Origin of the sequence: Erwinia sp. CGal63 (genome assembly GCF_037026505.1) — a bacterium.
GTDB lineage: Bacteria > Pseudomonadota > Gammaproteobacteria > Enterobacterales > Enterobacteriaceae > Erwinia.
On the sequence record NZ_JAKUMN010000001.1, the window covers coordinates 458662 to 573396 of the forward strand.

At 55.3% G+C, this 114735-nt stretch carries 106 protein-coding genes, 2 tRNA genes, 1 other RNA gene and 1 pseudogene (2 of these 110 cut by a window edge); 48 read left to right on the plus strand and 62 right to left on the minus strand.

Features of this window, described 5'->3' with window-relative positions; all coding sequences use genetic code 11:
• The 5 genes and pseudogenes from MKZ79_RS01870 to phnH all read left to right on the plus strand — a co-directional run.
• A protein-coding gene (locus MKZ79_RS01870) for a hypothetical protein (protein WP_336139681.1) crosses the window boundary here: on the plus strand, window positions 1–59 show its end. Its footprint begins 1846 nt before the window's first position; only the last 59 of its 1905 coding nucleotides appear in the window; the start codon falls outside the window, past its left edge; it ends in the stop codon at window positions 57–59.
• Between the two features lie 448 nt (window positions 60–507).
• Window positions 508–1740: pseudogene (locus MKZ79_RS21215) on the plus strand (glycosyl hydrolase family 18 protein); the annotation flags it as partial.
• 39 nt (window positions 1741–1779) lie between these two features.
• Window positions 1780–3153, plus strand: a complete 1374-nt coding sequence (locus MKZ79_RS21220; protein ID WP_442897134.1) for a lytic polysaccharide monooxygenase — start codon at window positions 1780–1782, stop codon at window positions 3151–3153.
• Between the two features lie 221 nt (window positions 3154–3374).
• The gene (locus MKZ79_RS01880) at window positions 3375–3821 is read left to right on the plus strand and encodes a lysozyme (RefSeq protein ID WP_336139685.1); all 447 of its coding nucleotides are present in this window, start codon (window positions 3375–3377) and stop codon (window positions 3819–3821) included.
• Window positions 3822–3929: 108 nt separating this feature from the next.
• A complete protein-coding gene (gene phnH, locus MKZ79_RS01885) occupies window positions 3930–4487 on the plus strand; it encodes a phosphonate C-P lyase system protein PhnH (RefSeq protein ID WP_336139686.1) in 558 nt (185 codons plus the stop codon).
• 50 nt (window positions 4488–4537) lie between these two features.
• Here the strand turns inward: phnH and MKZ79_RS01890 are convergent, their stop codons facing one another.
• The 4 genes from MKZ79_RS01890 to uxuA form a co-directional block, all read right to left on the minus strand.
• A complete protein-coding gene (locus tag MKZ79_RS01890) occupies window positions 4538–5356 on the minus strand; it encodes a glycosyltransferase family 8 protein (protein WP_336139688.1) in 819 nt (272 codons plus the stop codon).
• Between the two features lie 11 nt (window positions 5357–5367).
• The gene (locus MKZ79_RS01895) at window positions 5368–6747 is read right to left on the minus strand and encodes a D-arabinono-1,4-lactone oxidase (protein WP_336139692.1); all 1380 of its coding nucleotides are present in this window, start codon (window positions 6745–6747) and stop codon (window positions 5368–5370) included.
• Between the two features lie 204 nt (window positions 6748–6951).
• Window positions 6952–7722 (minus strand): FCD domain-containing protein, encoded by a 771-nt coding sequence (locus tag MKZ79_RS01900; protein ID WP_336139694.1) that lies wholly within the window; start codon window positions 7720–7722, stop codon window positions 6952–6954.
• Window positions 7723–7799: 77 nt separating this feature from the next.
• On the minus strand, window positions 7800–8981 hold the full coding sequence (gene uxuA / locus MKZ79_RS01905; RefSeq protein WP_336139695.1) for a mannonate dehydratase: 1182 nt from the start codon (window positions 8979–8981) through the stop codon (window positions 7800–7802).
• Window positions 8982–9354: 373 nt separating this feature from the next.
• On the opposite strand from uxuA, the gene MKZ79_RS01910 reads away from it, so the two are divergent.
• Both MKZ79_RS01910 and MKZ79_RS01915 read left to right on the plus strand, forming a co-directional pair.
• Window positions 9355–10665, plus strand: a complete 1311-nt coding sequence (locus MKZ79_RS01910; RefSeq protein ID WP_336139696.1) for an MFS transporter — start codon at window positions 9355–9357, stop codon at window positions 10663–10665.
• Window positions 10662–13070, plus strand: a complete 2409-nt coding sequence (locus MKZ79_RS01915; protein ID WP_336139697.1) for a glycoside hydrolase family 31 protein — start codon at window positions 10662–10664, stop codon at window positions 13068–13070. The genes MKZ79_RS01910 and MKZ79_RS01915 overlap by 4 nt, the downstream gene beginning before the upstream one ends.
• An 8-nt stretch (window positions 13071–13078) precedes the next feature.
• On the opposite strand, the gene MKZ79_RS01920 is transcribed toward MKZ79_RS01915, so the two are convergent.
• On the minus strand, window positions 13079–13717 hold the full coding sequence (locus MKZ79_RS01920) for a TetR/AcrR family transcriptional regulator (protein ID WP_336139699.1): 639 nt from the start codon (window positions 13715–13717) through the stop codon (window positions 13079–13081).
• A 167-nt stretch (window positions 13718–13884) separates the two neighbouring features.
• Here MKZ79_RS01920 and MKZ79_RS01925 point away from each other — a divergent pair, with 167 nt between their 5' ends.
• Window positions 13885–14058: a hypothetical protein gene (locus MKZ79_RS01925; protein WP_336139701.1), complete on the plus strand. Its 174-nt coding sequence runs from the start codon at window positions 13885–13887 to the stop codon at window positions 14056–14058.
• An 87-nt stretch (window positions 14059–14145) separates the two neighbouring features.
• On the opposite strand, the gene MKZ79_RS01930 is transcribed toward MKZ79_RS01925, so the two are convergent.
• The 4 genes from MKZ79_RS01930 to MKZ79_RS01945 form a co-directional block, all read right to left on the minus strand.
• The gene (locus tag MKZ79_RS01930; RefSeq protein ID WP_336139703.1) at window positions 14146–14700 is read right to left on the minus strand and encodes a UPF0149 family protein; all 555 of its coding nucleotides are present in this window, start codon (window positions 14698–14700) and stop codon (window positions 14146–14148) included.
• A gap of 607 nt (window positions 14701–15307) precedes the next feature.
• A tRNA-Asn gene (locus MKZ79_RS01935) sits at window positions 15308–15383 on the minus strand.
• Between the two features lie 99 nt (window positions 15384–15482).
• A complete protein-coding gene (mtfA, locus tag MKZ79_RS01940) occupies window positions 15483–16268 on the minus strand; it encodes a DgsA anti-repressor MtfA (RefSeq protein WP_336139705.1) in 786 nt (261 codons plus the stop codon).
• 200 nt (window positions 16269–16468) lie between these two features.
• The gene (locus MKZ79_RS01945) at window positions 16469–17128 is read right to left on the minus strand and encodes a hypothetical protein (RefSeq protein ID WP_336139708.1); all 660 of its coding nucleotides are present in this window, start codon (window positions 17126–17128) and stop codon (window positions 16469–16471) included.
• A gap of 577 nt (window positions 17129–17705) precedes the next feature.
• Here MKZ79_RS01945 and MKZ79_RS01950 point away from each other — a divergent pair.
• Window positions 17706–18407 (plus strand): phosphohydrolase, encoded by a 702-nt coding sequence (locus tag MKZ79_RS01950; protein WP_336139712.1) that lies wholly within the window; start codon window positions 17706–17708, stop codon window positions 18405–18407.
• A 73-nt stretch (window positions 18408–18480) separates the two neighbouring features.
• Window positions 18481–18729 carry a hypothetical protein gene (locus MKZ79_RS01955; RefSeq protein ID WP_336139715.1) on the plus strand — a complete coding sequence of 83 codons (249 nt, stop codon included), beginning with the start codon at window positions 18481–18483 and terminating at the stop codon, window positions 18727–18729.
• Between the two features lie 48 nt (window positions 18730–18777).
• Here the strand turns inward: MKZ79_RS01955 and MKZ79_RS01960 are convergent, their stop codons facing one another.
• Window positions 18778–19434 carry an epoxyqueuosine reductase QueH gene (locus tag MKZ79_RS01960; protein ID WP_336139717.1) on the minus strand — a complete coding sequence of 219 codons (657 nt, stop codon included), beginning with the start codon at window positions 19432–19434 and terminating at the stop codon, window positions 18778–18780.
• A gap of 138 nt (window positions 19435–19572) precedes the next feature.
• Here MKZ79_RS01960 and MKZ79_RS01965 point away from each other — a divergent pair, with 138 nt between their 5' ends.
• Together MKZ79_RS01965 and MKZ79_RS01970 are read left to right on the plus strand one after the other, a co-directional pair.
• Window positions 19573–20949 (plus strand): DNA cytosine methyltransferase, encoded by a 1377-nt coding sequence (locus tag MKZ79_RS01965; protein WP_336139720.1) that lies wholly within the window; start codon window positions 19573–19575, stop codon window positions 20947–20949.
• 45 nt (window positions 20950–20994) lie between these two features.
• Window positions 20995–21477, plus strand: a complete 483-nt coding sequence (locus tag MKZ79_RS01970) for a very short patch repair endonuclease (RefSeq protein ID WP_336139722.1) — start codon at window positions 20995–20997, stop codon at window positions 21475–21477.
• A 4-nt stretch (window positions 21478–21481) separates the two neighbouring features.
• Here the strand turns inward: MKZ79_RS01970 and yedA are convergent, their stop codons facing one another.
• Window positions 21482–22396 carry a drug/metabolite exporter YedA gene (gene yedA, locus MKZ79_RS01975; protein WP_336139724.1) on the minus strand — a complete coding sequence of 305 codons (915 nt, stop codon included), beginning with the start codon at window positions 22394–22396 and terminating at the stop codon, window positions 21482–21484.
• Window positions 22397–22566: 170 nt separating this feature from the next.
• Here yedA and MKZ79_RS01980 point away from each other — a divergent pair, with 170 nt between their 5' ends.
• The 5 genes from MKZ79_RS01980 to dgcQ all read left to right on the plus strand — a co-directional run bounded on the left by MKZ79_RS01980 (window position 22567) and on the right by dgcQ (window position 26043).
• On the plus strand, window positions 22567–22839 hold the full coding sequence (locus MKZ79_RS01980; protein WP_336139728.1) for a hypothetical protein: 273 nt from the start codon (window positions 22567–22569) through the stop codon (window positions 22837–22839).
• A 15-nt stretch (window positions 22840–22854) separates the two neighbouring features.
• Complete coding sequence (locus MKZ79_RS01985) at window positions 22855–23754, plus strand: DUF808 family protein (protein WP_336139730.1); 900 nt, start codon at window positions 22855–22857, stop codon at window positions 23752–23754.
• A gap of 38 nt (window positions 23755–23792) precedes the next feature.
• Window positions 23793–23924, plus strand: a complete 132-nt coding sequence (locus MKZ79_RS01990; RefSeq protein WP_255416512.1) for a hypothetical protein — start codon at window positions 23793–23795, stop codon at window positions 23922–23924.
• Between the two features lie 165 nt (window positions 23925–24089).
• Window positions 24090–24269, plus strand: a complete 180-nt coding sequence (locus tag MKZ79_RS01995) for a YodC family protein (protein ID WP_336139733.1) — start codon at window positions 24090–24092, stop codon at window positions 24267–24269.
• Between the two features lie 124 nt (window positions 24270–24393).
• Window positions 24394–26043 (plus strand): cellulose biosynthesis regulator diguanylate cyclase DgcQ, encoded by a 1650-nt coding sequence (gene dgcQ / locus MKZ79_RS02000; protein WP_336139735.1) that lies wholly within the window; start codon window positions 24394–24396, stop codon window positions 26041–26043.
• Here dgcQ and MKZ79_RS02005 read toward each other — a convergent pair.
• On the minus strand, window positions 26040–27260 hold the full coding sequence (locus tag MKZ79_RS02005) for a glycosyl transferase (RefSeq protein ID WP_336139737.1): 1221 nt from the start codon (window positions 27258–27260) through the stop codon (window positions 26040–26042). The genes dgcQ and MKZ79_RS02005 overlap by 4 nt on opposite strands.
• 43 nt (window positions 27261–27303) lie before the next feature.
• The gene (locus MKZ79_RS02010) at window positions 27304–28098 is read right to left on the minus strand and encodes a mannosyl-3-phosphoglycerate phosphatase-related protein (RefSeq protein WP_336141326.1); all 795 of its coding nucleotides are present in this window, start codon (window positions 28096–28098) and stop codon (window positions 27304–27306) included.
• A gap of 594 nt (window positions 28099–28692) precedes the next feature.
• Here MKZ79_RS02010 and MKZ79_RS02015 point away from each other — a divergent pair.
• Window positions 28693–28851, plus strand: coding sequence for a YqaE/Pmp3 family membrane protein (locus MKZ79_RS02015; RefSeq protein ID WP_336139739.1), 159 nt, complete (start codon window positions 28693–28695; stop codon window positions 28849–28851).
• Window positions 28852–28916: 65 nt separating this feature from the next.
• Window positions 28917–29108, plus strand: a complete 192-nt coding sequence (dsrB, locus tag MKZ79_RS02020; RefSeq protein WP_336139741.1) for a protein DsrB — start codon at window positions 28917–28919, stop codon at window positions 29106–29108.
• Window positions 29109–29147: 39 nt separating this feature from the next.
• On the opposite strand, the gene MKZ79_RS02025 is transcribed toward dsrB, so the two are convergent.
• On the minus strand, window positions 29148–30833 hold the full coding sequence (locus MKZ79_RS02025) for a methyl-accepting chemotaxis protein (protein WP_336139743.1): 1686 nt from the start codon (window positions 30831–30833) through the stop codon (window positions 29148–29150).
• A gap of 152 nt (window positions 30834–30985) precedes the next feature.
• Window positions 30986–31621, minus strand: coding sequence for a transcriptional regulator RcsA (gene rcsA / locus MKZ79_RS02030; RefSeq protein ID WP_336139745.1), 636 nt, complete (start codon window positions 31619–31621; stop codon window positions 30986–30988).
• 127 nt (window positions 31622–31748) lie between these two features.
• Between rcsA and MKZ79_RS02035 the strand changes: the two genes are divergently transcribed.
• Complete coding sequence (locus tag MKZ79_RS02035; RefSeq protein ID WP_336139746.1) at window positions 31749–32012, plus strand: hypothetical protein; 264 nt, start codon at window positions 31749–31751, stop codon at window positions 32010–32012.
• 247 nt (window positions 32013–32259) lie between these two features.
• Here MKZ79_RS02035 and fliR read toward each other — a convergent pair whose 3' ends face one another.
• From fliR to fliF, 13 genes are all read right to left on the minus strand, one after another.
• Window positions 32260–33045: a flagellar biosynthetic protein FliR gene (gene fliR, locus MKZ79_RS02040; protein ID WP_336139747.1), complete on the minus strand. Its 786-nt coding sequence runs from the start codon at window positions 33043–33045 to the stop codon at window positions 32260–32262.
• A complete protein-coding gene (fliQ, locus tag MKZ79_RS02045) occupies window positions 33046–33315 on the minus strand; it encodes a flagellar biosynthesis protein FliQ (protein WP_336139749.1) in 270 nt (89 codons plus the stop codon). It lies immediately after the preceding gene.
• Between the two features lie 68 nt (window positions 33316–33383).
• Window positions 33384–34118, minus strand: a complete 735-nt coding sequence (fliP, locus tag MKZ79_RS02050) for a flagellar type III secretion system pore protein FliP (protein WP_336139751.1) — start codon at window positions 34116–34118, stop codon at window positions 33384–33386.
• On the minus strand, window positions 34115–34648 hold the full coding sequence (gene fliO / locus MKZ79_RS02055; RefSeq protein ID WP_442897115.1) for a flagellar biosynthetic protein FliO: 534 nt from the start codon (window positions 34646–34648) through the stop codon (window positions 34115–34117). Before fliO ends, fliP begins: the two co-directional genes overlap by 4 nt.
• Window positions 34648–35055: a flagellar motor switch protein FliN gene (gene fliN / locus MKZ79_RS02060; RefSeq protein WP_336139753.1), complete on the minus strand. Its 408-nt coding sequence runs from the start codon at window positions 35053–35055 to the stop codon at window positions 34648–34650. Before fliN ends, fliO begins: the two co-directional genes overlap by 1 nt.
• Window positions 35048–36055, minus strand: coding sequence for a flagellar motor switch protein FliM (gene fliM / locus MKZ79_RS02065; RefSeq protein ID WP_336139755.1), 1008 nt, complete (start codon window positions 36053–36055; stop codon window positions 35048–35050). The genes fliN and fliM overlap by 8 nt, the downstream gene beginning before the upstream one ends.
• A gap of 5 nt (window positions 36056–36060) precedes the next feature.
• Window positions 36061–36540, minus strand: a complete 480-nt coding sequence (gene fliL, locus MKZ79_RS02070; protein WP_336139757.1) for a flagellar basal body-associated protein FliL — start codon at window positions 36538–36540, stop codon at window positions 36061–36063.
• 143 nt (window positions 36541–36683) lie between these two features.
• Window positions 36684–38009, minus strand: coding sequence for a flagellar hook-length control protein FliK (locus MKZ79_RS02075; protein ID WP_336139759.1), 1326 nt, complete (start codon window positions 38007–38009; stop codon window positions 36684–36686).
• On the minus strand, window positions 38006–38452 hold the full coding sequence (gene fliJ, locus MKZ79_RS02080) for a flagellar export protein FliJ (RefSeq protein ID WP_336139762.1): 447 nt from the start codon (window positions 38450–38452) through the stop codon (window positions 38006–38008). The genes MKZ79_RS02075 and fliJ overlap by 4 nt, the downstream gene beginning before the upstream one ends.
• A gap of 10 nt (window positions 38453–38462) precedes the next feature.
• Window positions 38463–39830, minus strand: coding sequence for a flagellar protein export ATPase FliI (gene fliI, locus MKZ79_RS02085; protein ID WP_336139764.1), 1368 nt, complete (start codon window positions 39828–39830; stop codon window positions 38463–38465).
• On the minus strand, window positions 39830–40534 hold the full coding sequence (fliH, locus tag MKZ79_RS02090) for a flagellar assembly protein FliH (RefSeq protein ID WP_336139766.1): 705 nt from the start codon (window positions 40532–40534) through the stop codon (window positions 39830–39832). Before fliH ends, fliI begins: the two co-directional genes overlap by 1 nt.
• Complete coding sequence (gene fliG / locus MKZ79_RS02095; protein ID WP_336139768.1) at window positions 40527–41519, minus strand: flagellar motor switch protein FliG; 993 nt, start codon at window positions 41517–41519, stop codon at window positions 40527–40529. Before fliG ends, fliH begins: the two co-directional genes overlap by 8 nt.
• Window positions 41516–43234 carry a flagellar basal-body MS-ring/collar protein FliF gene (fliF, locus tag MKZ79_RS02100; protein WP_336139770.1) on the minus strand — a complete coding sequence of 573 codons (1719 nt, stop codon included), beginning with the start codon at window positions 43232–43234 and terminating at the stop codon, window positions 41516–41518. Before fliF ends, fliG begins: the two co-directional genes overlap by 4 nt.
• A gap of 245 nt (window positions 43235–43479) precedes the next feature.
• Between fliF and fliE the strand changes: the two genes are divergently transcribed.
• Window positions 43480–43791: a flagellar hook-basal body complex protein FliE gene (gene fliE / locus MKZ79_RS02105; protein WP_336139772.1), complete on the plus strand. Its 312-nt coding sequence runs from the start codon at window positions 43480–43482 to the stop codon at window positions 43789–43791.
• A 697-nt stretch (window positions 43792–44488) separates the two neighbouring features.
• Here the strand turns inward: fliE and MKZ79_RS02110 are convergent.
• Window positions 44489–44815, minus strand: a complete 327-nt coding sequence (locus MKZ79_RS02110) for a four-helix bundle copper-binding protein (protein ID WP_336139774.1) — start codon at window positions 44813–44815, stop codon at window positions 44489–44491.
• 800 nt (window positions 44816–45615) lie between these two features.
• On the opposite strand from MKZ79_RS02110, the gene ymcF reads away from it, so the two are divergent.
• Window positions 45616–45756, plus strand: a complete 141-nt coding sequence (gene ymcF, locus MKZ79_RS02115) for a cold shock small protein YmcF (protein ID WP_442897135.1) — start codon at window positions 45616–45618, stop codon at window positions 45754–45756.
• A gap of 245 nt (window positions 45757–46001) precedes the next feature.
• On the opposite strand, the gene MKZ79_RS02120 is transcribed toward ymcF, so the two are convergent.
• Window positions 46002–46175, minus strand: a complete 174-nt coding sequence (locus tag MKZ79_RS02120; protein ID WP_336139776.1) for a hypothetical protein — start codon at window positions 46173–46175, stop codon at window positions 46002–46004.
• Window positions 46176–46573: 398 nt separating this feature from the next.
• Window positions 46574–47176 carry a LexA family transcriptional regulator gene (locus MKZ79_RS02125; protein WP_336141329.1) on the minus strand — a complete coding sequence of 201 codons (603 nt, stop codon included), beginning with the start codon at window positions 47174–47176 and terminating at the stop codon, window positions 46574–46576.
• Between the two features lie 323 nt (window positions 47177–47499).
• Between MKZ79_RS02125 and MKZ79_RS02130 the strand changes: the two genes are divergently transcribed.
• The 5 genes from MKZ79_RS02130 to MKZ79_RS02150 all read left to right on the plus strand — a co-directional run bounded on the left by MKZ79_RS02130 (window position 47500) and on the right by MKZ79_RS02150 (window position 52265).
• Window positions 47500–47865, plus strand: a complete 366-nt coding sequence (locus MKZ79_RS02130) for an antiterminator Q family protein (protein ID WP_336139778.1) — start codon at window positions 47500–47502, stop codon at window positions 47863–47865.
• 235 nt (window positions 47866–48100) lie between these two features.
• Entirely contained in the window at window positions 48101–48568 is a 468-nt protein-coding gene (locus MKZ79_RS02135; protein ID WP_336139779.1) for a glycoside hydrolase family protein, read from the plus strand.
• Window positions 48565–49965 (plus strand): DUF7940 domain-containing protein, encoded by a 1401-nt coding sequence (locus MKZ79_RS21225; protein WP_442897116.1) that lies wholly within the window; start codon window positions 48565–48567, stop codon window positions 49963–49965. The genes MKZ79_RS02135 and MKZ79_RS21225 overlap by 4 nt, the downstream gene beginning before the upstream one ends.
• Window positions 49962–50261: a hypothetical protein gene (locus tag MKZ79_RS02145; RefSeq protein WP_336139781.1), complete on the plus strand. Its 300-nt coding sequence runs from the start codon at window positions 49962–49964 to the stop codon at window positions 50259–50261. The genes MKZ79_RS21225 and MKZ79_RS02145 overlap by 4 nt, the downstream gene beginning before the upstream one ends.
• 252 nt (window positions 50262–50513) lie before the next feature.
• Window positions 50514–52265 (plus strand): amylovoran biosynthesis protein AmsF, encoded by a 1752-nt coding sequence (locus tag MKZ79_RS02150; RefSeq protein WP_336139787.1) that lies wholly within the window; start codon window positions 50514–50516, stop codon window positions 52263–52265.
• 39 nt (window positions 52266–52304) lie between these two features.
• Here the strand turns inward: MKZ79_RS02150 and MKZ79_RS02155 are convergent, their stop codons facing one another.
• Complete coding sequence (locus tag MKZ79_RS02155) at window positions 52305–53684, minus strand: GGDEF domain-containing protein (RefSeq protein WP_336139789.1); 1380 nt, start codon at window positions 53682–53684, stop codon at window positions 52305–52307.
• A gap of 397 nt (window positions 53685–54081) precedes the next feature.
• Window positions 54082–54405, minus strand: coding sequence for a DUF6388 family protein (locus MKZ79_RS02160; RefSeq protein ID WP_336139791.1), 324 nt, complete (start codon window positions 54403–54405; stop codon window positions 54082–54084).
• A gap of 156 nt (window positions 54406–54561) precedes the next feature.
• Here MKZ79_RS02160 and yedD point away from each other — a divergent pair, with 156 nt between their 5' ends.
• Window positions 54562–55038: a lipoprotein YedD gene (gene yedD, locus MKZ79_RS02165; protein WP_336139794.1), complete on the plus strand. Its 477-nt coding sequence runs from the start codon at window positions 54562–54564 to the stop codon at window positions 55036–55038.
• Between the two features lie 39 nt (window positions 55039–55077).
• Here yedD and amyA read toward each other — a convergent pair whose 3' ends face one another.
• From amyA to fliD, 4 genes are all read right to left on the minus strand, one after another.
• Window positions 55078–56559: an alpha-amylase gene (gene amyA / locus MKZ79_RS02170; RefSeq protein WP_336139796.1), complete on the minus strand. Its 1482-nt coding sequence runs from the start codon at window positions 56557–56559 to the stop codon at window positions 55078–55080.
• Window positions 56560–56694: 135 nt separating this feature from the next.
• The gene (fliT, locus tag MKZ79_RS02175; RefSeq protein WP_336139805.1) at window positions 56695–57063 is read right to left on the minus strand and encodes a flagella biosynthesis regulatory protein FliT; all 369 of its coding nucleotides are present in this window, start codon (window positions 57061–57063) and stop codon (window positions 56695–56697) included.
• On the minus strand, window positions 57063–57470 hold the full coding sequence (gene fliS / locus MKZ79_RS02180; RefSeq protein ID WP_336139807.1) for a flagellar export chaperone FliS: 408 nt from the start codon (window positions 57468–57470) through the stop codon (window positions 57063–57065). Before fliS ends, fliT begins: the two co-directional genes overlap by 1 nt.
• A 16-nt stretch (window positions 57471–57486) precedes the next feature.
• A complete protein-coding gene (gene fliD / locus MKZ79_RS02185) occupies window positions 57487–58935 on the minus strand; it encodes a flagellar filament capping protein FliD (protein ID WP_336139809.1) in 1449 nt (482 codons plus the stop codon).
• 346 nt (window positions 58936–59281) lie between these two features.
• Between fliD and MKZ79_RS02190 the strand changes: the two genes are divergently transcribed.
• From MKZ79_RS02190 to MKZ79_RS02240, 11 genes are all read left to right on the plus strand, one after another.
• Complete coding sequence (locus MKZ79_RS02190) at window positions 59282–60091, plus strand: flagellin N-terminal helical domain-containing protein (RefSeq protein ID WP_336139811.1); 810 nt, start codon at window positions 59282–59284, stop codon at window positions 60089–60091.
• 81 nt (window positions 60092–60172) lie between these two features.
• A complete protein-coding gene (locus tag MKZ79_RS02195; protein ID WP_336139813.1) occupies window positions 60173–63811 on the plus strand; it encodes a glycosyltransferase in 3639 nt (1212 codons plus the stop codon).
• Window positions 63777–64703 carry a glycosyltransferase family 2 protein gene (locus tag MKZ79_RS02200; protein WP_336139815.1) on the plus strand — a complete coding sequence of 309 codons (927 nt, stop codon included), beginning with the start codon at window positions 63777–63779 and terminating at the stop codon, window positions 64701–64703. The genes MKZ79_RS02195 and MKZ79_RS02200 overlap by 35 nt, the downstream gene beginning before the upstream one ends.
• 188 nt (window positions 64704–64891) lie before the next feature.
• Entirely contained in the window at window positions 64892–65860 is a 969-nt protein-coding gene (locus tag MKZ79_RS02205; RefSeq protein ID WP_336139817.1) for an HNH endonuclease signature motif containing protein, read from the plus strand.
• A gap of 143 nt (window positions 65861–66003) precedes the next feature.
• Window positions 66004–66726, plus strand: coding sequence for an RNA polymerase sigma factor FliA (locus tag MKZ79_RS02210; RefSeq protein ID WP_125290922.1), 723 nt, complete (start codon window positions 66004–66006; stop codon window positions 66724–66726).
• 42 nt (window positions 66727–66768) lie between these two features.
• Complete coding sequence (gene fliZ / locus MKZ79_RS02215) at window positions 66769–67272, plus strand: flagella biosynthesis regulatory protein FliZ (RefSeq protein WP_336139819.1); 504 nt, start codon at window positions 66769–66771, stop codon at window positions 67270–67272.
• 737 nt (window positions 67273–68009) lie between these two features.
• Window positions 68010–68996 (plus strand): D-cysteine desulfhydrase, encoded by a 987-nt coding sequence (locus MKZ79_RS02220; RefSeq protein ID WP_336139821.1) that lies wholly within the window; start codon window positions 68010–68012, stop codon window positions 68994–68996.
• Window positions 68997–69053: 57 nt separating this feature from the next.
• Window positions 69054–69854, plus strand: a complete 801-nt coding sequence (tcyJ, locus tag MKZ79_RS02225; RefSeq protein ID WP_336139823.1) for a cystine ABC transporter substrate-binding protein — start codon at window positions 69054–69056, stop codon at window positions 69852–69854.
• Window positions 69854–70522 carry a cystine ABC transporter permease gene (gene tcyL, locus MKZ79_RS02230; RefSeq protein WP_336139824.1) on the plus strand — a complete coding sequence of 223 codons (669 nt, stop codon included), beginning with the start codon at window positions 69854–69856 and terminating at the stop codon, window positions 70520–70522. Before tcyJ ends, tcyL begins: the two co-directional genes overlap by 1 nt.
• On the plus strand, window positions 70519–71271 hold the full coding sequence (tcyN, locus tag MKZ79_RS02235) for an L-cystine ABC transporter ATP-binding protein TcyN (RefSeq protein WP_336139825.1): 753 nt from the start codon (window positions 70519–70521) through the stop codon (window positions 71269–71271). The genes tcyL and tcyN overlap by 4 nt, the downstream gene beginning before the upstream one ends.
• Before the next feature lie 1246 nt (window positions 71272–72517).
• Window positions 72518–73591: an acyltransferase family protein gene (locus MKZ79_RS02240; RefSeq protein WP_336139827.1), complete on the plus strand. Its 1074-nt coding sequence runs from the start codon at window positions 72518–72520 to the stop codon at window positions 73589–73591.
• A 52-nt stretch (window positions 73592–73643) separates the two neighbouring features.
• On the opposite strand, the gene putA is transcribed toward MKZ79_RS02240, so the two are convergent.
• Complete coding sequence (gene putA / locus MKZ79_RS02245; RefSeq protein WP_336139831.1) at window positions 73644–77597, minus strand: trifunctional transcriptional regulator/proline dehydrogenase/L-glutamate gamma-semialdehyde dehydrogenase; 3954 nt, start codon at window positions 77595–77597, stop codon at window positions 73644–73646.
• Window positions 77598–78029: 432 nt separating this feature from the next.
• Between putA and putP the strand changes: the two genes are divergently transcribed.
• The 7 genes from putP (at window position 78030) to MKZ79_RS02280 (ending at window position 87255) form a co-directional block, all read left to right on the plus strand.
• A complete protein-coding gene (gene putP, locus MKZ79_RS02250) occupies window positions 78030–79514 on the plus strand; it encodes a sodium/proline symporter PutP (RefSeq protein ID WP_336139833.1) in 1485 nt (494 codons plus the stop codon).
• A 287-nt stretch (window positions 79515–79801) separates the two neighbouring features.
• Window positions 79802–80629 (plus strand): iron uptake transporter permease EfeU, encoded by an 828-nt coding sequence (efeU, locus tag MKZ79_RS02255; protein WP_336139835.1) that lies wholly within the window; start codon window positions 79802–79804, stop codon window positions 80627–80629.
• A 27-nt stretch (window positions 80630–80656) separates the two neighbouring features.
• A complete protein-coding gene (gene efeO, locus MKZ79_RS02260) occupies window positions 80657–81778 on the plus strand; it encodes an iron uptake system protein EfeO (RefSeq protein ID WP_336139837.1) in 1122 nt (373 codons plus the stop codon).
• Window positions 81779–83062 carry an iron uptake transporter deferrochelatase/peroxidase subunit gene (gene efeB / locus MKZ79_RS02265; RefSeq protein WP_336139839.1) on the plus strand — a complete coding sequence of 428 codons (1284 nt, stop codon included), beginning with the start codon at window positions 81779–81781 and terminating at the stop codon, window positions 83060–83062.
• 546 nt (window positions 83063–83608) lie between these two features.
• Window positions 83609–84397: a phosphate starvation-inducible protein PhoH gene (gene phoH, locus MKZ79_RS02270; RefSeq protein WP_336139841.1), complete on the plus strand. Its 789-nt coding sequence runs from the start codon at window positions 83609–83611 to the stop codon at window positions 84395–84397.
• 324 nt (window positions 84398–84721) lie between these two features.
• Window positions 84722–84979, plus strand: a complete 258-nt coding sequence (locus MKZ79_RS02275; protein WP_336139842.1) for a hypothetical protein — start codon at window positions 84722–84724, stop codon at window positions 84977–84979.
• A 725-nt stretch (window positions 84980–85704) separates the two neighbouring features.
• Window positions 85705–87255: a methyl-accepting chemotaxis protein gene (locus tag MKZ79_RS02280; protein ID WP_336139843.1), complete on the plus strand. Its 1551-nt coding sequence runs from the start codon at window positions 85705–85707 to the stop codon at window positions 87253–87255.
• A gap of 254 nt (window positions 87256–87509) precedes the next feature.
• Here the strand turns inward: MKZ79_RS02280 and MKZ79_RS02285 are convergent.
• Window positions 87510–87645: non-coding RNA, RtT sRNA (locus tag MKZ79_RS02285), on the minus strand.
• A 45-nt stretch (window positions 87646–87690) separates the two neighbouring features.
• A tRNA-Ser gene (locus MKZ79_RS02290) sits at window positions 87691–87778 on the minus strand.
• Between the two features lie 235 nt (window positions 87779–88013).
• Here MKZ79_RS02290 and phoA point away from each other — a divergent pair.
• Together phoA and MKZ79_RS02300 are read left to right on the plus strand one after the other, a co-directional pair.
• Window positions 88014–89420: an alkaline phosphatase gene (phoA, locus tag MKZ79_RS02295; protein WP_336139847.1), complete on the plus strand. Its 1407-nt coding sequence runs from the start codon at window positions 88014–88016 to the stop codon at window positions 89418–89420.
• 163 nt (window positions 89421–89583) lie between these two features.
• Complete coding sequence (locus MKZ79_RS02300; protein ID WP_336139849.1) at window positions 89584–90477, plus strand: ATP-grasp fold amidoligase family protein; 894 nt, start codon at window positions 89584–89586, stop codon at window positions 90475–90477.
• A 22-nt stretch (window positions 90478–90499) separates the two neighbouring features.
• Here MKZ79_RS02300 and MKZ79_RS02305 read toward each other — a convergent pair whose 3' ends face one another.
• The 22 genes from MKZ79_RS02305 to tssH form a co-directional block, all read right to left on the minus strand.
• Complete coding sequence (locus MKZ79_RS02305; protein ID WP_336139851.1) at window positions 90500–91831, minus strand: VasL domain-containing protein; 1332 nt, start codon at window positions 91829–91831, stop codon at window positions 90500–90502.
• Between the two features lie 32 nt (window positions 91832–91863).
• Window positions 91864–92307, minus strand: coding sequence for a type VI secretion system baseplate subunit TssE (gene tssE, locus MKZ79_RS02310; RefSeq protein WP_336139853.1), 444 nt, complete (start codon window positions 92305–92307; stop codon window positions 91864–91866).
• 1 nt (window position 92308) lies between these two features.
• A complete protein-coding gene (gene tssJ / locus MKZ79_RS02315) occupies window positions 92309–92845 on the minus strand; it encodes a type VI secretion system lipoprotein TssJ (protein WP_442897117.1) in 537 nt (178 codons plus the stop codon).
• Window positions 92826–93926 carry a type VI secretion system baseplate subunit TssG gene (gene tssG / locus MKZ79_RS02320; protein WP_336139855.1) on the minus strand — a complete coding sequence of 367 codons (1101 nt, stop codon included), beginning with the start codon at window positions 93924–93926 and terminating at the stop codon, window positions 92826–92828. The genes tssJ and tssG overlap by 20 nt, the downstream gene beginning before the upstream one ends.
• Window positions 93881–95644: a type VI secretion system baseplate subunit TssF gene (tssF, locus tag MKZ79_RS02325; protein WP_336139857.1), complete on the minus strand. Its 1764-nt coding sequence runs from the start codon at window positions 95642–95644 to the stop codon at window positions 93881–93883. Before tssF ends, tssG begins: the two co-directional genes overlap by 46 nt.
• Window positions 95645–95658: 14 nt before the next feature.
• Complete coding sequence (locus MKZ79_RS02330) at window positions 95659–96390, minus strand: hypothetical protein (protein WP_336139858.1); 732 nt, start codon at window positions 96388–96390, stop codon at window positions 95659–95661.
• 35 nt (window positions 96391–96425) lie between these two features.
• On the minus strand, window positions 96426–98012 hold the full coding sequence (tssA, locus tag MKZ79_RS02335; protein ID WP_336139859.1) for a type VI secretion system protein TssA: 1587 nt from the start codon (window positions 98010–98012) through the stop codon (window positions 96426–96428).
• On the minus strand, window positions 98012–101410 hold the full coding sequence (locus tag MKZ79_RS02340) for an ImcF-related family protein (protein ID WP_336139861.1): 3399 nt from the start codon (window positions 101408–101410) through the stop codon (window positions 98012–98014). The genes tssA and MKZ79_RS02340 overlap by 1 nt, the downstream gene beginning before the upstream one ends.
• Window positions 101394–102542: a type VI secretion protein gene (locus MKZ79_RS02345; RefSeq protein ID WP_336139867.1), complete on the minus strand. Its 1149-nt coding sequence runs from the start codon at window positions 102540–102542 to the stop codon at window positions 101394–101396. The genes MKZ79_RS02340 and MKZ79_RS02345 overlap by 17 nt, the downstream gene beginning before the upstream one ends.
• 2 nt (window positions 102543–102544) lie before the next feature.
• Window positions 102545–102811 (minus strand): PAAR domain-containing protein, encoded by a 267-nt coding sequence (locus MKZ79_RS02350; protein ID WP_336139869.1) that lies wholly within the window; start codon window positions 102809–102811, stop codon window positions 102545–102547.
• Between the two features lie 489 nt (window positions 102812–103300).
• Window positions 103301–104110, minus strand: coding sequence for a hypothetical protein (locus MKZ79_RS02355; protein WP_336139871.1), 810 nt, complete (start codon window positions 104108–104110; stop codon window positions 103301–103303).
• Window positions 104107–104892, minus strand: a complete 786-nt coding sequence (locus MKZ79_RS02360; protein WP_336139873.1) for a hypothetical protein — start codon at window positions 104890–104892, stop codon at window positions 104107–104109. Before MKZ79_RS02360 ends, MKZ79_RS02355 begins: the two co-directional genes overlap by 4 nt.
• 114 nt (window positions 104893–105006) lie before the next feature.
• On the minus strand, window positions 105007–105771 hold the full coding sequence (locus MKZ79_RS02365; protein ID WP_336139875.1) for a hypothetical protein: 765 nt from the start codon (window positions 105769–105771) through the stop codon (window positions 105007–105009).
• Complete coding sequence (locus MKZ79_RS02370; protein ID WP_336139877.1) at window positions 105764–107791, minus strand: lipase family protein; 2028 nt, start codon at window positions 107789–107791, stop codon at window positions 105764–105766. The genes MKZ79_RS02365 and MKZ79_RS02370 overlap by 8 nt, the downstream gene beginning before the upstream one ends.
• Before the next feature lie 20 nt (window positions 107792–107811).
• On the minus strand, window positions 107812–108252 hold the full coding sequence (locus MKZ79_RS02375; RefSeq protein WP_336139881.1) for a hypothetical protein: 441 nt from the start codon (window positions 108250–108252) through the stop codon (window positions 107812–107814).
• Entirely contained in the window at window positions 108249–111104 is a 2856-nt protein-coding gene (locus MKZ79_RS02380) for a type VI secretion system Vgr family protein (protein ID WP_336139883.1), read from the minus strand. The genes MKZ79_RS02375 and MKZ79_RS02380 overlap by 4 nt, the downstream gene beginning before the upstream one ends.
• A gap of 114 nt (window positions 111105–111218) precedes the next feature.
• On the minus strand, window positions 111219–111893 hold the full coding sequence (locus MKZ79_RS02385) for a DUF2931 family protein (RefSeq protein ID WP_336139885.1): 675 nt from the start codon (window positions 111891–111893) through the stop codon (window positions 111219–111221).
• A gap of 10 nt (window positions 111894–111903) precedes the next feature.
• A complete protein-coding gene (locus MKZ79_RS02390; RefSeq protein WP_336139887.1) occupies window positions 111904–112350 on the minus strand; it encodes a hypothetical protein in 447 nt (148 codons plus the stop codon).
• Window positions 112351–112461: 111 nt separating this feature from the next.
• Window positions 112462–112944 (minus strand): putative T6SS immunity periplasmic lipoprotein, encoded by a 483-nt coding sequence (locus tag MKZ79_RS02395; RefSeq protein WP_336139889.1) that lies wholly within the window; start codon window positions 112942–112944, stop codon window positions 112462–112464.
• A 149-nt stretch (window positions 112945–113093) separates the two neighbouring features.
• Window positions 113094–113576: a putative T6SS immunity periplasmic lipoprotein gene (locus MKZ79_RS02400; RefSeq protein WP_336139891.1), complete on the minus strand. Its 483-nt coding sequence runs from the start codon at window positions 113574–113576 to the stop codon at window positions 113094–113096.
• Window positions 113570–114130 carry a type IV secretion protein Rhs gene (locus tag MKZ79_RS02405; protein WP_336139893.1) on the minus strand — a complete coding sequence of 187 codons (561 nt, stop codon included), beginning with the start codon at window positions 114128–114130 and terminating at the stop codon, window positions 113570–113572. Before MKZ79_RS02405 ends, MKZ79_RS02400 begins: the two co-directional genes overlap by 7 nt.
• Window positions 114130–114735: the 3' portion of a type VI secretion system ATPase TssH gene (gene tssH, locus MKZ79_RS02410; RefSeq protein WP_336139895.1), read on the minus strand. Its footprint extends 2028 nt past the window's final position; 606 of the gene's 2634 nt are visible here — the last part of the coding sequence; its start codon lies off the right edge, out of view; the stop codon is at window positions 114130–114132. The genes MKZ79_RS02405 and tssH overlap by 1 nt, the downstream gene beginning before the upstream one ends.

A 114735-nucleotide genomic window follows, 5' to 3' on the forward strand; every position in this document is an offset into this window, starting at 1 on the left:
TGCGCGTAATGGTTAACGGTCAGGCTTACGCTATCGAGCTAAAACCGATTAACGGTTAATTCGCGGTTGCCTGACGGCCGGCCTCTGAACGGGGCCGGCTTTTTTTTATAACGACAAAAGCCGGTTTCAACATCAGGCTTAGCTCTGTTCCTGTTTCCTCATGGTTTAAATAATATTTACCCTTAGGGTTTTAACTGCGTTATTAAAAAATAGCTCTCTTATAATTTCCTTCATAACTCAACTAAACGAGAGATAAATATAATGAATTGTCTTTTTTATCCTGTGTTTTTAATTGGTTTATTGGCTCATTATTTCTTGGTTATATCCTTATAAATCAGCATGTTTTCAATTTTTAGTCAGGTAAAAACAATTATTGCGTTTGTGTGTTCTTAGTGGCTGAATAAAATAGGTGTCACGCAGCAAGAATAAAAATTCCATTTTGCTGCTTAATAAAAATACACCTACGTAATAAGAACATGCATCCTGGCAGATGCATATGGAGAATTTATGCCAGCTTCTAAAAATATGTCGGTATCCCGCTTTTCCGGAAATCGTTCCGGACAAAATAAAATCGTTATGGGCTTCTGGCACAACTGGCCAGTGGTCGGCGCTCAGGGTTACCGCCAGGGCCGCTTCACCGAGATGACGCTGTCGGAAATCCCTGTGCAGTACAACGTAATCGCCGTCGCCTTTATGAAAGTGCTCGACGACCGCGATCGCATTCCTGATTTCAAACCTTATAAAGGCACCGACGCCGAGTTTCGTCGTGAAATCGAACTTGTGCAGGCTCAGGGCCGTAAAGTGCTGATTTCTATGGGCGGTGCTGACGCGCATATCGAAATGCACGCTGGCGACGAACAGGCGCTGGCCGCGCGGATCATCGAACTGACCGATAAATATGGCTTCGACGGTCTGGATATCGACCTGGAGCAGTCTGCGATCACCGCCGCCGACAACCAGACGGTTATTCCTGCCGCGCTGCGTATCGTTAAAGATCATTATCGCCTGCAGGGCTGGAACTTCATCATCAGCATGGCGCCGGAATTCCCTTACCTGACCGTTGGCGGCCACTACAGCCCTTATATCACCGGTCTGGAAGGTTACTACGACTACATCGCGCCTCAGTACTATAACCAGGGCGGCGACGGCGTGTGGGTTGATGAAATCAGCAGCTGGGTTTCCCAGAGCAACGACGCGCAGAAAGAGGATTTCCTCTACTACCTGACCGAAAGTCTGGTTACGGGTACGCGCAACTTCCTGAAGATCCCTTCAGAGAAGTTCATTATCGGTCTGCCAACCAACAACGACGCGGCAGCGACTGGCTATGTCATTAATCCGCAGGATTTGAAAAACGCGATGGCGCGTCTGGAAGCTGCTGGTCTGCCAATCGCTGGCCTGATGACCTGGTCCGTAAACTGGGACGCTGGCTTCACTAAAGACAATGTGCCTTACAACTGGGAATTTATCCGTAACTACGGCTACCTGGCCGGAGACGGCGTCGTGCCGGAACCTGCGCCGCAGCCGCAGCCGCAGCCAGATCCAGAGCCGCAACCGCAGCCAGACCCAGAGCCGCAGCCACAGCCGGACCCAGAGCCGCAGCCACAGTATGAACAATGGCGCGCCGGCGTTCGTTATCTTGATGGCGCCCGCGTTAGCTGGCAGTCGCAGAACTACATCTGCGTGATGCAGCACGACTCTAACCTTTTCTGGACGCCTGATGCCGCTACTTCGCTGTGGCAGCCGACGTTCGATGCTAAAACCACCACGGGATACAAAACGATGAGCTCCAATACTTTCGGCGCGGCTTTGCGTCATGGCCATATCGCCACGCCTGCTTCACGCGCTTTCTTTGCATGGCAGGAAGGTAAACTGAACGCCGGTCAGCTGAACCAGCGTGAAGCCGGCAAATTCTTCCCGGCCACTCAGTCAGGCCTGACCGATCCTGTTGCGCCTACCGACTCGCCAAATGCTCTGCCGCCTCGTGATGGCGAAATCGCCAGCGCCAACCAGGGCGACGGCCGTTTCCTGGATGAGCCAGGCACACACTGGAAAAAACACACGGTGACCGCCAACGAAATCATGAAGTTCGTCTGGACCTATACCGCGCCGCACGCGACTCGTCGCTATAACTACTTCATTACTCGTGAAGACTGGAATCCAAACCTGCCGCTGAGCCGCGCGCAGTTTGAATCCACGCCGTTCTTTAAAGCGGAGTTTACCGAACAGCCATTCTGGAGCCACGGCGCGACGCTGCGTCCTACCGGCCCAACCACGCACGAAATCCAGCTGCCACAGCGTAGCGGCTACCATGTGCTGCTGGCGGTCTGGGAAGTGGCGGATACCGGCAACGCTTTCTATCAGGTTATAGACCTGGATTTCGTCGGCAACGGCAATGACAATGGCAACGGCGACACCATTCCTGCGGCGCCAGCGAGCCTGCACGCGACTGAAGTCACCACCAGCTCTGTAGCGCTGGCGTGGAACGCTTCTGCAACCGCAGGCGTCTCTTATCGTCTCTATCGTAACGGCAACATGATCTTCAACGGCTCTCGCCTGAGCTTTGTCGACAATGGCCTGATGGAAAACACCGCTTACAGCTACACCATCAGCGCCGTAAGCGCGACCGGTAAAGAATCTGCTCAGAGCGCGGCGGTTATCGTTACCACCAAAAGCTCCAGCACCGTAGTCACGCCACCAACCGCGCCAGTGCGTCTGCACAGCATGAGTGTGACCGCAGACAGCGCTTCTCTGATGTGGGGATCTTCTGAGGGCAGCAACCCAATCGCCAGCTACATCATTTACCGTGAAGGGGATGAAATCGCTCGCGTTGCGGCTTCTCAGCTCAACTACACCGATCGCGGCCTGCGCGCGGAAACCACCTACCGTTATTTTGTTGCGGCTGTGGATTCACAGGATCTGCTTTCCGTACCGAGCAACGTGCTGACTGTCACCACGCTGGCTAACAGCAGTGATGACAACGGCGGCAATGACGATAACGGTCAGTATCCAGCCTGGAGACAGGGCGGATCCTACACCGCGGGTGAAATTGTTTCCCATAATGGCAAAAACTGGGTTTGCATCCAGTCCCATACGGCCTGGGCCATTGACTGGGCGCCAGGCCTGGCGGAAACCCTGTGGTATGAAGCTCGTTAATTAACGCGGCTTTCAGCAAAAATTTGGCCAGAGGGATCTGGCCTTTTTTATTACCAGCCTGTCAGGAATCAGTACTGTACACGAACTGGAAAATTCTTATAACAATCAATTTGTTAAGTTGACTGACGTAAGGTTTTTTCAGGCCGGATATTGCTTTGTATCAATATCCTTTGGTCGAACTTCCTTAAGTTATCTGTTTTAACCTGACAAGTGGAAGAATTATGCAAATCAGCGATAACGGCATTGCGTTTATCAAAAGAGAGGAGGGCGAGAGGCTCACCGGCTATTTCGACGTGGTCGGCATACCAACTATTGGCGTAGGCCATACGGGCAGCGTTGATGGCGTGCCGGTAAAAAAAGGGATGACGATCGCCGCTGAGAAATCCAGCGAGCTGCTGCGCCAGGATCTGCGCTCGGCAGAAAACGCCATCGCCAGATATGTCAGCGTGCCGCTTACGCAAAATCAGTATGACGCGCTGTGCAGTCTGATTTTCAATATCGGCGTTGCCGCCTTCGCCAGCTCGACCGTAAAAAAAGAGCTGGACAAGCGTCATTACCAGGCGGCAGCGGAGGCGTTTCTGCTGTGGAAAAGAGCCGGGGCAAATCTGAATATTCTGCTGCCGCGCAGGCAGCGTGAGAGGGCGCTGTTTCTGACGCCGGATGCCTGAAAGCGCATTTTCATGGGAACGCCATGCATATTTAACGCCACTGTCATTTTTTTCTGCCAGGCTTAACAGCATCAACGGCTTTTGACCGCTGCCCTACAGGAAAAATTTATGACTTTGATTGCCAGCTTCAGCCACTCTTTCGCCGATTCGCAGCGCGCTTTCCGTTTGATCCTGAAAGCGATAAGCGAACCGGGCGTCAGAGTCGCGCTGCCGCAGATCCCGGTATGGGGCAACGCTTCGCCTGCGGCAACGGCTATTCTGATGACGCTGGTGGACAGGGAAACGCCGTTCTGGCTGGACAGCTCGCTCGGCGACGAGGCGATGCTGGAGAAACTACAGCGCTTCGGCGCCAGAACCGCTGCCAGAGCCGACGCTGCCGTCGCGCTGCTGCACAGCGCCTCCGATATGGCTATCGAAGCCTTTTCGCCTGGCGACGCGCCCACCACCATTATTATCGAAGTCCCGGCGCTGAGCGGCGGCCTGACGTTGCGCTTAAGCGGCCCGAATTTGCGCGAGCCGCGCGCCGTGGCACCAAAGCTGCCGAAAGCGGTGCTGCACTATCTGCGCGAGCGCGTACACTCTTACCCTCAACCAATCGACCTGATTTTTACCTGCGGCGACAGCATGATGGCGCTGCCGCACACTACTAACGTCGTGGTCTGCTGAGGGAATAAAAAGGGGCGCCTCTTTAAGGTTATTGGTCACGCGCCTCGGGATCAGCCTGCGATATCCCACCACATTTTATTCAGCTGATAGTAGCGATCGGCCGGATCGGGCTGTTTTTCCCACGGCTTATCGATAATGTAGTGAATATTCTTCACCTCCGGCAGATGCCACATGGCGCTGTGCTGGAACGGCAGCGTTTTCAGCGCGTTATAGATATAGGGCAGCGGCTGCCAGCGATCGTGATAGTAGTCGTTGAGAAAATCCTGCTCGGCAAACAGATAGCGCGTCAGATCTTTCACTTCCGCCAGCTTTTGCAGCATATCTTCATAGACCGCGAGATCCGGCTTCAGCACCAGAAAACCGCCGTTCAGGTAGTTATCCACTTCGTCCGGCTGCTGGGTATGCTCCACGCCACGGCAGTAGCTGTAGAAGCAGTTTTCCGGCGTCCAGCTTTTGGGATAGCTCGGGATCTTATTGGGATTGCAGCGGCAGGCGTGACAGGCAGCAATCTCCTGTTCCCCCAGCGCCATGCCGAACAGCTCATCCATATTCTGCACCACCAGCATATCCGCATCCAGAAAGACGATGCGTTCAAACTCGGTCAGTCGCCAGACCGCCAGCTTGGTCCACACCTCGGAAAAGCGGGCGTTAGCGTAGTGCTGCTGCAGGCTGCTGTCCGGACTGACCGGCTGCACTTCGCGCACCAGGCAGCCCTCTTTCTCCATCGTCTGCCGACTTTCCGCGTCGATATTCGCTGTTACCATCACCACCAGCGGGTAGCGGCTGCCGCTTCGCTGCAGCGAGCGGTTCAGCGCTCTGACGCCTACCAGATAGCCCGGCTGCGTCAGCAGGGTCGCCCATGCCTTCATTGGCATTCTCCTTATTGGTCAAACAGTTCAGCGGTAAACTCGTTGTCAAACTTGCGCTGCGGGTCGAGCGTATCGCGCACCTGGCGAAACGCTTGCCACTGCGGATAGATTTCTGGCCAGCGGTAGAGCGACTCATCAAAATATTTGCCCCAGTGCGGCCGACCGCCTTCCGCTGCCAGCACTTTTTCAATCGCCTGCAGGAAGCTCACGCCCTCTTCGGAAAGCGATCCGTCTTCGGCGTAATAGACCACAAACCCGAAGAAGCAGGTATCGGCGCCGTAAGAGGGGCTGAGCCAGCTTTCGGATGGGCCGGTGCAGCGCAAAATAATCGGATAGTGCATATGCGGCTGGGTTTCGCTGTGCCACGCTTTGATCTGCCGGATAATCTCGCCGGCGCGCGCCAGCGGAATGCCGATTTCCACGTTGATCTGCGGCGTGGCGATACCGCGGCAGAAGACCTGATAAACGTCGCCGGTCACGTCGGAGAAATCTTTAAAGCGCGTAACGGTGCGGAACGGTTTGCCGTTTTCGTCAACGATTTTGGTGTCGCTACGCATATGTTCCAGCGTCTGCTCCACGGTTTCGTTCATCGCGTCGCTGGTTTCTTCCTGCTTCACCAGATCGCTGTTATTGGCACGATATTGCGCAATCTCTTCGCCGTTCGCTTCGCGCGCCGTCCAGACATGCACCTGGTTTTCATTGGGAAACCACCAGGCTTTGCTCAGCACAAAGTTCTGGTTCCAGTCATAAATATCCTGCTCCAGCGTGTCGCCGCTGACCGCGTTTTTATGACAGGTATAAATTTTTGCGGCGCAGGTGCGCAGCGTCACGCGGGTAACGACGCCCAGCACGCCCATACCCAGCTGCACGGCGTGAAAGTCAGGATGGCTGCGATCGAAATCGGCCACGCTGCCGTCGGCCAGCACCATACGAATACTGAGGGCTTCATCCGCTATGGTGCTTTGCTGCAAACCCTGACCGTGCGTGCCGGTCGCCAGCGCGCCAGCCAGCGTCTGCGCGGCGATTACGCCGGGCGAAGAGGGCAGCATTTTGCCCGCAGCGGTCAGGATCTCGTAAATTTCGTGCATCGGCGTGCTGCCTGCGAAGGTGGCGCTCTGCTCATCCATCGCAATAAGGCCGCGCAGCTGGCTTAAGTCCAGCAGCGTATCGCCTTCGGCGACCACTTTCAGCATCCGGCCCGGCGACATGCGGCTGCCCATAACGCGGATCTTACCGCGGCTGGCGGCAACCAGGCGGCACAGCTCCTCTTCCGTTTTCGGGGCGCTGACGGCGCTGCTGTCAGCCAGCGTGGCGTTGCGCGCCCAGTTTACAATTTTGCCATCATCGGCATCCGGCTTACGGCGTGGATAGCCGGAATTTTCGCGTGCCATCGGCAACTCCTGGCATAGGGCCTGTCAAATGACAGGCGGGGGTGAAATAACCTTAATAAGCGTAGCTGAATTGTCCCGGAACAACAGCGGGACTGCGTGATAAAGTTGTACAACGCATTTAAAGATTGTACAACATTTTGCGGTTTCAGCCATAGCGTTGCCGCCGCCAGACAGGACGGCAAAAACGCGGGCGGAAAAAGGGGGTTAACGTGCTGGCTCGTCGTCGATGGCATCCAGCGGCCAGGAGGCAAACAGGTAGCCGTCAAAATTCAGATCGTCGACATCGGAAAACTCCAGCAGTCGCTGCTTAACGTTTTCCAGATGCTGCCACATCGCCCGTCTGGCGGCGGCGGCATCCTTTTTGATCAGCGCCACGAGAATTTTTTTATGATCTTCCAGCCAGGCCTTGCGGTAATGGCTGTCGCGCAGATGACGATGCAGCTGGCGCCACATCGCGTTATTTTCTCGCCACTGCCAGGATTGTTTGAACAGCTCGACCAGCATGCTGTTATGGGTCGCCTGGGCGATAGCCAGATGAAACTCGCGGTCGCCGTTCTCGCTGTCGTTAACGGCGCCGGAAGCCAGCTCGCACTCCTCCAGCTGCAGCGCCTGACGCATTTTCAGAATATCTTCCGGCGTGGCCTGCAGGGCGGCGAAGCCGGCGATATTGCTCTCCAGCAGCTGCCGCGCCTGCAGCAGTTCAAAAGGCCCGGCGGCGTTGCAGTGCGGGGATGAAGCGGGCGCCTTCGCGTTTTGCATCACAAAAATGCCTGCGCCTCGCCTGACCTCGATCCAGCCTTCCAGCTCCAGCATAATCAGCGCTTCGCGCACCAGCGTGCGGCTGACCTGCAGCATCGCGGCCAGCTCGCGCTCGGCGGGCAGCCGGTCGCCTGCGGCGTAACGCTGTTCGCGGATAAAACGCTGAAGCATTTCACCGACTTCCTGATAGGGTCTGGCTGGTGAGGCGGATTTCATAATGTCCTTTTCTGCTGGCCGCAGCGATCGTCGCACAATGCCCGTATGATATCACATCGCGACAACGCGTTAACGGCTCAGCCAAAGCCGGTGCGACGCACGGCGAACTCCACGCCGCGAATCTCCGCCAGGCCTTTCAGGCGGCCAATCGCCGAATAGCCCGGATTGGTTCGCTTTTGTAAATCGTCCAGCATCTGGTGACCGTGATCGGGACGCACAGGAATGGGATCTTCGCGGCCTGCGAGCCGACGACGCTGCTCTTCCTGCGCAATCGCCTGGATCACCGCAACCATATCCACATCGCCCGCCAGATGGGGCGCCTCATGAAAACTGGCCGGATTCTCTTCCCGCTGCGTTGAGCGCAGGTGCGCGAAGTAGACGCGTGACGCGAACTTTTTGAAGATGGCTACCAGATCGTTATCGGCGCGTACGCCTAAAGAACCGGTGCAGAAGGTAAACCCGTTGGCCGGGCTGCTGACGGTTTCCACCATCCACTGCCAGTCTTCGGCGGTGGAAACGATGCGCGGCAGGCCCAACAGCGGACGCGGCGGATCGTCCGGATGGACAGCCATACGCACGCCGACTTCTTCCGCTACCGGAATTACCTGCCGCAAAAACCAGGCGAAATTCTCGCGCAGCTTCTCCCTGTCGATATGCTGGTAACGCGCCAGCTGCTGGCGAAATGCCGCGAGCGTATAGCCTTCTTCCGCGCCCGGCAGCCCGGCAATGATATTGCGCGTCAGCCGGGTTTTGCTCTCCTCGCTCATCGTCTGAAAACGCTGGCGGGCGGCCGCGATCTCCGACGGCGTATAGTCGTTTTCCGCACCAGGCCGCTGCAGGATACAGAGATCGAAAGCGGCGAACTCGACCTGATCGAAACGCAGAGCCAGCGCGCCGTCCGGCAGCCTCCACGCCAGATCGGTGCGCGTCCAGTCCAGGATCGGCATAAAGTTGTAGCAGACGGTGGTGATACCGCAATGCGCCAGATTGCGCAGGGTTTGCTGATAGTTGGCGATCCATTTTTCGCACTGGCCGCTGCGGGTTTTAATCTCTTCATGTACCGGCACGCTTTCCACTACCGCCCATTCCAGCCCGGCGGCCTCTGTCATCGCTTTACGCTTTTCGATCTCCGCCACGGGCCAGATCTCGCCGTTGGCGATAGAGTGCAGGGCGGTCACGATGCCGGTCGCGCCAGCCTGTCTGGCGTCACTCAGCGTGACGGGATCGTCCGGGCCATACCAGCGCCAGGTTTGTTTCATATTTACCTCTCCGTTTGTCGTCAGAAAATGCGGTTCGCCAGTGCTTTGGTCAACCACTATCGTTCCCAGGGCAATCATCACCGCTAAAATTACCCCCGAAAAGGATGAAGTCAACCAGATAAGCTTATTTGGTTAACCAGATCACAAACAGGGAAAGAGGCTAAAGCCAGCCCCGAAAAACTGTGCTTCACTTCTGCCGCAAAGCCAGCGCCGCCAGAATGGCGCGCGATGGCCATCTGTCGCGCCGTGCTGACCGCGCGGCTTTACATGGAAGAGAGTAACGACGCCCTCAGCGCCGCTTAAAATTGGTTGACCAGAAAGGTCGACGGCGATCCACAAGCTCTGAGAAGCGTTATCGACATGGAGAAATCAGATGAACCGCAGCATTAACTCTGAACGCGGCGTGACGGGCATCAGGCGTACCGTCCGCCATCTGCGCTGGTGGGTGCTTATCCTGTTTCTGACCGGCGTCACCGTGAACTACATTACCCGCAACTCCTTAGCGATTCTGGCGCCCGAGCTTAAGCTAAGCCTCGGCATCACCACGGAGCAGTACGCCTGGATCGTGGGCGCTTTTCAGCTCGCTTACACCTTTTTTCAGCCGATATGCGGCTGGCTGATCGACGTGATCGGCCTGAAGATCGGCTTTCTGCTCTGTGCGACGGTGTGGGCGCTGGCCTGTCTGCTGCATGCGGGCGCCGGAAGCTGGCTGCAGCTGGCGATACTGCGCTTTGTGATGGGCGGCGCCGAAGCGGCGGCGACGCCGGCCAACGCCAAAGTGCTGGGGGAATGGTTTCCTAAAAAGGAGCGACCGATCGCCGCAGGCTGGGCGGGCGTCGGCTTCTCCATCGGCGCTATGCTGGCGCCGCCGATTATCTACTTCGCGCACGCCTCGTTTGGCTGGCAGGGCGCCTTTCTGTTTACCGGCTGCCTGGCGCTGGCCTGGGTTGCGCTGTGGTGGCTGTTCTACCGCAATCCGGCGCAGCATCCCAACCTGAGCGACGAGGAGCTGGCGTTTATTCAGCAGGATCGGGAACCGGCCGCGCAAAAGCAGAGTTTCTGGCAGGCGCTGCGTTCGGTCGCCGGCAACAAGCGGTTTTACGGCATCGCTATTCCCGCCTTTATGGCAGAACCCGCCTGGGGCGTACTCAGCTTCTGGGTGCCGCTCTATCTGGCCAACGAACTGGGAATGGATTTAAAACAGATCGCTATGTTCGCCTGGCTGCCGTTCCTGGCGGCGGATCTGGGCAGCGTGGCGAGCGGCTACCTGACCCGACTCTATATCCGCCTGTTTGGCTGCACCCGCGTTAATGCCGTGGTGGCCAGCTCGATTTCCGGCGCTTTTCTGATGCTGTCGCTGGCGCTGGTGGCCTTCACCAAAAGCCCTTATATGGCCATCGCGCTGATTTCCGTCGGCGGTTTCGGCCATCAGATTATCTCCTGCATGCTGAGCGCGCTGGTGGTGGAGCGATTTAATAAAGGCGAAATGGCGACCGTTAACGGGATGCGCGGCTCCTTCGCCTGGATATCCAGCTTTCTGTTTTCGCTGGTGATTGGCTATACCGCGGACAAAATCGGTTTCAACCCGCTGTTTATCGCAATGGGCTTTTTCGACCTGTTCGGGGCGCTGTTTCTGGTGGCCTTTATTGCGGAACGACGGACTAAAAAAGGGAGTCTGGTATGAAAACGTTAAAACAGTGGACGCTGCTGGCGTCGGATCGCCACTCGGTGACGCTGCTGGTTGAGGGTCAACACCACTGCTGCCTTTACGTGCTGGAACCGGCACTATTGCGCGTCGTGGTCAGGCGTGACGGTCACTTCTCGCTCGATCGCACCTGGTGTATCGCGCCGCAGGAGGATGTGCCCTGGGAAGGCCGACCGCGCGACAGCCTGGCGGGATTTTCTCTGCCGCCTTTTACCCTGAGCGAGCTGGACGGAGAGCTGATTATCGAAACGGAACGGCTGCGGGTAAAAGTGCATCAGCCGCTGTGGCTGGAGTGGCACTATCGCCAGCCCGACGGGCAGTGGCGCTTTCTTGCCAGCGACCGGCCGACAGGCGCTTTGCAGCTTAACGCTCACGGCGACGGCGTCGCGCACTATCAGCGGCGGCTGCCGGAAGATCGCTATTATGGCCTGGGCGAGAAGGCAGGCGATCTGCTGCGCAACGGCAGGCGCTACGAGATGCGTAATCTGGACGCAATGGGGTATAACGCGGCGACCACCGATCCGCTTTATAAACATCTGCCCTTTACCATCACCTGTCGCGACGATCTCAGCTTTGGGCTGTTCTACGACAATCTCAGCAACAGCTGGCTGGATCTAGGCAACGAGCTGGATAACTATCACCAGCCTTATCGCCGCTGGCAGGCCGCAAGCGGCGATATCGACTACTATCTTTTCGCGGCGGAACGCGTTCTGGATATCACCAAAGCCTTTGTGCGGCTGACGGGCAAAACGTTCTTCGGCCCTAAATGGAGCCTGGGCTACAGCGGCTCGACCATGAGCTACACCGACGCGCCGGACGCGCAGCGCCAGCTGTTGCAATTTATTCGCCTCTGTCACGAGCATGATATTCCCTGCGACTCTTTCCAGCTCTCATCCGGCTACACCTCGATTGGCGACAAGCGCTATGTTTTCAACTGGAATCACGACAAGGTGCCCGATCCTCTGGGCCTGAGCCGGGCGTTTCATCAGGCGGGTATACGTCTGGCCGCCAATATCAAACCCTGCCTGCTGCAGGATCATCCACGCTATCAGGAGCTGGAAAGCCGCGGGTTGTTTATTCGGGACTCGCAAAGCGACGCGCCGGAGCGCTCCGTCTTCTGGGACGATGAAGGCTCGCACCTGGATTTTACCCATCCTGAAGCTATCGACTGGTGGCAGAATAACGTGACTCGCCAGCTGCTGGAAAAGGGCATCGACGCCACCTGGAACGACAATAACGAATATGAGATTTGGGATGACGAAGCGCGCTGTCACGGTTTTGGCCGACCAACGGCGATCAAGCACCTGCGTCCCGTAATGCCGTTGCTGATGATGCGGGCTTCGATGGAGGCGCAGAAGCGATTCGCGCCGCACAAGCGGCCGTGGCTGATTTCCCGTTCCGGCTCGCCGGGAATGCAGCGCTATGCGCAGACCTGGAGCGGCGATAACCGCACCAGCTGGACAACGCTTCGTTACAACATCCGCATGGGTTTGGGAATGAGTCTGTCGGGCCTGTACAACGTTGGGCATGATGTGGGCGGCTTTGCAGGCGACAAGCCCGACGCGGAGCTGTTTGTCCGCTGGGTGCAGAATGGCGTCATGCATCCGCGTTTTACTATTCACTCGTGGAATGACGATCGCACGGTTAACGAACCCTGGATGTATCCTGCGGTCACGCCGCTTGTCCGCCAGGCGATTAAGCTGCGCTACCGCCTGATGCCTTACCTTTACACGCTGCTCTGGCAGGCGCACAGCGAAGATGAACCCATGCTGCGGCCAACCTTTCTGGATCATCAGCACGATGCGCAGACCTTTGCTGAATGCGACGAGTTTTTGCTGGGAAGGGATCTCCTGGTCGCCAGCGTAGTAGAGCCGGGTGCACGGAGCCGACGCCTTTGGCTGCCGGATAATCAGCATGGCTGGTATGATTTCTGGAGCGGTCAGTGGTACGGCGGCGGCCAGTGGATCACGCTTGACGCGCCGCTGGAGAGAGTGCCGCTGCTGGTGCGTGCAGGCGCAGGCCTGCCGCAAAGCCCGCACGGCAATGACGTTCAGCGCGAGCTGCACCTGTTCCCGCAGCCTGCCGCCGGCAGCAGCAGCGGCCTGCTGTTTGAAGACGATGGCGAATCCTGGGGTTATCAGCAGGATGAGGCGCTGTGGCTGAGCTGGAACATGCAATGTTCCGCCGAGGCTATCCATCTGGATTTCAGCTGGCAAGGCAGCTTCCGGCCCAAATGGCGGCAGCTGGAGATTAAACTGCCGCAGGAGGAACGGCGCCGCCTGTTTATTCAGGGAGAAGAAGTCGGGGAGAAAGCCTGCTTCTGTCTGCCCTGGCCGCGCTGGATCAGCAGGAAGCGGATTAAAAAACGCTGGCCTTTAGCCTGAGGACAGCGTTAATCCGCCGGGCGTAAATAGCGCAGCGTGGCGTCCACCACCAGTTGACGATTGCGGGCGATGCTCCGCTGCTCGCTTTCACCGCCGCCAAACAGGGTATTGAAGGTGTAGCGGTTAGAGACGTTATGCGTACAGATACTGCTGATCAAACGATGCACGTCCACCGTCTCTACATGGCGGTCGAAAACGCCTGCGGCTTTGCCGCGAGTCAGGATCTCATCCAGCACGTCGAGCGCGCTCTGGTTCAGCGCCTTGATACGTGTGGACTGGCTGATAAAGCGGCCGCGCATCAGGTTCTCGCTGCAGACCAGCCGCATAAAGTCGGGATGGGAGATGTGATAATCAAAGCTCGCCTCCGCCAGCTTCTGCATCGCTAACTGCGGCGGCAGCTCGGCAAGATTCAGCCCGGTTTCATGTTGACGGATCGCCAGGTAAACCTGTTCCAGCACCGCCATATAAAGATTTTCTTTGCTGGTGAAGTGATAGACCATCATGCGTTTGGTGGTGTCGGCGCGTTCGGCGATCTGCTCCATGCGCGCGCCCTGCAGGCCAAACTCGGCAAAGGTAGCCAGCGCGCCGGCAAGGATGCGTTTTTTTAACCCTTCCGGGTCGTTTTTTCTCTTGGCAATAGCGGACATAGCGAATCAGTCAGGTTGTTATCCGGCGCCTTAACGGCTGAAGCCCGCAAGAATACCACAAAAACCTTAAGCTGATTTTCGACAAAGGTTGGAAGAAGAGGGTATTTCCCTCTCCGTGATGGCTGCGGTTAAATCTCGCTATCGCAACCCTGCCGCCGGAGAACGTTATGAACGCCACAATCAGGAAATATTTCGCTGCTTTCTCAGCCTGGCTTTCTCAGCCAGTCGCGCAGGAAGAGCTCGACAATCCCTCAAGACTGGCCGAATCGCTGCTGCCGGTCAGCCAGCTATATGGCTTTGAGGTAAGCTGGCTGCGCGCGAGGCGATACGGTGAAAAATAATCGCTATCGCCTGACGCTGCGCTACAGCTACTGGAATGAACTGTGCAATCCGGCTCGCGCCGCGTCGGGTAACGCGGCGCGCTTCGCTTAATGCAGCGGCCAGTTGCCGGCCAGCTCCAGCGCCGCGTGACGGATAGCTTCCACGCTCTGCTCAAACTCCTCCGCCGTCATTTTTTCCACTTCGCCAAAATGTTCTTCCTTGCCGTGCAGCGCAATCGCCTGTAGCGCCGGCTGCAGATGCGCCGGCAACGCCGACCAGTCGGTTAACGCCACGCCTTTCATATAGCCGATGCACCACTCTTCTACAATGGTGACTTCCAGATCTTCCGCGCTGCTGGTGCCGAACAGCGGCTCAAACTGCTCGGGATACTCTTTCAGGCGCTCGGCGATATCGTTTTTGTGCTGCGCTACCAGATCGAGAAAACGCTGCTGGTCAACTTCATCCCAGATCGGAAGATTATTTTCTCCGCCCCAGATAATGGCCTGCAGGCGTTCGTCGGAGATAGCTTCCGGAGCGGAGAGCAGGGCGGTCAGCAGACCATCCAGCTCCGAGGCGTCCAGCACCGCGTCATCGGTGCCGTAGCGCGCCAGCATATCGTCCAGCCACTCCAGTTCTTCGGCCGTTAATGGTCCATGTTGCATGTTGTTACCCCTTTTATATCCGTCAATGACCGCTGTGGGCGTTATTCTCAACGCCAGCGGCGGAAAAAGCTATCGTTCGGCGACAGAAAGCGGCTTAATCCCTGTCTGTCAGCGCGATCTCTACGCTGATAGCAATTATGATCGCTCTGGAAAAAAGCGGCGGTGGAAATGATGGGCTGGGCGAAGAGCAAGAGCCGACAGCAAAAAAGCATGACGGCCGGTTTAGCACCAGGCAGGCGCTTTTTGTAGCGCCACTGGCCGCACCGATAAACCCGCCGCGGTTTTCAGGGGATTGATTGGTTTAGCAGAGGATTTTTTGAGTTCTCATATCCACAGCCTTATTTAAAAAGCCAGTTTGTCCAGGCGCTATAGTGACCAAATGCCACAGCAAAGTGTGGGAGAATTGACTGAGCGGTAATATGCGGCGGTAAGCGGTTCGGGAAGAGGGATAAGCGGTTAAAGAGCAGGGATCGCACGTGTCAGGATGTGATTTAGATCACTGCAAGCAGGCTGTGCGAAATAGTTGAACTCTTTGCGGATTAGATGAGCGGTTCTAAGAAATCCAGAAAAGCAAAAAGCCCGCTTATATAAGCGGGCTTCTCTAATTTGGCTCCTCTGACTGGACTCGAACCAGTGACATACGGATTAACAGTCCGCCGTTCTACCGACTGAACTACAGAGGAATCGGTTGATGCAGCGCATAGTAGCGAGGGCGGCCTGTGGAGTCAACAGGAAAAAAAGGTAAAGCTTTCAACTGGCTATCTTTAAAACAGGCGGGGCAATTAATGTACGATATCGTTATGGCCAGGGCCGCTCTGCTGTAGTCGACCTAGCGGATCCTGACGATAAAAACCGCAAAAGTGTTGATAGAGCGCCGGGAAACGTTCATACAGCAGTTCGGGCGCGCTAAAGAAATATTCCGACAGCACCGCAAAACACTCTGCCGGATCGCTGGCCGCATAGGCATCGATCGTCGCGGCGCTTTCGCCGACCAGCTCGATCTCATCCTGAATATTCAGCATCGCGGCGTGCAGCGTCTGCTCCCAGACGGCGACGTTGCGCAGCGGCATTGCCGGAACGCCGTTGGCGTAGCCGCTGCCACGACTGTCCAGCTTATGGGCGACCTCATGAACAATCAGATTAAAACCGGAGAGATCGAAAGAGTCCTGCACGTCCAGCCAGTTCAGCACCACCGGCCCCTGTTCCCAGCTCTGGCCCGCCTGCACCATGCTTTCACGGTGAACCAGCCCAAACTCATCCTGCCACTCATCGTCTACCAGAAAAGGTTCGGGGTAGATCAGTACCTCGTGAAAGCCGTCCAGCCATTCAATACCAAGATTAAGCACCGGCAGAGAGAACAGCAGCGCCAGACGCGCGGACTTCAGCTCGTCCAGCACGAAATCCTGCAGCGCCACCAGCCGCTTCTGCTGCAAAAAACGGCTCGCCAGGCGGATAAGCTTTTGCTGCTCGGCTTCGCTCAGCGCGCCCAGCAGCGGGATCGCCATTGCCTGCTGCCAGGGCAGCTCGTCGATAACGGCCTCGTCGGATTTCCAGAACCATTTGATCATGATGCACCCAAAGCAGAAAGGGGAACCTTGCCCGGCCGGAGCGGAGCGTTTACCGCGGCGTCAGGCTCGTCTAAAAGGCAGGGCAGAATGGAACAGAAGCGCGGGTTTGAGCAAGCTTTTCAACGGGGTTCTGTGACGGCACAGAAAAAATTGCCGCGGCCAGGCCGGCGTCGACAGCCGGCCCGTGCGCGCGGGGAAGGCTATAAGCGCTGGAACTCGATCACCCAAACCCAGGGATTCACTTCCCAGCTGGTGCCGCCATACTGCAGCGCCCACTGCTTACGATAGGCGTCTTTTGGTGAGACGACTTCATTGTGCATGGTGAAAAAATTATTGAGAAAGTGGGAGTCCGTCTGCACGCCTTCCGCCATCACGTCGTCATCGCTGATATCCTGAATTTTTTCTACCCGAACGGCGGTAACTTCCAAATCGATGCGGCTCGCCCAGCGCGGCATATGAATACCGGCCTGCCAGCCAAAGTGCTCATCTTCTTCGCCCGCGCTGGAAAATTCGCTGGTGTCGGCGCGATAGCGACACCAGGCCGGGGATTTAAACTGGGCGGGATTACGCTCATAGTCGGCTAGCTCTTCAGGCGGCACAACCGGGCCACGCCAGGTTTCTCTTACCCACAGCCTGTCGCCGGGCTGACCGTAAGGGCAGTGATAGCTCAGGTTTTCCATGCCCATGACGCGGCTGCCCTGCAGGTGATTATTTAGTACGTCAATGCCGTAGCATCCCTCGTGATTATCCTGGCCCGGACCAAAAAGTTGTGACTTCATAATGCGTCGGGTCTGGCGCTGCTGACCTGAGAGCAGTGCCCGCACCCGTTGATCGCTAAATAAAATCGGGCGTTCTTTCATGGTTTGACCCCTGTATTTTAGTTGTTAAGACTCGTTTGCCGTCGATCGGCGGAAAAAGAGTCCGGCATATGCTGTTAGCCTGTGTGGAAAAGTCGTAAAAAGTCCTGCAAACATTAGCCGTGCTTGTTTATTCCTGAACCACTCTTTCGCTTCTGCCGTCTTCGGGCGACAGGCGGTGAAGATCTGGTCTGACCGGTTAGTTAGTGCCTGCTCATCCGTACCGTCATTAATTTGACATATGCCGTCTTTACAATCCCTTACAGTAATTGCAAAGGGCTGTTATCGGATGTTTCTGACAACAAGGCTCCTGAAAAGCAGCAACCGGTTGGCATTGATTCTAACTTACTGCGAGGCAAAATGCCGATAACTTATTGCAAAAACTACATTATAAGCGTTTAACCATTTGCTTAAAAACAAGCCGCCTGGCAACCTTGTCAGGCGTGATTGACGGTAAAACCATCGCTAATCCCGTAAAAGTGATGCTATAAACATGATGCAGATCGCATTTTTTGTGCCTTGCGCAGGAACCGGGCCAGTTCGCCGATTTATCTGCAGGTTCAACCACCGGGAGAAGACTATGACGCAACAATGGCAAAGCCGTTTTGAAAGCTGGCTGCATGAAACCTGGCCGCAGGATGACAAAGCGCACGACGTGGCTCATCTGCGCCGCGTTTGGTTGACGGCACAGCGTATTATGAAAGGGATGAACGTTGATGAACTGGTTGTGCTGGCTGGCTGTTATTTTCACGACATCGTCAATCTGCCGAAAAACCATCCCGAACGGCACCTTGCTTCGGCAAAAGCGGCAGTAGAAACCCGGCGCATACTGCTTGAGGTGTTTCCCGACTTTCCCGCCGAAAAGCGCGAAGCGGTAGCGCATGTGGTGCACGCGCACAGCTTCAGCGCCGGGGTTACGGCGGAGACGCTGGAGGCGAAGATTGTTCAGGATGCCGATCGGCTGGAGTCGCTGGGCGCTATCGGACTGGCACGGGTCTTCTATGTTTCTGGCGCGCTGGGACGTTCGCTCTTCGACAGCGCCGATCCGCTGGGACGCGAGCGGCCGCTGAACGATACCGAGTGGGCGCTGGATCACTTTCAAAAAAAGCTGCTTAAATTACCGAAAACTATGCAGACGGCGGAAGGGCGACGCCTTGCCGAACACAACGCTGATTTCCTGATTACCTATATGGCCAAGCTCTGCGCCGAGTTAAAAGGCGAATTTTGCGAGCTCGATCCCGATGTGCTGCGCGAATTTGTCGCCGCTCGCGAGAAATATTAAATTTTTGTGACAGTATGGTTAAGATTATCTTTCCAGGCTACCGTATCGCTGTCATTTATCAGGAGATTCAGGCATGACCGACACCGTGAGCTTAACGTTAAAAATCGACCCCGCTTTGAAAGAAACGCTGAAAAACCTGGCGCAGGAAAATCAGACCTCGCTCAGCCAGGAAGTCAGCCAGCTGCTGCAGCTCAGCCTTGCTGGCCAGCAGAAGCCGGAAGTGGATAATCAAAGCGTGTCGGAAGAGGCCGATGAGCAGCTGAGCGCCAGCGAACTGAAGCAGGTGCGGGCCTTACTGAAAAAATCCAAAAAGAAAAAGTAGTTTCGCTTCAGCTTCCCTGACCGGCCGGTCAGGGAACGGCGGCGTTCGCTACTCTTCCTCGTCGCCGTAATAGAGTACGCCGAGCTTGATCAGCGGACGTCCCTGGCTTTTTCGATGCAAATTGCTGTCGCGCAATGAATAGACGCAGCCGCAATACTCCTGCTGATAAAAACGTTCGCGCTTGCTGATCTCAATCATGCGCGCCGAGCCGCCTTTTTTACGCCAGTTGTAATCCCAATAAGTCAGGCCAGCGTAGGGCGCAGCGGCCCGTTCGCCGCACTCGTTGATTTGCTGCATATTTTTCCAGCGTGAAATTCCCAGGCAGCTGGTCATCACGGGAAAACCATTTTCGTGAGCGTAAAGCGCGGTGCGCTCGAATCGCATATCGAAACACATGGTACAGCGCGCGCCTCGTTCCGGCTCCCATTCCATGCCCTTTGCCCGTTCAAACCAGTTATCGGTGTCGTAATCGGCATCGATAAAAGGCACGCCGTGCTGTTCGGCAAAGCGAATATTCTCCTCTTTGCGCAGCAGGTACTCTTTTTGCGGATGAATATTGGGGTTATAGAAGAAGATGGTGTAGTCGATGCCGGCGGCCGCAATCGCTTCCATAACCTCGCCGGAGCAGGGCGCGCAGCAGGAGTGCAGCAGCAGTTTGTCGGCGCCGTTCGGCAGGCTCAACGGCAGACGGGTGAAATCGCTCATTATCTCGGCTCCATTTTTTTAAACAGGCCAAGTTTAGGCTGATGGCGGGCCGATGTCACGGAGTCAAAAGGCCGCTGCGCCTCCTGGCTTTCACCCGATGAAGTGGTAGACTGGCAGGCGTTTATTTCCGGAGAGTCTATGAGCGAGTTCGACACTATTGCGGCGCAGCCAGGCCTGGACGATCGCCAGCTGGCGGCGCGCCTGCTGGCTGTTTACGATATTAAAACCCTGCTGGCTGCGCTGCAGCAGGCTGGCCACGTCGGCTGGACGCGGGAAACGCTGAGCCGCTGGCTGAAGGGCGCGAGCGGCGTACTAAGCCAGGCGGAAGCGGAGACGCTGACGGCGTTGCTGCCTCAGCCGCCAGCACATCACCCTCACTATGCTTTTCGCTTTATCGATCTTTTTGCCGGTATCGGCGGCATTCGCAGCGGTTTCGAGGCGATTGGCGGCCAGTGCGTCTTTACCAGCGAATGGAACAAATACTCGGTGCGAACCTATAAGGCGAACTGGTATTGCGATCCGCAGACGCACGTTTTTAATCAGGATATCCGCGACGTCACCCTGAGCGCGCAGCCGGTCAGCGAGCAGGAAGCCTATCAGCATATCGACAGCCAGGTGCCGGATCACGACGTCCTGCTGGCCGGTTTTCCCTGCCAGCCATTTTCGCTGGCGGGCGTTTCAAAGAAAAATGCGCTTGGTCGTGCGCACGGGTTTGAGTGTGAGGCGCAGGGAACGCTGTTTTTCGACGTGGCGCGCATTATCACCGCGAAAAAGCCAGCGATTTTCGTGCTGGAAAACGTCAAGAATCTTAAAAGCCACGATAAGGGCAAAACCTTTCGCATCATTATGCAGACGCTGGATGAGCTGGGTTACGACGTGGCCGACGCGCACAGCAACGGCGCGAACGATCCCAAAATCGTCGACGGCAAATACTTTCTGCCGCAGCACCGCGAGCGCATCGTGCTGGTAGGCTTTCGCCGCGACTTAAAGCTGCCGGCGTTCTCGCTCTCTCTGCTCTCCACGCTCTATCCGCAGCGAAGAGTGCCGCTGCGCGATCTGCTGGACGCGCAGGTCGAGGCGAAATATATCCTGACGCCGACGCTGTGGAAATACCTCTATAACTATGCGAAAAAACATCAGGCGAAAGGCAACGGCTTCGGCTATGGGCTGGTCGATCCTGATAAAGAGCACGGCGTGGTGCGCACGCTTTCTGCCCGTTACTACAAGGACGGTTCGGAAATTCTGATCGATCGCGGTTGGGATCGTCAGCAGGGCGAAGCGGATTTCGACCATCCGCAAAACCAGCAGCATCGTCCGCGCCGCCTGACGCCGCGAGAGTGCGCCCGGCTGATGGGCTTCGAGGCGCCGGGAGAAACCCGCTTCCGCATTCCGGTGTCAGACAGCCAGGCCTATCGCCAGTTTGGCAACTCGGTGGTGGTGCCCGCTTTCGCCGCGGTGGCTAAACTGCTGCAGCCCTGGATAGCGCAGGCGGTGGAATTACGCTCAAAAAAGTAAGCGGCGAGCAGATGGCTATACTTAAGCCAGCACAAGGAGAAGGTCATGGCTGACGTACATAATCCGCAAACCCGCAGTAAAAATATGCGCGCCATCCGCACGCAGGATACCGCCATCGAAACCCGGCTGGCGGAACTGTTGGCGGAACGGGGGTTCAGCTATGGCGTGCAGGATAAGACGCTGCCCGGCAAGCCCGATTTCGTGCTGGCAAACCATCGGGCCATTATCTTTGTACACGGCTGCTTTTGGCACCATCACGACTGCTATCTGTTTAAAGTTCCCGCGACACGCACCGATTTCTGGATGAGTAAAATCGGCGGCAACGTGGCGCGCGATAAGAAATTTATCGATGAGCTCAGCGCCAGCGGCTGGCGGGTGCTGGTGATTTGGGAATGCGCGCTGCGCGGCAAGATGAAGCTGACCGACGAGGAGGTCAGCTCAAGGCTGGAAGAGTGGATCTTCGCCGGGCAGGGCAACGGCGAAATCGACTGGCAGGGCATTCACCTGATGCGTGAACGCCCCGAGTAAGGTTTTAGTCAATTTTAACGGAGCGGATCACCGCTTTGCCGGGAAACAGATATTTCCCCAGCGTCACCAGCACCACCGCCAGCACAATCACGCCCAGCGCCAGCCATTCGCGCGGCGACAGGCTTTCACCGGCGAAAGCGATGCCCAGCAGCACGGCGACCACGGGATTGACGTAGGCGTAGCTGGTGGCGATAGCCGCGCTGACGTTGCGGATCAGAAACATATAGGCGTTGATAGCGATAATCGAGCCGAACAGCGTCAGATAGCCCAGCGCCAGCAGCCCGGAAAGGGTCGGCGTGGCGGCCAGCTTCTCGCCGCTAAGCTGGCTGGCCAGCGTCAGCACGGCGCCCGCCGCCAGCATCTCTACCGCGCCCGCCATCATGCCGGCAGGCAGCGTAATGCGCGATCCCCACACCGAGCCGAAAGCCCAGCTGACAGAGCCCACCAGAATCATCAGCGCCGCCCAGGGATTGCCGCCGAGATGGCCGCCGCTGTTCAGCAGGATAATGCCCACCAGCCCGACAGCGATGCCCAGCCATTCAATCCAGCGGGTCGGCATGCCGAACAGGCGGCTGAAGCACATGGCGAACAGCGGCACGGTCGCGACCATCACGGCGGCGATGCCGGAAGGCACCTGCTGATGCTCCGCTATCGTCACCGCGCCGTTGCCGATGGCCAGCAGCAGAACGCCAACCAGCGCCGCGTTAGCCGTCGCTCGCCAGCCAGGAAGCCGTTCGCCGCGCAGCAGTAAAAAGACCAGCAGCACCACGCCTGCCAGCAGAAAGCGCAGCCCCGCCATCATCATTGGTGGCCAGCTCTCCACGCCGACGCGAATAGCAAAATAGGTGGAACCCCAGATAAAGTACAGCGCGAACAGGGCGGCCAGAAGCGGAAGCAAAGCGGGCGCACGACGTAACATAACGTTTCTCGACTGAATAAAAGGACGTTACGTTAACGCTAAAGGCCTGCCTCAACCAAATGAAATCGCGCCTTTTTTTGCGTTAAAACGCGATTCAGCGCACATAATTTGCATCTCTCGTGCATACTTGCTTAGATCACACTCTTTAACATCCTGTAGCGGGACAGACGATGGCCAGTATCAAACTCACAGTCAGGCGGCTCTACAAACTCAGCGGCGAGCGCATGGTCAACACCCAGGCGACCGCGCGCATTTTTGTCGGCGAGCAGCTGGTGGCGACGGAGGAGATCGCCGGCATGACCGAAAGCCCGGTCAGCAAATTTATACATCACGAGCTGGGCGCGGGCCTGCCGGTAAGGGTGGAGTGGGATTGCGAAGGTATAGCTGATATGGCGGTAGCGGAAGTGGAAGTCTGTCCCTGCTGCCAGCATGACGAACATTAAATAAGGAAGGGTATTTTGGCAGGAAGTAGCTTACTGACTTTACTGGATGATATCGCCACGCTGATGGACGATATTTCGGTAATGGGCAAAGTCGCGGCAAAAAAGACCGCAGGCGTGCTGGGCGACGATCTGTCGCTGAACGCGCAGCAGGTCAGCGGCGTTAAGGCTAATCGGGAGCTGCCCGTGGTTTGGGGCGTGGCGAAAGGTTCTTTTCTCAACAAACTTATCCTGGTGCCGCTGGCGCTGGCGATCAGCGCCTGGATCCCCTGGGCGATTACCCCATTGCTGATGCTGGGCGGCGCCTACCTCAGCTACGAAGGCGTGGAGAAAGTGGTTCACAGCCTGCACGGCAAAGATAAAAAAAGCGACGAGGCGCGCGAGCAGCGGCTGCGCAATCTTTCACAGCAGGAAGCCGCCGCCTTTGAGAAGAAAAAGGTCAAGGGCGCGGTGCGCACCGATTTTATTCTGTCGGCAGAGATTGTGGCGATCACGCTGGGGATTGTGTCTGAAGCGCCGCTGCTGAATCAGGTGCTGATCCTGGCAGGTATCGCCATTCTGGTGACCATCGGCGTTTACGGCATCGTGGCCTGTATCGTGAAAATCGACGATCTGGGACTGTGGCTGAAAGAGAAATCCTCATCGCTGGCGCAGGGCATCGGCGGCGTGCTGCTGACGCTGGCGCCTAAAATGATGAAAGTACTGACGGTAGTAGGGACGCTGGCGATGTTTCTGGTCGGCGGCGGCATTATCGCTCATGGCGTGCCTGCTATTCACCATTTTATCGAGCATCTGGCGGCCGATCGCGGCGGCATTATCGGCTCGCTTATCAGCAACGGTGCGAATCTGGTCATCGGTTTTATCGTCGGATCGATCGTGCTGTGCGTGGTAAATCTGGCTGGCAAACTGCGGTCATAATCAGTATAAAGGCAACCCTTGCAAACCCGGGAGCGCAAATGAAAGACGATATTTTTGAATTCGATATTGATGCCGAGCTGGAACAGGCTGAAGCCAACGCGGAAAAAAAGGCGAGCGAAGTGCCGACAGACTTAAGCGATGAAGCGGATTGCGAAGGCTGCAAAATCTAGCTGACCTTTCTGAAAAGCGGGTAATCCTTACTCGCTTTTTTTAATATTCGCATTTTTAACTGCTTATTGATTTTTAACAAAACTTTTACCTGCTGTTAACGGCGCGTTGGCCGATTGCCTGCTATACCTGAAATTCCCCATAAGTTCCAGTTCAGGAGAAACGGCATGATTCTGATCGGTAAAGCAGTGCAGCTTAAAGAAGGCGGGCCGGCGATGGTGGTGACCGGCAATGCCAGCGGCATGATAGAGTGTCGCTGGTACGACGGCTACAGCGTGCGGCGCGAAGCCTTTCGCGAAGAAGAGCTTTGCGCGCTGAGCGCCGGGCAGGCTCAGCTTGCCAGCTAGCCTTTTCTGAACGGGACGAAAATTTTCGTCCTGTTATCATTTACTTCCGCAGAAGCGCCACTGGCGCAACCTCCATGCCGCAACTAAACTGAAACATCCTTCCTGCGATCGGGAGCTTTTCTGCGTGAGGTTAGCCCAGGATTTTTTCCATTCCCGGCCTGCGGTCATTATTCATCTCTGTTTTCTATTGGTCTTTCTGTTCTCCTCTTTACTGACGTGGCGGGAAAGTAAAGTCCTGAAGGAAACCTGGGAGCTTAATCAGCGCGCCAGCCTCAATGATATTGCGGGCGATCTCGACGGGCAGTTTCAGTTCAGCCTCGATCAGCTGCTGTTTTATCGCAATATGCTGCAGCAGGTCATGCGCGCGCCTGCTGAAAACAGCGAGATGCGGCTGCAGCTGCAGCACTTCGCGCTGCTGCGCCATCAGCCAGTCTGGCATCTCTATGCCAGCGCGACCCATAGCCTGCCGCTGACCGGCATTGCGGATAGCCAGATAGCCGCTTTTCCACCGCTGCTGCGCGACGACCGTCGCCTGAGGCAGGAGCTGGTGGCGACGCTGATTATGAGTCTGATCCTGCGGCTGAACGATGCGGGCAGAGATTTTCATTCGCGGCTCTGGTATATCTCGCGGGCAGGATTCTGGCTCAGCTCAACGCCGCTGCAGCGTGATGGCGACACGCTGCGCTATTTCGCCCGCGTGGTTAAAGCGCCCTGGTTTATTGCGATGGCGCCTGAAAACGATCCGCAACGGCGCTCGCGCTGGAGCAGTCCGGACGACACCGCGCCGGCCAGCAGCGCGCTGACGTTAAGCCTGCCGGTAGACCAGGATGGCTACTGGTACGGCGTGCTGGCGATGGATTTCTCTTCCACGCATATCAGTAGCCAGCTGCAGCGCTCGTTGCCGCCATCGCCTGCAGGCAGCGTGCTGTTTTACGACACGGCGCTGCAGCCGCTCGCCCGCACCGCAGAGAGCGCTTCGCTCGCGGCACAGCTGAACGAGCAGCAAATCCTCAGGCTGAAAAAAGCGATCGCCCACAGCAGCCGCGGCGCGCTGCAGCTTAATCTGCGCTATATCAGCTGGGTCAAAACACGCTATGCAAACGGCGTGGTGATTAAAGTCGCCACGCTGCGCCAGGGCCTGCAAAGCGATGTTGGCCGGATGGCGCTGACGCTGCTGGGGATGTGGCTGCTGTTTACGCTGGTGCTGCTGCTGGCGCATCAGGCGGTGCTGCGGCTGGTCAGACGCCTGTTGGCGATGCAGGAGAAGTATCGCTGGCGGGCCAGGCATGACGGCCTGACGAAAATGCTGAACCGCAGTGCGTTTTTCGATTGTGCCGAAGCGCTGGCGCGTCAGAACCAGCTTGCACAGGCGCCTTTCGCGGTCATCCAGCTGGATCTCGATCATTTCAAGCAGGTCAACGACGGCTATGGTCATGAGGCTGGCGATCGCGTGCTGGCGTATGCCGCCGCCGTTATTCACGACGCTATCGGGCCAGCCGCTACGGCGGGACGCGTAGGCGGCGAAGAGTTTTGTATAGCCCTGCCCGCGACCGCCAGCGAAGCCGCGGCAATAGCGGAAAAAGTTCGCGCCGCGCTGGCGCAAAAGCAGGTTTTCGCCGGAAACTCAGCGTGGCTGCGCATCACCGCTTCGCTCGGCGTCGCCGCCAGCGAGGAAGCTGGCGAGTACCATTTTGAAAGCCTGCGATCGATTGCCGATCGCCGGCTCTATCTTGCGAAAACGTCAGGCAGGAACCGTGTCTGCGAACGGGATTAGACGTTGCCCTGATTATCCTCTTCCACCGCCTGGTAGATACGCTGCATGATGTCGGGGAAAGCGGACTGCACGCGGCTCCAGCTGGGAATAAACGGCTTTTCATTCGGCCGCTCGATAAAGGATTGTCCCGCTTCCAGAATCGACTGGGTAAACATCTCCACCGCCGCTTCTTCCGCATGCTGGTCAAATTTCAGGCCGTTCATCGACGCTTCATGGCTGTAAGTTTCCATCATATCCAGCGCGTTACGGTAGTAGGTCGCTTTCAGCACGCGGAACGAGTCGCTGGTTAAATTGACGCCCATGGTCGCCATTTTACGCAGCAGCGACTGCACGATATCGTTGCTCATTCGGCGCAGGCCGCCGGTGCCATCCTCTTCCGACAGCGGCTGATGCTTGTGATCGTAGTTATGCGCGATCTCCACCTGACAGCTCTGGCGCGTGGTGTAGTTGCGGTAGATCTCCGACAGCACGCCGATTTCCAGTCCCCAGTCGCCGGGAATTTTAATGTTGTTCAGCACGTGTGTACGCATCGCAAACTCGCCGGAGAGCGGATAGCGGAAGCTGTTCAAATAGTCGAGATACTCCGAGTGGCCATACACTTTCTGCAGCGAACGCAGCAGCGGCCCGACCAGCAGGCGGCCTACACGGCCATTGAGCTTGTTATCGGCCACGCGGGCGTAAAAACCTTTGCAGAACTCATACTGGAATGCGGGGTTCGCCAGCGGATAAAGCAGCCGCGCCAGCATACCGCGCTCGTAGGTAACGATATCGCAGTCGTGTAGCGCTACGCAGGTCGTCCGCTCCGAAGCCAGCGTATAACCGGTGCAGAACCAGACGTTACGGCCTTTGCCGGGTTGAGAAGGGGAAAGCCCTTCTTTATCCAGCTCGGCGTCGATCGCCTTCAGGCGCGGGCCGTCGTTCCATAAAATACGATGCCGCTGCGGCAGACGAGAAAAGAAGTCGCGGGCGTAAAGAAACTGATCGCGGTCGGCGCGATCCAGCCCGATAACGATCTCTTCCAGATAGGGAACTTTAGCCAGCTCGTCAACGATATTGCCCAGCGCCGGGCCTTCCAGCTCCGAAAAAAGCGAAGGCAGAATAAGCCCCATTTTGCGCCGGTTGGCGAACTGCACCAGATCCTGTTCCAGTTCCTCGACTGGGCGTGCGGTGAGATTATGAAAGTTGGTGATAACGCCATTCTGGAAAAAATCACTCATCGCGTATTCCTTAAGCCGCGCCCTGCGGGCGCCATGTGGGAAATCAGGTCAGGTAATGCGTCAGGCCTTCGCTCCAGCCTTCCGGGCCAAAACCTGCGCTGTAAAAAACATTGTCGCGCCGCGTCAGCGCGACGGGGTTTTTGCTGTAGCCTTTAATCACCACCGCATAGTCCACTTTTTCCAGCATCGGCGCGTCGTTCGGCCCGTCGCCCAGGCCGATAGTGATCCAGCGGCCGCTGGCGGGATGCGGATAGTGAGTGAGCAGCCACTCAAGCGCCGCGCCTTTACCGCGACCCTGATTCATGACGTGCCAGAAACGGCCGCCCTGAACCAGCTCCAGCTGCTGCTGCGCCAGCGCCTCGCGGAAAGCGGCGAACCGCGCTTCCGTATCGCGCCAGATCAGGCTTTCCGAACCTTCCCGCGTCTTCGCCAGCGCGGCGTTGCGCGGCGTCAGGCCCGTCCAGTCCGCGACTTCTTTCTCGGTGACGTCGGCAAAACCGGTAAATTTAAAACCCTGCTGTTCGCGAAGCTGCGCGAGGATGTCGCACAGCGCGGCATAATTTTTACCGGACGGCTGCGCGGCGGCGGAAGAGGGTTGCTGCTGCCATTTCACCACGGCGCCGTTTTCGGCGATAAAGGGCGCGCCGACAATATCCAGCTCGCGCTGTAAAGGTTCGATCTCCGCCGCCGTTTTACTTGAGCAGATCACGACGGGGACTTCAGCGGCTTTCAGTCGTGCCAGCCACGTCCCGGCGGGTTGCCAGCTATAGGTATGATGATCCAGCAGCGAACCATCCAAATCGGTAATTATCATCAGTGGGTCATGCAGCGCCGGCATCGTCATCTCTCCTTCGCCTGTGCGGATACTCAAGTATAGCGGTATCCATCGAAGGCGCAGGCAAGGCGGAGACTAAACGAAGCGGCACAGCCAGGAATTTTCTTAAAAAACAGCAGTGAGCGACGTAAGCGACTACTTACGGATAAGCAGGCGACGCCATGGGAAGATGACATGCGAAAGGTGGATGAATTCACAGTAGAAGAGGCGGGTTCACGCAAACTTAAGAAAATTCCTGGCAGGCTTTTCCGTCAGGCTGTGTGGGTCAGAGATTTTACTCTGTAGCGAATTTCCATTTTTCCCCGGCCGTTGGCCGGGTTTTTTTTGCCCGGCAGGTGAAAAAGGGCAAAAAAAAGCCCGCGCTGCGCGGGCAAAAATCCTTGTTACTTTTTAGGTTGACTGCGCCTTTGGGGTTGGTGCAGTCACAAGAGTGTATGCTGCGGGCTTGTCAGAAGTCTCGCGGTAAAACGTTAAAAAAGTGAAAAAATTCCTCAGGTATTACGTTGTTTTACACTGCAGGCCAGGCGCAGCGGCAGATTCGGGCTATACTGAACAAACGATTACAAAACAAGCTGTTATCCACGCTATGGAGGCGACATGGATCTTTTGAAAATTATTATTGCTATTCTACTTCCGCCGCTGGGCGTCTTTATGCAGGTCGGTTTCGGCGGCGCTTTCTGGCTGAATATCCTGCTGACCCTTTGCGGCTATATCCCGGGCATCGTGCATGCCGTTTGGGTTATCGCCCGTCGCTAAAGAGACGGTTTCCCGGGTAAGATGCGCTATCTTAGTTGTAGCTTACGACACCACGAGGGAAACAGATGAAGGTAAACGATCGGGTTACGGTAAAAACCGATGGCGGGCCACGGCGCGCCGGCACGGTGCTGGCGGTAGAGGACTTTAGCGAAGGCACCATGTATCTGGTTTCACTGGAGGAGTACCCACAAGGGATCTGGTTTTTCAACGAGCTGGGCCATCAGGATGGCATCTTTGTGGAACCGCATTCCGACTAAACGGCTAAGGGCGACGAGGTCGCCCTTTTTTACGCCTGTTTAAAACTTCTCCCAGTTGTCGCCGTCCGCCAGCGCAGGCTGCAAAGGCGCCGATCTGGCTTTGACCGCGACAGGTGCCGGGCGAGCGGCTACCGCAACGCCGCTAAGGTGAAAGGCCGCTACGGCCTGAGTCAGCCTTGAAGCCTGCTCTTCAAGCGACGCGGCGGCGGAAGAAGCCTGCTCCACCAGCGCGGCGTTTTGCTGAGTAACGTTATCCATTTCCGACACGGCCTGGCTGACCTGCTGAATGCCGCGGCTCTGCTCATCCGAAGCAGAAGCGATTTCGGCCATGATATCGGTTACGCTGCGTACCGCTCCCACGATGTCCGTCATCTTCTCGCCCGCTTCGCTGACCTGGGTCGAGCCGCGATCGATCAGGTTTACCGATTCGGCAATCAGGCTTTCAATCTCTTTCGCCGCACCGGCGCTGCGCTGCGCCAGATTGCGGACTTCGCTGGCTACTACCGCGAAGCCACGGCCCTGTTCGCCAGCACGCGCGGCTTCCACAGCGGCGTTCAGCGCCAGGATGTTGGTTTGAAAAGCGATACTGTTGATTACCGTAGTGATCTCGGCGATTTTTTTCGAGCTGGCGGAAATATTGTTCATGGTGCCGATCACGCCGGAAACGATATCGCCGCCCTGGCGGGCTTTGCCGGAGGCGTCGCTGGCAAGCTGGCTGGCGTGATGGGCGTTTTCCGCGTTTTGCTTCACGGTGGCGGTCAGCTGCTCCATGCTGGCGGCGGTTTCCTCCAGCGCGGCCGCCTGCTGCTCGGTGCGGGAAGAGAGATCGGTATTGCCTGCGGATATCTCCGTAGAACCCTGATAAATGGCCACGGCGCCTTCGCGTACCACGCCAACCGTTTTCACCAGCGCCTGCTGCATCACCTGCAGATTGCTGCCCAGCATCCCGATTTCGCTGCGGCCCCAGCTTTGCGACGGCGCGGTGAGGTCGCCCTGCGAAATACGTTCAATACGCCCTACCGCCTGATGAAGCGGGGCGATAACCACGCGGCGCAAAAGAATAAAGGTCGCCAGCGTCAGTAACAGCGCGGCAGCAAAAGCGCTGGCCATCATAATAAAGCCCATGCGCGTCTGTGCGTCAGCGCTGGCGTTAATAGCGGCAGCGCGCTGGGTGCGAATAGCAATCGCCTTTAACAGCACGTCGTTATAGCCGTTATCCAGCCCGCGCGTGAAGTCAGTTTCACGAGTGATAACGTTTTCAAAGCTGCCGTCTTTGGCGCTTTTCATCATCGGCTGCAGGCCCTGATTCAGATAGGCGTTAAAACGGGTAGTGAGTTCTCCATCCAGCGCCTCATCTTCCGGCGTTTTCACCCGGCGATTGAGATAGGCCTGGAAATTATCGGCAGCCAGCTGAAGACGTTTTTCCGCCTGTTTAAGGTTTTCATTAAACAGATCCATATCGCCAACGCGTACCGCTGCGCCAGCGTGAATAATATTAAGACGAGCGGTGCGCAGGTGATTGGAACTGTTGGAAATCGCCATACGAACCTGAATTTCCTCAGTAACGTCCTTCAGCGACTGATTGCTCTGCACCAGAAAATAGCTGGCGAGGCCAATACAGAGGGCGAATAAAAGCAGAATAGCGCCGAGGATCGTAGTAAAGAGGGGAACCAGCCGCAGATGTTGCCAGAAACTGATGCGCGTATCTTGGGGAGTTGCTGTCATGTCCTTTGCTCTCTGTCTGGATAAACGAAGCGACAGGCTTCGCTCTGTTTACAACACATCGGCAGAGAGGCGAGAAAGGTTAACGGAAAAGTGTGATCCAGATAACAGGCGCGAATAAAAAAAGCCGGCATCAGCCGGCTCTTTTTTTACCCTTAACGAACGTTAACGTAAATACCGCTGGTCACGTTGTCGGTCAGGCGCACTACATGATAGATAACCTGTTTATTATGGGTTTTAATCTTGCGTTTAATATTCCCTTTATGCGAAGAAACCGTCTTCGCTTTGATCTGCATTTTATCGGAGATCTGAATGGTGTCGTGCCCTGACATCCACATCTTCAGCATGTTTGACTCGGTCTGGCTGAGCGTTAATGGGTGAACATCAAAGCCCGCAGAGTAGCGAGGCGAGACGTTGAGCTTCTTCTGGAAATAGGAGAGAAGTAAATTATCAAGCGTCGCCGGCTTAATCGATTTTGATGTAATAATCAGGTTCTTACGAACGTAGAGGTATTCCTCAAAATGGATGTTAGAGATAGCCATAAAGATAAAAAACAACGTGTCAGGATGCTGCATAATAATATTTCTTATGCGCTGACTCGCATCTGCTTCATAAATGAAGCAATCTTCGTTAATAAATACTACGCCAGGTTGAAGCTGCTGGCATTTAATCTGAAGCTGCTCAATGTCGGTGACGGAAGTTATATTTTTCTTTTTAACTCCCTTAACAGACATATAATCAGTAAGGCCTAAGCGTGTGTAGCTGCATGAATCCATTATAATTGTTGGCATAACTGCGACCCTCACCAAATTGTTATTCGTTTAAACTAACGATGAATTACGCGTTGTGTAAGTTACGAGAGTAATATGTTCTGTTTTCAATTTTATTATTGTACTCAGCATCTGGTCAGCCAGCGTGATGACCAACCTGACTATGCTCGATGTAACCGTTTACTTTGGCAATAAACGCAAGACCAACGCGGTAAAACATCCCGATACAGATGGAGAATCTGTCAGATGTATGCCGCACTGCTTTGTGAACGTTGCCACTATCGCGCAGAACGCAGAAAAACCTGATAGGACGAATCCTAAAAAACATTCATTACGCGAATGTGTGCTGCTGTTCAGGCTGCTGATGCCGCCCGAAAATGCGATTTGCTACAAGAATAACGGCAAAAAATAAAATTTCCAGTTAAAACAGAGGTTTTTATTCACTCCGATGCTTAACATTTAAGCAACATTGCATCCGTTTCGTTAAACAAAATACGCTAACTGGCTTTTAATAAGAATAATTTTCATTGGGTGAAGCGATTTATCAGATTTTCCTTAAGACTATTCTGGTGTGGGTGGTTTGAAAAATGCACAAAAACATCTTACGCGCTTAACAATGCAACATTGGGTGGACTTAATAGAGTAATAAACGCTTAAGTTTATTTGACAGGAAGTTCGCTGAGGATCTGTGAGAGTAAATCAAACACTTCGCTAAAGAGATGCTCGCAGAATGGGGCCAGTAGCGGCATCATCAGACTCATAAAAACCAAACCGATTGATAAGGTGATGGGGAAACCAATAGCGAAAACCGACAGCTGAGGTGTAACACGGTTTAACAAACCCAGTGCCAGGTTAATGATGAGCAGCAGCGTTATCAGGGGTAACGCTAATCGCATTCCATTAAGGAAAATCAAACTGGCCGCTTTTGTCAGCGCCAGGAAAGCGTTGCCATTGACTAACTCTCCACCGATCGGCAGCGTATGAAAGCTGTCCGCCACCATGGAAATCAGCCAGAGATGGCCGTTAAAGGATAAAAACAGCAGCATCGCCAGCATATCCAGAAAACGGGCCAGTACCGGCATATTCAGGCGGCTGGCAGGATCGAAGAAGGTGGCGAAAGAGATGCCCATCTGCAAACCAATCACTTCGCCTGCGGTTCTCACCGCCGCAAAGGCAAATTGCATCGTAAAACCTATAGCCACGCCTATAAGAATCTGCTGAATCAGCAGCCAGAAGCCGCTAAATGAGAATAAGGTCACAGTAACTGGCGGCAGCGTCGGGATCAGCACATAGGTGATCATCAGCCCCAGACCCAGCTTTACCTTTTTACCGATCGATTTTTCGCTGAGGATCGGCGCGGTCATGATTAACGCCAGCACGCGGGCGAGAGGCCAGAAAAGTTGCCCCATCCAGAGCACCAGCTGACTGCTGTCGAAGTTAATCATTTAGCCGATCATATTAGGCAGGTTGGTAAACAGGGTGCGCATATAGTCCAGCACCAGGCTCAACATCCACGGGCCGGCCACCACAATAGTCGCGACCACAGCGAGGATTTTAGGAATAAATGAGAGCGTCTGTTCGTTGATCTGGGTTGCCGCCTGCAGCAGGCTGATCAGCAGGCCGCTGAACAGCGCCGCGAGCAGCAGGGGAGCGGCCAGGATCAGCGCGACGTGCAGCGCATCGTGACCAATTGACATAACCGATTCAGGCGTCATTTTAACTCCGGGAAAAGTAAGGGTTGCACTGTCGTAACGTGATTAACGGGGCGGCTGAACCGCCCGCACTAGGAATAGAAACTTTGCGCCAGCGAGCTAATCAGCAGCTGCCAGCCATCCACCAGCACGAACAGCATCAGCTTGAAGGGCAGCGCAATGGTCGCCGGCGGCACCATCATCATCCCCAGCGCCATCAGCACGCTGGCGACCACCAGGTCAATAATCAGAAACGGAATAAATACGGTAAAGCCAATCTGGAAAGCGGTTTTCAGTTCGCTGGTCACATAGGCGGGCAGCAGAATGCGCATCGGCACCGCTTCCGGCCCCTGCAACGGCGGCGTGTTGGCCAGGCGAGCAAACAGGGCCAGATCCGCTTCGCGAGTCTGACGCAGCATAAATTCACGCAGCGGCTGCGCGCCTTTATCCATCGCTTCCTGCATGCTGATCTTGTCTTCGCTGAACGGCAGATAGGCGTCCTGATACATCTTGTCGAACACCGGACTCATAATAAAAAAGGTCAGAAACAGCGAAAGACCGAGCAGCACCTGATTCGGCGGCGCGGACGGCGTGCCCAGCGCGTTACGCAGCAGGCCGAAAACGATAATGATGCGCGTGAAGCTGGTCATCATCAGCAAAATAGCGGGCAGAAAGGTCAACGAGGTAATAAAGACCAGCGTCTGCACCGGTAGCGACCAGCTCTGGCCGCCGTTCGCCGTAGGACGGCTAATCAGGCCCGGCAACTGGGCGTGAACGTCGGGCGCCAGCAGCAACAGCAGCGCCAGCAGGGGAAGAATGCGTTTCATTTTGGTTTTCCGGCGCGTTTAATAAGCTCTAAAACCTGACGGAAATCGCCAGCGGGCTGCGGCTCTTCCGGATTTTCCTGCGCCGGCGCTGGCGGCAGGGTATGCAGATGAGTAATCTGCTGTGCGGTAACGCCCAGCACCAGCCGGGCATCCTGCACGTCGACAATCACCACGCGTTCGCGCTGCCCAACCTGGCAGCTGGCGCTGATGGATAAATCTCGCTGGCCGCGCTTGCCCGTTTTCGGCGCGAAGCCCAAACGTTTGGTCAGCCAGGCGCAGGCCAGAATCAACAGAATAATCACCGCCAGCACGCTGCTGACCTGAGTCAGCACCGAGCCGGTCGACACCACCGGCTGGGCCGCAGGCTGCTGCGTCTGGCCGGTTTTAACCGGCGCAAACGTCGGCTGCTGCGTCTGGATCGCGCTGGCCGCGGGCTGCTGCGGCTGGCCTTCGCTAACCGGCTGCGCCGTCGCTTGCTGAGGCTGAGCCTCGCTGACCGGCTGCTCTACGGGCTGGCTGGCGTTAGTCATTAGCGGCTCAGTCGACGCATACGCTCAGACGGCGTAATAATGTCAGTGATGCGCACGCCATATTTGTCGGCGACCACGACCACTTCGCCCTGGGCGATCAGATAGCCGTTGATCAGAATATCCAGCGGCTCGCCGGCCAGACCTTCCAGCGCCACCACCGAACCCTGCGTCAGGCGCAGCAGCTCTTTGATGGTCATCTTGGTGCGGCCCAGCTCCACGGTCAGCTTGACCGGGATATCCATAATCAGGTCGATATCCTGCAGCGAGCCGGCGATATCGTTGCTTTCCAGAGATTTGAACACCCCTTCAGACGCGGGGCTGGTAGCGTTTGACTGCTCGTTCAGCGCGTCAGCCCAAAGGTCGTCCGCAGAGAGGTCGTCAACGGACGGCTTGTTGGTGTCACTCATGGGGCTGTTCCTCATTCATCGAGTTCAAAATCGGGTTAATCAAATGTTCCACACGCAGCGCGTACTGCCCGTTCAGGGTGCCGTACTGGCTGGTTAATACCGGCACGCCATCGACATGAGCGATAATGCGATCCGGTTTTTCAATCGGTAATACGTCGCCGGGCTTCAGGGCCAGCAGGCGCGAAATCCGCATCGAAACGTCGGCAAAGTTCGCAATCAGCTCCAGTTCGGAGTGCTGCACCTGCTTGACCAGCGTTTCGCGCCAGTTGTGATCTTCCTGCCGCGAGTTCTCCAGCGGCGGATTGACCAGGGTTTCGCGCAGCGGTTCAATCATGCTGAACGGAATGCAGATATTGAACTCGCCAATCAGGTTGCCAATCTCCACCTGAAACGGCGTGGTAATCACGATATCGTTAGGTGAAGTAGTAATATTAGTAAACTTTACCTGCATCTCGGAGCGAACATACTCCACATCCAGCGGATAAATCGGTTTCCACGCTTCGCTGTAGCCTTCCAGCGCCAGCTTCAGCATCTTGCGGATCACGCGCTGTTCGGTAGCGGTAAACTCGCGGCCTTCCACTTTAGTCGGGAAGCGACCGTCGCCGCCGAACAGGTTATCCACGGCGATAAACACCAGGCTTGGCGAGAAGACCACCAGCGCGGTGCCGCGCAGCGGCTTCAGATGAATCAGGTTCAGGTTCGTCGGCACCGGCAGGTTGCGGGCGAACTCGTGGTAAGGCTGAATTTTAATCGCGCCTACCGTAATATCCGGGCTGCGGCGCAGCAGGTTAAACAGCGCCATCCTGTAAGAACGCGCAAAGCGTTCGTTAATGATCTCCAGCGCCTGCAGACGTTCGCGAACCATGCGACGCTGGGTGTTGGGATCGTAAGGGCGAATATCGCTGTCGCCCGCGCTGTTGACGTTTTCTTCCGCCGCGCTGTCGCTGTCGCCGTTGAGCAGCGCGTCGATTTCCGCCTGTGAGAGAATACTGTCGCCCATTTGCCTTACCTCAGGATAAAGGCGGTGAACAGAACGTCCGTCACCTTTTGCGCAGGTTGTCCCGGCACCAGCGGCGGCGCGAGCGTGGCTTTAATCTGCTTTACCAGTTCCTGCTTGCCCTGTTCCGTTCCCAGCGACGCGGCGTTCTGGTTAGAGAGCAGCAGCAGCAGACGGCTGCGCACTTCCGGCAGATAATCGGTTACCCGCTGCAGCGTTTCCTGATCGGGCAGGCGCAGCGTGAAGCCGACGTAGAGCACGCGATCGGGATCGTTTTCCGCGTTAGCCAGGTTAACCGTAAAAGTATCCAGCGCCATAAAGACCGGTGCTGGCGGCGGCTCAGGCTTTTCGGCTTTCGCCGTTTCGGCAGACCCGTGCATTTTATGCCAGACCAGATAACCTCCTACGCCGCCAGCCGCCAGTACCACCAGCGCTATCAGAATAATCCAGAGTTTACGTTTGCCGCTTTTGGCTTTCTTATCAGTCATACGGGCGATGATTCCTGTGAGTATTTTCAAGAGGCGGTAATCCGCTCTCTGACGACGTTATGGGCAAGATTATCCCGCATCGATGGCCAAACAATAGGGCGAAAAGACGCGGGTTTTGCCGTTAGCTTTGGCGTTTGTGATCGTCAGGCGAAAATATCGACGGCATTGCTGCCCGCTGCGCGCGCCTGCAGTGAGGCAGGAACGGCAATCGGCGTGACGTCGCCGTCATTTTCCGCCGTCATGCTAAAAGTGTTGCCACGGCTGTTGTTGTGCTGCTGTTCCTGCTGGCCATTGAAGCCCTGACCCTGCTGGAACGCGTCGCTGCTGACGCTGGTCTGTCCCAGGTTGATGCCGTTCTGCGCCAGCGCTTCCCTCAGCTGCGGCATAGCCGCTTCCAGCGCGGCGCGCACCTGGCTATGGTTGGAAACCATGCTCAGCTGCGCCTGATCGCTGTCCAGCTTCAGGCTGATTTGAATACTGCCCAGATCCAGCGGATGCAGACGCAGCTCGGCGGTCTGCTGGCCGTTGCGGTTAAACATCACAATCTGCTGGCCGAGTGCCTGCTGCCATTCCGGGCTGCCCAGCTGGGAGCTCAGCTGCGGCGTGGCCGGCGCGGTGACCAGCGAAGAAGCGGCTGGCGTGACGGCAGCGGAAGCGGCGCTGACAACTGAAGGCGTTATCGTCGTCTGCGCGTTGGAACTTGAATTATCTTTATCGTTTTCCTTCGCTACCTGGCCCAGCGCCTGCTGGAAGACGCTATTCAGCGTGGCGGTGCTGATATCGCTCTTCTGTGTGGCTGCGGCGCTGGTTGAATTCAGCGCATTGCTGCCAGGAATCAGGCTGCCTTTATCGTCGCCTTTGGCTTTTTCATCGCCGCTGGCATTGGCGCTGGCGTTGGTTTGCGGGTTAGCGTTCGCTAACAGCGAAGCCAGAGTAGCGTTGGCGTTGCCGCCTTTAATCGCGCTTTCAGTCCCTTCCTGCGCCTTAACGGCAAGAGGCGTTGACGGTTGCTGAGTTGGCGGCAGCATGGCGAACAGCGCCTGAAGCGCCTGCGTATCGCTGCTGCTCAACGGCGCAACGGCGCTGTCGCTGTTCTCATCAGTTTCGGCGAGTTCACCGCTCTTTACCTGGCCTGAGGTTTTAGCCGGCTGCAGCAGCGCGTTCAGCGTTTCCGGCTTATCCAGCGCGGCAAGCAGCGCGTTGAGTTTGCTTTTCGGCGTCGCGGCGTCTTTATCATCTACGGCGGCGGCGGTCGTCGCTGCGGGCAGCGCGGTTTGTCCCTGCTGCGCCAGCGTTAATAACCTGTTGCCGAGCAGCGTCAAAAAGCCTGCGCTACCGGTCTGCGCATCGTCGGTCGCGCCTGTGGAAGCCAGCGCGTCGGCGCCGATATCGGCGCTGTCGGCCGCCGCGCCTTTTGTGGCTGCAGTGGCGCCAGAAGCCGCCGTGTTAACCAGTGGCAAAGTAATCATTCGCCTTTCCTCAATGATGCCCGTTGGGCAAATTCATCCATCCGTTTCTGATCGAGACGGTTTTCCTGTAGTAATGCGGTAGCTGCCGCGCGTGCCTGCAGCGTTTCATAGGCGTGAAGCCGCTGCTGCTTGTCGCGCCACAGACGCAATGCGTTCTCTACCCGACTGTTCCAGTGCGCCAGCTGCTGGCGATGCTGTTCGATCGCCTTTTCCAGCGTCTCGATAAACTGGTGGTAGTTGTACCAGCGGGTGCTGTTAATGCCTTCCGCCATGGTGTTGTTCAGCGTTTTGCGGTATTCGTCCTGGTAGTTCAGCAGCATATGCAGCTGTTCGTCGGCCTGTTTCTGGCCGCGGCGAACGTCGCCCAGCTGAATGGCGGCCTTTTCCAAATCTTTCTGCGCCAGGCCGCACAGGGTTTCAATCGGCGATGCGTGTTTTGCCATCGGTCACCCCTTAACCAAAAATCGCCTGCAGATGCAGACAGGCGTCGTCAAAGGTGCTGCGCTCAAACATGCCCTGCTGCAGGAAGGTTTCCAGTTCCGGGTAGAGTTTGATCGCCTTGTCGAGCATCGGATCGCTGCCTGCCGCGTAGGCGCCCACGCTGACCAGATCGCGGTTGCGCTGATAGCTGGAGAGCAGCTGCTTGAACTGGCGTACCCGCGCGTAGTGCGTGTCGTCGATCAGGTGCGACATTACGCGGCTGATCGAAGCTTCAATATCGATCGCCGGGTAGTGGCCCGACTCCGCCAGACGGCGCGACAGCACGATATGGCCGTCCAGAATGGCGCGAGCGGAGTCCGCAATGGGATCCTGTTGGTCATCGCCTTCGGTCAACACGGTGTAAAAGGCAGTGATAGAGCCACCGCCGTCGATACCGTTACCGGCGCGCTCCACCAGCGCAGGCAGTTTGGCGAATACGGATGGCGGATAGCCTTTGGTGGCAGGCGGCTCGCCGATCGCCAGCGCGATTTCACGCTGCGCCATCGCGTAACGGGTCAGGGAGTCCATAATCAGCAGCACGTGCTGGCCGCGATCGCGGAAATCTTCTGCGATACGGGTCGCGTAGGCCGCGCCCTGCATACGCAGCAGCGGAGAAACATCCGCAGGCGCGGCGATAACCACCGAACGCGCGCGGCCTTCGGCGCCGAGAATATTTTCGATAAAATCTTTAACTTCGCGTCCGCGCTCGCCGATCAGGCCAACCACGATGACGTCAGCTTTGGTGTAGCGCGCCATCATGCCCAGCAGCACGCTTTTCCCGACGCCGGAACCGGCAAACAGCCCCATACGCTGGCCGCGACCTACGGTCAGCAGCGCGTTAATCGCCCGCACGCCGGTATCCAGCACGTCGGTGATCGGGGTGCGCTGCAGCGGGTTGAACGGCGGGGTAATCAGCGGCGCGCGGTAGCCGGTTTCCGGCGAAGGCAGACCGTCCAGCGGTCGGCCGCTGCCGTCAAGTACGCGGCCAAGCAGCTCCGGGCCGAGCATCAGCTGTTTGCCGCTGTGCTGGCTGTCGCCCGCAACGCGAGCGTAAACGCGCGCGCCCGGCAGAATGCCTTCCACTTCTTCCAGCGGCATCAGAAAAAGTTTCTGGCCGTTGAAGCCGACCACTTCGCTTTCGACTTCGCTGACGCCGTTGCCGTCCATACGCTCAATTACGCAGGTGGCACCCAGCGGCAGCTGCAGGCCGGTCGCCTCCAGCACCAGGCCGGTGGCGCGGGTCAGACGGCCATAGCGGCGAACGTCCGGCACATTGGCCAGACGCTGTTCGAAGGAGTCAAGCGCGCCAAGCCAGCGCGAAAGGCGAGTGGTGGTGGTCATTACAGTTCTCCCGGCGCGGCAAGGCGGCAGAGTTCATGCCAGCGGGTAGCGATGCTGGCGTCTAAATCGCCATCTTCGGCGCTGACTTTGCAGCCGCCGGGATGGATAGTATTGTCGGCCACCAGACGCCAGCCGTGCAGGCTTAGCGTCGCGCCCAGCGTCTGCTCAACGCGCTGCAGATCGTCGGCATGGACGCGCAGGGTTGGCTTGCCGCTGAACATCGGCTCCTGTTGGATCATGCCCTGAATCTGGCGGAGCAGGGCGGTGCCGTCGACGTGCGGCGCCTGGCCGATCACCTGACGCGCCGCCTCCAGCGCCAGCTGCATCAGGCGTGCAGCAATCACGCTGTCCAGCGCTTCCAGCGTATGGGAAAACTCGGAAACCAGCTGCTGCATGCGAGCCTGCAGCGGCGCCTGCTGCTGCTGCGCCTCCGCCAGACCCTGCTGAAAACCGGCGTCGAAGCCCGCTTTCTGCCCTTCGCTGAAGCCCTGCTGGTGACCTTCGGCGTAGCCCTGGCTCTGCGCTTCGCTGCGCGCCTGGCTCTGCATCAGCTCCAGCTCGGACGGCTGCTGACCGAAAGGATCTTCTGGCAGGTCAACCAGCGGCGCTTCCGGCTCGTCGAACGAGGCCATCAGCGGCTTGTTCGGCATCCCAAGATCGTTGGGCTGCCAGCGCTGCCAGGGCAGCGAAGATTTATCAGACATACTGTTCCTCGCCACCGCCAATCACCATCTCGCCGCTTTCCGCCAGGCGACGAACGATAAGCAGGATTGCTTTCTGTTCGCTTTCCACCGCCGACATACGCATCGGGCCGCGGTTCGCCAGGTCGTCGCGCAGGATATCTGCCGCGCGCTGCGACATGTTGCGCAGGAACTTCTCGCGCAGCGGCTGTTCGGAGCCTTTCAGTGCCACCAGCAGCGATTCCGATTCCACTTCCTGCAGCAGGCGCTGGATGCTGCGGTCGTCGACTTCCACCAGGTTTTCGAACAGGAACATCTCGTCGATGATCTTCTGCGCCAGCTCGCCGTCGAAGTCGCGTACGGCTTCGATAACCGCTTCTTCCTGCTGCGTTTTCATCAGGTTGATGATTTCCGCTGCGGTTCTCACGCCGCCCATCTTCGCACGCTTGAGGTTCTGGCCGTCGAGCAGGCCGTTCAGTACTTCGGTCAGTTCCGCCAGCGCCGCCGGCTGTACGCCGCCGAAGGTAGCGATACGCAGCATTACGTCGTGACGCAAACGCTCGTCGAACTGCGCCAGGATATCCGCCGCCTGAGAACGCTTCAGATGAACCATGATGGTAGCGATGATCTGCGGATGTTCGTCGCGGATCAGGTCGGCAGCCGCCTGCGGTTCCATAAAGTTGAGCGTTTCCATGCCCGTAGTGGTTTCGCGCGTCTCCAGAATATCTTCCAGCAGGCTGGCGGCGCGCTCTTCGCCCAGCGCTTTCGTCAGCACGGTACGCAGATAGTCGTTAGAGTTAACGCTCAGCGCCGCAAACTGTTCGGCGTCGCCTTCGAACTCGCGCAGCACTTCGGTCAGCTGCTTGTGAGAAACCTGGCGCATGTTAGAGATGGCGGCGCTCAGGTGCTGCACTTCGCGGGCGCCAAGGTGTTTAAACACCTCGGCCGCGCGGTCTTCGCCAATCGTCATCATCAGAATGGCGCTTTTTTCGGTACCGGTGAGACTCATAGTTCGTCCTTCATCCACTGGCGAATGACCAGAGCCACCACGCGTGGGTCGTTTTCCGACATCTCACGAATACGCTGGCTCATTACCTCAGCACTCATGCGGTGCTGAGACTTACGTTCTTGATCAAGCTCGTCTTTCGACAGCTTCACGGAGACGGCTTCGTCGTCGCTGCCCGCTCTGACCTGGACGGCTTCCGCCATCGCTTTCTCCTGCGCCGCTTTACGCTGCAGCTGTGGACGAACCAGCTTGCGGTAAAGGATCCAGGCCACAATCAGCACCAGCAACCAGCGTCCGGCTTCCATCATCTGCTCGATAAAGGACTGCTGCTGCCAGAATGGCAGGTCGCCACCGGTTTCAACCGTATCGTTGAACTGCGAGTTCACCACGTTCAGCGTGTCGCCGCGCTGCTCCGAGTAGCCCATCGCTTCACGCGTCAGGTTGTCGATCTGCTTCAGCTGCGCGTCGGTCAGCGCTACCGGCTTGCCGGCCGCGTCGGTTTTATAGTTCACCACTACCGCTACCGAGAGACGCTGTACTTCGCCCACATTCATCTTGGTATGCAGGATGGTGCGGTCTACTTCGTAGTTAGTGGTGTCGTCGTTACGGCTATTGGTCGGCCCGGTTTTGACGGTGCTGCTGTTCTGGTTCGCCGTCGCGTTATTCGTCGCCGCACCGTTGGCGCCGTTAGCCCCATTTGCCCCGGTCGCCGCGTTCGCCGCTGGCGTGGTAATCGGGCCGGTGTTAGCCGGAGCAGGCTGGTTAGAGAGCGCGCCGGGCACGCCGCCTGACTGGCCGCCGTTCTGTTCGCTGTTGCTGCTCTGCCGTGAACGAATCGCCTGTTTAGAAGGATCGGTATTAGGCTGATACTTCTCGTCGGTCTGTTCACGAGCGTTAAAATCAATCTGCGCCGTAACCTGAGCGTGTACGTTGCCGTTACCCACAATAGGGTTCAGGATCGCTTCGATACGCTGCTGGTAGCGGGTTTCCACATCGGTGGCGTATTTCAGCTGCGCGTCGTTAAGCGCACGGTCGGCGTTATCGGACTGCGTCAGCAGATGACCGGCCTGGTCAACCACGGTTACGTTGCCTGGCGGCAGGCCGGCGACGCTGCTGGAAACCATATGGACGATGGCGCTAATCTGCCCCTGGTCCAGCGCGCGGCCTGGCTGCAGCGTCAGGGTCACTGACGCGGTTGGCGCTTTCTGCTCGCGTACAAACAGCGACGGTTTCGGCATAGCCAGATGGACGCGAACGTTCTTCACCGGGCCCAGTGTTTCGATGGTGCGGGAGAGTTCGCCTTCCAGCGCGCGCTGGTAGTTAACCTGCTCGCTGAACTGGCTGATACCAAATTTTTCCTGATCCAGCAGCTCGAAGCCGACCGCGCCGCCTTTCGGCAAGCCCTGCTGGGCGAGACGCAGGCGCAGCTCGTGCACCTTCTCTGCCGGCACCATCAGCGCACCGCCCTTATCATCAAACTGATAGGGGATGTTCATCTGGGTCAGCTGAGTAACGATGGCGCCGCCATCTTCATCGCTGAGATTGTTATAAAGCACGCGATACTCAGGCTGTTTGGCCCACAGCACCATGGCGATAACAATGGCAACGGCAGCCGCCGCAGCGATGATAATCGGGATGCGAGGATTTGCCTTTAAACGAGCGAAAAGGTCGGTTAACCCTTTCTTCTCTGGTTGATCCTGCGTGACAGTTGCATTCATGACTCTTTCCCGCCTGACAGTTGACCGGACTGTTTCGTGTAGTGTCGTAACAAATCTGACTCCCTGATGTGCTGGCTAAACAAAATTAATCCACCTCTTATGGGGTGCCATTATTTTCTGAATTGGAAAATTCGATGGGCGGATAAGCTATGACTTTTGCTCTTATTTACGGGCTTTGTCTTATTGACATTGTGGTAAGTTTTCAGACAGCAAAAATCACCCCCATTTTTTAACCGAGGCAAATCATGGCAATTCAGGGTATTGAGAGCGTAATGCAGCAGCTGCAGACCGCAGCGATTCAGGCATCAGGTCAGCGCACCGACGCCACCAGTCACGCGGACTTCGCCGACGCAATGAAAGAAGCGCTGAACAAAATCAGCGATACGCAGACTGAAGCGCGCACTCAGGCGCAGGATTTTGAGCTGGGCAAGCCGGGCATCAACCTGAACGATGTCATGGTCGATATGCAGAAAGCTTCTGTCTCTATGCAGATGGGCATTCAGGTACGTAACAAGCTGGTTAACGCCTACTCTGAAGTGATGAATATGCAGGTGTAGCACGTCAGCCTGTAAAAGACTGAATAATGCCGGGGTTGTACGCTGGCGAATTGCTGGATGCCGTGGATAAACGGCTCCGGCGGCGAGTAGCGCGCCGTGCTGAGCGGGCGACAGCCGCCGGGGCGCGCCCAGTTTTCAGGCTTTGCGCTTATTAAAGCGCAAGCATGCGCCGCTACAGGGCAAATTTGATCAGCGGCGGCAGAAGCAGCGCCAGGACAAGGGTGCTGACGATTCATAAAATAATGCTCTGCTTCGCCTCGCTGACGTCGGCTTTTGTGGCGTAGCCAGCCTTGATAACTGCCACGTCCGTTCTGGCGCCCGCCTATCCTGTTCCCTGTTTTCTCTGCAATTAAACATCCTTGTTCCTCCGTTCGCGCCTGTCTGCCAAAAGATCCCTGGCTTCTGCAATAGCGTGCTGTTTATTTTTTGTCCATATATGGGCGCAATCTACTCTCCTGTAGTCGTACTGTCACATCGCTTTTTCGCGACCTTTGATAAAGAGGGGGCATGAAGCTGTGAAGCGGGAATCAAGTCTATGCCAGCGGCAACAGAATCGCTGCCGCCAGTTTGCAGAGCAGGGAAGCGTGTTCCAATAAATTTTATCGGTTGCAGAAAAATGGCGGGGTGTTGTGGCCCAGCCCGCAAAAAAGCATGAAACCCTGCCTGGTTACAGAGCCTCATGCCTCTCTGGCCGTTATCAGGCCGCCATTTTTTCGCACGCTTCCGCGCAGTTTTTACAGGCGCTGGCGCATTTCTGGCAGTGATCGTGATCGTGTTTTCCGCATTCTTCACTGCATTTGCGGCAAACTTCCGCACATAGCTGACACAGCTTTTTCGCCTCTTCGCTCTCCAGCGCCATAAACTGTGCGGCCAGGCGGCAAAGATTGGCGCACTGCATATCCAGACGAATGCAGTCGCGCATCATATCGACGTGCTCTTCTTTCAGGCAGGAAGCGGCGCAGCGATCGCAGGCCGCCGCACAGAGATAACAGGCTTCGATACAGCGTTGATAAGCTTCGGTCATGGTATTTCCTCCAGAATGACTTGTGCCGTAAGCCTGGAAGAGAAAAAGAGGTTATGCAAAAAAGGCAAAACGTTATCTTCGGCACGGCAAAGCCAGGCCTGATGAAGCGGATAGGATAAACGGACATTTTACATTATGTTGGCGTGGCGTTTAGCGTGCTCAGGCAAAATAGGGCGGTCATTGAATCTACAGGGCGAACTCGTCATGATAACTTTGCTTGTCTCGGCGCTGGTTTTTTTCTTATTGCTACTGGCCATGCACTGCCTCAGAAACCGCATTGGCAGCAGGCGACCTCTCGGCACGGAAACTGGACAGGTGATTGATAAATCACGGTTCACTGTTTCTGGCCGTACAAAATCGAAAGCTTGAAAAGTTTTTGGTACGGTTATTACCGCTAAAACCGCAGCCGGCTTTACATAAAAGCAGGGCCTGGCGCAAATCATGACAGGGAAAGACAATTTGCAGACGAACCTGTGGATGCGCAGGCGTAAGCCTGATTATCGGTCGGTCAGGCTGTGGCCAGTGATAGCGTCTCAAACGTCCTGAGAAGCCGCTGGTACTGTTGCCGGAAGCAGCCGGGCCAGCAGGCGATGTAACCTGCGAACGCGATAGCAGTGGCTTAGCAGGCGTTTTAGCGTCATTTCCGTTACGAGGTAAAGCAGCCGGTCAACATGCCCGAAGGTTTAACCTCCTAAGGCGGGAGTAGAAAGCGGTTCGGCTGGCTTAAAATTCGACAGTGAAGGGTAAAAATGGTAGAGTAGCTATTCAATTTCGTAATACTAAGGCTATTTATTCCTAATATTAAATTCAGATGTCCGCTATGCCACGGATGTCAGTACCGCTTCTCGTTACACAATATCACGCCAAAAAATCCCCACGGTGCCAACTGCATCTTCTGTAAAGCCACAATGACGGTCAGCTACAAGGCCTTTATCAGCTAGTACCCTCCGCTTTAAATTTTCCCGGCCCGGGAGATTTTCAATAATCGGGCCTGATTTCTGCCGCCTGTTTTACCTGCTGCCCGCAATCCGGGCCCTGACTGTTGCGTCTCGCAACGATCGGGGCCATCGGTAATCTATTCGATCCGCCGCCATCGTCACGCCTGACGGAAAAAAACTTGCCTGGCTGCCAAAAGAAATAATACTGTATATAAAACCAGTATAAATCACAGGGGACAGCCGTTGTGTCACTCACTCACCGCTTTCATTACCCGCAGACTACAGCCTGCCAGCAGTCGGGAAACCCTTCTGGCAAGCTGCTCTTCCTGCGCCAACAGCGCCTGCATTTGGCCGCGACGGGCTTTATAACGGCTTTTGCTGGTACCGCCGGGTCGGGCTTTTTTCCAGATGATAGTGGCCATAAAAAACCTCCGGGAAGAAACAAAATAACAGATTTCCCAGCCACTTAAGCGCGATGACGGGGAATGTTAAGCGTGGAGAACTTATCCACCTTAAAAAACAATAGCCATAGTTATTATTAATATCAATAGGTATTGCATCTATAACTTTTGTTATTGATTTAAGTCGTTGTTTTATATGGTTTAATTATTTTCTTAACGCTTTTTTTACGCATTATTCTGGCGATGTTATTAAAAGCTTTACTAATCTATTCAGTTGAATCAATGCGCCAAAGCCTCTGCGCAGATTAACTGTTGCAGAGGATGGGTTTTCGCGAGGATAAGCTGATGATATCTGTGCTGCACAGAGTGTCTGGAGGGCGTTACAAAGAAACCATTCTGCCGGGGCAGAATGTCAGTACTTATCGCCTTAAATCACGGATTAAAAAGATCGCCACGCCAATCAGTTCTGACTCCTCTGAGAGTTCAACGGCGGGCAATCGGGGGTCGTCAACGGTCAAAAAACCATTGGAGGGGCCTTCCAGATAGCGATAAACCGAGATGCGTGAACTCACCCTGGCCATCACCAAATCTCCAGATTCAGGTGGTACGTCGGTATCGACAATAACGATGCTGCCGGCAGTGGCTTCTGCGCAGCCGCTGTTCCTGTCAAGAATATAGGCGCGCCAGGTTCTCTTCGCCCTTACTCCATTGGGCGCAGAGACTATTTCCCCTGTTTTACCTTCCGGTCCCCAGACCGGAATTGTCGATCCACTTTTAACTTTTTCAATGGCGCTTAGCGCCGCGTTGCCGCGCATCTCTCCTTCGCCGCTGGCCAGCCATTGCACATTAACATCCAGAGCCCTGGCGATATCGACCAGTTTGCGCGACCCTTCGGCCTCGCCTTTGGTCAGGCGCCAGATTGTAGGTTGTGATACGCCCGATGCTTTAGCTAAAGCACCCTGGGTGATTCCCATCATGGACATTGCCATGTTCAGTCGGTAGGCGAGTGTATTCGGTTTCATATACCAGAATTTATAGCGACGCGTATTTTTCGTCAAACACGCTTTGCTATTGGCAGGTTTAATAACCTATGCTATTAATTAAGGTGTGTTGATACTAAAACGGATAAAACTTCTTCCTGGAAGCTATCGATTTCAGCACACCCGCTCTTTGACAATCAGGCCGTCCAGCCTAACCGCTGGCAACCCTTTTGACCCAGGGAAAACAAGCGAAGCGGCAGAGCCGCACGCAAAAAATAGTACCGTTTTGAAATTAGCAGCTGTCAGGGAAAAGTGCTGAAAACTTCACTTTTTCTTCTGCTTTATTCATGCTGAAGGGGGTCAAAATGCGAGATATGAAAACTTTGCTGGAAAAATGGGGCGGCTGGGCGGCGACGGAACAGAGCGGCGTAAGCTATTCGCACATCGCCGCCGGTTTTCGCGGCCTGATTACGGCCGCGCCGGCCAACCGTCCTGTATGTAGCGATAACGACGGCCTGATTCTGGATAGCTGTATCAGCCGGCTCAGAATCAATCATCCTGACGAACACGCGCTGCTGGTCGCTCACTATCACTATCGTATTTCACTGCGTTCTATTGCGCGCCGACGTCGCTGCGCCGACGGCACTATCCGCAAACAGCTGCAGACTGCCGAAGGGTTTGTCGAGGGAGTGCTGAGCGCGCTGGAAGTCGAACTGGAATGCGAAAAATAATTCGCCGGACGTCCGCCTCCTAACTCTCTTATTTTCATTAAAAAAAACCAATAACGTTAAATACATTTCATCGATAAGAAGAATTTTCCAGAAAAAATTGGTTGCGTACGCGATTTCGGTTCTAATGTGTTAGAAAGGCAATTTGAAACGCCTGCTAAATTATAAAATTTCATTTTCACCGGGGAAGTGTCCTTATCCATTCCGCCACGGCGGCTATTTTATGAAGGGGTGAAAAATGAGCAAGATAATTCAAATTCTGGCCTATGAAGAAGGTTATAAAGAAAAACCTTATATTGACACGGAAGGTTATCCAACGGTTGGCTGCGGTATTCTTATCGGCCCTAAAGATGCATCGATAAAAAATTATACTTTTACCGTTCCCCGCGAAGTGGGCGATATATGGATGCAAAAAATCATCAACGAAAAAATAAAGGAAATGAATAACAGGCCGGTATTAGTGGCGGCATTGAAACAGTGCAACGATGCCCGTGCCGATGTGCTTTACAGCATGGCCTACCAGTTAGGCATCGACGGGCTGGCCGCTTTCAAAAATACGCTTCAGATGATTGCCACCCAAAATTTTGCGGGCGCGGCGGAAGGCCTGTTGAGCAGCCTCTGGGCGAAGCAGACGCCCGCCAGAGCGAAGCGTCACGCGGAGGCGATGCGCAGCGGCACTTACGATGCGTGGCAGGGGGTTATATGAAATTTATTCTCTTTATCCTTGCTGTGCTGGCGATCGCGCTGATCGTCTGGCGCAGCAGCAGAAAGGGCACAATCGAGCTGGTGGCTCATGCCCGGCTGCTGTTTAAAGCCTGGTCGGTGTGGCTGGCTTCGGCTGGCTCGGCGATTGGCGCCTGGGTTCAGGCTTTTCCTGATTCCGCCACCAGCGCCTGGAGCGGCCTGCCAGAAGATGTGAAGACGGTGATTCCGCAGCACTTTTTGGGTTTTCTGGCTTCTTTTATGGTGGCGATGGCGGTGATCGCCCAGTTTATTCGCCAGAAAAAGTTAGCGGCGGCGAAAGAAATGCTGGCAGCGACCCCAACGGCAGCGCCGACGGCTTCATCAATGGTGGCTCCAACGGCGGCGCCGACGGCTTCACCCATGGCAACGACGACAACAGCGCCTGCGGCTTCATCAACCACGACCACAGCGGCAGCGCCTGCGGCGCCAGCCTTAGCCTCAGTGCCAACAGCGGCAGCCGTTGGGCTAACGCTGGCGTCATCTTCTGAACCCAAACCAGCGAGTGTCGCAGCGCCGTCGCCCGCAATTTCACTGGTAACAACGGAGCAAACCACTATGTCTGATAAAACCAATACTTCACCCTTAACATCAGCCGAAACCGTCTCACCAGCGGTATCGATAGTGACCTCAGAGCAGACGGCAGTGGCGGGCAGGCCGAGAGAGGTAGATGTTGCCACGGCGCCCGCATCGCCAATGGTTTCAATAGTCACCTCGGAACAAACGTCGGCGGCGGGCAGGCCAAGGGCGCCGGCAACGTCAGAAACAGCGGCGGAGGACACCGGCTCTTCCGCGACTACCTCGCAGACGGAAGCGACAGACGAGTCGGCTGAATCATCTGCCCCAGAGCCCATGGAACCTACCAATGGCGTATCACCGGCGGTATCAATAGTGACCTCAGAGCAAACGGCGTCGGCTGGCAGGCCAGCGGTGGATACGCCCGCTACGGTAGATGTGCCTCCCGCTGCGACAGACGCAACGCCTGCTGCGGCAGATACGCCGTCCGCTGCTACAGATGCGCCGTCCGCTGCGGCAGACTCAACGCCTGCTGCGACAGATACACCGTCCGCTGCGACAGACGCAACGCCTGCTGCGACTGACACACCAACCGCTGCGGCAGAGACACCGCCCGCTACGGCAGATGTGCCTCCCGCTGCGACAGACGCAACGCCTGCTGCGGCAGATACACCGCCCGCTACGGCAGATGTGCCGCCCGCTGCGACAGACGCAACGCCTGCTGCGACAGATACATCGCCTGCTAAGACAGACGTAACGCCCACGGCGGCAGATGCGGCGCCCACTTCGGCAGATGTGCCGCCCGCTCCAGGAGATGCACCGCCCGCCGCAGGAGAGAAAAAATGACCGCTTTCCTCTCTTTATTTAACGGAAGCTGGCACCTGCTGGCCGGGATTGGCGTGGTTATCGCGGCCATCGTGGCCAGCTGGTTCGGCGGCAAAAAAACCGGCAAGGTGCAGCAAAAGGCGAAGGCGGACGTGCAGGCCGCTAAAGTCGAAAGCGCGCAGATATCCGCCGTCGCCGAAAAACAGGCAAAAAACAGCGAGGAAGCCAGAAATGTTCAGGCCGTTAATAATGCTCTTAATGATGATGACGCTCGTCGCAAGCTGCGCGAGTCGCAATTCAACGACAAACAGCCCTAAACTCATTGTCGATTCGTCCTGCACTTTATTTTCGCCAATCAGGACCTATGGGCAAGACTGGAAATTAATGGACATCAGGACAGTAAAGGAAATTAATGTGCACAACGATATGTGGAATAAAGTGTGCGCCAAATAAACAGGAAATAACCGTCCTTCAGGAAGAGTTCGACGGATAATAATAAAGGCTAAACGTTCAACTATTAATTATTCACTACAGACAATTTGCACCTGCTTATTGTCGCGGAGGTTATTATGATTGAAGTTAACTCTTTTGCTGAACTGAGAACGACCACGCCATCTAAAACCGGCGAGCTGGCTATTCTGCGTCGTTATTATAATAATGATAACTACTATCGCGGCGGCGGTAATTTCGTGGGTTATGTTACTACCTCTTTGCCAGCGGATAATGGCGGTACGCTGGCGGTCGGCAACGGGTTTTACTGGCGCCGCGTAGTGGACGATCCGGATGAGGTGAACCTGTTTCATTTTGGCGCTCGCGGCGATGGCGCGAACGACGACACTACGCCGGTAAAAAATATGCTGACCTGGGCGCAGACCTATAACACCAGCATGCGTGATATCGCTGTACGCTTCCCGGCGGGTAATTTTTTGGTCAAGCCAATCGATATTTCAGCAAACGAGACGGCGTTTTTCTATATCTACGGGGACCACAACCCGCACGGCGCCATCCCGCGTACCACCATTCTTTCCGACAAATCGTCTTCGCCGGTGTTCAAGGTTAAATCGCGCCGCGTCACTATCGAAGGTATCTGCTGGAATGGTCAAACGTCTGCGGATGTTAAAACCAACACGGGGGCGATTACGGCGGAGATGTGTTCCAACACGCAGCCGTTCTTTGAAAACACCATCGTGGCGGGCGAATCAGTACTGATTGACGGCTTCCGCGCGCAGAACTGCGGCGGTACGGTAATCAAGCTGCTGGATACGCTGGATACCAAGTTCAACCAGATCTACACCACCACTACCTACGGCAGGATTTTCGACGTCAACTACTCCGGCACGGCGGCGGGTTCCTGGGACCACTCGACGGCGATCGAGCTGACCAATGCGAACTTCCAGTACAGCTATGCGGACGCCGCACTATGGATGCCGCGCGTAACTCAGGGCCTGATCTACAACGTCTGGATCGAGCACAGCCGCTTCCCCGGCAACCTGCGCGACGGCCAGTGGATTGTGGATGCGCTGAGCGTCGAAGATTGCCCCAACAAGCTGGATATGACCAACAGCCGCGTGCAGATGCGCCAGCTTAACCTGCAAAGCGGCAGCGCGCTGGATCTGAGCTTCGACGATAAAAGCCGCTGGCTTTCCGCTTTTGAGTACGGCTGGCGTCGCGATGAGAACTACGGTATCTCGCTGAACGGTTCAATTCGTCCCGGCTGGTACTCCGGTTATCGGGTCACCAACAATACCAGCGCTGACAAGTGGTTCAATCTGGGATTGATTAACTTCCCTAAAGATAACCTGCAGTGGATTTTCGAGATTATCGGCAAGCTGAGCACGGAAGCACTGGACAAAACTTTAGGCAATCCGACCACCTCGACCAACTCCTGTCTGACATGGCTGAATATCTCACGCTGCTGGAACGGCATCTATGGCGATATACAGCATAAGGGGCTGCCGTCCGTACTGGATGCCAAAATCAACCGCGTCGGGATGACCGTGGCGGAGGTTTTCATCAAGGTGAAAGCCAACAGCGGCGATACTTCGTTCAGCCTGCGGGCGACCGGCCCAAGCCGCTTTGATTCCGGCGAATGCTGCTACTACCGGCCAAGCCTGGTGGAGGTGACCGATCCTAACCTGGTCGGCACCACGGCGGTTAACGCCAGGATGAGCCTGCATAACGGACTGGCAGGCGTAGGCGCCAATGAAAAAGGAGTGCTGACGATAGCTACCACTACCGCTACAGCACCTTCGACCACGACAGCCGCAGGCTATGTCACGGTCAATATTAACGGCACAGACCGTAAAATTGCTTACTATTAGCCGATAAGGCTTTGGCCGCCAGCAATGGCGGCCTTTTTTTTACAGCACAAATTCCGGAAAGACCCGATTCCTGCCGCCGCTTTTGGCCAGATAGAGCTGCTTATCGGCGCTCTTAATCGACTCATCCAGGCTTTTGGCGTCCACCAGCTTCAGCGTGCTGATGCCGATGCTGACCGTTACGCTCAGATCCTCATCGTTCAGAATAATGGTGTGCTGCTCAATGCTCTGACGCAGACGATTGGCGAGCAGAAAAGCGCGTGTCGCCGAAACGCCCTCAATCAAAATCAAAAACTCCTCGCCGCCCATCCGGCTGATAATCGCCGTCTGCTGCAGCGTCTGGCGAATGCGCTCGACGGTTTGCGCCAGCACATAATCTCCCGCCGCATGACCAAAGGTATCGTTGATATTTTTAAAGCGATCGATATCCACTAAAAAAGCCGCGCCGTTAAAATCTTGATCCCGACGGGCGCCCAGGGTGTCAAGCCTGGCCGCCAGGCCGCTGCGCGTCAGCGCGCCGGTCAGCAGATCGTAATCGGCCCTGCGGGTAATGCGCGCTACCAGCTTTTTATTGGCGGTGGCGCTGAGCGCGACGATCAGCGGACTGATGGTCATCGCCGCCACGCCGAGCCGCGCCGAAGCCAGGCTGTCGATCAGAAAGAAATCATCTCTGCCCTGGATGTTCAGCACGTTGCTGGCGACCAGAATAATTTCCGTGATGCCGGTCATCATCGTCAGCAGGCAGGTGATAAAGAGCGGATAGCTCACCGCGCACCACATCAGCGCCGGCAGCGGGAAAATCAGGCTGCCGCCGCCGCCCACGTAAATGCCCATCACGCCCGAAACCAGCAGCGAAATCAGCGGCAGCGGCGAGGCAGAGCGAATATCCCTGAGCAGTTCGTTCAGCTCGTCGCGGCGGGGCAGCGTAATCACCAACGGCAGCAGCAGAATAGAGGTGGAAACCTGCTCGCAGAACCAGGAGATCCAGCCTTTTACCAGGTCGTCATGGAAATAGTGCTGGCTGGCGACCGAGCCGATCACCGCACAGACCGCCGCGCCTACCACCGAAGCGGGAAAAACGCGATTCAGCGCCTGCAGACGGCGTGCGGAGCTGTCGCCGCTCAGCAGGACGCCGAGCCCCGTCACGATAAAGGAGAGATTGGCCGCGTCCATGCCGATTGAAGGCGCGACCGCGGTGCCGAAGGCGATATCCGCCGTGACCAGGGCGACGTAGACGGCAGGAAAAGTCAGCGCCGAACTGAACTGGGGAAAACGCACCAGCAGCCCCAGCAGGATCGCGTTGCAGGGCCAGAAAAGAGAGAGCGCGGCGGTGGTGCGGCAGTAAAGCCCCAGCATCGTCATACAGAGCGTGATAAAAAATAGCAGAATAACCAGATTGATTTTATATTTACTTAGCGGCATTTCTTTGGCTCAAATTTTATTCAAGGCAATACCCTGAGCCGCGCACGAACGTTGTCACGACGGCCGACTTTCTAACTTCATGATTCAGTTGTTTAAAAAATGAGTCATCCCTGACAGGCGGCGGCATAATAACCCCTGGAAAAAGAGGGAGTACGCCGGAAAGCGCGTAAAGAATATCCCTGCGATTATCTAATTTCAATCGTCTGGTGAAATAATAAACCCGGCCTGATTTTCTATAGGACAGAAGGTTTAACGCTATATATAACGCAAAAAATTTCTCTTTACGCGCTATTATGCGCTGCCTCTATTTGTTTAAGAGCATTCCCACTTTGAGCGGTACTAAAACAGCCTCTCCGGCGCGGGTAAAAAGGCGCCGGATAAGGCAAATGGCGGGCGATTAAAGCTCGTTTTTGATACAGAATTCTTCCCAGCTCATGCCCAGCGCTTCAGCGTGCTGGCGCAGGTAGGCTTCGATAGCCTGGGCGGCCACTTCTTTATCCGGTTCGGCGAGCTGAATGGCGAACAGCATCCCGTCGAGCTTTTTCTCTCGGGTATAGGCGGCCCAGGCGCGATCGGTCTGCAGCCGCTGTAAAGCGGGCAGGGTCATGCCCAGCGAATCCGCGTCCTGCTGGCTCAGCGCGGCGATGCCGCTTTTGATTTCCGGGTACGCCTCCAGAAAAAGTGCGGTAGCGGTGGCGTAATACTCTTCTATGGTTTTCATAACGGGGATCCGGCAAAAAATGAGGCGCTAAGTTTACACTTCCATCGCCTTTTCGGCATCTGCTGATGAAAAGCGCGCGGGCAGGGCGAGACTGCTTGAATTGTACGGGTAAAAGATTATAACGTAGCGCCTGGTTGACGAGTCAGGAACTGAAAAATGAAAAAGTGGATTTTAACGGTCGCCGCCGTAGCGCTGGCCGGCTGCGCGCAAATACCTAACTACCAGAGCGCGATTAAGACGCCGCCGCCTGCCGACCTGGTCGGTAACTGGCAAACCTTTGGGCCGCAGAAAGGGCTGGTCAGCAAAGAGGCGACGGCCAGCCTGATTATCAGCGCGGCTGGCGACACGCTGGACTGCCGTCAGTGGCAGCGCGTGATCGCTAAACCGGGCAAAGTCACACAGTTTTCCGGCGACTGGGTCAACGTGAATAATGAAGTGCGGGTGATGCCGCTGGAGCTGAAAGGGCGCGAGCTGCATTACGACAAGCTGGTGCTGCAGAGAGTTCCGCAGCCGACCGCGGAGTGTCAGGAAGCGTTAAAGCATGTTAACGACCGGGCGCAGGCAGAAAAAGCCGCCAAAACCACAGGCGGCAAATCGCACCATAAAGTCATGATGAAAAACGGCAAATCCTGATTGTCTGCCGGTTACGCGGCCTCTTCGCTGCGCGCGTGTTTAGTCAGCCAGCACCCAGACGCTGACGCTGCCCGCGTTGCAGAAGAAGGTCGCGTTGCCCTCCTCATCGGACGTTACCTGCTCCTCACGATGCCCCAGATAGTCCCGCCAGCTTTTTCCGGCAAAATCCTCGCCCAGCGGCAGCGTCTTTTCGCCTTGCTCCCCGTTTGACATGATCACCACGCAGCCCGCGTGTTCATCTGTGCCGCTGCGCGCAAAAGCCACGCAGTTAGCGTGATCGAACCATTCAGTCTGAATGCCGTGCGCAAACTCCTGACGCGCGCGCAGCAGCGCTTCCAGCTCCGGGATAACAGGCATATCGATCTGATACTCTTCGCCGTCGCCGCCTTCATCCTTGTAGCTGGCGCCGAACAGGTCGGGATAAAACACGGCGGGCACGCCCTGTTCGCGCAACAGGATTAGCGCGTAGGCCAGCGGTTTAAACCAGGGTTCTACCGGCGCTTCCAGCGACTGCAGCGGCTGCGTGTCGTGGTTGGCGACAATAGTTACAGCATGCCAGTGATCGTGTTCAACCAGCGTGCCGCTGAAAATCTGGCTGAGATCGAAGTTGGCGCCCTCGCGCGAGGCGTTGTGGAATTTCATCTGCAGCGGCGCGTCGAACAGCATGGTTTTGCCTTCCACGTGGTGGATATAGTTTTGCAGCTTCTCCACCTCGTGCGACCAGTATTCCGCCACGATAAACATCGGCTGTTCCGCCACTTCCTGAATATGATCGATCCACTGCTTATAGAACCAGGCGGGAATATGTTTCACCGCATCCAGACGAAAGCCGGTGCAGGGAAGCTGCTGCATCATCCAGCGCGCCCAGAACTTCAGCTCTTCGGTAACGGCGTGATTGCGGAAGTCGATATTGGCGCCCATCAGGTAGTCGAAATTGCCCAGCTCGTCGTCGACCTGTTCGTTCCAGCCGTCGCCGGTATAGTCATTGACGATCTTAAAGACGCCGTACTCTTCCGGATTATCGATGCAGTCCACGCCGTTAAAGCATTTATAGTCCCAGATGAATTTCGAGTGCTGGCCGGCGCGGCCCGGAAAGGTAAAGCGCGTCCAGGCTTCCGCCTCGATGACTTCGTCATCAATCTCTTCGCGGTTTTCGGGATTGACGCGATTAACCTGCACCTTCTCTTTTTCGTCGGCGCCCATTTTGTGGTTGAACACCACATCCATAATCACGCCGATCTCGTGCGATCGCAGCGCGTTAGCGGCGGCAATCAGCTGCTCTTTATCGCCATATTTGGTGGCGCGGCTGCCTTTCTGTTCGAATTCCCCAAGGTCAAAAAGATCGTAAGTGGCGTAGCCCACGCCCGTGCCGCCTTCGGAACTTTTATAAGCGGGCGGCAGCCAGACATCGGTGATCCCAGCCTGCGCCAGCCATTCGGCACGCTCAGCCACTTCCGGCCACAGCCTGCTTCCGTCAGGGTAATACCAGTGAAAGAACTGCAATAGTGTGGGATTACGCATGCCATTTTTCCATTAATCGTCAGTGGGAACCTGAAGTATGGAAGAGGCGGCGGGAAAAGCTCGGGGTAAGCGCAGAAATATTTCACGCTTCGCTTACCCACGAAAAGCGGGCCGGTTTAGCGGCCGCGAGAGCGGTTAAACGCTCTGGGAGTTTTGCGGAAAAAGAATGACGCCTGACATGCCGCCGTAGGTTTTATTGACGCTCTTTTGACGGCCGGTCTGGCTAATCAGCAGCGAAAGCTCCGCCTTGCGCGCCTGCAGCAGGCTGGTTACTTCCGCTTCGTTGTCGAGAATATGGCGCAGCACGGGACGCAGCTGCTCCTGTGTCTGAGCCGGCACCGGCGTTTGCTGCGTACAGGCCGCCAGTTTGCTCACCGCACTGACATAGTCGGCTTCCATTTCGATCAATCTATCCCAGTCGCCCTCTGTTGCCAGACGCAACATTGACTGGCTGAGCACGAGTAGCTGTTGGTAAATCGACATCAGATGCGGTGCGATATTCATTAAACGGCGTCCTGAAAAACAGCGGTGGCGGTAACCTCTTTCCAGGCATCGGCAATATTGCGCAGCAGCTCTTCAACTTCCTGAACGGCGGCGACATCATTCTGCAGATTACCCTGAAGAAGGCGTCTGATCATATAGTCATAAAGGGCGAGCAGGTTATCGGCCAGTTCATCGCCGCTTTCATTCACCAGCCCGACCTTCAGACCATTTTCAATAATATTGATGGCTTTAGAGATGGCGTTGCCTTTGCCCTCGATCTGACCATCCTGCATAAACAGCCGTGCGCGAACCAGGGCGCTGAGCGCCCCGTCGAACAACAGCGTGGTCAGCTGCTGCTGGCTTGCGCCTAACACGCTGCTTTCCAGGCCTACCTTGCGGTAGAGCTGCGCTCCTGAATCTTTATACATATCGTCCCCGGCTTAGTTAGCTGGATGAAGAAGATGATGATGAGAACTGCGACGTCAGATAAGAGGCGGTATTGGTCAGCGAGTTTATGAGCGTACTCAGGTTCGTAAACTGCGTTTTATACCGGGCCATCGTCGCGTCAATCGAGTCGCTCATCTTGTCGTAGTTGTCGCTCAACGTTTTTAACGTGGTGTTAATGCCGTCCTGGGCGTTTTTGATAATCCCTTCTTTACCTACCGTGGTGCTCAACATCGCGGTCAGGGTGCTGTCCAGCTGGGTAGCGAAGCCGGTTTTGCTGCCGTCGCCGATAAAGAACTGGCTGACGGCCTGCGGGTTATTGGTCAGCGCGGCGGTGAGTTTGGTATCGTCCACGGTCAGCGCGCCGGTAGAGCCGTCGCTTTGCGTTGAGGGATCGATAGTTACGCCCAGCTGCGCAAGGATAGAGTAGGAACCGCTCTGCACCGAAGTCAGAATCGAGTTCATGCTGTTTTCGACCGAACGCACCACGCTGTCACCCAGCAGCGCGCCGTTGCTGCTCGACTGCGAAGCGCCTGCTGCAACTGAGGTATATTTCGTCACCGAGGCGATAGTCGACTTCAGCGAGTTGTAGGCCGTTACGAAAGCGTTGATGGTCTTTTTGGTGTCATCGATAGAGCGTGAAACGCTCAGGGTTTCGCCGGACGCATCGGTGCTGGCTGACTTCAGGTTCAGCGTCACGCCGGTCAGCGCGTCGCTGATGGTGTTGCTGCTGCGCTCGATCGCCACGCCGTTGATGCTGAGTTTGGCGTTCTGCGAAGCGGTCTGCACCGTCATATTCTGCGTGCCGGTTGCGCTGGCGTCATAACCAATGGCGCTCTGCAACGTGTCGTCGCCGGTTACGCTGATGGTCATATCGCTGTCGGTGCCGGTGGTTTTCGAGCTGAGCATCAGGCGATAGTCGCCGCTGCTGGCCTTGATAATGCTGGCGCTGACGTTGCCGGCGCTTTTATTGATGGCGTCGGCGATGCCAGTCAGCGACGTCTGGCTGTCGGTAAGCGTCAGCGTCAGCGGCGTCGACGTGCCTGGCTGCGTGATGGTCAGGGTACGGCTGCCGCCCGTGGTCGCGCCCAGCTGCGAGCTGTTGCTGCTGAACGAGCCAGAGATCAGCGTCTGTGCTTTCGCGATCTGATCGACATCGACGCTGTAGTCGCCGGTAGAGGCGGTCGCATCGGTGGTCGCGGTAAAAGAAGTATTGGTGCTGGTCACCGCCGTCGCGCTGAACGCGGTGGACTTGGTTAGCGCCGCCGCAGCCGTTTCCAGCGCCGCCATAGAACTCTGCAGCTTGCTGTAGGAGCTAAGCTTGGAATTATAGGTCGTCTGCTGACTGGTAATAGTAGTCAGCTTGGTCTTCTCAGCGGTTTCTAAGTTGGTGTAAAGCGAATCCAGGTCGAGGCTGGTACCAGCGCCAAGCGAGCTTACACTTGCCATAGGGAGTCCTTAAAGAATGAGATATGTACAAAACACATATCGGCCGCAGAGAAGGAAAGTTTACGCCGGGCGAAAATTTTTAATGGGCAGAATAAGAGGGATAACCGCGGGCAATTAGCCAGATCGTTTTTTCCGTTTCTCATTATTATGGCTACAGTTGCAGGAGAGGACTCAGGAAGCCGACAGCGTCAGCGAGCTCAGCGGATGATGACGATGGATTTACGGGTTTTGCACTTTTTTTCTAAAGTTCAGATTAACCCATCCGATAACTTCAGTAACGGTGACAGACGCCGTGAGCGTGAAATGCTCAGCCTTATAAAACTTACTGATTTTGAAGGAAACTATTATGTCCGTTATCAACACTAACATCATGTCACTGACTACTCAGAACAACCTGAACAAATCACAGGCTTCTCTGAGCACCGCTATCGAGCGTCTTTCTTCCGGTCTGCGTATCAACAGCGCTAAAGACGACGCAGCGGGTGAAGCTATTGCTAACCGCATGAACTCTCAGATCAAAGGTCTGACTCAGGCGGCACGTAACGCTAACGACGGTATCTCTCTGACCCAGACGGCTGAAGGCTCTCTGAACGAGATGAACACCAACCTGCAGCGTATCCGTGAACTGACCGTGCAGGCGAAAAACGGCACCAACAGCGCTGACGACATCGACTCTATCCAGAAAGAAGTTGACGCTCGCCTGTCTGAAATCAACCGTATCGGTAAAGCTTCTACCTTCAACGGCACGGCGATTTTCGACACTACCGGCAGCGTAAAAATTCAGGTTGGCGCTAACGACGCGACCGACGCTAACGTTATCAGCATCGACCTGTCAGGCGCTGGCTTCCAGACTACTGGCCTGGGCGCGACTTTCGACGTGACCGGCGGCGACCTGTCTGACCTGGACGCGCGTATCAAGAACGTCGATACCGCACGTAGCGGCCTGGGTGCGATTCAGAACCGTTTCGAATCTACCATCAACAACCTGAACACCTCTGTGACCAACCTGACCGCGTCACAGTCCCGTATCCAGGATGCTGATTACGCAACTGAAGTTTCCAACATGTCGAAGGCGCAGATCCTTCAGCAGGCAGGTACCTCTGTGCTGTCAAAAGCCAACCAGGTTCCACAGGGCGTTCTGTCTCTGCTGCAGTAATCCCGCACGACACGTTTCGTCGACCCGGCTACGGCCGGGTTTTTTCTGTCTTGCCCACATAAGATGGCGCGGAGAAAATGTATGAATCGTCTTTTAATTACTATTGATCAACTTAACCGGTTAACCGATACAGAAACGACTCTGATGGATGTGGTCGATCATTTCCACACGCAGGGCTGGCAGATCGACCTGGTCACGCGGCTGGTGGAAGGCGCCTGTTTACGCCGGCTGAAGACGCTGCAGCAGAGCGGCAGAGTGCAGTGCTTTATGGAAGATGAGCATCCGCTGGCGGCGCACTACGATTTAATCTGGATTTGCCAGGGTTACATGAGTCTGAAAATGATCTCGGCCCTGCAGAAAGGCGAAATATCTGGCGTTTGCGTTTTTCAGCACTACTACGCCTACGCGGATCAGGATCTGCCCTACGGCGCTCCGCTGGAAAACAAACTGGCGGCTTACAGCCTGGCCGTTTCCGCTATCTCCTATGCGAAGCTCGCGCTGAAAGGCATTGACCAGCGTAAACTCCATATATTTCCTCTTTCCGTCAGCGACGATTTCGCGCAGGTCGCGCCGCAGGCTATGCCGCAGCTGGCACGCATCCTGCTGATTTCCGCCGAGCAAAACGAAGCGGTCACGGCGCTCAGCGCGCTGCTGGCAGAAAAGGGCGTCAAGCTCGATCATATCAGCTCGCGGCGTCGCGACGTTGAACTGACGCCGGCTTTCCTCAGCCGTTATCAGCTGGTGATGGGCCAGTCGCGTCCGGTGGTGCAGGCGCTGGCCGCCGGCGTTCCCGCTTACCTTACCGATACGGTTTCCGGCGCGGGCTATGTCAACGGCGAGACGCTGGAAGCGGCGCTCGACTCGCATTTTCTGGCCGACTTTGGCAGTGCGCCTCATCAAAGCCCGGAAGAGTGGGTAAAAGAGATCATCGAACCCTATGCCGACGCCTGGCAGTGGACGCAGAGCTTCCGCGCGGACGCTTTCCAGCAGTGGTCGCTCAGCGGCCAGATCGCTGCGCTGCTGGCCCGTTTGCCGCAGGCGGCCAAACTGCAGATTAACGAAGCCGAAGCCGCCAGCCTGACGCTGCACCGCAAGGTTATCGCCGACGACGCGGAAAAATCCCGCGTGCTGGAAAACTGGCTGAAGACGCGCCAGCCTTCCGACGCGCGCGTCAGCGTGCTGCTCTCCTTTATTAATCAGATGCCGGAAACCAGCAACATCGGCGTGGCAATCCTGGATACGCACGGCGACGCGGCTGCGGTAGAAAAAACCCGCGCTTCGCTGGCGGAGCAGTATCTGCAGCCCGCGCTAACGGAAACCCTCGGCGACAGCCAGCAGCTGGCCCGGCTGTTCAGCGAGACGCAGGCCGACTCGCTGCTGCTGGTAACGGCAGGCTGCGAGCTGGTGCCCTGGGCGCTGCTGGTCTTTGCCGAACATCGCCTGCGCCAGCCCGATGCGGCGCTCTGGTACTGCGACAGCATCAACGGCGACAACCTGCTGGCTGCGGAAAGCCTGTTTAAACCCGATCTCAATATCGACCTGCTGCGCAGCCAGCCCTATATCGGCGAGCAGATGCTGATTAACGTGGCGGCTGCACGGGAAGCAGGCGGATTCAATGCCGACTTTACAAGGCTGGGCGGCATCGATCTGGCGTGGAAATTTATCGAATCTCGCGGGGCTCACGCTATCGGCCATATCGCCGATGCGCTGATGCTGGTGCCGGAAATGGCGGAGAGCTGGCTACAGCAGCCAGAGATTATCGCCGAAAGCGTGGCCTCAACCGCTGCGCATCTGGCTCGTTGTCAACTGCCTGCCGTGGTGGAGCCTGGCCTGCTGCCCGGACTGCATCGTGTGCGCTTTACCCATCAGCAGCAGCCGCTGGTTTCCATTATTATTCCGACCCGCGACCGCCTGCCGCTGCTGCGCCGCTGTATCGAAAGCCTGATGGAAAAAACGCAGTGGCCGCGCTACGAGCTGCTGATCGTGGACAACAACTCGCAGGATGATGACGCTCGCGACTATCTGGCGCAGCTGGAGGCGCTGGGTATCGATCAGCTGCGGGTGCTGCGCTGGCCGCAGGCGTTCAGCTTCTCCGCCATTAATAACTTCGCTGCTGAGCAGGCGCGCGGCGATCTGCTGCTGTTTCTCAACAACGATATCGAAATCGTCGAGGGCGACTGGCTCTCCGCGATGGTCGAGCACGCCACGCGTCCTGAAGTGGGCATTGTGGGCGCGCGTCTGGAATATCACGACGGGCGCGTACAGCATGCCGGTATCGTGGCGGGCGTGGGTCTGGGCGTATCGCCGGTTTACGACGGCGTTAGCGTGGATAACACGGGCTACATGCAGCAGCTGAAGTCGATCTTTAACGTCACCGCCGTCAGCGCGGCCTGCATGATGGTGCCGAAAGAGGTCTTCAGCGAGCTGGGCGGCTTCAGCGTGGAGGAATTTCCGGTTTATCTGGGCGACGTCGATTTTGCGCTCAAAGCGCGCGCCAGCGGTTATCTGACCGTCTGGACGCCTTACGCGCGTCTGCTGCATATGGGCGGCGCGACCCGCGTGCTGGGCGAAGAAGTCGGCATCGCTTCCCACGTTGGCCCGGAGGTTTTCGATACGCTGCGCGAAAAATGGCGCGGCCAGCTCAGCGTGGATATCAGCTATAACCGTCAATTGACCAAAGTTGGCGGCAACTTCCAGCTGGGCACGCGCCAGTCACGCTACCAGCAGCCGCTGCCGGGACGGCCGCTGCCGGTTATGATGGCCTGTCATAAAAATCTGACCGGCTGCGGCAACTACCGCGTGATCAAACCATTCCGCGCGCTGGAGGGCAACCTGATTCTGGAAGGCGGTTTGACTCACGGCCTGCCGGCGGTGATGGAAGTAGCGGAAATCCAGCCCGATACGCTGCTGCTGGAGCTGGTGACTGACGTTTCTATCCCCGAGCGCGTGAAGCAGTATCGGCAGGTCAGCAACACCAAAATCATCATGGAATATGATGACTACATTCCCAATCTGCCGCTGAAAAGCGTGTTCCGCAGCAAGCTGCCGAAGGATATCGTGCGCCAGCTGCGCCGCTCGGTAGAGCAGGCGGACTGGCTGGTGGTCTCCACCGCGCCGCTGGCCGAAGCCTATGCGCCTTATCATCACGATATTCGCGTGGCGCAGAACCGGCTGGACGATCAGTGGGCCTCGCTGAACAGCCTGCGTCGCCAGGGCAAAAAACCGCGCGTCGGCTGGGCGGGCGGCAGTAGCCATACCGGCGACCTTGAGATCCTGCTGCCCTTTATGAAAGAGCTGGAAAACGAGGTCGAGTGGGTATTCATGGGCATGAAACCGCAGAACGTGAAGTGCGAATTCCACTATGGCGTGCCGTTTGAGTTCTATCCCGAAAAGCTGGCGACGCTAAACCTGGATCTGGCGCTGGTGCCGCTGGAGATGAACTTCTTTAACGAGTGTAAAAGCAACCTGCGTCTGCTGGAGCTGGGCGCCTGTGGCGTACCGGTGATCTGCACCGATATCGAACCTTATCGCTGCGATCTGCCGGTAACCCGCGTGACCAACCGCTATAAAGACTGGATGAGCGCCATTCGCGACCATCTGGCCGATATGGACGCGCTGGCGGCCCGGGGCGACGCGCTGCGTGACGGCGTGTTCCGCAACTGGATGCTGCGCGACGAAGGCCTGCTTGACTGGCAGGAAGCCTGGCTGCCGCGCGGCTGATTTTCCACGGCAACCCCAGCGGCTGACGGAGCAAAAGCGCTTCGTCAGCCTGTTTAATGGCAAAGAGCAGCGTAGGTGCAATATGATCAACGGGAAAAGAACAGGCGTAGGCATTGTGACCTACAACCGTAAAGCCGGTTTGATGAAGCTTTATCACTCCCTGCCGCGCGATATTATCGACGCGCTAATCGTGGTTAACGACGGCGCTTATTATCCCGAGCTGGGCGAGCTTGAGTGCCATCTTCACCATAATGAGGTGAATCAGGGAGTAGGGCGCAGTAAAAATATCGCGCTGCGCTATCTGCAGTCACAAGACGTCGATCATTTTTTTCTGATTGAAGACGATATCTTTGTGAAAGATCCCTCTGTGTTCGCGCGCTATATCGAACTGTCGATGCGTACCGGCATTCAGCACTTCAATTTCAGCCAGCACGGCGATAAAAATATGCTTCCCGACGGCACGCCAAATCCCTGTTTCACCATGGACTATGGCGACTTCACCATGCCGCTGTTTCCGGCCTGCGTCGGCGCGTTTTGCTACTACTCGAAAAAGTGCCTGGATAAGGTCGGGCTGATGGATGAGGTTTACTACAACGCCGCAGAGCATCTTGACCACACCTACGCCGTGATTAAGGCGGGTTTTCATCCTTCCTACCACTATTTTCCGGATATCGAAAACGCAGGCTCTTATCTGGGCGATGAGGGCTGGAGCCCACAGCAGTCGACTATTTCCGGCAAGCTCTCTTCGCGCGCCATCGGCCTGGTCGCCGTGACGCATTTTCAGGAAAAACATGGCTGTCCGCCGACCAAGCTGCCGCGAATCGGCACGGACGCGCTGAAAAAAGAGCTGCTGACGTTAAGGAAGCGTGCGGGTAGTCGGGCGCTCGCCTGAGTGACCCACGAAAACAGTATAAAGGCCTCCAATAGCGAGGCCTTATTTTTTCAGGCAGCTTAAACCTGCTCGCGTCCGGGCCGCTGACGACGACTTATGACCTTTCTTTCCGCCACGCTGGAGTTTTGACCCGCCAGGCCGATACTCTTTTTTTATACCTGGCTTTTATCTTTTTTGCGGAGTGTGACATGCGCTTCAATTACGACCTGCTGCCTGGCGATCTGTTGCCGTTCGATGAGATAGCCGAACGCTACAGCCAGAAATATCCTGAGGATAAATCCCTAACGCCTCATGGTTTACTCAGTCCTTCCACCTCCAGCAAGAGCTGGATAATCCGGGCGATATTCGCCAGCCGGGATATCCACGGCGCGCTGGAGGATGTGCTTTTTATTTCCAACGATAACGAACGCAAAAACTACCTGCAGCGGTTTGAACACTATCTGCAGCGGCAGGAGAGCTTTCTCTATTTTCGTCGTCCACCCGCGCCGGCGCCGTGGAACGTCTGGAAAGTGATGGGCGAAAGCAAAGTGGTGGCGATGCTCGACCCGGCCTCTATTATGGCGCAAAGCCTGATGGCGCAGCGCGGCTTCACCCTCAGCCTGCTGCGCACCGATGAGGAGGAAGAGTACTGGCAGCTTTATGACGCTCAGTCGCGTCCCTGTTTCGAGTATGCCCGCCAGCTTCAGTTTCTGGTGGTGCTCAGCTCGCCGCTGCTGCCGCCAACCGCAGGCGTGATGCCGGGCACTCAGGTAGGCCGCCGCGTCAAGGCGCGCCTCTGGCAGCGTATCAGCCAGCAGTCATTTATCTCGGCGGTGCGTGAACGCTACGGCGCCTGCGTCATTACCGGCACGAAAGTGCATGAACACGCCACCCATCCCTGGGTGGAAGCCTGCCATATCGTGACGGAAGAGAACGAAAACGGCGTGCTCAAAGACAACAGCGTGGACAACGGCCTGTTTCTGCGCAGCGACCTGCAGCGGCTGTTTGCCAGCCATTTGCTGCTGATCGACGGCGCGACCGGCAGAGTCGCTTTCCGCCACAGCCTGCCGATGGATGAAGAGTTAAGCACCGCTTATCAGGAACTGGCCGGCAAGACCTGTGCGCTATGGGAGCAGGTGCCTGTGGCGACACGCCAGAGACTGCTAAGGTTGCGTTAGCTTTCTGTAAAAAGCGGCGTCCAATGCCGCTTTTTTCCACAAAAATGAAATAACCCGTCTTTTTTACCGCTATTCCGCCAATCAATCCGTACTACAGAAACAGATAATCATGCCGATAACTTAACTAACGCAGGATAGTCATAGTGAACGATCTATATACCGTCGGTGGCGTGATGGATAAAAACTCGCTGTGGCAGCGCTATGTGCCGCTGGTGCGTCATGAGGCGCTGCGCCTACAGGTCAGGCTGCCCGCCAGCGTCGAGCTGGACGATCTCTTGCAGGCGGGCGGCATTGGGCTGCTGAACGCCGTCGAGCGTTACGATGCGCTGCAGGGTACGGCTTTCACCACTTACGCCGTACAGCGTATTCGCGGCGCCATGCTGGACGAGCTGCGCAGCCGCGACTGGGCGCCCCGCAGCGTGCGCCGCAATGCGCGAGAAGTGGCCAGCGCCATGCATCGCGTTGAACAGAGTTTGGGACGGCCGGCCAGCGAGCAGGAAGTGGCGGCGCAGCTGGACGTCTCTTTAGAGGAGTACCGGCAGATCCTGCTGGATACCAATAACAGCCAGCTGTTCTCTTACGACGAATACCGTGAGGAACATGGCGACAGCGCGGAGCTGGTGACGGAAGGCCATGAAGAGGCTAACCCGCTGCACCAGTTGATGGAAGGGAATCTGCGCGAACGCGTCATTGAAGCAATCGAGGCGCTGCCCGAACGCGAAAAAATGGTGCTGACGCTTTATTACCAGGAAGAGCTGAATCTGAAAGAGATTGGCGCAGTGCTGGAGGTCGGGGAATCCCGGGTCAGCCAGCTGCACAGTCAGGCGATCAAACGCCTGCGCGCCCGGTTAACGGGAGCGCGCTGACGGAGTCAGTTTTGCACTCTCAACACCAACCGGGGACTCCAAATGGGATCCAAAACTAAAATGAGGCCGCTGAGCCGCTATCTGAAAGATTTTAAGCACAGCCAGAGTAACTGTTCACACTGCGGTAAAGTTCTCGACCGTATGGCGTTGGTTTTCCGCGGGCAGATCATCAATAAAGAGGCGATTGCCCGCATGGACCAGCCGATTGACGACCAGGTCTGGTCAAAGCTCCAGCTTGAGCTGACCGCCCTGTGCCGTTTTTGCAGCGATATTTACTGCAATACCAATCCTACCTATTTCGACATCATGGCTTTCAAACAGTATCTGTTTGAGCAGACCGAGATGAGCCACAGCACGATCCGCGAATACGTTGTTCGCCTGCGTCGTCTTGACGGTATGCTGTCAGCGCGTAATTTCCCGGCGGAAAGATTGGCCGGTAATAGCTGGCATGCGTGCCTGGAAAACGATCTTCCCGATGCGGGCAATAATAATTACCGTATCGCGCTACGTAAATATGACCAGTTCCTGGGCTGGCAGCGCAGTTAATCTGGTAAGGATATTAACGTATTCTGTTAGTTATTTCAGAGAAAAGGTAAGGATGGCTTATTTCCTGGTGATAAGGACGGGTTAATTAATCTGTTACAATTCAACGCGCCTGAAAAACAAATGCCTGTGGCTGATGACGTTCTCATCGTATTCGACCGTGGACGACAGGGCAGCGTAATGTCGCTGCCCTGAGTATTTCTCCGTAATGTACACATACTCCGCCGTGCCTGATGACATCCGGTGCGGGCTGCCGGGCTGCCAGCAATCTCTCCCTTAACGCTCGCCGGGCCGTGCAGGCCAACCAATATTAAACAGCGCGAATGTTATATTCCCTCTCACTATTGAAAATTCCGTTTAATAATTGATTTCTTATTCAACCAAAGCAAAACATAAAGCGAAATGGGAATAGTGCTGGCCAATGGTTAATAGCTTGTGGAACGGTCCCGGCCTGAATCCGTTGCCCGAACAGGCTGTCGACGCCGACGCGACGGCAGAGAGGGCTGAATAAAGAGTGCCGCTTCGCCGCCGAGCCACTTTTCGCCGGATTCCGCCGGGTAAAAAGGCGAACGCCAGCGCTTTGCGATCCCGGATATCTTATACTGGAGAAGCCCGCCCGAAAGCGGGCTTTTTCAATGTGGCCAATGCACGGACGTTGGCTGAGTCATACCCTTATTCTTCAATGGTTTTTACTTTTGTTGAGGCATTACGGGTAACTTTTTGCTGTTGTGGAGGCTACGTTGTCCTTACATCTTTTATCATCTTTCCCGCGTCTGGAACTGCTTGGCGCGCCGACGCCGCTTGAGCATCTGCCACGGCTTTCCGACTATCTGGGCCGCGATATCTTTATCAAACGCGACGATTTTACGCCGGTGGCATTGGGCGGCAATAAGCTGCGCAAGCTGGAGTTTCTGGCGGCGGACGCGCTGCGCGAAGGCGCGGATGTGCTGCTGACCGCGGGTGCCATTCAGTCCAACCACGTGCGCCAGACCGCCGCCGTCGCCGCAAAGCTGGGCCTGAAGTGCGTGGCGCTGCTGGAGAATCCCACCGGTACCGCCGCGCCGAACTACCTTGCCAACGGCAATCGCCTGCTGCTGGATCTGATGGAGACGGAAGTAGTGATGGTTGATGCCCTGCACGATCCCGCTGCGCAGCTGGCCGAACAGGCCACGCGTCTGGAAGCGCAGGGTTTTCGTCCCTATGTGGTGCCGGTCGGCGGATCTAACGCGTTGGGCGCGCTGGGATACGTAGAATGTGCTCAGGAAATTGCTCATCAAAGCGAAGGCGTGGTAGATTTCGCCGCTGTCGTGGTCGCTTCCGGCAGCGCGGGAACCCATGCTGGCCTGGCCGTAGGCCTGGAGCAGCTGCTGCCGGAAACCGAGCTTGTCGGCGTAACGGTATCGCGCAAAGTTGCCGAACAGCAGCCGAAAGTAGCCGCTATCCGTCAGGAGCTGGCCTCGCTGCTTGAGCTGAAAGCCGCGGCGCCCATCACGCTGTGGGACGACTACTTCGCGCCGGGATACGGTACGCCGAGCGAAGAAGGCGTGGAGGCGATCAAACTGCTGGCGAGGCTGGAGGGGATCTTCCTGGACCCGGTCTATACTGGCAAAGCGATGGCCGGGCTGATTGACGGCATCGCGCAGCAGCGTTATCGCCGCGAAGGGCCGATTCTGTTCGTCCATACGGGCGGCTCGCCCGCGCTGTTCGCTTATCAACCTCTGAGCTGACTGCGCTCGCGGGCGCTGACCACAAACCACTAATCCGCATCTCAACATGGAGTGCTTATGAATTTTTCTCTGGTTCGTCGCCAACTGGTGATGGGAATGATGTCGCTGGCGCTGGTGGCTGGCGCAACGACCAACGCTTTCGCCGCAGAAAACCTGCTGAACAAGGTCAAAGAGCGCGGCACGCTGCTGGTTGGCCTGGAAGGCACCTATCCGCCGTTCAGTTTTCAGGACGAGAACGGCAAGCTCGCCGGTTTTGAGGTGGATTTCGCCAACGCGCTGGCGCAGCACCTGGGCGTCAAGGCCAGCCTGAAACCGACCAAATGGGACGGAATGCTGGCCTCGCTGGATTCAAAACGCATCGACGTGGTGATCAACCAGGTGACCATCTCCGACGAGCGCAAAAAGAAATATGACTTCTCCACGCCGTACACCGTCTCCGGCATTCAGGCGCTGACCAAAGCCGATAAGGCGGACAGCATCACTAAGCCAGCCGATCTCAGCGGCAAAAAAGTGGGCCTTGGTCTGGGCACCAACTATGAGCAGTGGCTGCGTGAAAACGTCAAGGGCGTGGATATCCGCACCTATGACGACGACCCAACCAAATATCAGGATCTGCGCGTAGGCCGTATCGACGCCATTCTGGTTGACCGTCTGGCCGCGCTGGATCTGGTGAAGAAAACCGGTAAAACGCTGGCGGTAGCCGGCCCGGCGTTTTCGCGTCAGGAATCGGGCGTGGCGCTGCGTAAAGGCAACCCGGACATGCTGGCGGCGGTCGATAAAGCCATCGCCGAGATGCAGAAAGATGGCTCGCTGGCGAAAATTTCCGACAAGTGGTTTGGCGTGGACGTAACTAAATAATGCAGGAAAGCCTACAACTGGTGCTGGACTCAGCACCTTTTTTACTGAAAGGCGCCATCTTCACGCTGCAGCTCAGCATCGGCGGCATGTTTTTCGGCCTGCTGCTGGGCTTTGTGCTGGCGATGATGCGTCTTTCCCACTTCTGGCCGATAGCCTGGCTGTCGCGTTTCTACGTGTCGATTTTTCGCGGCACGCCGCTGATCGCGCAGCTGTTTATGATCTACTACGGTCTGCCGCAGTTCGGCATCGAGCTGGATCCTATTCCGTCGGCGATGATTGGTCTGTCGCTGAATACTGCGGCCTACGCCTCAGAATCGCTGCGCGGCGCCATTGCCGCCATCGAGCGCGGTCAGTGGGAAGCGGCGGCCAGTATCGGCATGACGCGCTGGCAGACGCTGCGGCGCGTGGTTCTGCCGCAGGCCGCCCGCACGGCGCTGCCGCCGTTGGGCAACAGCTTTATCAGCCTGGTCAAGGATACCTCGCTGGCCGCCACCATTCAGGTGCCGGAGCTGTTCCGTCAGGCGCAGCTGATTACCTCGCGCACGCTGGAAGTTTTCACCATGTATCTGGCGGCTTCGCTGATTTACTGGGTGATGGCGACCCTACTTTCCATCCTGCAGAGCAAGCTGGAAGATCACGTTAACCGCCAGGATCGGGAGGCAAAATGAGCGCCATAGAAGTCAGCAGGCTGGTCAAGAAATTCAATGGCCAGACGGTGCTGCACGATATCGATCTGGAAGTCGCCTCCGGCGAAGTGGTGGCGATTATCGGGCCAAGCGGCTCGGGCAAAACCACGCTGCTGCGCAGCATCAATCTGCTGGAGACGCCGGACAGCGGCACGATAAAAGTCGGCGATATTCGTATCGACGCGGCCACAGGCATGAACCGGCAGAAAGAGCAGGTGCGGCGTTTGCGTCAGCAGGTCGGCTTTGTCTTTCAAAACTTCAACCTGTTTCCGCATCGGTCGGTGCTGGAAAACATCATTGAAGGGCCGGTGATCGTCAAGGGCGAGCCTAAGGCGGAAGCTGTCGCCCGCGCCCGGCAGCTGCTGGAGAAGGTCGGGCTGGCGGGCAGGGAAGAGAGCTATCCGCGTCGCCTGTCGGGCGGCCAGCAGCAGCGTGTGGCCATTGCGCGCGCGCTGGCGATGCGCCCTGAGGTGATCCTGTTTGACGAACCAACCTCCGCGCTCGATCCGGAGCTGGTGGGTGAAGTGCTGAACACTATCCGCGCGCTGGCGGAGGAAAAACGTACTATGGTGATCGTTACGCACGAGATGAGCTTCGCGCGCGACGTCGCCGACCGCGCGATCTTTATGGATCAGGGTCGGATCGTGGAGCAGGGCAGCGCGAAGGCGCTGTTCGCCAATCCGCAGCAGCCGCGCACCCGTCAGTTTCTGGATAAATTCCTCAACGCCTGAATCCAGTCTGCGCCTATGGCGCAGACAGTTACTCCTTCCTGCCGTTTGGAAAACAGCGGGGTCAGCGACCGTTCCAGTACGGCATCCTGCAAAGCCCGGTGCCGCGACTGCAGCTGCTGCTACAGGCCAGGCCTCTGCTTTAATCCCGTCGGCGCTTTTCCTGGCCGTGGCGTTATAGCAGGATGAGTCCCCTGATTAGCGTTAGCGGCAGGCTGAGGCCAAAACCCTAATGCTGATAGCCAAAATCAGCCCGTTATCCAGAATGATAGCTGTAGCTGGTAAGCGCACAGGCTTCAGCGATTTGCGCTGCGGATTGTTCATTACTCTCCGTCAATATCAATCCTGGCCATAATTAAGCGCCTTCTCTTTTTTAAAGATAGCTTAATAATCTTTTCTTATATCATTCAATGGAATTGACCTGGCGGAATCGGGAAATTTAATTTTTTTAAGAGAATGGCTGGTCTTGACGGCTGATGTTTCAATTTAATTGCAGAACTCGTGCGGATAAGAGTTAAATATATACCTATGGAAAGGAGAGCCAGAAAAGCACGGCCCGCTGCCGGATGTCTTTATATGTGCGGTGTTTTTCCAGATGATCCCAGCGATTTTTTAACAGAAAAAGTTCTGCGGCTTTTGTTTTGACAGTGAGCGAACGGCCATTTATGTTTTATAAACATAACTTTACATAGCCAGCGCAAGCAGTTATTGACGGGAAGTAAATATTTAAGAAAAACCTTAGCTCGCCGATCTTCCTTAAGGCAAATAAACAGGCTATTCTTTTTTGAGGCATAAATGTCAGGCCAGGGTTTTGGGCTGCAACCCTTCTTGCCACGTCACCACTAATGAGGGCTTTAAGCCAAATAGTCGGGAAAATCCACGCCTTAATCGGCGTTTTTAAAATAAATTCTTGATTATTGTCTGGCCTATAACCTGAAAAATAAAAGGGTTATTAGCTTGTCGGAAAAATAGTTTTTCTGCCCGATTAATCCTTATCGGTCAAATCCGTGCTTATGTAAAAATGTAAAAAGACGCTGTTCAACTTTGTTGATCCATGTTTGTCTGTCTGCTTTTTCAGGCCACACGGGAATAGCAGATGAAAGGGGAAGCAGATAGTGGCGGGAATAAAATTACCAGCAGGACTGTGCATGTTTTTTAACAGTAATAAAGCGCCAGTAATTGATAAAGTCCTGACGCCGGAAATTATCGCTATCTCACTCTGCAAGCCAATGAAAGTCGGAGTAATATAATGAATACTACTCATCAGAAAGAGATCGCCTGGATAAACAGCCTGAAAGGCGTCTGTATTTTGCTGGTCGTCTTATATCATGTGGTCTTGCCAGGCTATGCAGAAACCCTGAGTCAGCTGGCCGCCGGTTTTCTGCCTGGCAAACTCTGGCTGGCTTTTAATAACACGCTCTCTCCGCTGCGTATGCCCGCCTTTTTCTTTGTCTCCGGGCTGCTGGCGACCAACGGCATTATTCATCGCCCCTGGAAACAGGTGTTTACCAGCCGCGTGACCAATCTCTTTTATCTCTACTTTCTCTGGGGCGTCATCCAGTGGCTGATGATCCGCGGCGTCTCTAATGAAGTGATGGGCGAGCAGCTTTCCAGAAACATCAATGCGGCCTGGGCGGCGACGCCGCTGGAGTCGGTGAAGCTGATGCTGCTGGCGATGAGCTCTTCCTGGTATCTCTACGCGCTCGGGCTGTTTTTTGTTTTTGCCAAACTCTTTCGCCACCAGCGCTTCGCCATGATGACGATAGCTATCCTGCTGAACTATGCGGCCGTGACCAAAATTATTCCCGGCTGGGGCCCGGAAAGCGTCGCGCAATATCTGATCTTCTTCCTGCTGGGTACCTTTTACAGCGGCACGATGCTGCGCTGGAGCGAATGGCGCCGCAGCAACTTATTACCCTGGGCGGCGCTGGCGGCACTGGCCTTGATCCACGCTAAGCTGGGCCTTTCCCATAGCCTTTTCCTGTGCGCTATCGCTATCCTGATTTCGGTGGCCGCCTGTCGCGTACTGAACCGCTGGTTTACGTTGGACTGGCTGAACTGGCTGGGCCGCAATACGCTGCAAATCTACGTGCTGCACCGTATTTTTATCGAGTTTTTCGGCATGTGGGCGATTCTGTTCGCCGAGCGTCATCATCTTTTCGCCAGCAAGGCTTTCTCCATGCTGTGGGCGACAGGTTTTCCAGTCGCGATGGTGGTGCTGTGCGCAGGCTGTTCGGTAGGCGTCTGGTCGCTGTTGAACCGAGGGATCGGCAAAAACCTGTTTATCTATCCGCGCCTGCTGCGTGCGCGGGCGGATATCTGAAGCCAATAAAAAAGGGGCGAATCGCTTCGCCCCTGGTGTTTGACCCGTCGCCTTAGCCGATAGTCATCAGGCTGGCGTTGCCGCCCGCAGCGGCGGTATTGACGCTCAGCGAACGTTCAATCAGCAGACGCTCCAGCAGCAGATTGGTTTCGCCGCGGGCAAAGCCCTGCACGGAAACAATCGCGCCTTCACGCGCCGCGACGGTTTCGCAAACCGCTCTGAGCTGATCGGCGTCGCCGTGGTAGATCACCGCTTCAAACTCATTGTGCTGCGCCAGCGGATCGGCGGCGAAGTCGATGCGGCTCTGCACGGCGGCAGGCAGTTTCTTCGCCAGCGCGCGATGCAGCTCATCATCCTGCCACAGCGCACGGCTGCCTACAGCGGTGACCGCCGCCAGCTGCACCAGCGCATCCGCTTCGTTATCCGCCAGGCAAACCACCCGTTCGCGCGGCAGCAGGGTGAAGGTGTTGCGCTCGCCCGTCGGGCCCGGCAGCAGACGAACGGTGCCGCTCTGACCCAGCTCGGCAAACTGTTTGCAAATCGTCGCCAGCTCCGGCTTATCCTTCGCCCACTCCGTTAGCGCCTGATGCGTGGTCAGCAGCACCGGCCGCAGCGCCGCATCGACCGGCCGCTCGGCGTCCTGGCGATCCAGCGTGCGCTTCAGCGCGCTTTCCGGACGGTTAGCAAGCAGACGATAGAGATAGAGCGGGCCGCCCGCTTTCGGGCCGGTACCGGAAAGGCCTTTGCCGCCGAACGGCTGCACGCCTACCACCGCGCCAACCATATTGCGGTTGACGTACAGGTTGCCGACTTTAGCGCGGCTGGTGACCTGATTGATGGTTTCATCAATACGGGTATGCACGCCCAGCGTCAGACCGTAACCGGAAGCGTTGATCTGCTCCAGAATGTGCGGCAGCGTGCTGCGGTTGTAGCGCACTACGTGCAGCACCGGGCCAAAGATCTCTTTATCCAGATCGGCGACATTTTCCAGCTCAATCAGCGTCGGCGGCACAAAGGTGCCGGTCTGCCACTCTTTGCTGTCCTGCTGGTCGTTAAACGCCGCCTGCCAGACTTTCATGCCCTTGCTGCGCATCGCCTGAATATGGCGTTCGATATTCTCTTTCGCTTCGCTGTCAATCACCGGCCCGATATCGGTGGAGAGACGCTCCGGGTTGCCCATGCGGCATTCGGCCATCGCGCCGCGCAGCATCTGCAGCGTATGGTCGGCGACATCCTCCTGAATGCAGAGCAGACGCAGCGCGGAACAGCGCTGGCCGGCGCTGTCGAAGGCGGAAGCCACGATATCCACCACGACCTGCTCCGTCAGCGCCGAAGAGTCGACGATCATGGTGTTCATGCCGCCGGTTTCGGCGATTAGCGGCGTTGGTCTGCCCTGGGGATCCAGACGACCCGCCAGGTTGCGCTGCAGCAGCGTCGCTACGGCGGTTGAGCCGGTAAACATCACGCCGCGCACGCGTTCGTCGCCGGTTAGCTGTGCGCCCACGGTTTCGCCCAGGCCCGGCAGCAGCTGCAGCGCGCCGACCGGCACGCCCGCTTCATGCAGGATTGCGACTGCCGCAGCGGCCACCAGCGGCGTCTGCTCGGCTGGCTTGGCCAGTACGCTGTTGCCTGCGGCCAACGCCGCAGCGATCTGGCCGGTAAAGATCGCCAGCGGGAAGTTCCACGGGCTGATGCAGACCACCGGCCCCAGCGGACGGTGCGTCTCGTTATCGAAATCGTCGCGCACCTGGCCGGCGTAGTAGTGCAGGAAGTCTACCGCCTCGCGCACTTCGGCGATGGCGTTACTGAAAGTTTTACCGGCTTCGCGCACCAGGATACCGAGCAGGCGCTGCAGCTGGCCTTCCATCAGCTCGGCGGCGCGGGTCAGGATCTCCGCGCGGGCGGCTGGCGGCGTGGAGAACCAAATAGGGCCGGCACTGGTGGCGGCATCCAGCGCAGCAGAGACTTCCTCTTCGGTAGCGTGGCGCACATAGCCGACGATATCGCCCGGCTCGGCCGGATTGAGCACCGGCAGCTGTTCGCCGGACGCTGCCGTTTCGCCGTCAATCACCGGCGCGGCATGCCAGGGCTGGATGGCGCTGTTGAGCAGGGCGCTGGAGAGCGACGCCAGGCGATGTTCATTCGCCAGATCCAGGCCGGCGGAGTTCTGACGCTTGTCGCCATAGAGATCGCGAGGCAGCGGGATTTTCGGATGCGGCAGGCCGACGGCGCCTTCCTGACGCGCCAGCTTTTCAATCTCTTCGATCGGATCGGCCACCAGATCTTCAATCTGCAGCGTATTGTCGGCGATGCGGTTCACGAAAGAGGTATTGGCGCCGTTTTCCAGCAGGCGGCGTACCAGATAAGCCAGCAGGGTTTCATGCGTGCCGACCGGCGCATAGATGCGGCAAGGGCGGTTCAGCTTGCCGTCGGCCACTTTGCCGACCACCTGCTCATACAGCGGTTCACCCATGCCGTGCAGGCACTGGAACTCATACTGGCCTGGATAGTAGTTGTTGCCCGCCATCTGATAGATCACCGCCAGCGTGTGCGCGTTGTGGGTGGCGAACTGCGGATAGATCAGGTTAGGCACCGCCAGCAGCTTGCGGGCGCAGGCCAGGTAGGAGACGTCGGTATAAACCTTGCGGGTAAATACCGGATAACCTTCCAGACCGTCCATCTGCGCGCGTTTGATCTCGCTGTCCCAGTAGGCGCCCTTCACCAGACGGATCATCAGGCGACGGCGGCTGCGCTGGGCCATATCGATCAGCGCGTCGATCACAAACGGGCAGCGTTTCTGATAGGCCTGAATCACAAAGCCGATGCCGTTCCAGCCTTCCAGCTCCGGCTCAAAGCAGAGTTTTTCCAGCAGATCCAGCGACAGCTCCAGACGGTCGGCTTCTTCTGCATCGATATTAATGCCGATATCGTAAGAGCGCGCCAGCAGCGTCAACGACTTAAGGATCGGATAGAGCTCGTTCATCACGCGCTCGTACTGCGCGCGGCTGTAGCGCGGATGCAGTGCGGAAAGCTTGATAGAGATGCCTGGCCCTTCATAAATACCACGGCCGTTGGAAGCTTTGCCGATAGCGTGGATCGCCTGCTGATAGGAAACCAGGTAAGCCGCCGCGTCTTTCGCCGTCAGCGCCGCTTCGCCCAGCATATCGTAAGAGTAGCGGAAGCCTTTCTCCTCCAGCTTGCGGGCGTTGGCCAGCGCTTCCGAAATGGTTTCGCCGGTCACGAACTGCTCGCCCATCAGGCGCATCGCCATATCCACGCCTTTGCGGATCAGCGGCTCGCCGCTTTTACCGATAATGCGGTTCAGGGAGCGTGACAGGTTCGCTTCGTTATGCGTGGCGACCAGACGACCGGTAAACAGCAAACCCCAGGTAGCCGCGTTAACAAACAGGGAAGGGCTGCGGCCCAGGTGCGACTGCCAGTTGCCATTGCTGATCTTGTCACGGATCAGCGCGTCGCGGGTTGGCTTGTCGGGAATACGCAGCAGCGCTTCGGCCAGGCACATCAGCGCTACGCCTTCCTGAGAGGAGAGTGAGAACTCCTGAAGCAGCGATTGCACCATACCGGCGCGTCCGCCTGCACCTTTTTGGTGCCGCAGCGTGGAGGCGAGCTGGTGGGCAAGCCGCTGGGTCTGCTGACCGAGCGCGGCAGGCAAACGAGCCTGCTCCACTAAAACCGGCACCGCTTCCGTTTCCGGGCGACGCCAGGCGGCAGTGATTGCAGAGCGGGTTACCGATTGCGGCAGAATATGTTCGGCAAACTCCAGGAAAGGCTGATGCTGCTCGTCGACCGGCGCCTCGTCGCTCTCCTGCGCGGCTGCCTGCAAAGGGAATTCCGGCAGGGCGTCGCCTCTCTCCAGCTGTTCCAGATAGTTAAAAATAGCCTGTTTAATCAGCCAGTGCGGGGTGCGGTCAATCTGGCCCGCGGCCTGTCTGATGCGCTCGCGCGTGGCCTCGTCCAGCTTAACGCCCATAGTGGTTGTGCCCATGCCTTCAAACTCCTTGCAAATAGTCAAAACAGATCTGGCAAGCAATATCACTTAAGTTGCAACTTTGTGCAACCTTGTTAAATGTGACCCTGATTCCAGAGTACGAAAACGCGCTTTTACAAAAGCGGCACGGATATTGCTGCAAGAATTCGGCCAGATTTACGAATCGCGGTAAAACCTGGTTTTAAAGGGGTTTTACGGCAGGTGTAACCAGTGAGACTGTGATCCAGTGCAACCTGTCGAATCAACACGGAAGATGGAAGGTGAATTTTATGTAACGAGTGTGTTAAACCGTTAGCAGGTGTTGTACGGGCTGGCGGATTACGGCAGGATACACCCGGCTGAAACCCGGCGAAATAGCGTCGTCAGGTTGCAGCTGGGGCGGGATTGCCCGAGCGGTTGCGCATTAACAATAATAAGTGGAGAACCTGAATGACAGTAAGTACACCGATGATGGTGACCTTTTGCGTCTACATTCTTGGCATGGTGTTTATCGGCTTTATGGCCTGGCGCTCAACCAAAAATTTCGACGACTATATTCTCGGGGGACGCAGTCTGGGCAGCGTAGTCACCGCGCTTTCTGCGGGCGCCTCTGATATGAGCGGCTGGCTGCTGATGGGCCTGCCTGGTGCGATTTTCCTTTCCGGCATCTCAGAAAGCTGGATCGCTATCGGCCTGACGCTGGGCGCTTATCTGAACTGGAAAATTGTCGCCGGACGCCTGCGCGTGCAGACAGAGCATCATGATAACGCCCTGACGCTGCCTGACTATTTCAGCAGCCGCTTTGAGGATAAAAGCAAAATCCTGCGCGTCATTTCTGCGGTGGTGATTCTGGTCTTCTTCACTATTTATTGCGCTTCCGGCATCGTCGCCGGCGCTCGCCTGTTTGAAAGCACTTTCGGCATGAGCTACGAAACGGCCTTATGGGCCGGCGCGGCGGCGACCATTCTTTATACCTTCGTCGGCGGTTTCCTGGCGGTGAGCTGGACAGATACCGTACAGGCCGGACTGATGTTCTTCGCCCTGATCCTGACGCCGGTGATGGTTATTTTCGCGGTCGGCGGATTAAGCGATTCGCTGCAGGTGATTCAGGCTAAAAGTATCGAAAATATCGATATGCTGAAGAACCTCAATTTTGTCGCGGTGATTTCTCTGCTGGGCTGGGGCCTGGGCTACTTCGGCCAGCCGCATATCCTGGCGCGTTTTATGGCGGCGGATTCTCATCACTCTATTCGCAACGCGCGCCGTATCGGCATGACATGGATGATCCTCTGCCTGGGCGGCGCGGTCGCCGTTGGCTTCTTCGGTATTGCTTACTTCCAGAACAACCCTGCGCAGGCTGCGGGCGTCACCGACAACAGCGAGCGTATTTTTATCGAGCTGGCTCGTATTCTGTTCAATCCGTGGATCGCCGGTATCCTGCTTTCCGCTATTCTGGCGGCGGTGATGTCGACGCTGAGCTGTCAGCTGCTGGTCTGCTCCAGCGCGCTGACGGAAGATCTCTACAAGAACTTTCTGCGTAAAGGCGCCAGCCAGCGCGAGCTGGTTTGGGTCGGGCGCCTGATGGTGCTGCTGGTGGCAGTAATCGCTATCGCGCTGGCTTCCAATCCTGATAACCGCGTGCTTGGCCTTGTAAGCTACGCCTGGGCAGGTTTCGGCGCGGCGTTTGGCCCGGTGGTGATCTTCTCGCTGCTCTGGAAGCGCATGACGCGCAACGGCGCGCTGGCCGGTATTATTGTCGGCGCGGCTACCGTACTGATCTGGAAACAGTACGGCTGGCTGGATCTTTACGAGATTATTCCGGGCTTCCTGTTCGCCAGCTTCGCTATCGTGCTGTTCAGCCTGCTCGGCAGCAAGCCTTCCGTCGCGGCGGTGAAGCGCTTTGAAGCGGCGGAAACGGAGTTCCATTCGCGTTAACTTTTGAAGTTCGCGGTAAAGGCTCGCTTCGGCGGGCCTTTTTTATAAGGAAAACAAGGCAGGCGGCATCGGGATTCACTGACTTTTTGGCTCCGGCTAAGGGGTTATGACCCCATCATCATCGCCTGAAGCTGCGCCTTAATGCGCGGCCGCGCGTTGGCTAGTTACGCGGAGTGAAAATAACTGCCCCGGCCCTTGTATTTCTTCCAGCGATAATGATAATCGGTATCGTTTAAATTTACCTTTCTTTACCCGCGTGAGAACGCATTTTACGCCCGAAGGTGCTTATGTTTGTGCCGTTCCTGATTATGTTACGTGAAGGGCTGGAAGCCGCGCTGATCGTCAGCCTGATTGCCAGCTATCTGCAGCGCACCCAGCGCACCGAATGGTTCGGCGCCATGTGGCTGGGCGTATTCGTCGCCGCCACGCTCTGCCTGGTGCTGGGCTATGCCATTAATGAAACCACCGGCGAGTTTCCGCAAAGGGAACAGGAGCTGTTCGAAGGCATGGTAGCGGTTGTCGCCGTCTGCATTCTGACCTGGATGGTGTTCTGGATGCGCAAAGTCTCACGCAATATCAAAGCGCAGCTGGAAGGCGCGGTAGATAACGCCCTGCAGCGCGGCAAGGGCGGCGGCTGGGCGCTGATCCTGATGGTCTTTCTGGCCGTGGCGCGGGAAGGGCTGGAATCCGTTTTCTTTCTGCTGGCCGCGTTTCAGCAGGATGTCGGTATCGCGCCGCCGATCGGCGCTATCCTGGGCCTTGCCGTCGCTATCGTCATGGGCATGCTGATCTACTGGGGCGGCGTGCGGCTGAATATGGCGGTGTTCTTCAGATGGACCAGCCTGTTTATCCTGCTGGTCGCGGCGGGACTGGCGGCGAGCGCCATCCGTGCTTTTCACGAGGCTGGCCTGTGGAACGCTTTCCAGGGGAGGGCTTTCGATCTCAGTGAAATCCTCTCGACCGGTACGCTGACGGGCACGCTGCTGGAAGGCCTTTTCGGCTATCAGGAAGCGCCCAGCGTCAGCGAGGTCGTGGTCTGGCTTTGCTATCTCATTCCTGCGCTGCTGCTGTTTTTCCTGCCGGGACGTCCTCCGGCCAGAACCGTCACGCGCTAATCTGTCTGCCTATTTAAAGGATTTATTATGATACGTCGTTTTACAACTTCGGCGCTGGCGGCAGCGATGCTAAGCGCGCTGGCCGCTTCGTCAGCGGCGCAGGCCGCCGGGATTCCCCAGGTAAAGATCGTCGTCAACGACAAACAGTGCGAGCCGATGAATGTTACCGTCAAAGCCGGTAAAACGCAGTTTTTGATCCAGAACCACAGTCAGAAAGGGCTGGAGTGGGAGATCCTGAAAGGGGTCATGGTGGTGGAAGAGCGCGAGAATATCGCGCCGGGCTTTACGCAGAAGCTTACCGCCAACCTTGAAGCGGGCGAGTATGAGATGACCTGCGGCCTGCTCAGCAATCCCAAAGGTAAACTGATCGTGCAGGGCGCGCAGGATGCGGCGGCGCAGCCGATGCTGATGCAGCTGACCGGCCCGATAACGGACTATAAAGCCTGGGTAATGCAGGAAACGGCGGCGCTGGTCGCCGGCACCCAGGCCTTTACCGAGGCGGTGAAAGCGGGCGACAGCGCCAAAGCCAAAGCGCTCTACGCGCCGACTCGCGCCCACTATGAGCGTATCGAACCCATCGCCGAGCTCTTTTCCGACCTGGATGGCAGCATCGACGCCCGCGAAGACGATTACGAGAAAAAAGCGGCCGATCCTGCCTTCACCGGTTTCCATCGCCTGGAGAAAGCGCTGTGGGCCGACGGCTCGACCAAAGGCGTGGAGCACTATGCGGATAAGCTATATGCCGATGTGCAGGAGCTGCAAAAACGCGTTGGCGAGCTGGCTTTCCCGCCGGGCAAAGTCGTCGGCGGCGCGGCAGGTCTGATTGAAGAGATCGCCGCCAGCAAGCTTTCCGGCGAAGAGGAGCGCTATAGCCGTACCGACCTGTGGGATTTCCAGGCCAATCTCGACGGCGCGCAGAAAATCGTGACGCTGCTTCGTCCACAGCTGCAAAAGGCGGATCCGGCGCTGCTGGCGAAGATCGACGGCAACTTCAAAAAAGTGGACGCTATTCTGACAAAATATCGCAGCGGCGACGACTTCGAAGCTTACGACAAGCTGTCCGGTGCGGATCGCACCGCGCTGAAGGGCCCGATTACGGCGCTGGCGGAAGATCTCGCTTTGCTGCGTGGAACGCTGGGACTGGATTAAATGAGCAAACAACTCAGGGATGAAACGGCGCAGCCTTCGCGCCGTCGGCTGTTAAAAGGATTAGGCGTACTGGGCGGCGCGCTCGCGGTGACCGGCGGCTGTCCGGCGCATGGCGCTGCGGAGAGAGCCTTTTCGCCCGGCGCGCTGTCGCCTGACGCCCGTAAGCAAACGCAGCCATTTTACGGCGCGCATCAGGCGGGCATCGTCACGCCGCAGCAGGCCGCGATGATGCTGGTCGCGTTTGACGTGCTGGCGACGGATAAAGAAGATCTTAAAAGGCTCTTTCGACTGCTGACCGACCGTATCGCTTTTCTGACCAAAGGCGGCGAAGCGCCGCAGGTCGCCAATCCGCGCCTGCCGCCGATGGATTCGGGCATTCTGGGCAGCCATATCTCTCCGGATAACCTTACCGTTACGGTATCGGTCGGCGATGCGCTGTTTGACGATCGCTTTGGCCTACAGGCGCAGAAGCCGCGCAGGCTGCAACCTATGTCGCGCTTTCCCAATGACGCGCTGGATGCCAGCCTGTGCCACGGCGATCTGCTGCTGCAAATCTGCGCTAACACCCATGATACGGTGATCCACGCGCTGCGCGATATCATCAAGCACACGCCGGATCTGCTGAGCGTACGCTGGCGTCGCGAAGGTTTTATTTCCGACCACGCGGCGCGCAGCCAGGGCAAAGAGACGCCGATTAATTTGCTGGGCTTTAAAGACGGTACGGCTAATCCCAATACGGCTGACGCCGCGCTAATGGATAACATCCTTTGGGTGACGGCAGAACAGGATGAGCCGGCCTGGGCGACCGGCGGCAGCTATCAGGCGGTGCGCATCATCTCGTTTCACGTTGAGTTTTGGGACAGAACGCCGCTGCGCGAGCAGGAAAACATCTTCGGCCGCGTCAAGCAGAGCGGCGCGCCGCTGGGGATGCGCAACGAGCATGACGAACCCGACTACGCCAGCGATCCCGACGGACTGGTCACGCCGCTGGACGCCCATATTCGCCTCGCTAATCCGCGCACGCCGGAGACGCGAGAGAACCTGATGCTGCGTCGCGGCTACAGCTACTCGCTCGGGGTCTCTAACGCCGGTCAGCTGGAAATGGGGCTGCTGTTCGTCTGCTATCAGCACGATCTGCAGAAAGGCTTTCTCACCGTGCAAAAAAGGCTCAACGGCGAGGCGCTGGAGGAATATATCAAACCCGTCGGCGGCGGATATTTCTTTGTGCTGCCCGGCGTCGTTGACGACAAACATTATCTGGGGCAGGCTTTACTTCAGGCCTGAGCCGTTCTTCAGCCTTCCGCCGCGCCTCGTGCGGAAGGCTGTTTTTTAAGCAGCGCGTCGCCTGGTGTCGCACAAACAATTTGTGTTAATTTGTTCAGCATAAAATAAATTCCTATCTGCTTGATCCTTAAAGAAACCTAATTAAACCGCCGCGTACGCGTCCCTTTATTCCGCGCTTTTCGCTCCTCACAACGTAAAATTAATGTTGCATTATTCCAGGAATATGTTGAAATTTAATTATCAGGCGTCAGTTGTTTCCAGTGTGCAGCACGGAGATCGCGAATGGACAAGTCCTTTTACGGACACAAGCGTCAGACTAATAGCGTGATAGCTTCCCAGCGCGAGGGCATCTTTGCCCCGGTGACTTTCTCCTCTCTCTTCTTTTGGTCAGTTCTGCAACGTTCTCCGGTACCCGGTATTGCCCTACGTGTACCATTTCAACGGCCCGTCAAGGCTTACAAGGAAGCCAGCAAAACCTCTAAAGCGTTCACGTAATCGCACCGCTGTTTTGGGTGCGGGAAATGAAACCAACTGTAAGGTGCCACTATGGGAAGACAGAAAGCAGTGATCAAAGCTCGTCGTGAAGCCAAACGTGTGCTTCGTAGCGATTCACGCAGTCACCGTCAGCGTGAAGAAGAATCGGTCACCTCGCTGGTGCAGATGGGTGGGCTGGACGCTATCGGCATGGCGCGCGATACGCGCGATCATTCACCGATTGCCGCCCGTAATGAAGCTCAGGCGCACTATCTTAAAGCCATAGAGAGTAAGCAGCTGATTTTCGCTACCGGCGAAGCAGGTTGCGGTAAAACCTGGATTAGCGCCGCGAAGGCGGCTGAGGCCCTGATAAACAAGGATGTCGACAGGATTATCGTTACGCGGCCGGTGCTGCAGGCGGATGAAGACCTGGGCTTTCTGCCCGGCAATGTCTCAGAGAAGTTCGCCCCTTATTTCCGACCCGTCTATGACGTTCTGGTTAAACGTCTTGGCTCTTCCTTTATGCAATACTGTTTGCGTCCCGAAATCGGTAAGGTGGAGATCGCGCCTTTCGCCTATATGCGTGGACGTACCTTTGAAAATGCCGTGGTGATCCTTGATGAGGCGCAAAACGTCACTGCCGCCCAGATGAAAATGTTTCTGACCCGCCTCGGGGAAAATGTCACCGTGATTGTTAATGGCGATATTACCCAGTGCGACCTGCCGTCACACGTTCAGTCCGGCCTCAGCGACGCGCTGACGCGTTTTAAAGAGGACGAGATGACAGGCGTAGTGCGTTTTGGTAAAGAAGACTGCGTGCGTTCGCAGCTTTGCCAGCACACGCTGATGGCATACGGCTAAACCACAGCCCGGAAAATGACTGCCGACTTTATTGCCACGTCAGACGCAAAGTCGCTTCATTATCCGGGCTATTTAACGGGCAGCGGGTTGACAGCGTTTTTAAATTTTGTACAGCCGGCGATCGCGAAATATCCTGATTAAACATAACCTCTCTATTCTTTATTGACGTCCATTTATTTTTCAGAGCAATATTTCAGTTTTTGACTAAAGATGCCCGCGCGTGAATATTTCCATGTCTTTTAATTTCATTGTGATCTATATTCCTCTGGTGCCTGATTACGGCACGACTATATCGGAAGAATTAACACTGAAAGGAAACAAACAATGCGTGAATTAAATCATAACGAAGTTAATGCTATTAACGGAGCGGGATCGTGGAGCCACTTTACTGCAGGCGTTTCAAAGGCTTTGAGTTCAGTCTCCACTGCGCTGGAGAGCACTACCACTGAAATCTCCACCTCTTCTAATCCTGGCCTGGTTTTCAAGGCGTTTGGCCTGAGTATTGCGCAGGCGCACCTGACTTTCCTGTCTGGCCTGAGCGGTACTGCTGGCAAAAATACCACAGATAGCGCCGCAAATTAAAGCGAAACGATCCTGTTTATTTCATACTATTCGCGTAAGCGACAGGATGGGTTATTAATCCGTCTGAAATAAAAAGGCTCTGTTATTGAATGTTTTGCTTATTAACAAAGAGCCAGGTTCTTTATTGCGGCTCTTTGTTTTTAAGACGTCTTTTCTGGCGACCGACAGCAGCAGGTAAATTAAAATCCGCGAGCGAATCGGCTGCCTTTTTATTGCCCGGCACAACCGAGAAGCAGGCTACCTTATCCCGAACTTCCTGCCCGTCCGGGCTGGCGCACCGGCCCGCGCGGCGCCACACCCGTTGGTAAAGCACACAGCTAAGGCAGGCTGCCTCTGCCACACAGATCGGGTAGACGGATGAGGCGAAGCCGGCAAACAGCCGACGCCGGAAACCGAGGCCGGAGAAAAACAAGACAGAGCAATATTTTGCGCGTCTGTTTCAGCTGATCTTAATAAATCATAGGTAAATTTTAAGTAGTTCTACTAAGCCTAATAACCCCTCCCGCCAGTTAACCTTTTGTAAAGTAAACTACTTTATTCTTTTTCCGCGTTACCTCTCCTGTGCGCCTTTTATTTTTACAATAATTCATTCATTTATCTGAATGTTTTGACTGGCTTAAAAATAATAACGTTAGCTTTACTAAAGGTTGTGACGCGTGCGCCGATTAACTACAACCGTAAAGTTAATGTTTTTTGCATTTTATCCTTTAAGAGGCGCAAAACAGATGTTGAAAAACCTGTCGGTTAGTAAAAAATTTATTGCGGCTTTTGGTGCCATTGCGGCTCTGCTTGTGCTGCTTTGCATCGCCTTTTTCATTAATTTCTCGCGCATTATCGATTCCAATAACTGGAACGTGCATACCTGGCGCGTGATTGATGAGAGTCGCTCGCTGACGCAAAGCCTGGTGAATATGGAAACAGGGCTGCGGGGCTACGCGCTTAACGGTAAAGAGGAGATGCTGGCGCCCTGGACGGCAGGGCAAAAATCCTTTTCTCAACATATTCAGAAAATAAAATCCCTGACCGCAGATAACGAGCGGCAGCAAACCAGGCTGGAGACGCTGCTCAGTCAGGAGCAGGCATGGGAATCCTCGTTTGCGACACCGCTAATGACAAATCGTCAGGCTTTGAATGCCGGCACGCTGCCTTATGAAGCTTTCCTCGCCGCTTTTGAAAGCAACACCGGCAAAGCGCAAATGGATGGTATGCGCAAACTGATTGATGAGGTAGCGGCGGAAGAGCAGGGACTGTTAATGAAGCGCCAACAGACCGTTGACGCTACCGAGACGCAAACCAAACTGACGCTGATTTTGGGCGCTTTATTAGGACTGGGCATTGCGTCAACGCTTGGCTATCTGTTATCACGCGCTATCACCGGGCCGTTAAAGCAGGCGGTTAACGCGGCCAAATCAATAGCGGCAGGGGATTTAACCACCGTGCTGACGGCAAGTTCGAAAGATGAAACCGGCGTGCTGATTGCCAACTTTGCTCTGATGCAAACGCAGCTGATCAACCTGGTTTCCGGCATTCAGAGCGCCGCCGCTTCGATCGATACGGCGGCGAAAGAGGTTTCTGCGGGCAACACCGATCTTTCCAGCCGCACCGAACAGCAGGCGGCTTCGCTGGAAGAAACCTCTGCCAGTATGGAACAGCTTACCGCTACGGTACGGCAGAATACCGCTAACGCGCGACACGCCAGCGATCTGGCCGCAGACGCTTCTCGCGTGGCCACGCAGGGCGGCAAGGTGGTAGGGCAGGTGGTGACGACGATGTCGGCTATTCATGACAGCTCGAAAAGCGTGGGCGAAATTATCAGCACGATTGAAAGCATCGCTTTTCAAACCAATATTCTGGCCCTGAACGCCGCGGTGGAAGCCGCGCGCGCTGGCGAGCAGGGACGAGGGTTCGCCGTGGTCGCATCCGAAGTCAGGGCGCTGGCGCAGCGAAGCGCGACGGCGGCGAAAGAAATTAAAGCGCTGATTGAAACTTCCAGCCTGCGTATCACGGAAGGCAGCGAGCTGGTGGCGAACGCCGGGAAAACGATGGAGGATATTGTCACTTCCGTCAGCAATGTTTCCCAAATTATGTCGGAAATTTTTACCGCTTCAGACGAGCAGGTTAACGGCATTGAACATGTCAGCATCGCGGTCAGCCAGATGGATGAGGTCACGCAGCAGAACGCCTCGCTGGTGCAGGAAGCCGCCGCTGCGGCTGCCTCGCTGGAAGATCAGGCGGTGCAGCTTAACCGCACTATCGCTGTATTCAGAGTGGCGTAAAGCGCCGACTGCTTGTTTGTTGAGGGACTGGCAAAAAAAGCCTGAACGTGAGTTCAGGCTTTCTCTTGAAATATGGCGGTGAGGAAGGGATAACATGAGGCTCGCTGAGCCTCACCCTGACGGGCAGCAGTTTGCTGTGCAAAACGGCCTGGCTGGCCGTTTTGTCGAACCCTGGTCAAGGCTTCTCACCCTTCCTCGTGGGGAATATGCATAAAAAAAAGCCTGAACTTTCGCTCAGGCTTTCTCTTGAAATATGGCGGTGAGGAAGGGATTGACTCGCTGCGCTCGCCCTGCGGGCAGTCCGTCCGCGAGCGTCCGGCCTGTCCAGGTGGCTAAAGCCGGTTGTCGAACCCTGGTCAAGGCTTCTCACCCTTCCTCGTGGGGAATATGCATAAAAAAAAGCCTGAACGTGAGTTCAGGCTTTCTCTTGAAATATGGCGGTGAGGAAGGGATTCGAACCCTTGATACGTTGCCGTATACACACTTTCCAGGCGTGCTCCTTCAGCCACTCGGACACCTCACCATATTGTAAACTTCCGTCACCCTCTCGGGCGACGGGGCGCTACTATAGGGAGTCTGGCCCTGAGGGTCAAGAAGATTTTTTTCTTTTTATTCTGGCAGGTTAAGCGGTGTACAGGGCGCAGGTAGAACACCAGTCAGGTCATCAAGCTGCCATCTTGCTGACACAAAAGCGTCACGGTTGTGTCGCAGACTAAGCTCCTGAAATTTTTAGCAACGTTTTCTTATGGAGTCGTCTGATGAAAAAAAGCCTGTTTACGCTTTCGCTTGCCGCCACGCTGTTAACCTCCGCGCTTTGCGCGCAGGCCGCCGACTATAATCGCGCCGCGCAGGGCGATATTACTCAGCCCGGCGGCGCTCGTCGCCTGAGCGAGGATCAGACCGAGGCGTTAAAGGCTTCGCTGAGCAACAATAAGGCGAAAAACGTGATTCTGCTGATCGGCGACGGCATGGGCGATTCGGAAATCACCGCCGCACGCAACTATGCCGAAGGCGCAGGCGGCTTCTTTAAAGGTATCGACGCGCTGCCGCTGACCGGCCAGTATACGCACTACGCGCTGGACAAAAAGACCCATAAGCCCGACTACGTGACCGATTCCGCCGCTTCCGCGACGGCCTGGAGCACCGGCGTCAAATCTTACAACGGCGCGATCGGCGTGGACGTAAACGGCAAGGATCATCAAACCATCATGGAAATGGCGAAGGCGGCAGGTAAAGCGACCGGCAACGTCTCTACCGCTGAACTGGAAGACGCCACGCCTGCCGCGCAGATTGCGCATGTAACCTCGCGTAAATGCTACGGCCCGGAAAAAACCACTGAAGTCTGCGCGGGCAACGCGCTGGAAAAAGGCGGCAAAGGCTCTATCGCGGAACAGCTTCTGAACGCCCGCGTCGACGTCACTTTTGGCGGCGGCGGCAAAACCTTTAATGAAACCGCTAAGGCAGGCGACTGGCAGGGAAAAACCCTGAACGAGCAGGCGAAGCTGCGCGGCTATCAGCTGGTCAATAACCTCGACGGCATGAACGCCCTTACGGAAGCTTCGCAGGACAAGCCGGTGCTGGGACTCTTCGCCGATGGCAATATGCCGGTGCGCTGGAAAGGGCCGAAGGCCACCTTACACGGCAACCTCGAAGGCAAGACGGTCAGCTGCGAGGTAAATAGCGAGCGCCCGGCCTCCACGCCGACGCTGGCGCAGATGACCGATAAGGCTATTCAGCTGCTGAGCAAAAATCAGAACGGTTTCTTCCTGCAGGTGGAAGGCGCCTCGATCGATAAGCAGGATCACGCGGCAAACCCATGCGGCCAGATTGGCGAAACGGTCGATCTGGATGAAGCGGTGCAGCAAGCGCTGGCATTCGCCCGCAAAGATGGCAATACGCTGGTAATCGTCACGGCCGATCATGCCCATTCCAGCCAGATTATCGCCAACGACAGCAAGGCGCCCGGCCTGACGCAGAAGCTGGAGACCAAAGAGGGCGGCCTGATGACCATCAGCTATGGCAACTCGGAAGAGGAATCTCAGGGCCATACCGGCACCCAGCTGCGCATTGCCGCCTATGGGCCTCATGCCGCCAATGTGGTAGGGCTGACCGATCAAACCGATCTCTTTTACACCATGAAAGCGGCGATGGAAATTAAAGAATAATTAATACGGCTGGCTTATTTTATCAATGCGCTGTTGCTGAAAGGTAACAGCGTTTTTTTATTTCCAGCGTTTAACGCCTGTTTATTTTTACCCTGAAAGGAAACAACTACTCTGGCGCGGGTTTTTACGTCGACGGTGCGGGTTGTTGAGAAGGGACGGAATAGTGCATTTTTTAAAGAAGATTGAGCATCAGGGGAAAGTTCTTCGTCAATATTTGCAAAAGGATGAGCGCTATTTGTTGAAGGCGTACTGCAAAAAGCACTGTAGCGCAGCTATTTTTCGCCAGCCGGAATCGCTGAATGAAAAAATCATCCACCGTATGCTCTACGCCCGTGACGATCTTTTTACGCAGCTGGCTGATAAGTATCGCGTGCGCGACTATGTGGCAAGGCGGATTGGCGAGGATCATCTGATCCCTTTGCTGGGCGTCTGGCAACGAACGGCGGAGATCGACTACGCGGCGCTGCCGGAAAGGTTTGTGCTCAAGTGCAATCACGACAGCGGTAGCTGTCAGATTATCCTTGCCAAAGATCCGCAAGCGATAGCGAAATATAATCGGCAGCTGGATTATTGCCTGAAGCGGAATTTCTATTATGTTTCTCGTGAATGGCACTATAAAAATATTACGCCGCTGATTATCGCCGAAGCCTATATCGATCTCTTTGCTGAAGCCGATATGAATATTACGCCGGAGCTTTATCGCGTTCACTGTTTTCATCATAAAGCCAGAATTATTGAAGCGGATTTTACGGACAGCGCAGGCCATAAGCTTACCAATATTTATGATGAAAACTGGCGCCTGCAGCCCTTTACCATGAGCCAACCCAATAACCCGCGCGCTATTCCCCGACCCGTTTTGTATTCCAGGCTGCTGGATCTGGCGGAAAAACTCGCTGAGGGGATCGATTACTGCCGGGTAGACTTCTTTATCAGCAGCGAAAATATCTGGTTCAGTGAAATCACTTTTACGCCAGAGCGGGGAAAAATCCGTTTTTCGCCCAGGATTTGGGATTACCGGCTGGGCGAGCTGTGGCAGCTGCAGGTCGGCGCCTCATAATACCGGCGGCTGTTTCTTGTCGTTATGGCATAACGTCCCGGCTATCCTGCGGCGGGTTCAGCAGGGCATAGCGCGCCAGCAGCTGTTTCAGATGCAGTTCCGTTTGCGCGCGCAGCGCGGCCGGCGCAGGATCGCTGGCTGGCTGAGCGGCCAGCTGGCGCAGCAGCTCCTCGGCGGGAACCGTCTGATTAAACGCCTGAGTGATGGCGAAGACCTGCGATTTCAGCTCGCTGACCGTCATATATTTTCCTCTCTTTTCATCCAGACCATCGAGCCGGTTTGCCAGCGACTGCAGTAGCGCCATACCCTGTTGCCAGTTCTCCAGGCTCGCCGTCGGCGCGGCAATAGCGTTCAGCTGCTGTTGCCAGCGGCTGGCCAGCGCGTCGGTTTCCGGTCGCTCAGGCCAGAGATGCTGCGCCTGGCGCACGAGCAGGCTGCCGTAGTTCAGGGGCCAGACCGGCGACAGCCGGGACAGGCTATCCAGCTGCGCTTGCGCCTGCGCTAACCATTTCTTGCCGTCATTTCTGCCGCTTTTTTGCAGTTGCTCAAGCGTGGCTATCGGCAACGGCGCGGGAAGCGGCGCGACGCTGGTCATTAGCGCCTGTCGCTCCGGTTTATCCATTATATGGCTGGCTCCCCACTGAACCAGGCTGCCGACCACCAGCATGGTGAACATTCCCGCTACAAAAGGGCGCCAGTAGCGCCGTGGCGGCTGGGCTAAGTCGGTACTGGCAGGTTCCGGCCGCGCGGTGCTGTCGCTGATGTTCTCCGCAGGCGCGGTCGTGGCGACGGGCAAAACCACCAGCGGGAGGTCGTCGCCATGCTCGTCAACAACGTTTTCCAGACGAACGATGGCATGGCGAAGCTGCTGAGCCAGCGCATCCAGCCCGGTCTGCTGTTTCAGCTTCAGGCGCTGCAGCGTATCGCCGATGGCGGCAAGCCGCTTTTCAGCCTGAATCAGCGCGCTTAAGTCGGTGTAGCTCAGCGTCTGCATACGCAAAAGCTGCTGCAAACGGCGGAAAAGCGCGCTCAGGATCTTTATCCGGACGTGGGTTGCCTCCGGCCACAGATTGCTCCACTGCCGGGTAATCAGTCGTTCCAGAATAGCCAGACCTTCATTCATACCGCTGAGAGTCGCGAGCTGCGCACGTGCCAGCGTATACCAGGCGGCGGTCTGTAAATCAACCCCGTTATGGTCGAACAGATCCAGACAAAGCGTTTCGGCATAGGCCCAGTTCACGTCGGGCCTTGCCGGATGGGTCAGTTTATTCAGCTCATCGCGCAGGGCCGTGTAACCGGCACAGGTGCGCGGATCGCCGCCTGTGCGCAGGCGGTCTTCAGAGAGAGAGGTCATAGGGAACTCCGAAAAAGAGAGACAAAGACGGCTTACAGCGGCGTCCGCGCATCCAGATACTGTTGCTGTTTCAGATGACGCAGCAGGACGCGGCCTTCCGGCATAAATTCGGTGCCATAACGTACCAGACCCACGCCTTTCAGCTCGGCATCGATGGCGTAGCGCAGCTCGCCGGGCTGCGTCTGTTCAAGCAGCGTCACGGTAAGGCTTTTTAGTCGCGGCTCATACTTCAGCAGCACCGCCGACAGCGTGGCCAGCAGCTGATGGGCGGTGCCGGGCATACCCTGCAAAATTTTCGTCATATCGGGCATGCCATAATCGGGCAGATGGGCCAGCGAGCCGGCCCGGCAGTTGAGAATGCGCTGCATATTATCGAGCACCGACAGAATCACCTGCTCTTCCTCACTGACAAGATGCAGATCCAGACCGCCGGCGACATTGCCGTAGAGAATGTCATAAAGGGAAGGGCGCGGCATATTACCTGGCCTCCCGAGGCTGCAGCGTCAGCCGATTATCGCCAGCTTCAATAATGCGAGGCCTGTCGGGATCGAGCTCGTCCCGATGCAGCACTACCCGCCAGCTCTGGTTGGTCTGATCCGGCGCGATAAACATCGCGGCTACGGCCACATACTGCGCTTTTTCATCCATCGGCATATCTACCGTTACAGCGCCGCCGGGCTGCAGCCGCACATCTTTTTGCGCCACCGCGTCCGCCTTCAGCGCCTGGCTGTCGCTGGCGAACAGCGACGGATAGTCCGTGCTGTCAAATGCCTTCCGATCTTTCAACTGGTAAATGCGTATCACGGTGGAAAGCGGAACGCCGCCGTCATTGCTGTTGACCGCCTCACGCGCGCGGATATCCAGGTGCAGAGTTTTTACCTGCCGGTAAAAAATGGATTTTGTGACGGCCACCGTGCCGTCGGTGACTTTTTGCGTCAGGCCGCAGCCTGTCAGCGACAGCGCAAGCGCTACGGCCATCAGGCCAGAGGCGGCCCTACCAACGATAATCGCCATCTTCGTCGATCTCCTTTCGTTTACGATTTTCCTGAACCCGCTGATAGCGGCCCAGGCTAATGGTGAGTTTTCGGTACTGCGGCGCAGTCTTTGTTGCCAGCGGCCTCAGCACCGCCGTGCGTCCCAGCTGCGGACTCTCCGCCGCCGGACGGCAGTTGAGCCGCGCGTCCGGCAGTAAAGCGCGATCCACGCGCAGCTGCAGGCGAACATCCAGGCGACTGCCGAGGTAGACGTGCAGCAGCGCCAGCAGGTCGGTGTGTAGCTGACCGCCCGGCAGCCAGCCCAAAGCTTCCCCGGCATCTTCGGTTGAGAGCTGCAGCAGCACCTGTCCATTGACGTCGGTGGCGTAATTCCCCATCACCGGACGGCCTCTCAGGCTAATCGGCTGGTTTACGCGCATGGCCGCCGGCGCCTTCAGCGGAATGCGCTGCGGATCGTGATGCCAGACGCTGGCGCGAGTCGCGGGCGCCAGCAGCGTGACCAGCGAGATCAGGCCTTCCGCCGTACGGCCCGGCAGCAGCATCGCCGGCAGCAGAGCCAGGAAGCGCGACACCGGCGTGGCGATATTCTGCGCGCATCCCGGAATGCCAAGCCCGGCCAGCCCCAGCAGGTATTGCGAGGTGTTGTCCTGGCCGCCAGCCGCAAAAGTGGCCGGCCAGGAGTATTTGCGCCAGATGCGGTAGTACTGGGCGATAAGGCGATGGTTGAAGATATCGAGGAAATCCGTCGTGGCTTCATAGCCTTCTCGCCGCTGCACGATGTCATCGATATAGTGGGTTGGCAGAGGGGACTCGACGCCGTAAAGTCCCATAAAAGTCACGCGCACCGTCGGCGGAAGATGCGGGTGCTCTGGCGCTTCCGCGCCTTTGATTTCGCTGGCCGGAAAGCCCATTCCCGGATGCGGCCGGAAGCGCACGGCTTCCTGACGTACCTGCCAGCCGCTGCCGATCACCGGCGCCTCCGGCTGGCTTCGCTCCAGCAGCAGGCCGAAGCGGTAAAAACTGCTGTAGGGGAGATAGTCCTGAAGCTGCGCTATCAGCCGGGCAGGCGCGGACTGTGGTTCTCTTTCCACCGGATGCATTTTCCTTCTGGCTGAACGATCAGCGTGAGCTGGTTAAACTGGTTCATATCGGCGTAGAGGGCCAGCAAGCGGTTAAGCATCTCGCCAAAGAGATGAATGTCGCCTTCGCCGGTAAAACCGTTGCGGTCAATCGTCACCTCAATGTCCAGGCCCCGCAGCAGAAAACCGTTTTCGAAGCGCTGGATGCGGTGGTGCTGCACTGCCTGAATGGCGTCAAGGCGACGGTTGTTCAGCTCGTCCTCCTGCCAGTTGTAGAGCGCCAGCGTGCCGCGCAGCACTTCCGCGCTGCTCATCATATTGAGAAAGCCGGTGCCGAGATGGCTCATCACTCGCCAGTGGAAGCGATCTTCCGCCGGTGGATAGACCGGTAAAGTCGGTTTGCAGAGGTTGCGCACGCTGACTTTTGTTTGCAGCGTCTGCTCGCAGCGGTCCAGTAGCGCGCTCTGCAGCGCGCGACGCGGAAGCTGTCCGTTGGTGCCGGTAATGCGCAGCGAAACCGTTTCCCGCTCTGTTATTTTGTCCGCTTCCCACTGCTGACCGCCCAGAATCAGCCAGGTGTCATGCATCCCCGTGACGCCGCGCTTGACGCGAGTATGGTAGTAGCGCTCCGGCGCGTCCCGACGCAGCATCCCGCCGCGATGGCGGAAGCTGGTAAAGGGAACATACTCGGCGTTGCCAGTACGTGCGGAGCCTGTTACCGCATCCACGGAATAAATTTCCGTGTGGCCGTCCTGCAGGCGCTTTGGCCGCAGCAGATATTCGCTCTCCAGGCCGCTGATGGTCAGCGGGTCGGCTTCAAGCGTAAACAGGTTGATTACCGGCACGCAGTGTAGGCGCAGGGCGTCGCTGGTCACCGGCAGATCGGCGGGCCAAAGCTGGTTGAAGACGACTTCAATATCGAAACTCGCGATGCCCGCAGGCAGAGTGACATTCTCCAGCCCGTTAAGATGTACGAACATAAATTTTTCGCGGAAGGTGAAATACTCCAGCAGCAGCTGATAGCCGCTGAAGGCGCTTTCGCCTTTGGGCCACAGGCGATCCTCTTCCGTAAAGCCGCCGGGCGAAAACCAGCCGTCAAGGCGTATGCGCTCGCTCGCTCCCGGCAGGCGCAGATAGATCGCCGCCTGGCGTTTCGTCATCATCAGATGCAGGGTGCTGCTGACCGGCGCTTCTGCGGCCAGATAAAGGCTAAGGCGACTGAGATCGGCCTGAGACCAGTCCGCCTGCGGGCTGCAGGCAAAGCGCATCCGCAGCAGCGAACGACCATCTGGTTCCGTGGTCATGGTGACCTGTTCGATCGCCATTGGGTTGAGCGGCATGGCGCGGGTAGTGCGGTAGCGGCAGACGGTATTTTTCGGCCCTATGGGCCGGGAGGCGATCTCCAGCCCGGCAGGCACCGTTTCGCTTATTTTCATCGCCGACAGCTGCGGCGTCAGGGCCACTATCGACAGCGAGGGAATAGTGCGCAAATAGTGGGGCCAGAGCATACTCACCAGGCTTTCGGTCAGCTCCGGCAGATCGTCGTCGATTTTCTGCCGCAGACGACCCACAGAAAAGGCAAAGCCTTCAAACAGACGCTCCACATAGGGATCGGGCGTACCGGCCTTGTCGAGGTCAAGCATCGCCGCCCGGTCGGGATGGGTTTGCGCGAATTCCTTTCCGGCTTCGCGCAGATAGCGCATCTCGGCGTCAAAATAACGCAGCGTTAAATCATCCATATAACACCTGTGAATTAATTGTGGAACCCGACAAGCTGTAAGACACTGTATGAAATGGGGAAAAATATAATATCGCTTGCCAGTGCCAGCGGAGTTAACACAATATTAGTGGCAAGATTTCCCGGATGAAAATCGGTGGCTCTCTTCTTCGAGTAGAACTCGATATTGTATTGTCTTTCCAGCGATTCAGTTTCGTTAAAGGAATAATTTAGCTGTGCTTTAGGAATGATAATGCCGCCAACTTCAACGTTTTTAAAGTACTCTCCTTCATGTATAGTAAATCCAGCCTGGCTGATAATATCGCTTTCTTCTTTGGACATTTTATTTGTTGGCTGGTTTACCGCTATAGTTAAAATTTCTCTGAAATAGAGCAAGGCTTTGTTTTTTGAAGAACCTGTCAGGTCGAATTGCAAAGTATGTTCTTTACTGTCCGAAATTAAAGGAATGCGCGCCGCTATTTTATTCAGCGCCAGAAGTTCATCTGTGCCTCTGGTCAGAATATAAATGTTCTTTTCTCCTACAAAGGCCACGCCTTCTGCCGGTATATGCAGCGGAACTTTTTTCTTTTCCTGAATTACCGAGGCCGCGAGATTTTTATACTGGTAAATAGCGGTGACTTTATCCTGAAACTGTAGCTTTCTTTCAGTGTATGAGGTTGTCACCTCATTACCGTTCCACAGTAGCGCCGTACAGCCGGAAAGCAGTAACGAGCAAAAACAAACAGCTATTAATTTGGTTTTTATCACTTCGATCACTCCATTGATTATCTTTTAGTTTTGCTTTAGCTGCATAATACCGCCGCTCTGGCGGGATCGACCGCCACCAGCCCGGCCAGCAGCTGTTCCATTTCGGGCTGCAGGCGCGCTTTGTCGCTCTCGCTACGTCCGGCCTTCATGCGCAGCAGTTTCAGACGGCGGGCTTTTACCTCAAACAGCAGATCCGGTTCCCACTGCGGCAGAGTCAGCGCGGCCGCGTGGACGTCCAGCTCCGCGAGCAGATGGAGCGCCAGTTCATTTTTCCCCGTTTGTTCGGCTACGCGGGCCATCAGCAGACGCAGCAGCCAGCGACCGCGCGCAGAGTGAATGCCCGGACGGCTTTGCAGCCAGGCGAGCGCCGCATCCGTTCCCTCGCTGTCCGCCATCTGCAGGGCTTCCGGCTCCAGCGTCAGGATGTCGTTCACCCCGGAGGCTTCCGCTGCCGCAACGGGAGTCTCTTCCGGCCAGCGTTCGCCATCATCCAGAACCTGCTGGCGTATCCAGTTCAGCGTCACCTCATCGGCGAACGGCGTGCCGTCGTTAAAAGCCAGCGTCTCCAGGCCGGAAAGACGGCTAAGCAGGCCTTTCAGATCGTTTTGAATAATGGCCGCGACAGCGTCCTGACCCGATTTCAGCAGCGCCTGGTGGATATACCACTGCAGATCCAGCCACAGATGATTGGCGCCTCGGGTAAACATGCCGTCGCTTTGCTCCAGCAGCTCCAGCCAGCTCTGCTGCAGCCACAGCCTTTTCAGCAGCGCGCGCTGATCCGGTTTTGGCGGCTCGATGCGGGTTCTGCCATCGGCAGAGAGCGGCGGCAGCTGGTGCAGCGTGTCGTGGCGGATGCTTTTCATCAGGTGATGACCGGAGAGCCAGCCATCAGGCTGGTTGCGCAGATATTTCGCCAGGATGCGCGCCTGGGTCAGCAGATCCTGACCTGAGGTGATGCCGGAGAGCAGGGGAGCGCTGTCGCCAGCCGCGGAAACAGGCGCGTCCGCCACGTTCTGCGGCACAACCGCATCGACACCACCGGCTTTCATCAGCCGATTTTCCAGCGCCTGATAAAGGGCGCCCAGCATCGGACGGTTCGCGTCGTCGGCAAAAGTTTGCTCTGTGAGCCACAGCGCGCCGGCAATGCGCAGAGTATCCTTTTTCACCACCTCCGGATAAAGCGAGAGGCTGTCGAGGATGCGGCTGCTGCAGAGCCACTCTATGGCCGCTTTTCGGCTGCGATCGCGCTGCGGATGCAGCCCGGAAGCAAAACGACGCAGTAATCCGGCCAGCAGCTCCAGCCCGTCCGCCAGACCGCTTTCGCCATCCCGGTGCAGCCTGGCCCAGATATAGTAAGTGGCGACGCGGATATCTTTCGCCGTAGTAGTCAGCAGTTTTTCCGCAAGCTGGCAGACGAGATCCGTATTGGCGCCGGAAAGTTTATTGACCTCTTCACGCATCTGCTGGAAATCATCGTCGTAGCCGGGATCTTCCCCGGTCGGGTTGTCCGGCGCAAGCGGCGCGAGCCAGTTGTCCCACAGGGCGATGCGTGCTTGCGTTTGTTCAGTTAGTTCTTCTTCTGCGGCCTGACAGGCGCTGAGCAGGGAATGGATAGTGGCCATTAGTCAGCTCCTTCCGTGGTGTTGTCAATATGCATCAATTCGTTGTTATCGCTTGTCGGCAGCGCAATTGCGTCCACGCTGAAAATAGCGCCCGGCAGGGTGAAGTTACGCAGCCTGAGCAGCGCTAACGGGCCTTCGCCAGCTTCGGTGCGCAATACGTAGTTAAGCATCCGGCCATCCTGCGCTTGCCAGCTCAGGCGCCAGCTGCTGGGTATGCCCGGATAAGCTTCACGTCGCGCCTTGTCCAGCAGGCGGATTAACCCCCAGCTGCCCGGCAGATCCGCATACTGCCGGGTGCCGGCCTGAGTGCTTATCCAGCTTAAGCTGGCGCCAGGCGCTTCCGTATCCGCAGGCCAGCGGAAGCGCTTCCAGACCGGCATCTGATTAACGTAAGTCAGCTTCTGGCCGTCGACGGTCAAATCTGTCTGCATCACGCCTGCCGCCGTGCCAGCACGCAGATCGAAATGCAGGGCCGCTTCGCCGTTGGTAAAGGCCACGTCGGCTATCTGACTCAGCGTGTTGATGGCCTCCAGAAACGCCGGGCTGAACGTCAGTCCCTGGGCGTTGATGCTGTCCGGCATCCAGCGGCTGCCTTCCCGGCGCAGCACGCCGCTCAGGTTGGCCTGCAGAAAGCGCGTGATGCGTCCGGATTCGGCGTTGAGGTATTTTGCCAGCAGCGGCAGCGAAGCATCGCTGCTGACGTTTTTAAACGGATAGCGACCGGCGAAGGCGCTGTTCCAGTCCTCCACTATCGCGGCGCGCCACTGGGCGTTTAAACTCTCCGCCGCCGGGTTCAGCACCTGCTGCCAGGCCTGCTCCATCGGACGGATAAACAGAGTCTGGCCGAAGCCGCTCCACTCCTGACCAAGACCCGCCGCCAGCAGGCTGCCGTAGTCCCGCGTCGCGGTCAGATCCACGGTTTTGCCCTGAAAAACGGTCTGCGCCAGCGTGCGGGTCATGGCCTGCGGATCGGCCGAGTTCGTGACCTGCTGTAAGCGCAGGCGAACCTGGGTTACGCGGGTCAGAAAGGTTTGCAGGTTCAACGCTTCGCTGCCGCCGGCCTGATTATCCATCAGCGCCAGCACCGGCCCAAAAGTTGCGTCCAGCGGCCCGTGCGCGACAGCGCTCTGATCGATCGCCGGTTGTTTATCGCCGGCAAGCAGGTTCTTCGCCGATTTCACCAGCGCGTCCGCTACCGCTACCTTTGTCCGGCCGGTGCGTCCCTGAATATTCAGGGTGTTCATCAGCGCGACCAGCGGCGACTGGCGCACGTCCGCCATCAGAGTCAGCTGATCCACGGCATCGGAGAGCGTTTCCGCTTTTTGCCAGCGCAGGCTGTTAAGAAAGGCGAGCCAGGCGCCGCCGAAATCCGCAAAATAACGCTCCGTCAGCCGCTGCTTAATCTCCTCTGGCGAAGCCTGCTGCTGCGTCGATCGCGAGCCATCAGTGAGTACCCAGTCCATCTCTTCGCGTCGGCTCTTCGCCACTTGCTCAATCGCAGGCTCAACGGCCTCTTCCCAGGCCTGGCGGGTGAACATACCCGGCACCACCTGGTCGGTAGTGAACAGCCGGGCCGCGTCGGTGTCGCCGGTCATCTCTGCCAGACGCATATCGGCAAACTGGCGCGCCACCTGCAAAAGCACTTTCTGATACAGCGTGGCGTCACTGTTGCGCATTCCCATCTGGCGAACCAGCAGGGTACGGCTCTGGCTGATAAGATTGTCATCGGCCGTCAGTTGCCACTGCGGGCGGGCCACGGATTGCGCGCCATAAAACGCCAGCAGCGTCGGCCCTTTTGCCCGCCAGATACCTTCCTCAACGCCTTCGCGTTGTGGCCAGTTTTGCATCAGCGTGCGGCTGAACCAGGCCGCGTCCATCCGCTGCGGCTGCGCCAGCATCAGATAGAGCCTGAGCTGATCATAGGCCGTCTTCGCCATCTGGCCGCGCTGCGGGCTATCCGGCGGAAGCTGAACAAAAGCCGTCAGCTGCTGCTGAAGATAAGCGGCAGCCGCGTCACGTAACAGGGGCAGGGCGCTTTCTTCGTAGCGAGGCAACAGCGCGGCCAGCAGCCCGGTATTCTGATCCATCCCGGCATGTAGATACCAGGGCGTGCCGTGCGCTTCGCGATACTGCAGGCGAGCAAGGGTTTTCTGCAGCTCTGCCAGCGCCAGCAGACGTTCGCTAACGGGCTGGCTGGTATCCTGAGCCTGCCGCACCTGCTGCTGCGCCTCAGCCAGCATATGACGGTTGCCGAGGAAGGCGACGACCATGCCGGCTCCCCATAAGAGCATCAGCGCCGCGGCGATAACCGCTATCCCGCGACGCCAGCCAAATCCCGGCCTGCGCGGACGCAATCCGGCGGGCAAGGCCTGAACCGAATCCGGCAGGATCTGCCAGCGGTTGTCCATACCCCAATGATGTTTCACGCTGCGGGCGCCGTCGACGGTGGCCGGGCTGAACGCCACGCCTGCCAGCGGCAGTGGACGACAGGGATTCAGCAACGCGGCCAGCGGCCCGGCGATGCCTGCCAAATCATTCGTGAGCCGGTGGGCCAGCGACAGCAGAAAATGGTGGGCCGGCGCGGCGCAGATCTGCTGTACTCCCTGTGTGACCAGGCCAGGGATCAGCGCCTGCAGCTGCGCGTTCAGCCTGTCCGGGCGACATCCCGACGGCAGCAGACAGCCTACCGGTTGCGTAACGCGTCCGGCTTGCTCGCCGGGAGCCTGCAGCGACCAGACGTACAGCGGCAGCCGCCAGCCGAGACACTCATAGCGCGCGCTGATGGCCTGGTAAAGGAGATCCAGCCGGTCTTCCGACAGGGTTGCGGATTGATCTTCGCTTAGCGCGCCGGTCACCCAAACCAGCCCGTCGGCCGGCCGATGGCGCAGACGACGCAGCGCCAAAAGCCAGGCCCGATCCTCCGGCTGCGCCGGATCGCCGCCCCAGAGCAGCAGGGTTCCCTGATCCTCCTGCCAGAGCTGCTCCGCCAGCTTCGGCGTCAGCCGCTCTACGTCATCGACGCTGCCGGTAACCAGCAGAATGCGGACTTTGCGGTACCAGAAGCGACCGTGGAGCTGGTGGAGCGTTTTGCGGATGCTGTCGACAGTGACGTGATGAGGAGGCGTTTGCGCCAGGCGGGACTCATCATCAGGCAAGCCGCTTTCCTGGCGTGCTCTGCGGCGATGGCTCAGCTCCTGAGCGTATTTTTTTATGACCGGCAGATAGACGAAAAACAGCACGGTCAGACATGAAACCACCAGCGTCAGAACTTGCTCGCCGCGGGTTTCAATTCCCATAAGACCGCCGTAACGGACAATCAGCCCCCAGAGCATGGCCACGCAGAAAAGTACTATCCCGGCGCGTCCCAAATGGCCAAATAAACTACCTGATGTGTTCATTTTCACTTCCTGATGTGACGGTACTGATAAAGCGTTCCTCCCCTGAAGAGAACAACATCAGAAGGGAGGTTTTCTGCAGAGTAACCAGGTCAGCCGCCAGTGCGGTCAGCAGCCAGGGCGCTGCGGGGCCCGGAATGCCGCACCATTTTTCCAGATGCATACGTTCGGCAGGCTCCCACCTGGCGCCATGCGCATTGCCGATAGTTATCAGCGGCGCGGCTATCGCTTCCCAGCCAGCGCTGTCGCCGAGGACGCTAGTGGTGCGGCAGGCAGCCGTCTGGGTTTCAAGAAACAGCGTAAAATCTTCATCAAATTTATCCCTATCCAACGGCATCGGGCGTAAAAGCCGGGCAGAGTGCGGCAGGCGATATTTTTGCGCCACATCGTCGCTGGTCATCAGCAGCGCGGCCAGCTCGTCAGAGTAGGCTTCACCACCACACAACTGCAGCACCAGCACCAGGTCGACCGTCAGAAGCGGCTGCTGTAGACGTTGTTCAAGCTGGCTCATGGACATGGCAGAGACAATATTGAAATCGTCCGGAACATCTCGCTGCGGAAACAGAGAGCACCATGCTGTGGAAAAGGCTTCCGTCAGCTCTTCACCAGGTAAATCGGTTATTAGCGTTACCCTTAAAGGCAGATCGCGCGGCAGTTGTTGTAAAGAGGACTGCAGACTCGCCAGGAAGGAATTTACCGGATTACCAATTTCTTTCAGCCGTCTTGTTAGCGCTCTTCTGGAAGGGAGTGCATCGACAGACGAATCCAGAACCGCACTTGCCGTCACCCCATCCGGTAACAAAACAGCATTGGCGAGGATAACAAGATATCTTTCTGCCCAGGCCTCCCACTGCTTCTGGCCCCGATCTGCCTCTTTCTTCAGAAACGCATACTTATCAACTTCTCTTTCCCATAACCAGCCACGCAGGCAAAGCAGAAGCAGCCAAAGTCCGGACGGCGTCAGGGAAAGCCACCAGATATTGAATGCGTTAAGCTCTTTTACCGTACCGGAAGCATGAAGGATAAACAGTAATACGCTGAGTAATGCTATAAATGCGCCGCTTACAAGCCATCGCATCATAGATGGGGAAGGCGGCAGCTCTGTGGTTGGCATTCTGGTTCTTTTCCAGCCCATAATTAACCTATCGTACTGTTAGGGGCGCTGGATATTACCTGGCAACCACACTGGCATTTACAGCCATCTACCACTACGGCACGTCCGCCGCAGGTTCGCTGTGATGCGCCTTCAATAATAGGGTTAGTACCATGATCTTTTATCGGACAGCTAACCATGTCACCAACTAACGCCACCTCTTTACCATTTATAATAATATTTGATGAGGCGGAAATGACTTTTCCGCCATGAGTGGTTTTATCACCGAGTAAAACAAGTCCTTTGAGCATAAGAATCCTTCTGAATATGAGATGATGTTTGGTTTCATCTTAACTGGTTAGGTATTATTTACAGTTATAGCTGATAATATTGTAATAGGTTAAGTAAAATATATTTTCTTTCGCAAGATCACGTAGATTAATATTTTACCTATGGGTGCTGCATTTGTTTAATTAAAATAAATTGCAGTCAGTCATTCTTAACGGAAGAAGCCGTGCTAGCATTAAACGAGAATAGTGTCACTTTCACTTACAATGAAGCTAAAACGCTGTAATTTATTATAAAGGCTAATTATCCAGCAGAGCTTCTGTAGCATTTATAATAAACATATCTTACTTCATGAGAAAAGGGACTGTATAAGGCGATGGGTTTTTAATCTCAATATTTACCCACTTTGTGTCCTTTGGTGGTGAAAGCTCTTTGTTAACGGTACTACTGCAGCCACTAGTAAGAAATCCGGCTATACTAATCAGGCAAGCTTTTGATGTGGGTTTCATAATTTATTTCGCCAATTTTGTGATATCAGGATGGGTTGAACCATCAGACACAATTGTACCATCGGGATAAATTATTTTATAGAAAGCTCCTATTTTAAATTGAGTTGGCGCTATCATTCTCACAACTTTTGACTCATCCAGCACAGGGATGAAATTAATGTTGACGGAATTATTAAATATATTAATTTTCTTTTGTAAAAAGTCTTGCTCACCCCACATGCTTAATGAGTCATTTTCACGGATCATTTTATTGGTTTTGATTAATGGGTAATACGTTGGTGAAAAAGTAGGGTTATTATCAGCTAAAATATCAAACTGACCATTCCGTGAAGCATCATCATCAAAAGCAATTGTCGCACCTACAGCTGTTCCTGGGATAAGATCCTTGCCAAGATGAGTTGCATCTATATACTCAATACCCAACGTGACTGCACTTAAAGACCAGTTACATGAACCGCCACCGTTTATTGCAATTTTTTCTTTCCATATATTTCCATTTTGTTGCATGGGAATTTGAATTACATTGTAATTAGGTTCGGTTATAACCGAGCCATCAAACCCGCTTATTCTTTTTTTCTTACATTTATATGAAATATATCTTACTTCAAGAGGAAAAGGCGCCGTATAAGGCGATGTGTTTTTAATCTCAATATTTACCCACTTAGTGTTCTTTGATGGTAACAACTCTTTATTAACGCTATTACTACAGCCTGATATTATAAGCATTGTAAGTAGCATTGCTTTTTCTCCGTAATACTTAATTCTTAAAGCAAAAAAATATATAATTATAGGATAAATATAATTTATAATCATTTTATCTTTTCCAATTTATTGAAATCGGGATTTATTTCCCTGGAGGGTATTTTCTCACCGTTAGGATACAGAAAATTATATGTGGCACCCTCTTTATTATCATTAGGAAAGATCATTTCAACTTTTTTACTTTCATTAATTTTAGGATGATAAAGTATCCATGCTTCTTGATTTTTATTTATATCTAAATGAACATTCCAAAATGCATTTTCTTTACCAAAAAGATATAATTTATCGACCATTCCTGGCTCTTTCTCATTTTTCCATCTCTTTATAAGTGGATAATATTGAGGTGAGTAGGTTAATCTGTTTCCAACAATAATATTAAATGTCCCATTACGCGAAGCATCATTATCAAAAGCAATTTCTGCGCCTACAGCAGTTCCCGGCACAAGATCTTTTTCGATGTGAGTTGCATCAATATACTCGATGCCCAACGTGATTGCACTCAATGACCACTTACAAGTCCCGCCTCCGATCGTCGCTACCTTTACTTTCCAGATATCATCACTTTGTTGTTGCAAAGGAACTGAAATAACATTGTAACTGGGCTCGGTTATAACCGAGCCATCAAAGCCGCTTATTCTTTTTTTCTTGCATTTGTATGAAATATATCTTACTTCAAGTGGGAAGGGCGCTGTATAAGGCAATGGGTTTTTAACCTCAACATTTACCCACTTAGTGTCCTCAGGTGGTGATGATATTTTATTGATAGTACTGCTGCATCCGTTAATCAGTAACATTGATAAAGATAAGCAGATGCTATTTATCCTGTTAAACATATTAGTTTTAATACCTTTCAGTGAGTGAGAAGTTCATGAGGTAAAAATCAATTATTTATACAGGCTAATCATCATTGAGGATCAGTCAATATAATTACATTAATGCAGTTTCAGCTATTTCACTTCCATCTTTTCGACTTTGTTAAAATCGGGGAAAAGAGTTCTTTCAGGAGCAATGCTTCCATCGGGATAAATTATCTTCGAGTAGACGCCATCGATTTTTTTTTCTGGCTCTATACGACGGGTGATTTTTCTTTCATCGATTTCAGGATGGAAATATATATTTTCAAGGTTAAGTGCTCTGTATGGGATAAAACTTTCCTTGCCAAACAAAGAAAGGGATTTCTTCTTTTCTAATATTTTTCTCTCTCTTATGTAAGGGTAATATTTAGGAGTGATTTTTAAATCACCATCCACAATCCTGAACTGACCATTTTTGGAGGCATCATTATCAAAAGCAATTTCTGCGCCTACAGCAGTTCCCGGCACAAGATCTTTTTCGATGTGAGTTGCATCAATATACTCGATGCCCAACGTGATTGCACTCAATGACCATTTACAAGTCCCGCCTCCGATCGTCGCTACCTTTCCTGTCCAAATATCATCGCTTTGCTGTTGCAAAGAAACTGAAATAACATTGTAGCTGGGCTCGGTTATGATTGAGCCATCAAAACCGCTTATTCTTTTTTTCTTACATTTATATGAAATATATCTTACTTCAAGTGGAAAGGGCGCAGTATAAGGCAATGGGTTTTTAATCTCAACATTTACCCACCTAGTGTCCTCAGGTGGCGATAGCTCTCTATTAACAGAACTGCTGCAGCCACTGGCAAAAAACATGGGTATGAAAATCAAAACTACTTTTTTCTTTTTAAACATTTTCTATTACCTCTTCGCTATATTTCATAAACCTTAAAAGTGTATCCTTACCGTAAGGCATTGATAAAGTGGGAGATAGTGAGGAATTCAATAAATCTTCAACTCTAAGAAAAATTTCGTTTCTGATAAATTCTTTTACCGGTATATCCTGTTTGTTTTTTACCATCTGCTCCTTAAATAGATCAATATTGTTACGATGCTCGCTGAGGCTAGTTTTCTCATCCAGGCTCTCGCTTTTAATAAGCTCCAATAACTTGTTGTAAATATAGGGCATATAAGAAGTCATAAAATGTTTGGTAATACCAGTGTTAATCCCTCTGTCATGGTTTTGGCCTTTGGGAAAAAGCTTTTGTAAATCGGCTTCTGTTAATGATGCCTTAAATTCTTTCTGTTCCTTACCGGCCTGCTGTATCTCCTCGTCTGCCAGAGCTGGCACCAGGTAGAGTTTGGCTTTAACGGGAAGGCGGTTTCTGATGGCGATACAGCCATTGGGAGTAGGCAGGCTCACTTTACACTCCTTCCACTCGCGGCTCTGGGTCGCGGTCAGAAATGCCACCGTGTTACCATGATGCCAGAAACAGTCCCCCCAGGAAACCATCTGGTAAGCCATCAGTTCTCCTATAGACCAGACAAAACCCAGAAGTCCACCTAAAGGCCCCCAAATCTTATATAACTCGTTATCCAGGTTGGCTTCCGGCGGCACGGCAGGAATGGGATCGTTATCGTTTACATGACGGTAATGGGTAATATCAGGTAGCTGTGCCACGGCATCGCGAGTAAAAGTTCGTGGCATGCCGTAAGTATAAAGTAAAGGGTTATTTGTTCTTAACTTTGCTGCATGTATTAATGCTAAGGCTCCACCTAAGCTATGACCACAGATAAATAGCTTTAAATCTGTCATTAAATCATATAAATTTTCGAGCTGCTCTTTATATTTTCTTTCTACCCGCCCGTAACCATTCCAAAAGCCTGTATGCACCTTACCTACAGGAAGCAACGAGGTACACTGCGTTTTATCTTTCTGACAGGTCTCCGGGCTTATGGGGCGGAAAGAAACGTCAGTTATAGCATCATAAATACTGGCCGTTCCGCGCCAGGCGACAATGACCTTATCTTCGTTATATACATAAAATAGCTGTGTATCACCGTCCGCTTTTTCTGCGTCTGACTTCTCTTCTTTTAGCGCAGCTTTCTCAGAGGGCATTTTATTTGATGCCTTTTTAGATGTATCTTTGGAGGTATCCATAAATACCGGTGTATGATAACGCTTGCTGAAAGGCACATCCTGTACCAACGTATTCCATGACAAACCGTCTTTATTAAGCGTAGGTAAACGAGAAAGATCCCGACATTGATTAATAAAAAAATGTGTAATTGATACTTTATCCAGCACATTCTCATCGGCATAAGCGAGCGTTGCCGCCACCCCAAGGTTAATGCCATTGGCAATGGAATAGTCTTTTTGATGATGCAGAACCAGTTCCCAGGCTCTGAAGGGGCATATTTCAATCACATGGCGATGTTGAAGCTGGTGTGATTTTATTATTGCTCCTTTCATTAGCTTTTCATGCGGGAAGTGGAACGGCGGCCAATTCCTGACGTTCCTCAGCAAATCAGGAAGAGTGCGACAAAGCTCACCAATCACGGCGTAATGCCAAATATAGCCATTCTCTTCAGCTTTTGAGCGAACCACAGAATCCTTCTTCGGGTTTCGACCAACCCGAAGGGAGCGTTTTTCCATTTCTTCTGCCAGCATGTTTCCGTCTAATGTGAGTTTTAACTCAAATCCATGTGGCATATTGATACGGATCAGTCCTTGTGCATCACTTTGGCCAGAATACGTAAAATTATCTACACGACCTGAAACCGGATGTGAGCTTTCAGCAATCCACGGCATATTAGCTACTGGCTCGTTTCGTTCATCGACCAGCTGAATTTCAACCCACTTTGTTTTTTGCCTTCCGGTTCTGACATCCACTTTAGTATGAGTAACGGAAGTAATTAATGAATTTTTTTCCATGAAATCCTTTTCACCTCGTATTAATTGCTATCGGCATTATTTTTATTAGCCAGGTATATGGTGGAGACTTTTAATATTTCCGAGAGAATAATTGCACAAATAACAATGATGCTGTTTTTTACTGTTAAGGTTTTAAATAGCCAGGGTAATACAGACAAGGAAGGTAAGGCGTAAAGAAGTCTTAATGGTGTTTGAGCATAGATAAGCCAGTGTACATTTTTCCGTTGAATAAAAAGTAAAGCAGCAGAAAAAAGAATTGAAACGTTAAGTAATAACGAAAGAACAATAAGAATCAGCGCATACCCCCCCTGTTGTGGAAAAATGTCAATAAATGAGAGTATGTCATCAATAAGAGGAATACGCCTCTGTGAAATATTAATCCAGACAAATCTGGCAATATAGAAGAGATCGAAAGTTGCCCAGAAATAAAATATGCTACTTGTTTTTATATGACTTTTCATTTCTTTTCCTCATAAATTTCATCGGCGGTTGCTGGTTGCCAGTGCCAGGAGCTACCTGACACTGCCCAGTTATCATCGCCTTCCAGAAAAGTTTGCGTAACTTTTCGCCGTTCACCATAATGATGTATTGCCGATCTCTGCCGCATATCTTCTGTAGCGTCTGAAGGCAGGGGCCGCCATTCCTGAATCTTGTCTCTCTTTGTATTCATATAATCCTTACCTTCGGAACCAAAAAGACGTCCTTCATCTCCCATCGTGGTTAAGCGATTGATTGCCAGAATTGCGGCGTTTTTAAGCCCATGATAATCATGTTCGACTGTCACCCAATGACCTGGCCCTTCTTCTTTTTCCTCATCAGGAAATTCAATTTTCATTTGACCAGGCATAGCCGAATAAAGATGAGTTGTATTTCCGGAAGCGTCGGTCATTCCTTCGAATATTTCACCTTCTGCAGAAGTCACTCTATACTGAGTGAAAGGCTTAATCTCACCTGTTTCTGAATCTCTGATGGTGAAGGTGCCCGAATAACCTTTTGGAAAAGTAACGGGAGGCGCTTCCATTGAAGCCGGCCCGGTCTGAACCATATTTGTCGCTTTAACCAGTATATTGCCAGGACATCCCAGTTCAATATTGCCACCACTAAACTTTATATAAGCGCCGCCACAGTTCAGCACTAACTCCTGACTGGCGTTAACTTCCACTTTACCCTCAGAGCTGGTAATGGTGATGTCCTTTAGCGCAGAAGTAGTTATGGCATCTGATTGAGCTTTGATATCGATCTTACCTTTACCCGCATAGAGTTTCATTTCTGCAGATTCGGCAAACAGGCTTACTGCTTCGGTCGCCGCCACGGTGAAGGATTGCCCGGCACTGATATCGGTGTTTTTGCCCGACATCAGGCCGATACTTTCTCCCCCAGATGCCAGTCGTACGGCTTTGGGACTGAGAATACCTATACCTGCCGGGGCATGTGCCAGTAATCCTGGCATCTGGAGATATCTTAATGAGTTGTTCAGTGTTTCCTGGCTCTCCAGATCTGACTGGAGAGCTTCTGCCTTTTTAACGGCAATCTGCATACTTCGGGCAAGCGTAAGAGCCTGTTGCAGCTGCGCTATTGCCGTATCCATCTCCAGCATTATACTGCCTACATCAGGCTGAACATCAGCCGTCAACAATATGCCTTTACCACCGCGAATACTTACCCAGTCATTGGTTCTTAGCTCCGCGCCTTCGCCGCGCAGCGTTCTGGAGGCATCAACATTATGCCCAAGATTAAGCTGCGTCTTGCCGCCATACTCGGTACTGAGCTTGATATGCTCTTCGCCGCGTTTGTCTTCCATGCGCAGCTTATTAAGCCCGGCGGTGCGTATCACGTTTCGGGTACTGTTCTTGTCCGTTACGTGATCGACATGTCTTGAGTCGTGCAGAGCATGAGCGATATAGGGTCGGTCCGGATCGCCTTCATGAAAAGCGATTGCCACTTCAGTACCCTGAATCAGCGGGAAGTGAAAACCATAGATATCGCCACCGTAGGGTTTCGCCAGGCGCACCAGCATACTTTCCTGGCCCTGGGTTTTATCGTCCAGATCGGCGTCGAATTTTACGCGGTAGCGGCCAGCCTCATCCTGCCAGGCGTAGATATCGTCTTCTTTGGCGCTGGTGACACGAGCCGTCATGGTGCCGGTCACTTTCGGCCGCGGCAGCAGAGCAGGGCGCCAGCACAGCGTCTCGCTATAGGGAACGGCGCGGAAAGAGACGGTCAGCGCATCCCTTCTGCTGGCCGAGAAAATCAGACCGATAAGCAGGATCGGTTCCTGCAAAGGCGTCGGCAGCGTCGGCGGAAAAGTATCGGTGATGGTCAGCACCTGAGCTGGCGAAAGCGTGGCGTCGGTACTCATGCCGGTAATCGTTGTTTGCCCGGCCAGGTAGCGTTCGTGATCGAGACGCGCGTAAAAGTTGGCGGTCTCCGGCGCCGGATCGGTTTTGTCTCCCCGTTCCAGATGACGAGGATGATAGTTATAGACCTCGCCATAATTGATATTTTCGCCGTCGCCGCGCGTCATATCCGCCGGTGCGGACTGCAGCAGATACTGGGCTTCCCGATAGTTGTAGTCTTTGGTGGTGACGCTTGCTGCCACCACGTTATGCTGCACGTTCAGCGCCCATACTGAATCCGCGCCGCTGTCACTCATGCCGGACGGACTGTTTAGCGGCAGCGTTTTGTCAAAGAACAGCGCCGACTGGCTGTCAGCGAAGTGGATCACTTCCGTGTGCGTATCCGGCTGCAGGGTAAAGAACCAGAAGATACCCAGTTCGGCCAGCAGCCGCTGGATAAAGGCGAGGTCGCTCTCCTGATACTGGTTAATTTGCTCGCGTATCGGATAGGTTTTCTGGAGGTGGAACTCGAACTCCCAGCCTTTCAGACCGTGTTCCGTCAGCACCTGCGTCACCACATCCGGTACGGATTTATTGACGAAAAAACGGTGGCTGCGGTGCTGTTTTTCCAGCAGGGAAAGAAAGGGCTGCAGCGTGATGCGATAGAGCGCCTGATCGGCAGAGCCGGACATTCTCCTGAAATCCGTGATAACGCCGTGAACTTTTTTTTGCCCGCTCAGGCCTGTCAATAACCCGGTGCCCATCGTCAGGTTTGCCGGCTTGCGCAGGAAGTGGGCGGCATCAAGATGTTTATCCGTGCTGGTAAACAGGATGTCATATGAGTACATCCGGCTGATGCCTTCGCTGCCGCTGAACTCTTCAACATCCAGCGAAGCAGGGCACGAAGGGATATCAAGACGATAACGATTCAGGGTTCCCGACGCCAGAGCGTTTTGCAGGGAGTCAGTCAGATTCATTCGTTTCACTCCATGAATTTAATTGAGAAGCGCTGACGGAAAAACTACCGGGAGAAATATTCCTTTTTCCGGGCTGCTTTATAACATTTAATGATTTTAATTTTATGCTGGATATTACCAGCTGCCGTAGGGATAGGTTTTTCCTTTAATAAACTCTTCTGTACCTTTAGCGTATTTGAAGCCTTTAGGGAAATTGGTCACACCTTTGCACATCTGCATCTGGTCACCGGATACCGTGGTGATTTTCGCATCCGACTGTGGAACTACCGGATTGCCTCTGTCTCCCAGCCAGACGCTTACTTTTCCTTCAGGAGCCAGGCCTATAATCATTACTGATCGATAATAAGTTTCATTGCGGTAACTGTCTGTGTAGGGCGTGATCATCTGTTGCCACGTGCCCTGATTAAATATCACCAGAGTTTCATAGCTTTTTTTATCGATAACCGAATCCCAGCAGAACCGCAGCATCAGCGGCAGGGCTTTGCCTTTGTTATAGTAAGCCTGTACTGCGCCCAGGCGATCGTTCCAACGCCCCACACTGACCTTACTTGGTTCGGTGTTGTCCATATACTCAAAGGTGGTCTTGTAACCCTCCGCATCCACCATTAAAGCCTGCGTGGCCAGTGCCGGTAATTTCCAGGGATGGATAAACAGAAACTTCCATTCTTTATAGGGAATTTTTCTGTAACCCCATTCAGTTCTGTCAGAGGCGGTTGAGGAAGACTGCCCTGTGGTGCAGCCTGTTACAGACACCATCAGAGCTGCGATTAAACAAATTTTAAAAGTCATAATGTGCCTGTTAAGCTAATTTATCTGTTCGCTGATTTGAGGTGAAATACATAGTGGAGATCTTTAAAATTTCTGAAACAACAAGGGCTAAAATAAAGATAATGCTGGTTTTTACCGATAACGATTTTAATAACCAGGGTAATACAGACAAAGAAGGTAAAGCATAAAGAAGCCTGAGTGGTGTTTGAGCATAAATTAACCAGCGTACACTCTTCCACTGAATAAATAATAGGGCAGCCGAAAAAATAATTGAAACGTTAAGTAATAATGAAAAAGAGAAAAGAGTCAGTGAATACCATCCATGCTGCGACAAAAAAGGAGCAAATGAGGTTATGTCATCAATCAGAGGGATTCGTCCCTGAGTAATATTTACCCAAATAAATCTGATGATGTATAAGAGATCAAAGGTCGCCCATAGATAAAATACACTGCTCTTCCTTATGTAGATCTTCTTCATCCTTTTTACTCCATGAAATAAACTGAGAAGCGCTGGCAGAAAAGCTATCGAGAAAAATATTCCTTTTTACAGGCTGCTTTTATTACATCTTCTTCTGAATATATAAATATTCTATTTACAGTAAACTTTACGATCTTCCGGCAGGTCGCGCTTTTCACCATAGGGCCGTGCTATTTCCATGTCCGTAAGAGGGATATTGAAAACGCACCCGTTGGCAATTTCCACCCCGGACACCATTTGGCGTGGGGTTTTTTTATGATGTTCGGAGCGTAAAACATAGCTGGCAATAAACTGGCCCTTCTCCGGGAAAGCGTAAAATGATGGGGGGACGCACAATTGGCCATTCACAACGCGTAGCGCCGGATTAAATATTATTTTCTGCTGCCTGGATGGCGTACCGCGTGGATAAATAGTGATATCCACAGGCTGATAATCCTCTGCGTCAGGCACAAAAAAACAGATACTGTCGCCTATGGTGCTGACTGTCGTCTCTTCATCGAATCGCCATCGATTGCCCGGACAGCCGGTCAGCGTAATAAGACATGTTAAAAGAAGAAGGAGGGAATAGTAATGCTGCCGGATGGTGCTTACCATGGAAAACCTCGCATAATGACATCCTGTCGCGTTAACAGGCAGGGGTACCGCTCTGCCGCTTGCCGTTCTCCTGCCATCTATTCGTTGAGCAACGACAAACGGCGGCCTGAAAATTTTTGCAGCAGAGTTTGCTCTGCTCCCGAATATTTTTATTTACAGTAAACTTTACGATCTTCCGGCAGGTCGCGTTTTTCACCATAGGGCCGGGATATTTCTCTGTCCGTAAGAGGAATGTTGAAAACGCACCCGTTGGCAATTTCTACTCCGGACATCATGCGACGCGGGGGCTTTTTATGATGTTCTGAGTGCAAAACATAGCTGACAATAAACTGGCCATTCTCCGGGAAAGCGTAAAACGAGGGGGGAACGCATAACTGGTCGTTCACAACACGCAGCGCCGGATTAAATATTATTGCCTTCTCTCTGGATGGCGTACCGCGGGGATTAATAGCGATATTTACAGGCTGATAATCCTCCGCGTTAGGTACAGAAAAGCATATATTGTCGCCTGTAACGCTGACGGTCGTCTCTTCGTCGGGTCGCCATCGATCGCCCGGACAGCCGGTCAGCGTAATAAGACAGACCAAAAGCAGAAGGGAGGAATAACAATGCTGTCGGCTAGTGATTACCATGGAAAACCTCGCAAGGTATTATCATAATGTTGTTGAAGAACCAATTCGCTAATATTGCCATCAAGCGTAATAACATCAGCATTTCTGAGATCGCACCATTCACGGTATCCCTCCTGGCGCAGGGTAAAATGGTCAGCGATAATCTGCGCCTGCTGCTCCATGGGATACTCGCTTAACAGGCGGCCATCAAGCACATAACGATAACTCACCGCCCAGCTAAGCAGGCCGCGTCCGATAACGCACATTCCCTTTTCCCGCTGCCAGACATGCGCCATTTCATGAATAAACAGATGCTGATAAAGAGACGTGCTGAGTGAATAATCCTTCTTATAATCCGTACGAATATAAATCTCACCGTTTGGCGCCATAGCCGTGGATTTATCCTGCAGGCCAAAAGGCAGATAACTATCATGGTGGATCCAGACCTTGTTATAAGAGATGGTTGACCCGAAGACTGACTTTGCAAGCTTAATTTCGCCCAACGTCAGCAGCCGCAGCGAGCCCTCCTCGCCGATATCTTCTTCCTCGTCTCTGTCCCGATCGTGAATGGTCATTATTTGTCATCCTGACTCAGCTCAATGATAATCCCTTCCTCTTCGCTCCAGCCCAGCGTGAGGTTCTGCAGCTTTTGCTTCGCGGCAAGATGACTCAGCAACTGCTGGCTTAGCACCGGCAGAATCTGCTGATTCAGCAGGCTGTCGACATTGCGCGCGCCGGTATCCGGCAGCAGGCAGGCGGCAGTGAGCGCATCGTACAGGCTCTCAGCAATGCTGGTGCGAATGCCGTAGTGACGGGCCAGCCGCTGCGACACTTTATCCAGCTTCATGGCGACAATAGTCCGCATCGCCGCTTCGCTTAGCGGCCTGTAGATGATGGTCTGGAAGCGCGCCAGCAGCGCGGGCTGGAAATGCTCCCGCAGCAGCGGGCGTACCAGTTCGTGCAGGCTGGCATCGGTGGCTTCCGGCTGCTCTTCCAGCAGCTGCATCACGCGGTCGCTACCCAGATTAGAGGTCATCAGCATCACGGTGTTGCGGAAATCGATTTCGCGCCCTTCACCGTCGCGCATAAATCCCCGATCGAAAACCTGATAGAACAGATTCATCACGTCGCGATGGGCTTTCTCCACCTCATCCAGCAGTACTATGCTGTACGGACGTTT

Bases quoted from the DNA above. Each gene is read 5' to 3' on its own strand.
- MKZ79_RS21220 (WP_442897134.1), top strand. From the start codon at position 1,780: ATGAGCTCCAATACTTTCGGCGCGGCTTTGCGTCATGGCCATATCGCC.
- MKZ79_RS01880 (WP_336139685.1), top strand. From the start codon at position 3,375: ATGCAAATCAGCGATAACGGCATTGCGTTTATCAAAAGAGAGGAGGGC.
- phnH (WP_336139686.1), top strand. From the start codon at position 3,930: ATGACTTTGATTGCCAGCTTCAGCCACTCTTTCGCCGATTCGCAGCGC.
- MKZ79_RS01890 (WP_336139688.1), bottom strand. From the start codon at position 5,356: ATGAAGGCATGGGCGACCCTGCTGACGCAGCCGGGCTATCTGGTAGGC.
- MKZ79_RS01895 (WP_336139692.1), bottom strand. From the start codon at position 6,747: ATGGCACGCGAAAATTCCGGCTATCCACGCCGTAAGCCGGATGCCGAT.
- MKZ79_RS01900 (WP_336139694.1), bottom strand. From the start codon at position 7,722: ATGAAATCCGCCTCACCAGCCAGACCCTATCAGGAAGTCGGTGAAATG.
- uxuA (WP_336139695.1), bottom strand. From the start codon at position 8,981: ATGAAACAAACCTGGCGCTGGTATGGCCCGGACGATCCCGTCACGCTG.
- MKZ79_RS01910 (WP_336139696.1), top strand. From the start codon at position 9,355: ATGAACCGCAGCATTAACTCTGAACGCGGCGTGACGGGCATCAGGCGT.
- MKZ79_RS01915 (WP_336139697.1), top strand. From the start codon at position 10,662: ATGAAAACGTTAAAACAGTGGACGCTGCTGGCGTCGGATCGCCACTCG.
- MKZ79_RS01920 (WP_336139699.1), bottom strand. From the start codon at position 13,717: ATGTCCGCTATTGCCAAGAGAAAAAACGACCCGGAAGGGTTAAAAAAA.
- MKZ79_RS01925 (WP_336139701.1), top strand. From the start codon at position 13,885: ATGAACGCCACAATCAGGAAATATTTCGCTGCTTTCTCAGCCTGGCTT.
- MKZ79_RS01930 (WP_336139703.1), bottom strand. From the start codon at position 14,700: ATGCAACATGGACCATTAACGGCCGAAGAACTGGAGTGGCTGGACGAT.
- mtfA (WP_336139705.1), bottom strand. From the start codon at position 16,268: ATGATCAAATGGTTCTGGAAATCCGACGAGGCCGTTATCGACGAGCTG.
- MKZ79_RS01945 (WP_336139708.1), bottom strand. From the start codon at position 17,128: ATGAAAGAACGCCCGATTTTATTTAGCGATCAACGGGTGCGGGCACTG.
- MKZ79_RS01950 (WP_336139712.1), top strand. From the start codon at position 17,706: ATGACGCAACAATGGCAAAGCCGTTTTGAAAGCTGGCTGCATGAAACC.
- MKZ79_RS01955 (WP_336139715.1), top strand. From the start codon at position 18,481: ATGACCGACACCGTGAGCTTAACGTTAAAAATCGACCCCGCTTTGAAA.
- MKZ79_RS01960 (WP_336139717.1), bottom strand. From the start codon at position 19,434: ATGAGCGATTTCACCCGTCTGCCGTTGAGCCTGCCGAACGGCGCCGAC.
- MKZ79_RS01965 (WP_336139720.1), top strand. From the start codon at position 19,573: ATGAGCGAGTTCGACACTATTGCGGCGCAGCCAGGCCTGGACGATCGC.
- MKZ79_RS01970 (WP_336139722.1), top strand. From the start codon at position 20,995: ATGGCTGACGTACATAATCCGCAAACCCGCAGTAAAAATATGCGCGCC.
- yedA (WP_336139724.1), bottom strand. From the start codon at position 22,396: ATGTTACGTCGTGCGCCCGCTTTGCTTCCGCTTCTGGCCGCCCTGTTC.
- MKZ79_RS01980 (WP_336139728.1), top strand. From the start codon at position 22,567: ATGGCCAGTATCAAACTCACAGTCAGGCGGCTCTACAAACTCAGCGGC.
- MKZ79_RS01990 (WP_255416512.1), top strand. From the start codon at position 23,793: ATGAAAGACGATATTTTTGAATTCGATATTGATGCCGAGCTGGAACAG.
- MKZ79_RS01995 (WP_336139733.1), top strand. From the start codon at position 24,090: ATGATTCTGATCGGTAAAGCAGTGCAGCTTAAAGAAGGCGGGCCGGCG.
- MKZ79_RS02005 (WP_336139737.1), bottom strand. From the start codon at position 27,260: ATGAGTGATTTTTTCCAGAATGGCGTTATCACCAACTTTCATAATCTC.
- MKZ79_RS02010 (WP_336141326.1), bottom strand. From the start codon at position 28,098: ATGCCGGCGCTGCATGACCCACTGATGATAATTACCGATTTGGATGGT.
- MKZ79_RS02015 (WP_336139739.1), top strand. From the start codon at position 28,693: ATGGATCTTTTGAAAATTATTATTGCTATTCTACTTCCGCCGCTGGGC.
- dsrB (WP_336139741.1), top strand. From the start codon at position 28,917: ATGAAGGTAAACGATCGGGTTACGGTAAAAACCGATGGCGGGCCACGG.
- MKZ79_RS02025 (WP_336139743.1), bottom strand. From the start codon at position 30,833: ATGACAGCAACTCCCCAAGATACGCGCATCAGTTTCTGGCAACATCTG.
- rcsA (WP_336139745.1), bottom strand. From the start codon at position 31,621: ATGCCAACAATTATAATGGATTCATGCAGCTACACACGCTTAGGCCTT.
- MKZ79_RS02035 (WP_336139746.1), top strand. From the start codon at position 31,749: ATGACCAACCTGACTATGCTCGATGTAACCGTTTACTTTGGCAATAAA.
- fliR (WP_336139747.1), bottom strand. From the start codon at position 33,045: ATGATTAACTTCGACAGCAGTCAGCTGGTGCTCTGGATGGGGCAACTT.
- fliQ (WP_336139749.1), bottom strand. From the start codon at position 33,315: ATGACGCCTGAATCGGTTATGTCAATTGGTCACGATGCGCTGCACGTC.
- fliP (WP_336139751.1), bottom strand. From the start codon at position 34,118: ATGAAACGCATTCTTCCCCTGCTGGCGCTGCTGTTGCTGCTGGCGCCC.
- fliO (WP_442897115.1), bottom strand. From the start codon at position 34,648: ATGACTAACGCCAGCCAGCCCGTAGAGCAGCCGGTCAGCGAGGCTCAG.
- fliN (WP_336139753.1), bottom strand. From the start codon at position 35,055: ATGAGTGACACCAACAAGCCGTCCGTTGACGACCTCTCTGCGGACGAC.
- fliM (WP_336139755.1), bottom strand. From the start codon at position 36,055: ATGGGCGACAGTATTCTCTCACAGGCGGAAATCGACGCGCTGCTCAAC.
- fliL (WP_336139757.1), bottom strand. From the start codon at position 36,540: ATGACTGATAAGAAAGCCAAAAGCGGCAAACGTAAACTCTGGATTATT.
- MKZ79_RS02075 (WP_336139759.1), bottom strand. From the start codon at position 38,009: ATGATTACTTTGCCACTGGTTAACACGGCGGCTTCTGGCGCCACTGCA.
- fliJ (WP_336139762.1), bottom strand. From the start codon at position 38,452: ATGGCAAAACACGCATCGCCGATTGAAACCCTGTGCGGCCTGGCGCAG.
- fliI (WP_336139764.1), bottom strand. From the start codon at position 39,830: ATGACCACCACCACTCGCCTTTCGCGCTGGCTTGGCGCGCTTGACTCC.
- fliH (WP_336139766.1), bottom strand. From the start codon at position 40,534: ATGTCTGATAAATCTTCGCTGCCCTGGCAGCGCTGGCAGCCCAACGAT.
- fliG (WP_336139768.1), bottom strand. From the start codon at position 41,519: ATGAGTCTCACCGGTACCGAAAAAAGCGCCATTCTGATGATGACGATT.
- fliF (WP_336139770.1), bottom strand. From the start codon at position 43,234: ATGAATGCAACTGTCACGCAGGATCAACCAGAGAAGAAAGGGTTAACC.
- fliE (WP_336139772.1), top strand. From the start codon at position 43,480: ATGGCAATTCAGGGTATTGAGAGCGTAATGCAGCAGCTGCAGACCGCA.
- MKZ79_RS02110 (WP_336139774.1), bottom strand. From the start codon at position 44,815: ATGACCGAAGCTTATCAACGCTGTATCGAAGCCTGTTATCTCTGTGCG.
- MKZ79_RS02120 (WP_336139776.1), bottom strand. From the start codon at position 46,175: ATGGCCACTATCATCTGGAAAAAAGCCCGACCCGGCGGTACCAGCAAA.
- MKZ79_RS02125 (WP_336141329.1), bottom strand. From the start codon at position 47,176: ATGAAACCGAATACACTCGCCTACCGACTGAACATGGCAATGTCCATG.
- MKZ79_RS02130 (WP_336139778.1), top strand. From the start codon at position 47,500: ATGCGAGATATGAAAACTTTGCTGGAAAAATGGGGCGGCTGGGCGGCG.
- MKZ79_RS02135 (WP_336139779.1), top strand. From the start codon at position 48,101: ATGAGCAAGATAATTCAAATTCTGGCCTATGAAGAAGGTTATAAAGAA.
- MKZ79_RS21225 (WP_442897116.1), top strand. From the start codon at position 48,565: ATGAAATTTATTCTCTTTATCCTTGCTGTGCTGGCGATCGCGCTGATC.
- MKZ79_RS02145 (WP_336139781.1), top strand. From the start codon at position 49,962: ATGACCGCTTTCCTCTCTTTATTTAACGGAAGCTGGCACCTGCTGGCC.
- MKZ79_RS02150 (WP_336139787.1), top strand. From the start codon at position 50,514: ATGATTGAAGTTAACTCTTTTGCTGAACTGAGAACGACCACGCCATCT.
- MKZ79_RS02155 (WP_336139789.1), bottom strand. From the start codon at position 53,684: ATGCCGCTAAGTAAATATAAAATCAATCTGGTTATTCTGCTATTTTTT.
- MKZ79_RS02160 (WP_336139791.1), bottom strand. From the start codon at position 54,405: ATGAAAACCATAGAAGAGTATTACGCCACCGCTACCGCACTTTTTCTG.
- yedD (WP_336139794.1), top strand. From the start codon at position 54,562: ATGAAAAAGTGGATTTTAACGGTCGCCGCCGTAGCGCTGGCCGGCTGC.
- amyA (WP_336139796.1), bottom strand. From the start codon at position 56,559: ATGCGTAATCCCACACTATTGCAGTTCTTTCACTGGTATTACCCTGAC.
- fliT (WP_336139805.1), bottom strand. From the start codon at position 57,063: ATGAATATCGCACCGCATCTGATGTCGATTTACCAACAGCTACTCGTG.
- fliS (WP_336139807.1), bottom strand. From the start codon at position 57,470: ATGTATAAAGATTCAGGAGCGCAGCTCTACCGCAAGGTAGGCCTGGAA.
- fliD (WP_336139809.1), bottom strand. From the start codon at position 58,935: ATGGCAAGTGTAAGCTCGCTTGGCGCTGGTACCAGCCTCGACCTGGAT.
- MKZ79_RS02190 (WP_336139811.1), top strand. From the start codon at position 59,282: ATGTCCGTTATCAACACTAACATCATGTCACTGACTACTCAGAACAAC.
- MKZ79_RS02195 (WP_336139813.1), top strand. From the start codon at position 60,173: ATGAATCGTCTTTTAATTACTATTGATCAACTTAACCGGTTAACCGAT.
- MKZ79_RS02205 (WP_336139817.1), top strand. From the start codon at position 64,892: ATGCGCTTCAATTACGACCTGCTGCCTGGCGATCTGTTGCCGTTCGAT.
- fliZ (WP_336139819.1), top strand. From the start codon at position 66,769: ATGGGATCCAAAACTAAAATGAGGCCGCTGAGCCGCTATCTGAAAGAT.
- tcyJ (WP_336139823.1), top strand. From the start codon at position 69,054: ATGAATTTTTCTCTGGTTCGTCGCCAACTGGTGATGGGAATGATGTCG.
- tcyL (WP_336139824.1), top strand. From the start codon at position 69,854: ATGCAGGAAAGCCTACAACTGGTGCTGGACTCAGCACCTTTTTTACTG.
- tcyN (WP_336139825.1), top strand. From the start codon at position 70,519: ATGAGCGCCATAGAAGTCAGCAGGCTGGTCAAGAAATTCAATGGCCAG.
- MKZ79_RS02240 (WP_336139827.1), top strand. From the start codon at position 72,518: ATGAATACTACTCATCAGAAAGAGATCGCCTGGATAAACAGCCTGAAA.
- putA (WP_336139831.1), bottom strand. From the start codon at position 77,597: ATGGGCACAACCACTATGGGCGTTAAGCTGGACGAGGCCACGCGCGAG.
- putP (WP_336139833.1), top strand. From the start codon at position 78,030: ATGACAGTAAGTACACCGATGATGGTGACCTTTTGCGTCTACATTCTT.
- efeU (WP_336139835.1), top strand. From the start codon at position 79,802: ATGTTTGTGCCGTTCCTGATTATGTTACGTGAAGGGCTGGAAGCCGCG.
- efeO (WP_336139837.1), top strand. From the start codon at position 80,657: ATGATACGTCGTTTTACAACTTCGGCGCTGGCGGCAGCGATGCTAAGC.
- efeB (WP_336139839.1), top strand. From the start codon at position 81,779: ATGAGCAAACAACTCAGGGATGAAACGGCGCAGCCTTCGCGCCGTCGG.
- phoH (WP_336139841.1), top strand. From the start codon at position 83,609: ATGGGAAGACAGAAAGCAGTGATCAAAGCTCGTCGTGAAGCCAAACGT.
- MKZ79_RS02275 (WP_336139842.1), top strand. From the start codon at position 84,722: ATGCGTGAATTAAATCATAACGAAGTTAATGCTATTAACGGAGCGGGA.
- MKZ79_RS02280 (WP_336139843.1), top strand. From the start codon at position 85,705: ATGTTGAAAAACCTGTCGGTTAGTAAAAAATTTATTGCGGCTTTTGGT.
- phoA (WP_336139847.1), top strand. From the start codon at position 88,014: ATGAAAAAAAGCCTGTTTACGCTTTCGCTTGCCGCCACGCTGTTAACC.
- MKZ79_RS02305 (WP_336139851.1), bottom strand. From the start codon at position 91,831: ATGACCTCTCTCTCTGAAGACCGCCTGCGCACAGGCGGCGATCCGCGC.
- tssE (WP_336139853.1), bottom strand. From the start codon at position 92,307: ATGCCGCGCCCTTCCCTTTATGACATTCTCTACGGCAATGTCGCCGGC.
- tssJ (WP_442897117.1), bottom strand. From the start codon at position 92,845: ATGGCGATTATCGTTGGTAGGGCCGCCTCTGGCCTGATGGCCGTAGCG.
- tssG (WP_336139855.1), bottom strand. From the start codon at position 93,926: ATGCATCCGGTGGAAAGAGAACCACAGTCCGCGCCTGCCCGGCTGATA.
- tssF (WP_336139857.1), bottom strand. From the start codon at position 95,644: ATGGATGATTTAACGCTGCGTTATTTTGACGCCGAGATGCGCTATCTG.
- tssA (WP_336139859.1), bottom strand. From the start codon at position 98,012: ATGGCCACTATCCATTCCCTGCTCAGCGCCTGTCAGGCCGCAGAAGAA.
- MKZ79_RS02340 (WP_336139861.1), bottom strand. From the start codon at position 101,410: ATGAACACATCAGGTAGTTTATTTGGCCATTTGGGACGCGCCGGGATA.
- MKZ79_RS02345 (WP_336139867.1), bottom strand. From the start codon at position 102,542: ATGGGCTGGAAAAGAACCAGAATGCCAACCACAGAGCTGCCGCCTTCC.
- MKZ79_RS02350 (WP_336139869.1), bottom strand. From the start codon at position 102,811: ATGCTCAAAGGACTTGTTTTACTCGGTGATAAAACCACTCATGGCGGA.
- MKZ79_RS02355 (WP_336139871.1), bottom strand. From the start codon at position 104,110: ATGATTATAAATTATATTTATCCTATAATTATATATTTTTTTGCTTTA.
- MKZ79_RS02360 (WP_336139873.1), bottom strand. From the start codon at position 104,892: ATGTTTAACAGGATAAATAGCATCTGCTTATCTTTATCAATGTTACTG.
- MKZ79_RS02365 (WP_336139875.1), bottom strand. From the start codon at position 105,771: ATGTTTAAAAAGAAAAAAGTAGTTTTGATTTTCATACCCATGTTTTTT.
- MKZ79_RS02370 (WP_336139877.1), bottom strand. From the start codon at position 107,791: ATGGAAAAAAATTCATTAATTACTTCCGTTACTCATACTAAAGTGGAT.
- MKZ79_RS02375 (WP_336139881.1), bottom strand. From the start codon at position 108,252: ATGAAAAGTCATATAAAAACAAGTAGCATATTTTATTTCTGGGCAACT.
- MKZ79_RS02380 (WP_336139883.1), bottom strand. From the start codon at position 111,104: ATGAATCTGACTGACTCCCTGCAAAACGCTCTGGCGTCGGGAACCCTG.
- MKZ79_RS02385 (WP_336139885.1), bottom strand. From the start codon at position 111,893: ATGACTTTTAAAATTTGTTTAATCGCAGCTCTGATGGTGTCTGTAACA.
- MKZ79_RS02390 (WP_336139887.1), bottom strand. From the start codon at position 112,350: ATGAAGAAGATCTACATAAGGAAGAGCAGTGTATTTTATCTATGGGCG.
- MKZ79_RS02395 (WP_336139889.1), bottom strand. From the start codon at position 112,944: ATGGTAAGCACCATCCGGCAGCATTACTATTCCCTCCTTCTTCTTTTA.
- MKZ79_RS02400 (WP_336139891.1), bottom strand. From the start codon at position 113,576: ATGGTAATCACTAGCCGACAGCATTGTTATTCCTCCCTTCTGCTTTTG.
- MKZ79_RS02405 (WP_336139893.1), bottom strand. From the start codon at position 114,130: ATGACCATTCACGATCGGGACAGAGACGAGGAAGAAGATATCGGCGAG.